Here is a 115,343-nt window from a genome sequence, read left to right on the forward strand (position 1 = left end):
TTAAGAATTTCCGTTTGCGCGTCCTTGTTATGTTAAGGACAAAAACAAAACACCCAATCATCAAATAATGATTGAGTGCATTATGGTCGTTACCAACAACAGTTGACAGAGAACCGTTTAAATTAACTTTCTGAAGCACCGGTCGTGGCATCGGTGTCGTCTGATTCTGGTTCTGGAGCAGGTTCAGGCTTCTTAGCAGGTGCCGATCCCTCGGTTGCTGTGTACCCCGTTTCAGATTCAGGTTCCTCTGAAGCACCGGTTAAAGCATCCGCATCGATGGGTTCTTCTGCAGCTGCAGGCTTGACGTCTTCAGTTGATTCAGAAGCCCCACTGGTCGTATCCACTGCGGGCTTTTCTTCAGTTGATTCAGATGCACCGCTAGTAGCATCCGCTGCAGGCTTTTCTTCGACTGACTTAGAAGCCGAAGCACCGCTCGTGGCGTCAGCCTTAGTTGGGTCAGAATGCTTCGAAGCACTAGTAACGGCGTCCAGGCCAGTAATCGGTGACATTGGGACAGCGTTTGGATCCTTAACTAATTTTTGACCCGTAGCAGCCAAGTAATATTTCAAGATTGGCATAATGTCGATCACTAATTCATTGACCCCACGATAACGCCGGTTTTCATCGCGCATTGCCCGGTAGTAATGCATCACATGTTGATTAGGACCCGTTTGAGCTGGCATTGAAACAACATCGCTTTCGCCAGTCCGTAATGCATAAAGGACCTGCTTAACGTGTTCAACTACCCGGGCTGGGTGAACGGCACTCAACGGATCACCAGTTTGATCAGGGGTTCTTGGTGCCAGCATATGGGCAGCATCAGACTTCTTGTTGTAGTAAATGAACTGGTTATTGTCATCGGCAAAGGTCAGTTCACCCGCCATGGAATTCAGGAAGTAATTGAGTTGATCGACAGTTAAGAGTCCACGGTCCAGTTTAACGTAATCGCCACCGCTAGCAGCATGGGTCTTTTCAGCAGCCTTTTCAACCCACTCCGGATCGGTCATATCAACGTCTGGAACCGTCGTATTCACCGGATGCTTAGATTCCATATCTTCTTCGTGCGCATTCTTTGGATCTGGCGCGTCCAGCATTTCAATCACCCTCATAAACGTTAAGAATTTCTTCATTACTGAATCAAGGAAACCAACTGTCCGTGAATCCTTTAAGTTGCCGTCAGCATCAAAGGCTTCTTTGGCGTTACTCAACAAAAATTCGTTGCCGGGCATCACGATGCCATTGACCCCTGGGGATTCCAAGATTTGCTTCAGGTGCAGCTGAGCTCGTGAAGAACCTTGTGTATGGTAAGATGCCCCAACGATCCAAACGGCTTTACCGTCCAATGGGTGGACCTTGTTAGATAGCCATTCGATCACGTTTTTCATGGCTGCTGGCACCGTGTGATTATGTTCTGGCGTCGCTAAAATAACCCCGTTAGCCGCGGAAATCTTTCGCGCTAATTCTTGAACGACGGGGTTATCACCATGATCCTCGTCTTCATTAAATACGGGGACATTATTGATATCTAAGATCTCAATATCAACCGTCTTTTTAAAGTGGTCACGGATAAATTCCAATAACATCCGATTATATGATTGTTCACCGATTGAACCAGCAATTCCAACTAATTTAACCATTACTTATCATCTCCTGTTGTGCCATTATCCCAAGAAAAGGTTGCTGCTTGCTGCTCATGAAGTTTCTTCGAGTGATCTAGTTGATCGGTTAAGTCAACAAAATCCAAGAAATCATCAAATAAGCCATCCAACTTTTGTGATTCAGTAGCCGACTTTAAGTCGCCATTATCATCAAAGGCTTGTAATGAGTGACCCAGTAAGAATTCTGAACTTGGTAGAACAGTCGCTTTCAACTCTGGTGAATCCAAGATCTGACGCAATTGTGCTTGCGCTCTGGAAGCACCTAAAGTACCGTAGGATGTCCCGACGATCATCACTGGTTTGTCCATCAGTGGATGAATACCATAAGAAAGCCAAGCCAACGCGCTTGATAATAATGCTGGAACAGAATGATCATATTCTGGTGTGCCAATAATAACACCGTCAGAAGCATCGATCTTATCTGCAATATCACGCGCCTGTTGCGGAATAAACAGGTCCTCGCTCTTCTTAAAGATTGGTAAGCCCTTTAGTTCAACAACTTCAATCTCAGCGTCGTCCGCGTACCGTTTTTGCATGTACTTTAATAACTCACGATTAGTTGATTTAACGGTATTGGTCCCGACAAGTGCCACAAACTTTTTCATTTGTTCATTCACCCTTTCTAACGATTCCTACAGGTCTAATTAAGTGATTAAAATAGATCATTTCACCGCAATTATAGAAACCATTTGTGAAAAATTATACATGATAATTTAGTCTGATACTCTTCTATTATCATAACACGAATACCCCTATATTTTGAGTAAAAATTCTCTGATTCAGGAAAAAGATATATACTTTTGGAATTGATTAATATAACAGTAACGCTTAAGTCATTATTTGGCTCTTCACTGAATTTTTTCAAACTTTTTCTTGCATTACCTGTCGAAACGACCTATACTCTATAAGTCGCTCAGACCTATGGAGGCTATTATGTATGAATTACTAATTCTTGGCATGCTCATGTCCCGCAACATGTCAGGCTATAAGTTACGGGGCGTTTTGGGCAGCGCGCTGGTACCTCAGCGAAAGATTTCAAACGGGGTCATGTATCCGCTGCTTTCAAAGCTGGAAACTAGCGGTGACATCGTCTTCATTGAAAATCCAAAGGATCCGCGCAATAAGAAGTTGGCCCACATTACGGATACCGGCCGGGCGCACTTCTATGAGCTGATGCAACAGCCAGTACCAGAGGGCGCGCGCAACGAATCCATTTACCGCTTCAAGTTTCGGGGCATGTTTGCCGTGGACTTAGCACAGCAGCAGCAACTGCTGCAAGATTACGCTGATAAAGCCCAAGAAGACCTCAATATCTACCGCGAAGTTCGTCAGCACTTATTAACCAAATTAACAACTGCTAAGGGCGCCAATCAAGACGCTCTAAAAGCTGGTATTCATTCGATCGAACTAAGCATTATCATCTGTCAGGCCAAGCAAACCTGGGTGACCGATTATTTATCAGAAATTCAAAATAAGGAGCAAAAATAATGACACAAAAAACAAGTATTAAACAGTGGATCGCATTAGCGGCCATGGGACTCGGCGTCTTCATGGGACTGTTGGACGTCACCGTGGTTAACGTGGCACTCCCCACCATGGTGCGTGATTTCAACACCACTTTTACCGACCTGCAATGGGTCTTAAATGCCTATACACTGGTCTACGCCGTCACTTTAATGATCATGTCAAAATTAGGCGACATGTACGGCCGGAAGAAAATTTTCTTAGGTTCATTGATCCTGTTCGTCATCGCCTCAGCCGTTAACGGAATGGCTTCTAGCCTGCTGATCTTAGATATCGGCCGTGGTGTGCAAGCCATTGGTGGTGCTGGGATGATGTCCTTATCAATGGCCTTAGTTGCTTCTAACTTTTCCGGCAAAGACCGGGGATTAGCGCTGGGTATTCTCGGTTCAGTGATTGGTGTTTCAACCGCATCCGGTCCTTTGATCGGTGGTTATTTAGTGGAACACTTCAGCTGGCCAGCAATCTTCTACGTGAACGTTCCCTTTGGCATTATCGCAACCATTTTAACCATTCTCTACGTTAAAGAAACCCCGAGTTATGGTAAGAATCAAAAAGTAGATCTGCTGGGAATGCTGCTTTCGGCAATCGGATTATTTGCCATTATCTATGGTCTGATCGTCAAAGAAGGTCATCCGCACTGGGACTGGACTGATGCGCGGGTCAGCAGTTGGCTGATTGGCGGCGTAGTCGTGATGATTGCCTTCATCATTGCCGAAGCTAAAGCTAAGGATCCCATGGTCAACCTGAAAATGTTCAAGAAGCCCCATTTCATTGGGGTCGTGATCGTCGCTTTCGCGTTAGGTGCTGGGTTCTATGCCTACAATGCGTTCTTAACGGCGCTGATGCAAAATTACATTGGTTATTCCGCTACCCAAACCGGGGTCAGACAACTCGTTATGAGTGTTTGGTCACTAATTTTAGGCCCGGTCGTTGGTATTTTAAGTGCCCGCTACTCCAAGAAATGGATGATCAGCATCAGTATGTTCATTGGGACGCTGGGCTTTTGGTTAATGGCGCGGGCAATCAGCCCAACCGTTAGCTTCGTTGACCTTTGGCCCGGAATGGTCCTTATGGGAATCACCAACGGGATGGTCAACCCCTTGCTTAACACTGCAGGAATGGAAGGTATTCCCGCTAATGAAATGGGAATGGCCTCTGGTTTACTGAACGTTTTCCGTCAATTAGGAACCACCATTGGCGTGGTTGTTTTGGGCCTGCTGCAGGACAATCAGTACGAAACCTATCTGAATGGTCACCTGTCTTCAATTCACATGCCCGCTCCAGCGCTTACTGGTCTGAAAAAGGCACTGATCGATGCCGGACCGTTCTCTGGCCACGGTATCGCCTTTTCTGATCGGCTAAGTCACGCCCCGTTTGCTCAAGATTTCCAGCGCATTGTCATTCATGCGTACGATAACGGGATGACCACCGTTGCCATTAGTTCAGCAATTATTGCTTTGGTTGGTGGTATTGCCGCTGCCGTCTTGCTGCAACGAAATCCGAAATCAGTTGAAATTCCGGTTAAACAACCTGACGAAAATAACTAATTTATCACTAAAGAATGACCTAATTACCAGCCAATACTGATAATTAGGTCATTCTTTCTTTAGACTTTCAACCTTTCGCTATCAATATGCCACTAAATGCCACTAATCGGACAAGGCACAACTATTTTAAGTCAAAAGTACTTTGAAATTGTAGCTGGCGGGTGTTCTTGACAATAGCTCGAAAAAGTCCGTAACGGGGGTTGAAATTATTTTTTAGGCTTTAAATCGCCTTCTATCAGCCAGTCCAATTACCCCCAATTCCGTCAGTAAAGCCATGCCGATAATTACCATCGGCAAGGTTGTTTGTTCACCGGTTTGTGGTAATCTATCATCATCGTTGAGTGACTGGTTTTGCTGAGATGATCGAACACTCATTCCTTGATTTCCAGCAGCAATAATTAATTTATTTTCATCAAAATCTCGTTTGTCCAGAGAGGAAGGAATCGACTTTGATTTCGTTGAATCGCCGTTAACGTTGTTGTCACTTCGATTACTAACTGATGGAACAGTATCACCAGCCGGTTCATTGACAGTTTGATTGCTTGGCCCTGCTGGAATATCCGGATTAAGAGCCGGTGGAACACCCTCACCGTTTTCTGGCCCACTAGGGTTAGTCGGCTCCTCACCATCCGGCTCTACTGGTGTCTCACCACCCCCGGTTGGTTCAGCTGGTGTTGGGGTACCTGTCTGAGGCCGATTGGCAATCTTTTCAAATGAAACAATAAAGGTCTGCTCTTTAGTTGGATCACTATCGAACACAGCACCAACACTACCATCATTTACCAAATTAAAGCCTTGATTCAAAATTTGTTGAATCACCGTAGCAATATTATGGTGATCGATGTCTGTGCCACTGTCACCATTCATGATCAGCGTGCCAAAATTATTCGGTTGATCACTCACAAACTTGATTGTTGCATTTTGCGACGTCTGCGGATCGGCCAGCTTAGCCAACTTAACCGTGAATACTTGATCAGCGGTACCATTAAAACTGCCGCCTATCGTATCATCGCTGATTAAGTTATACCCTTGATTGAGAATCTGCTGAGTTACCGTTGCTACGTTAGCGTGATTCAGTAAACTGTTCTTAATGCCACTCACCGAAAGATTAGCTAATTGGACCCCATTTTCATCAACAAAATGCACATTAGCAGTCAGATTGTTGGCAACATAATAAACTTTGGTGACGTCATTATCGACTTCTGGTAATCTAAGGGTTTGACCTGGAACAGCAGTGTATCCGTCAATTTCAGGAATAGTCGTAATCTTATCACCTGGCTGACCGGTTACAGCAATAGCAGCTATTCCCGCAATCGGCTGTCCATCAACTCCAGTTGGCGTTATCAGAGTAGAAATAGGCTTTAGAGCTACAATCACCTTGAAGTTTTGAATAGAATCGGTCGATTTATCAAAATTCGAACCAGCTGCTGTGGCATCTTCCTTAATCTCATACGCTTTCAGATTATGGGTAACGTAATTCGCAGTGTCAAAGGGAATTTCACTACTGGAATCGCCGCTAAACGTTTCTAGGGCAACAGTGGTACCAGACTCAGTTTGGTAAGTCACGGTGGCCAGCTGTTTCGTGATTTCCGGTGTCACATTAATGATCAATGCTGTAGTGTCTGGTCCAAACGTGATTGCCACTTTATTATTCACGATCTCTTCTTGTCCAGGAACGACGACATAACCACTAGGTGCAATGGCCGGATATATCAATTGAGTACCATAATCACCATGAAGTTTTTCAATCGTTCCAACCGTTTGACCAATTGTCTGATCAACGTATTGGATAGCAACCTGATACTGATTGATACGGTAGGAATTATGCAAAGTAACACTGGCATTTCCACCAGATTGGGCCGCAAAATCTGCCAACACTTGGTTAACCGTTCGCGTATCATCCCACATACTGTCTGAATCTAATACCGACGCCAAGGGTGTATAACCCTCAACCTGAGCTGAAACTACCGGGGTCATTTTTTGGTTTGTGTACCAGTCACCAAAAGTTGTGTACTCGTTAACTGGTACTCCAGCCGCCTTTTTAACCTCATCAATAACCGCATCTCGCACAAAGATAAGCGTTTGCGTCGTATCCCCGGCCGGTTTAACCTGCTCTGACGTAAGTGGTGTTCCAATGGTTGATTCATCGATAATTACCGAAATGGCCTTTTGCTGATTTGGTGTAGCTGTTGAATCCGTACCCTTTACCGTAGTCAGCTTATGTTTTAAATGAACGGTGTATGATGCTTTTTGTTTATTGAAATTCAAGACATCACCAGGAAGATCATCGCTCACATATTCATAGCCCTTTTGTTCTAAATCAGCGAGATCATCACTCAATTTATAATCACTCGCAGTGCCCAATTGGCCGCTTTTCGCTGTTGTTTGGACAACCGTATCCTGCTTGTCGTCATCAATGAAGTTAACGGCAATCTTTGGATCCACAACCACGTATACATCAAGGACACTATCATTTTTGCCAATGGTAGGCGCCACTGGTTGCAAATATGTGCCTAATTCAGAATCTGTTGCGTAGTGGTAGCCGACTGGCAAGGACGTATTCAAATCAATTGGAGCCCCATACTCACCACTAACCGTTGCAGTGTCAAGCTTTTGGCCAGAGGAAGCATCAATTAAGTTGATCGTGTTTTTTAAATCTTGCGCCCAGACGTAGGTTTCTATTGACGCCGTCCCATCACCATTATATTTTTTAATCAAATCAGCGGCAGAAAGTCGTTCACCTTCTGGGGCGTTGACCGTTCCATCTCCCACAGCCTGCCAGAGCGCAGCTGAAGTATGATACGTGTTTGCACCGTCAATAATTTGGGCCCCTGCTACTGGCGGATCCGCCAACCCGGTGCCAGTTAAATTAACTTTCGGTCCTAACTTGATTTGCCAGAGGTGGTTCGTCCCTTGCAGCATGTCTGAAATATTAGTTGCCGCGGACATGTCGAATTTGCTCAAATCGAGGGTTCGAATGCCCGAATGTTGAAACATGCTGTGCATATCAGTCGCTTGACTGGTATCAAAACTGCTGAGATCGACACCAGCCAAGGCCTGACTATTGAAGAACATGTTGGCAAAAACAGTTGAATGACTGGTGTTCCAGCCCTCAACGTTGATACTTGTTAATTTGGGATTATTTGTAAACCAACCACCAAAACCAATATTTTTACTGATGTCTAAGTTATGGACATCGATAGCGACTGCATTAGGCAAATTGCCAAAAAGAGCGCCATACCCACCATCAATCTCTGCGCTAACACCATCGGCAAGACTGATTGTTTTAATGGCGTTGGCGTTTCCCGAACCGATGGTGTAGATGGACTTATTAACTTTTCCGGCCTGGATGGCCATCGCACCATCATCGTCTATTTCGTAGGGACTTGTTCCAAGTGTTCCAGAAGCCGCGGCCGCAACTGCCGTAATCTGTTGTGCTTTACCGGTTTGCTGATAGATTTGGGTTCCTTTTGTCTTTGCGGTATTCAAAGTCTCTGCATTCGCATTCCCTAGATTCACCGAATCTACTGTTGACGTACTGTCTGCTTTAGTCGGTTTGCTTACCGAATCAGCGTTAATCACATTAGATTTTAAGTTGTTTTGAGTACTCGAGTCAGCATTTATCGTAGCTGATAAATTTGATTGGGAGGTTGCCACCTGATTTCTTGTTTCAGGCGGGGTAGACAGTTGAACACTACTTGAAGAATCTAGACTCACCGTTTTGTCTTGAATTATTGGACTTGCCTGAGTCTGTGTACTGCTCGTATTCACCACTGTTTCCGCGTTAGCAGATTGCCCACTGACGATAATTGTTGCACCAAAAGCGGCTGTAGCTAGACTGGCCACCAGCCAAGTCCTACCTGATTTATAGAGCTTTCGTCGCACCTTAATTACGCGTTCATCCCGCTGCAACTTTCTTGCTGATCTTCTCACGTTCTCCTTCATAATTGAATATCCTCCCCTCAGGAGACCAAGTTATAAACACATTAGAAATAAATTGCAACATAAATCTAACATAACTTGCAAGAAATAACCATCAAAAATGCTTGAATTTGTCAATAATTTTTGTATCTATTGATACTTTAGTCATAAAAATACCCCCAAAGTTGTTTCCAACTTTGGGGGTACACGTCAGAAATCTAACTACTATGGAGCACTTTTTATAACCGCTATTATTTGGAATCTTTACTTAGTGCCCGTACAATCAAATCTTCAATCATTTGCAGATCAGCATCTTCATCGAATTTAGCATCCGGAAGCAAGACCTGCTGCTGAATAAAGTAGCTTAATAGCTGACCGGCAATCGTGCGTAAGACCGCTGCTGGAGCTAAATCTGCCCGCAAACTGCCACTTCTTTTAAGGGTCTTATAAATATAGTCGATAAACAGCGGTGCAGTTTCAGTCATGAAGTCTTGAAACATTGACCGCGTGTTCGCATTGGTCATGACCTGTGTCAAAAAGATTAGGGCCACTTCCTTGTTTTTTTTCAAGAACTCATAGCGATTACGAACGAGGAAATGAATCTCGTCCCGCAAAGAAGTTGCTGCCGGAATATCCGACAGAAAATCTTCCCGATATTCAGGTAACAGATGGTCGATCATCGGTTTTAAAATGGCTTCCAACAAATCATCCTTGGTTTTAAAATACTTAAAAATCGTTGCTTGACTGATCCCCGCATTCTTAGCAATGGCCATGGTCGAAGTCCCGTCAAAGCCTTGTTTGGCAAATAACTCCAAGGCCGACAGCATGGCGGAACGTTTGCCATTTGGCATTTCTTGTGCTTCAAGCCAGTCACGGTAGCTGGCCGAAATCTCCTGTTTCACGCTGATTTCCCCCTATACTTTACGGTAACGTTTGAGTCCTCTTACATTTAAGAAGGTTAACACAACTAAGAAGATTAACAAAACCCCGATATCAAGACCAAACGAAGATAGGTTCTTCCCCTGCATCATGATACCAGTCACAGCATCACCAGAGTACTTAATCGGAATAATGTAGGAAATATCCTTGATCCAACTGGCCATTGAATCCATTGGGATAATCCCGGAGAAGAAGATTTGCGGAATAATGACCACTGGAATGAACTGCACCATTTGAAATTCCGAATTGGCAAAGGTCGATAGCAAAATACCAAAGGCCAGTGCCACCAACGCTAAGATCAAATTGATAACGATGATGTTAAGGACGTTACCCACGACTTCGATTCCCAGTAACCAGATGGTCGCCATCACAATGATAATGGTCTGAAAAATAGCTAATATTCCATAACTGGCCATGTAGCCAAAAACGATCTCATACCGTTTGACCGGCGTCGCCAGCAAACGGGATAGGGTCCCACTGGTCCGTTCTTTTAACAATGCCATCCCAGAGATCAAGAAGACAAAGAAGAACACGAAGAACCCCATTAATATAGGAAGCATTTTATCAAAGAAACCGGTATTGGAATCGCCGTAAACATAATGGTTGGTAATCTGCGGAGCAGTTGCCTTTTTCTGTTTCGGCATTTGGCTTTGCAGCCGTTTTTGGACGGGTGCTGGCAGCGTTTTTTGCAGCTTACCAATTGTTTGGTGTGCCACGCCCAACTGCAACTTCATTTGATTGATGTTAGCTTGTGTCAACGCCGTCTTAAACGCCATCCTGGTAGCGGACGTCTTACTAGAGTCCGTGTTCGCATATGTCAGACTATAGTCATCACCCGTTTTATGAATGATCGAATCAATTTTATCCGCCTTCAGCGCTTGTTTAGCCTTCTTTTGGCTGACGTAATGATGGACACTGATGTGCTTGACTTGGTCCAAATTAGTCGAAACACTGGTGGTTACTCCAACCGTACCAATCTTTACACTAGTGGTTGAATTAGCGGTAAAGATCACACTCATCAGCCATAACACCAGAATGGGCGCCAAAAACATCAATGCTAATGACCGCTTATCGCGCATCATTTCTTTTAAGACCCGTCGCATAATTGCAAATGTTCTCATTTGAATTCACCCTCTGCCTTTAAGAATACGTTTTCAATTGAATCCACCCGATACTGCGTCTTTAACGCCACGGGTTCATCAAACGCAATCACCTTACCGCCTAATAGCAAGGCCACTTTATCGGTTAACTCCGCTTCGTCCATGACGTGGGTGGTAATCAAAATACTGCGTCCTTCGTCACGAATGGCATCCAGTTCCTGCCAAATTTGCCGCCGTAACGCCGGATCGATTCCCACCGTTGGTTCATCTAACACGAGCAGTTCCGGATTACCCAATAAGGCAATCGCCAAGGATAATCGCCGCATCATCCCGCCGGAATAACCGCTGACCCGCTTATCCAAATCATCCTGCAGATCAACCACACTAGAAACGTGGTCAATGGATTCGCCTAACTCAGTCTTCTTAATGCCTTTCATTTCAGCAAAAAACTTTAAGTTTTCACGTCCCGACAGTGAGTCGTATAAGGCATCCGTTTGAGCCATATAACCGATTCGAGCCAGCAGTTTTCGTTTAGGCATCACCTGGCCAAAAACCGTTGCGCTGCCGCCATCCGCAACTTCCATTCCCAACGCTGTTTTAATGACCGTCGACTTCCCCGCACCTGATGGTCCGATCAGCCCCACGATTTGTTTTTTCATCACCGTTAAATTAACGTCTTCTAAAACAGTTTGCTTGCCAAATTTCTTCACTAAGTGCTTTAGATCAATAACCGCATCTGCCATTTTGATTCCTCCATTCAAGGTAAGTAATTGATTACTCACCAGTGAGTATACACTCACCTTTTAAAAAAAGCAACTCAAAAAGGCGCCTCCCGAGGGAAACGCCTATCGCGATTAATCTTTTGGCCGTGAATCGTATGCCCGCTTGGATTTGTAACCTGCTTTCAGGACCGTTTTCATGACTTCAATGTGCCGTTGCTTAGTGGCTTCGGCCTTGGCCCCGAAAATAAAGCGGGCCCACTCCCGTTGATATCCTGGCGTTAAGTCGGTGAAAAGCTTTTGTAAATCAGTATTCTTAGTTAATAGTTCAGCAACTGCAGGAACATCTTTTTCGTAATCTGCTAACGGTTTTGACGCCATTGACGATCCCTCCCTTTTTACTAGGTCATCAGTATAGCATTTTTAACGATCTAAGTTGACAAAAAATAAGGCCCACCAGCAGTCACTGATGAGTCTTATTATTTGATTAACGCCCGACATCCAACGCTTGATGTTTCAGCTTTGGAAAGACGATTCGATCGGCAATCCCCGTGATACTACCTTGGAATAGGAAGGCAAACAAGGTACCGATACCAATGTTGACCAAGCTGCCCGTCATGAGCACCGCAATGATCCCCATAATGGTCGGTGGTACATAGGAGAACCACATTGCCAGCGTCACGTTACCATGACAATACCGGAAACGCAGAATCTGAGTTAGATCATCAGCTGGGTGCAAGACCAAGTTCACCCGTTGATAGATGGAGATGGCAGTTCCCATGCAAGCTACACCGATAAAGTTGATGATCACGTACAACGTCACCATACCTGGCGAATAAGCGTTTGGCATAATGCGATTAAAGATGTCACCGAACCACTGAATGAATAGTGAGAAGGGTAACAGAAAGGCAAAGTTACCTAAAATCCGTTTCCATTCAAAATGGTGCATCAACGCTGCATTGAGCAGTGCGACAATCATTCCTAATACTAGGAAGGCCCAAAACAAGACCAGTGAATTATCTCCCAGTAAGGCATGACCTAAGTTCGATTCTGCCGCCGTCCAGTACGCGGAACCTAGAAACGACGGGTGAATATGCGTGCTAGTAACCAACGTAAGGACGTTTCCCAGCGAGTTGATCACAAGCGAAATAGCAAAATATCCTAGCGATGCTGCCATACTAATGTTGCGGTGTGAAGATTGCGGGGACAATGTTACCTGTGGGTGAACTGCATTCATCGCTTTTTCACGCCCTTTCGTCATTACTTTGTCAGTTTTTCACAGAATTCAATCTTTTCGTGGTTAGGTCCTTGAATGTTGAAGAACCGGATACCATGATCCCAGAATGAAGGAATTGATTGAATTTCTTTGTCCAAGAAGGTAATCCCATCAAGTTCATGGACGGCCTTCCAGGCGTTGTCAATATCCGTTGCATTTAACGAAACATGGTTGATAGCACCGGTCTTCATCGTCACCGGATCGCCCTCCCAGGTTTCGATGATGTAATTACCGAGCTGCAAGAAGGCACAGCGGTTTTCACCGTTATGGAACAAACCGGCGACCTTAAAGCCCAGTTTCTTGTAAAATGCAATGGTGACGTCTAGATCTTTTGATGGAATCCCAACGTGTTGAATTCCCGTTACGTAATCAGTTAGTTTCATGATTTATTACTCCTTAGTCTGATTTACTGAAAACAACGTCCGGTTTACTTTTCGCCGCTAACTTTAACAACGGCCTTAGAAACGTTCGGAACCTTGCCTTCAAGGACATCAGCAACTTGTGAGAATTCCAATTCATGACTGATCAATGGCAATACGTCAACCTTGCCGCTAGCAAGCAATGCAATAGCATCTTCGAAAGCGTTCGGGTTAATGAATGAACCTTGGATGGTCAATTGCTTTTGATAAACTTCGTAAGTGTTCATCTGGAAGTGCTGGTTAGGTTTGCCGACACCAAACATCAGAACTTGAGCACCCTTACGAGTAGCTTCAACGGCTTCTTCTTGAGTTTGTGGTAAACCAACGGCTTCGATAACAACATCGTAGTCACTAGGAACCTTGTCACGAGTGGTGTTATAAATGTTAGTAACACCGAACTTGTCTTTGTTGAACTTCAGTGTGTCATCAATGATGCCGGCAAAGTCGACTTGGTGAACACCATAAGCTTCAAGCAATTGTACGAATAATTGACCCATGAAGCCATCACCAATAACCAAAGCCTTTTGATATGGGGTCAACTTCAAAAGTTGAACACCGTGAACGGCACATGATAATGGTTCAGTAGTAGCACCAGCCTTTAATGAAACGCTGTCTGGTAAGTGGTAAACAACCTTTGCTGGAGCGGTGAAGAATTCTTCTAGGCCACCATCGCGGGTAACACCAACGGCTGACAAACTGTCACATAATTCTGGACGGGCAGTCCGGCAATAGAAGCACTTGCCACAGTAGATGTTAGGGTCAACGGTCACACGGTCGCCGACTTTGAAACCATCAACATCGGCACCAACAGCTTCAACGATCCCTGAGTTTTCATGGCCTAAAACGATTGGTGGAACGGCGTTAGCTGAACCAGGAAGACCATTGTACAGTGCGTGGTCAGTCCCACAGATACCAGCATAGGCAGTGTGAACTAAAATCTCGTCAGCTTTAGGGGTTGGCTTGTTGTATTCCTTAATTTCCATTTTCTTAGTTCCAGTAAGTACTAAACTCTTCATAAATAATCTCTCCTTTAAATTTTTAAATCATTAGTCTACTAATTGATTAACTTCGCGAAAGGCTAAAGCAAAATTGCCAATCGTAGCGGAACCATTGTGCTTTGCCAGTGGCATGGTGATGTATTTATCCAAATCACCGACATCGACATAATCATTCATTAAATCAGCGAAGTCCTTGCGTACCTTCTTCAAGAATTCCTCACTGACGACCCCACCGCCAAAGACGATCTTTTGGGGACGAATCTGCAACGTGGTCTGCAAGGCTGCTTGCGCAACGTAGTAAGCCATGATGTCCCAAACATGATCGGTCAGCGGAATGTCTTGGCCCTTCTTGCCTGTCCGCGCTTCAAACGTTGGACCGGCAACCAGACCTTCCAGGCAATCACCGTGATACGGGCAAATACCCTTGAAATCCAAATCGTCCGGATGACGTTTCAAGCGAACGTGACCAACTTCAGGATGTCCTAAAGTCCCAATGAACTTACCATCCAGCACGGTGCCGGCACCAACGCCAGTACCAATGGTGTAATACGTCAACGCTTCAATCTTTTCGTTGAATAACGTTGATAAGGTATATTCACCGTAAGCCGAGCCATTAACATCCGTCGTCCAATAAACTGGAATGTCAAAAGCCTTCTTCAACATCCCCAAGAAATTGGTGTTTGCCCAACCAGGTTTGGGGGTATCGGTAATGTAACCATATAAAGGTGCGTTTTTACGAATTTCAATTGGTCCAAATGACGCAACCGAAATAGCTTGCAAATCAGGAAACTTCTTAAAGAAATCAATTGATTTTTGAATCGTTTCCTCCGGGGTTGTTGTCGGATACTGGATCCGTTCCTGCACCCGATAATCTTCATTACCAACCGCCGCAACGAACTTGGTACCACCCGCTTCGATACTTCCTAATAGCATGTCATTCACCACTCTTCAAAATTATTTAATGTATCTTGTAACCGCTTTCAGTTATTAGATTAGCATGGTCAGAGAAAATAAAACGGGTTTTATCGGGATTGGTGAAAATTACTTTTTCTTCTGGAATCCGTGAAAGCGCTTCAAGACAGCGCTTTCATGCTTCGTAAACGTTTACGAAAAAAGTACCCTTTTTACTCAAAATACCTTAAAATAGATTTATAAAACGAATTTAGTAACTCAATCAAACTTATTCGGGAGGCATTTTGATGGCTGAAAACAATCGGCGCATTACCATTAAAGAAATTGCAAAAAAAGCTGGCGTCTCAATTGCGACCGTCTCGCGCGCGTTAAACGACCGGCCAGGTATCAGTCTTGAAACTAAGGAACGCATTCAGCGCATCATCACCCGTTCCGGTTATCGGCCCAGTATGTTTGCGCGCAACATGCGTTCACAGCAAAGTAAAATGATCGGTGTTATCGTGTCAAACGCGGCTAATGATTTCTTTAAAGATGTCACCCGAGCGATCCAGGATCAAGCAACGAAATATGATTTCACCGTTTTGATCATTAACTCTGATGAAGATCCCGTTAAAGAACGCCAGGCAATCAAAATTTTACGCAACTACGACGTTTCCGGTTTTATCATTGCCAGCACTGATGAAACCATTGACTACCCAAGTTTAGTCGGCAACACGCCAACGGTCTTTTTTGACCGCGCTCCTAAATCCGAAATTGCGCAGTTTGATACCGTGCTCGTCAACAACGAATTCGGTGCGAAACTGGCCGTAGAAGAACTGATTCGCCAAGGCGCATCCAAGGTTGGTATTGTCGTCAGCGGTGTCCAGACTTCGGGTCAGGAACGTTTAAAGGGGTACAAACAAGCGTTGAAGGAATACCAGTTACCCATTAACGATAAGCTGATCTACACCAGTGACGTCCAGCAGCTAAAGGCCATGGATTACGTGAGAGACTTGCTGGTCAATCAAAAATGCGATGCCCTGTTTGCGGGTGATAATACCTTACTGATGGTGGTATTGGAAGAAATAAAACTGCTCAACCGCACGGATATTAAAGTCGCAACTTTCGATAACATCACGTGGTTTAACTACTTTAAACAGCCGGTGATTTCGGTTAAGCAGCCAACCACGACCATTGGACACGAGACGGTTGACGCGCTCATCAACCGCATGAAGAACCCTCAACTGCCACCAAAAGTGAGACGGCTTTCCGTACAATTGATTCGGCGATCATAACCCCTACTCAGTTAAATAACAGAGAATAAAAATAGCGACTGATTAACTGTATTTTGACGTGTTTCTCTAAAATACAGTCAATCAATCGTTATTTTTCATATATAACAACTAAGAAATTAATACTTACAGTAAATGCATTAAAAATCTAAACGTCCCATTATCCCACATCACATACAGCCCCAGTCCAATATAGACCACTGCCGTTATCCAGTTACCGTAATTTTCTAGCAAAAGCGCGATTGTAGGTAATTTCACCATGCCATACCCCACAAAGCAGAACACCGTCAGCATGACTAGGAACGTCGCCAAAACAATCAGAATTCCGTTTGCTCGTAACGTCACAAATAAGGGCACAAAAATACTGAGGTTATCAGCACTGGTCGCAATCGTAATCAAAACCACGTTCCAAAATAGCCGTCGCTTAGCATTTAATGTCTGATTGACCGTCGTTTTATCGTCATCATTTGAACCGCCAAACGTCAGTCTTACACCCATCCAGATCGGCACTAATCCCAGTAATCCAAGCATCCAGGGACTGGGAATAAAATGCAGGACAAAAGCCAGCGCCAAGGCCACCAGTACAACCAACGTGGAACCCAATAAGTCTCCTAGATAGACTGAAAAGCGTTCACGCCACTGCTTGGTGTGGCCAAATATCAACATCAAAATAATCAAATAATCCACATTCGCTGACGTATAAGCCACGATGCCCGAAATAATCAAATGGCTCAAAATGACCTCTCTCCACTTCATCTGTTAATTTTCAATACTCAAATTTCATACTGTCACCTATTATCATATCGCATATTTAAACAAGAACCTACGAAAAGTCTCATCGAATACTAAATAAGCATCACGATTCCGACTTCGGTAATCGTGATGCTTATTTTTACTAAAACTGAGCTCTAACTAATACTGAGTAAGCCGTAATGTAGCCGCCATTCACCAGATATCGCTTCACCGATTTAACCTGGTAGTTATACCCATTAGAGTAATCCCAGCCTTTGATCCGGAAGGTTTGCGGCGTAATTGCTTGATAGTGCTGATTACGCTGCGTGAGTTGCAGATCATCATACCGGTTCAACGCTGCCAGCTTATCAGCTGAACTTGGCATTGGCACCACACCCATCTTAACCAGCTGTTTATTGGCCGTAATGTAGCTGCCATCCGCTAGAATAAAGCGGGTTGCCACCCGGTCAGCCACAAGCCTAACGACCTTGAGTACAGTGCCCTGCTTGTAATGATTGACCTTACCCGTTAAATCAGCGGTGCTGTAACCATTAATCCCCTTAGGATTTAACACCGTAATTTCACTTGATAACGTCTGATAGTAAGCACCGCGCACCACGGCTGGATCGGCATCCACGTAGCCCGTCAGTCCGTAAGTAGCGCTCTTTTGATTAATATCACGGACTTGGTAGCGCAGCCGATTTTGCGAATCATACGCCCATCCGATCACCATGAACCGCGGCCGGTAGATACGGGGTTTCTTCACGTAGGTTGCCAGAACATTACTGGTTGCAAATTCAGGTGAACTATACAGACTTAATGCGGTTAAAGCGTAGATCACATGTCCTACTAGCCACGGCTGAATTGCCGCTGGCGCTGTCGTTATTGGACTACCTGGCATACTTGGATTTTCCGGCAGAACGTCCTTAGCATAAACCAGCAATAAAATTGATGGCAGGCTACCGTAGAGTGTTGGCAGCTGGATCACATCCCGCTGCGCATCTTGCAGCGTTTTAAAGGTGTACCCCGGAATATTTGCGACCAATTTTGCCAGCTCCGCAGCGTTGAACTCATCAGTGGCTGGTCCCGAAATACTCAAATCAGTACTAATGAGGTTCCCCAGCTCATCCATTACCCGAACGGCTACGTTAACCTGTTTGACCGTGTAAACCGCCTGGATACCGTCAGCAATATCAGCATACGTGAAGTTGTCAGGCAACGCTGAACCATCGGCGGCCACCAAGTGATCGATCACATAGTGCGGTACTGCTGGTGCCAACAGCGCCAAATCTGCCGGTGTCAAGGCACCATTAGCTGGACCTGAAATAGTTGATACGGCTAGTGGATTACTATCTGCATCGACCTGCTGAACTGAAATGTTTAGGGTATCAGCATTAAAGATCACGACTAGTCCATCTTCAACATCGCCAAACGTGAAGTTGGCTCCTAGCGCTGAACCGTCTAATTTAGTCACGTGGTCGTATGTGTAGTTCGGAATATTAGGTAACTGAGCTTGTAAATCCGTCAGTGGGAAGGTGGCCGTGTACGCTCCCGAAAGTCCAGAACCTGTCCCTAAAACCGTTCCCAAATTATCCTTGAGTGTAATTGGCACCGATACGGTCACAGGTGCGTAGGCCAAACGCAGCGTGTAGCCCGGAATCAGGTACGGTACCGTCGTTGCACTGATTGGTATGACCCCCCCATTGGGATCAACCACCGCAGCGCTGGAAAAGTTGTAGTGCGGAATCAACTTAACCGTACTGCTGATCAATGGCCCACCGTTAATATCTGTGTCCACCTCATCATCCTGATTAAAGGAGATAAAGTTACCATCCTGATAGTAGCCATGCTGAACGGTTGCTGGAACCGTCCCGGCAAACAAAACGGTCAAATTAGTGTCACTAGCGGCCACAGCACCGGTCGTAGTCACCCGATTAGCCAGTCCATTGCCGGCCAGATAGTCGCTGTATTTTCCGGTGCCATTTAACACAATATACTTAGCGCCCAGTTTATCGACCAAATAACTCATTGGAAAGTTCGTCAGCGGATTATTATTGAGGTCAAACGCCGTGCCAATGGTATTCGCCAGGGTGGCACTCGCACCAATTTCCGGTTGCTGGCCATCCGTTTGCAGATACTGGTAGTTCACGTTCACCCGCCCGAGACTATTAGAAATCAGGTACGGGATGGTGATGTAGCCATCAAAGGAATCCTGAAAAACACCGTTGGGCTGAGCCATTGGAAAGAACGCTGTCAGCACACCATACCGACCATTTGGCGGTGTCAATAAGTTGCTGAACACAATGGTATTCGTCCCCACCCGAGCAGCGTTTGCGGTGCTGGCAATCACGCTGTACCCATTGTCACCAGGATACGAAATGCCCCCGTAAGGATTAACAACGTGCGGCAACCCATCGGTACCGACAACGTTAAAGGTAATTTGAACGCTTGTCGTACCATCGGGGAAAACCATCGGGCTGATTGGAATATATTGGTAGCGCAACCCGTTTTGCGTGTGGCTGGCATAGTTCACGTTCAATCCAGATGGATCAGACACTTGCCCCCAACCCATATCGATTTCCGTTAACTGCGGCAACGACCGTAAGACACTCATATCCTGCACTGACTGGTCTAAGATGTTAACGGTTTTCAGATTGGGCAAACCAGCTAATGCTGAAATATCCCACAATTGACCAGTCACATCTCGGCCAAACGCTGCTCGGGTGACTGCCGAATAGTCATGAACATCAATATTCTCCAGCGAGGTTGCATACTGCATTCCTTCCATTGTTTGCCAGAACTGCATCATATAGATATAAAACGACGTGTATGCATGGGTGGTCGAATTCGATTCCTGCAGTGAATTGGCAGTTGTAAAATCGGTCATGGTGGCTAAATTAGCTTTAGAAAACTGGCTTCTAAACGCAGCAAATGATCCGTAATTGGCCTGATAATTAGTCATATACGTCAGGTATTGCATCCCCGTATCTGGCATCCATTCGTCAATATACAGCTTGTTAGTTGCTGGATCGACCCCCGTAGCTGTTGTTGGAATGGCCGCTGCATAGGCACTGCCTTGCCAGCCCTGCTGGCCAATCGTATTCATCTTTGGATGGACATTTAACTGCTTCATATTGGCGACCGCGGCATCAGTCACGTTAAAGACATTCGTCGCCGTAATGGCGTTCGTCCCATTAGTTGGTACCGGGACATTCAGCTTAACGTCCTTGATCAGATCAACGCCGATCTTGGCTGGTGCAACCGTCTGCACTTCAGGCAACGCCTGAGTTGTAACTTGCGGGTTCGTTTCTGGTAATACTCCAGATTGGACTTTTTGCGGTGTATTAGCCGCCGCTGTCTGTTTCGGCTGTTCAGGTGTTTGAGCCACCGGTTGCGAACTCACTTTACTAACGTTTGCCGGTGGTGTACTTTCATTAGTTGTACTAGTTGTGATAGTTTCATTAGTCGATACAGTCTCACTTACTGGCTGATCCGCCGGTGTTTTAGCTGCCACGCTATCAGCATCCCCCTGCTGTGGCGTAACGGCATTTTCAGTTGCGGTCGCTGTACTGCTATCCGTTGGTACAGTACTCACAGCCGTCCCGCTTTCAACGGGCACATTATTGGCAGATGTGCTGTTTTCAACTGGCGCTGTTTCACTATTTGCCGTTGGTGCTGCAGTGGCGACACTTTCAGCCGTTGGCGTATCGGCCACGCTTTGTTCAATATTGGTTGAGGAAACAGCTGCTGTCCCATCTTCTGCGTGAGCTTTCGTATTTAACATCAAAGAACCCAATAGTAAACTACTAGAGAACAATGCCGAAGTCATCAAAACATGCCATGGTAACTGAACAGTTTTGGCGGTCAAACCGCTATGACGCTTTTTTAACATTTTTCTCACCTTCTTCTCCTATACCTATGCCGAGCTTCAACGATGTGAAATTCTGATGAAATATTAGCACGCAAGCTTGATTCCGTCACGTAAATACACTCATATAATTTTGTCAGTCAGAAACACAACATCCCTGAATTGTATTATCAAAAAAGACTTAATATGATAAAGTTAATGACCGCTACATCATAATAATTCTAATTAATACTGTCCAGAAAGCACCAGTACAGCTTCCTTTGTCTGCCGATTAAAACCCGTCTTAAACAATGCATCGCTGGCAATATCCGTATTAGTGTTGGTCGTCGTTGCCGTCACCGTAGTGGTCATAAAATATTGAGCCGGTGGCAAACTGTACAGGTACTGCACGTTAACGACATCCACTGGCTGAATGCTTACATACCGAGTCGTTTTGTACATGACACTTTGCTTAATCGGGTTGTGGGCTAACCCCATTGCGTGTCCTAACTCGTGTTCAGCGACGTTTACCCGCTGCGTAGTTGTATAAGCATACTTCGTTAGCAGCGTATTGATCAGGTGCAGTTTCACAGCCGTGATCCGCTTGGTTGCATCATAATTCACGTAAGCCACACCAACGTAATTATGGGTGACTAACGATGTCTCACTTGCTTGAGCCGGCAGGATCGTAATTTGGGCCGGCCCGTTTACAATGTTAAACTTAAACACTTTTTTAGCATTCCATGCTGCAATTGCCCGTTTCCAAACCGTAGTGTAATAGGGCCCCGTCTTGATTTGAACCGTTGCTTGCGGGGTTTCAAAGCGCCATGGATTAACAGGGATACGCCGCCTTAGTAGTTTGCCCTAAGCTCAGTAATGACAGGATCAATACAATCGCAGTTATCCAGAATTTTTTTAACATTGTCTTCACTTTCTCTCTCTAGGTTGGAATTTGGTGAATCGGCTTATCGAAATTGGTCTACCTTAGAATAATAATATTGTACTGAATTTCAAAATAAAGTCCAAAGATTAGCTTGAAAATTTCAAGTGTTTTTAGTTGCCATTGTCAGTCAATATTGATAGAATGCCATCGTAATCAATTCAACGGAACTGGTTACAAGATACCCGTATGTTTCTACGGCTTCCCTGACCGTTTTCAGAAGTTGCGTTGGTCCCCCTCAAACAGTGTTCCATAACCCTCAAACTGTTATCCGACGTAACCAGCATTACTCGACGATTTCAAGCTAATGTCCCGGTTTGAAACTGCAACTGAGAACGGTTTGTTTCGGCAACGTGCCGAAACAATATGTATCACAGCCCCTCGTAACCTGTATACCCCGGGCTGTTTTTGTGCATTCACATCACAAAAGCCCTGACCAATTTTTCAGATTGATCAGAGCTTTTATATTCGCTACAGTTTACTGCTTTTACAAAATAAATTTATTCATGACGCCGCTTCAGTTTCCAACCGAACAGTCCCAGCAAACTGGTTAATATGGTCATTCCCATAACTGCCATTGCAGAAGCGCCGGACTCATTGGTCTGCGGTAGACTCTGAGTTGCTGGATGAGTTTGCGCTAATTTTGAGTTAGCTGGCATTTCTTTTTGGACAGTATGAGCAGCAGTAGCTACTTTAACCTGAGTGCCAACGTTAGACCCCTTTTGACGGCTAACAACCGCATTCCTGTCAGAAATCGTTGTCATAGTCACTTTAGACTTTGGCGACTCATTTGAATTTGGCACCTGGGTTTTAGACGTTGTTGTAACCGTCGTTTCAGGCGTTGACGGCGTTGCTTCTGGTGGCGTCGTTGGGGTTACCGGTGTCACTGGTGTTTCCGGTGGTGTGATTGGCGTAGTAGTGGGTGGTGGCGTAACAGTGCCACCATCGTTTCCCGGCGTCGTTGGCGCAGTCGGCGTATATCTCACAATCACCGTTGTTGATTCTGGTGCTGCCCACAATAAACCCACCGTAAGCATTGGTACAGTCGCAATTTCCGGCGTATATCCAGCTACAGCCGGTGAATTAAACGCGTTATAAACTCCTGTTGGTACATAGATCACGTTGCCACTCACCGCGTTTTTAATGGTCGTGTAGGTCATGGTTTGAATCTCATCTGGCACTAATTGCGTGATGCCATCCTGTTTGGTGAAATGAATGGTTCGCGTTGAAGTCGCCGTGCCATAATCAATTCGGGGCGTGAAGTAAAAATTAAAGTTTTGCGTCACGTTTGAATCAGTATCCATGTACCAAGTGGTCGTTGGATAATCGCTGCTAATGAAGCGGTAACCTTCATTTTCAAAGTATTGAATCGATTTAGTCGGTGACCAGAAAGCTGGTGTGATCGGCATTTCACTAGGATCCACAGCGGAAAGCTGATCAAGCTGCTGATTGGTACTGGAATCAATAAACGTTAACGTCCATTTCTGCTTTTCCGGCAGGTAGGTCGTCACTACATAGTCTGAATGGGCCGTAATGCCAAATTCCCCCTTTGTCACATCCCAGCCATTCAAATCGGTCATTTTAAATGGTTTGACATCAATCAACTCATAGGGGTAATCCGTTGGGCTATCAGCCCGGCTGCCCTGGTTCCACTGGGCTGGCTTGTACCCCTTGATATCGGGTAAGCTCGTTACGTTGGGATATTTAAAAGTCGTCGCCAGCTGACCGTCAGCCGTCTGCCAGTCAGACAGGACAATCTTACCAGCTGCATTCACACTCGCCGTCCGGTAAAAGGTTTCTGTAAATGGCGTTCCAAACTCCCAAGCCGTATTTATAAAAGCCACCGGATTGGGATTAACCTTAGCTTGGCCCGTCCAATCATTGATCGTATAATAATAACTTCGTTCCAAAATAGCCTTTAAGTTATAATCACGATCAACTTGAACCCCGCCAATGGTACTATTATTTGCTAGCCAGCCGTTGGGATTCCCAGTCTGATTCCAAGTCACCGTACCTGCTGGCAACGTCTGCGGTTTTAACGGATACGGTATTGTTGGCACTGCAGCAACCTTTAGCGACTGTTTAGTTGAATTTGATTTGGTTGTTTGAGTTTGTTGTGTGCCAGTATTGGTCGTTTTTAGTGCTTCTGAGGTTGTTTCTGAAATTGCCGGCTTAGTAGCAGTCTCTGATTTAGCACCAGTTTCTGGCTTGTCAGCAGTTACTGTACTTGCCTGTTCTGAAGCTGTGTCTTTAGTGCTTGCCACAGTCTTAGCCGGTTGAACTTGTGAAGAATCAGCTTGAGCTTCTGCTGAAACAGTTGTCGTAGCGATTGAAGTATGGGTTGAAGCCTGATCGTCAGTCTTTTCAGTGTCAGTACTCTGAGTAGTTGCAGTGTCTGCTGCAGACGACTGATTGTGGCCTAAAACAACGCTATCACCAGAGATGCTGTTAACTTCAGGCGAGGAACTAATAGTCGTTGTCTCACTTGCTGCAGTTGTTGCAGTCTCAGCGGAAGCGTTCACTTGACCACCCAACAATGCCATCGAAACCGTGGTAATTCCCATTACAACCCAAATAGTTCCAGATTTATATAGTTTAAAATGCACCTTTTGTTCTGCATCAGGTCTGCTTGCACGATATTTGGTCATGATTAATTCCCCCTTTAGGCATTCATTACCGCCTCAAAAGTTAACTAGTCCAATTTCTACTTACCGAATGTCTAAAAATTAGTCATGCCAAATCAATTCTGAAGTATAAGCCTCTCTTTACCTTTAATGATACTGATTACATTGCAAGCGTAACCTATACCTTTATAGATTACAATTAAAGCACTCTCAAATAGTTTCCCATTTTTTTCAAAAAAAGGCGAGAAATTGAGAATAATTTCACAAAACAAATTACCGCGCTAAAATCATTCAGATCTTAGCGCGGTAACGGGAGTTCTAATCAGTTATTCAATTACGAAACCACTATTCACCATAGGTCATCCGAGTAATCACGGGATCTTCAGTTAGAAAATCACCCACACCTGCCAAAAAGGCCTTGAAGTGCGGCGTTTCATTATGGAAATCAACGGCGGCACCGTCTTGCCAATGCTCGATAATTTCATAATCCGTCTCGCTGCCGATCTTTTTAAAATGATCATAACTGACATTGCCGGCCTCTGCCCGGGATCCTTGAACTAACTTATCGATGAATGCCTCATATCTGTCCTGCTCTCCAGGCTTCACAACCAGCTTAACGTTAATGACTTTCATAACAGCATCCCCTTTTTATTTAGTGTCCTTATTATGACTTATTTAACTATAGAGTGCCACTAATTAAGCCTTAAAATCGGTCTGCAGACTTGATGGCAACATGACGCTGCCGACTTCAACCGTAATCTGGCGTTTAAGTACTCCTTTTTTTTGAAATAATTTTTTAAAATCCCAAATAGTTGGTACACCTTAAATACTGCTAAGTCGGTAAACTATGGGTTAAAATACGGTATACTGTGATTAGAAGCATGTTGTTTCATACTCGATTAAAATATAATGATTTAAATTTTAGCGTTAAGCAGTTAGGGGGTTGCATGTCATTCACTAGTCTTAAATAGTGAATCATGCGAATTGATAAATGAACTATGATTATCTTTTCACAAAAAACGATACCGTTTGTTACCGCATTCTATCGGAATTTAATGTTCGCACTGATTTCACCATCACGAAGAGTGATCTTGGTGACATCTTTGACTTGACTTATTATCAGTTTCATAAGTATTTTGATCAAATCAACACGGATCTAGCGGCCGTATCGAAGGGCACCCCCTGCTACATTGATGACGCCCCCAATTCGTCCTGGAAAGCCTTTGGACTCAACACGTTTACTTTGCAAAAAATTGCCCTCGTTTACTTAAACCGCTCGCCATTCATGATGGCGCTGGAATATCAATTTTTCTACGACACTCTGCATACCAAACGGGAGTTTATTACCGCCAATTATCTCAGTTCATCCGTTTTTTACCGGGCACTGGAATCCTTAGAACGTACGCTTAAAAAACACCATTTTTACCAGCCCAGTTCACTTTTTTCAGACCGGGAGTTCACCATCCGACTCCATCTGTTCCAACTGTACTACACCATGTACAACAGCGTTTCGGAACCCTTTGAGTCCATTAATGATTTAATTACAGAGGTCATTCAGCAAATTTATCACGTACTGCCAGTTGAAGTTGGGCCAACGTCCGAAACCAAATTATCCACTTTTCTCAGGATTTGGCTGCTGCGAATCTTTAATCAGCATGAGATCACAGACGCCGCCTTGGCACAAATTAAACTAGACGACCGTGGCAAACAGTTATTTGAATCACTTAAAACGTTATTTGCGGATCAAATCACCCTATCTAGCACCGAGTTTAACTACCTGTATAATTTTTTGATTTCTCAAGGCTACTTAGGCAGCAAGATTCAAAACCAGACTGCTTCCTCCTTTCCAAGCGTGGTCCAGCTGTCAAAACAGTTCATGGATGGCATTTTACACGAGAACGTCTTAGTGGATACCAAACTAATGAACACCGATAAACTCTGGAGTCGGTTACTGCAGATCCATTTACAGTTCACCACGTTTTATATCGAACCCACCACCTTTATCAATCCCAACCAGATGAAATTTTTCTCCGACTTGTACCCAACTTTTGACATCGCTATCCGCAAGATGATCGGCTCGCTGCAGCAGCGAACGGATTTACACCTGACTAGCGATATGGCGGTGAACCTCTACTTTAGTTATATGTTTGCCTTGATCAACTCGATTCCACCGGAGCTGATGAAAGACCAGGTACACATTTGCGTTGATTTCTCGGAGGGCTCGCTATACACGGACTATGTGATTCAATCACTAGACTCTTTCAATCACGCCCACTTGATCATCGACAAGGTCGTGAAGCCCGAAACTGATATTTATATTTCAGATTTCCATTCACCCAAGGTCAAGCAGCCGCAAATTATTTGGCAAGATCCTCCGACCGCACCAGATTGGGCCGAACTAGCCGATACTATTTTGGCCACCAAGCACGCCAAGTTGATCGAATTTTATCCGAATGCACAACCGTTTTGGGGAGGTGACAGTTCCGATGAAAAATAATACTAAATGGTTCTTCACTAGCCTGTTTTCAGCCGTTCTCTTGAGTACCCTTCAAGCTCAGCAGGTTCAGGCTGACACTGCGTCCACTACTCAGAGTTCAGACACGCAGACCACGCAGGCAGCTACGACTTCTGAAACCCAAACTAATCAAGAAGTCCCACTACGCAACGGTAGTTCAAGTCAACCTGATACCAGTTCTTCTGCGACCACCCAACCGACAAAAAGTACCACGGACTCTTCAGCTACCAATTCAACGAAATCAACTACGGACAGTGAAACCACCAAACCGGCAGCAACGGCAGCCAAACTCACCGCTGCAAAACAGGCAGCGGCCAAAATCTTTCAGCAAACCCATCAACCGCAAACGGTCACCGCGGTAGCCGCACCACTTGAGGTAACCGGATCAGTGACTTTCAAATACATCGACAGCACCAATCGTCAGCCGATTACCTTCGACGGCGCGGAATCCTCATCACCAGCTTTAGTTAATAATCACCACGTCACCAGCTTAACGATTCACACCTCTGAGCCTGATCCCGCTACAGCTGACACTGGTGACAAGGCCCAGTACGCAGTGGCCATACCGGGCTACGCGTACGTTGGCGACCCAACAACCGACGTGCCGGCGACTTTCTCCGCTAGCAACCAGACAGTTAACCTGACGTACACGCCATTGGCCGGCTTAGACGTGAAGTACGTTGACGTCAACGATCCCGATAAGCTCTTATGGTCTTACAAGCTAAACTCCAAGTATCAATTTGCGGGCGACAGCTACAAAACGGATTACTTTCCAATTCCGTTTAACGGCTATACCTTTGACCACGTTGAGGGTAATGCCACTGGTCAATTCGGTCAGCTAGTTCATTCAGCGACCGATGCCAATCCGATTCAAATTACTTATTACTATACTGAAGACCCAGCTTATACTGGGCCAACAGGTATCCCCTTAACCACGACTGCGCTGCATCAGCAGCAATCGCCAATGGCCAGTTCCAAGCACCCTGGTGACCCAATTGAAACAACGCCAAGTCACGTTCCTGGTTATACCTTGATTTCTACCATGGGCATCTTTCAAGGTACTATGCCGAACCATGGTGAAAACGCCATTGAGGAATATCTAAGCAACTCACCTGTGACCGTCAACTACATTGATAAGGCAACTGGCGCCGTGCTTAAAACGATAACGATCGGCACGGTTGACGTTGTTCATGGTATCTTCCCAGACGGTCAATACCAGACCAGTGTTCAGCCAATTGCTGGCTACCAATTGGACCACATCATTGGCGCAACCAGTGGTAATTTCGACCCGGTTAATAAACAGGTCAACTACTACTATCACAAAACGGCTGCGATCCCGGCTGATTCAGAAACAACTGAATACGGGTCATCCAGCACAGCAAGCAATGGTCCCAGCACCACTACACCGAAGGCCACCATTAACAATGTTCCTACTGTAACGTCAGCTGCTAAAATGCCAAACACTTTGAGCAGCGCGATCATTAACTACATTGGTCCCAACAATCACCTAATCGACATTAAGATCGTTTCCGGCAGGATTGGCAATTTCATCAAACCAATGCTGAGTTCAACGATCATTAAGCACAGTAAGCAGGGGTATCAAACGCTTTCGTCAAGCATCCAAGAAGCGACGATCTTCACCCCTAAGATTCAGGAATACTTTGTGCATTTAGTAGAATCAGGCTCTGGCAACCCGTTTGTGCAACACACGATGCCAGCATTGAACCGCTTGAACGACCTCGTTAAACATAACGATGACGCGAAGAATTCTGCAGATGATGATCAGCATGAAACTAATCAGGGTTATGGTCAGAACGCTAATAACAAACGTTCTAATAAAAACGGTCTGCCTGGCCAGCTTCAAGAACTAGACGCCGTGCATAAGTCTCAAGACCAGTCCGATGATAAATCACCCCACGGTAACAATTACAGCCGTCAAATCAGTGCTACTTATCAAGATGATTTGGCTAGATTAGCCCACTTTTACCATAACGGTGGTGGCGGTAGTGGCAATGACAATTCATTCTCATCACTAGCAGACTACTTCGAAATCTTATCCGGCAAAATTAACTTTGGTGAACGTCCAGTTAAGGGCAGTGAATAAGCAACAAAAACGGAAGCGCTCAAAAGCACTTCCGTTTTTGTTTCGATAATTATTTTATGGTAGATACTGCAATGCTTCAGCCAACGTTTTTACTTCATGGGTCGGTTGAACTGAAGTTGCCTTGGCATTGATTCGATTGACCCAGATCGATGGTGATTTCATCGCATGTACCGGCACAATATCACTGGGATACCCTTCAGCGATATGCCAGTGATTATCCGCGGTAAAACCATAGTGGTCGGCCACTGCTTTAAAGAAATGCAGATCCGGTTTGTAGGCGTGAACATCTTCTGCCAGCCAAATATCAGTTGGCACAACCAGCGCTTTAGCGTTTGCCGTAATGATATCCCACGAAGAGTTGGACATCAAGATCAGTTGATACCCCCTACTCCGCAATTCTTTAAGGGTCGGCACAACTTCAGGAAACGGTTTTAATTCCCGATGTGCCTGTAAAACATCAATAAAGTGTTCTTCGAATTTGTGTTCAAGGTTAAACGTGTAATCCAGATGAATCAGGTTGTTCCGTAATAAAACGGTGTAATCAAGGTACGGATGCATGTTGTCGCGACTAGCTTGATAAGTCATAAACCGCTGTTTAGCCGTTTGCGGATTCACACCAATGCTTTTTCCAATTTGGGCAACCGTTTCATATAATGGCGCTTCATCTAGCAGCGTCCCATAAACATCAAACGTCAGGTATTTTGCCATATTACTTGCTCCTTTATCATTTCTACATTCAGCATAGCAGATGTCCATTGTTTCTCTCAAGGTAACTTAAGCAATCTTTCATAGAAACCAGTCGTCATTTTAGAGCAGTTGTTATTAAAATGTGACTCAATCAGCATTGATTTTTAAATCTATTTTTCACGCCAAAATTTTTCTTACCACACCACCTTAATCCACTAGCAGTAACAGTTTTACTGACATACCTGAACACATTAAGATTATTCGTAAGTTTTTCATGATTAACTTCACCTATAATCGCCTAATTATAGCTTGTGATAATTATAACTTGGTGTTAGTATCACCAGTGGAGGGTAAATGTTATAGTTTTTGATTTTTGTTTGAAAGTTTCAAATAGGAGAGGGGCAATTTTACTATGTCAAGAAACAATTTAGTATCACCATTTATTGAAAATAAACACACTGTTAGGCTCTACAAACAAGGAAAACGCTGGGTAACAATCGGGATTACCATGGCGACCTTAGCTGGCATTTCATTGGCTACTGGCACCACTGCAAAAGCTGCGGACAACGCGGCTGGGGATGCAGCACCAGAAACGAGTCAAAGTGCAGCCAACACGCCATCAAATACCGCAACGTTGCGGACACCGGCGAAACCTGCTGCAAATGCAGTAAATGGTGCAACGGGATCAGCAAACGCTAATACTACAAATGCTTCGCCAACAACTAATTCAGCTAATAGCAAGCAAAATGCAGCTGCAGCAGCCAATCCAAAAGTAGCACCTACTCCTGCACCAGCACCGGCTCCGGTTCAAACACCTCAAGCGACTGCAACTAATACAATCGTTAAAACCACCGATGCCAAGGGTAATGCATCGACTGATCCGACTAAAACCGAGACCAATAATCCCGTTCAAGTCAGTGGCCAAGAAGTTGCGGATAAGTTCACGACTGGTGGCAGTAAACGAATAGATCCTATGGGTGACGATACTATAGGAATCATTAGTAACTCTAATAGTAATTCTAATGGTTTAGTTAGCCCTGAAATAACTGGTGATACCGTTCAATTAACTAACCCTAAGAATGAAAAATATGTTGAAGATGGTGCGGTAGTGGCAAATGATGCCGTTGATTTTAAGACTGACTTTAATCTGAATGCCACCGTTAACGTTAACTGGGACCCTAGTATGGGTTGGCTCGGTGGTGACGGAATGGCTGTTTCTTTTCAACCACTTGACCTTAATACTGCCATATTGAAAGCTAAACAAGGCAGTTATATGGGATTAGTTCCAAATACTAAAGGTACGATCAGCTATATCGTTTCATCTAACGCTATTGGCTTATCCCCTGCAACGGTTGACGGCAAACCATATAATAGGAATAGTCACTGGGTAATTTATCAATCCGGCTCTAATAGCACTGATGCTATTGGGAATGTCTACGATACTAAAATTTCAACACCGCAGGGCGGATCAACTGGTAGCATAACTTACACTTTTAACGTAAATTATATTACTGATAAACCTAATGACCCCAATAACAATAAAGTAGTCACTGAAATTTTAGATAGTAATAATAATATTGTTCAAAAATATACTAAAGCAGTTGGTCCTGATCAGATTGGCCATAACTACGTTTTAGGTGTTACGGCCGCTTCTGCTGATTCCAAAGCTGCATATATAGTAAAAATTAATAAATACGGGTACGTCCCTGCCGATGCCAAATTAAATATTACCAGTAACTTGCCTACCAACGCGCCTAGCGTTCAACAGTCTGGTATTCTTGGTACGCCAGGCCAAGTCATTGCCTTCTATAAGGCTGGTACTCAAGCGCCAACGACTGATGCTAATGGTAAAGCCGTTTCGGTCGCCTATGCAGTGCCAACGGTTCCTGACTATACGCTAGCAGGATCACAGTTCATCACGTTAACTGCCGGCGGTGTCAATAACATTGAATTAAACTATGCTAAAGTACAAACGGTTACAGCAACCGTTACCATTCCAAGTAACCTTGGTAATCAAACCGTTTCTAAGGTAACCGGTGTTGTTAACACGATCATCAACGTTCCCGTTCCAACCATTTCTGGCTACACCAAAGATAAAACAACGGTTCCAGCTACTGTCAATGATGACAACACGATTACCGTAAACACGCCTAAGGCTAAAACTGGCGACGCGGGTTATGTTACCTATACTAAGATAAAAACAACTGATGATAATAATCAACCAGGTGGTTCAACCACAGAGACTACCCAAACGGATACGACAACACCGCCAACCACAACGCCTACTACTACGGATTCAGATAACGATATAACGACACCTACAACTGCTACGGATTCAAGTAATGACACAGCAGCGCCTACAGCTACTAAGAAGTCAAAGAATAGTCAAGTAACGCCGTCGATCTCAACAGATTCAAGTAAAGGTACAGTTGTTCCTGAAGCACAATCCGCAACTCAAAGTGGCAGTCAATCAACCACTGAACAACACGCTGCAACAGTTGCATCATCGGTAACTGGTCAGGCTAAGGTTACTAAATTATCCAATTCAGTAACCGCTCCAAGTCAATCAGCAACTGGTCAAAAAGGAACCGCTCAAAATGCCAGTGGTCAACTACCACAAACTAATGAGCAATCTGATCAGACTAAAACAACTGGTTTCTTGGGATTGATCATGCTGAGTCTCCTAAGTTTCTTCGGACTTAGAAGAAAACAGACTGGTGATAAATAAAGTACAGTCATATTCTGAAAGTGAAAAAAGTTAGACAAGTAAATATCGTTTAACCCAAAATGACCTGATTTCTAAATTCAAATGAAATCAGGTCATTTTTTGCAGTCGAATTAACGACTATCACTGCCCTATTTAGAGTAACTATTGCCGGTAAAAATAAAGCCTTTAAATCTAGAGCATATCCACCTACATTACTGATATTTTATGATATGATTATTTTTGGAGGGGTACTGTCATCACACCCTATTATTGGGATGCTGATAGCTAAATTAAAAAGGAGTGGACAATTTTACGATGTCAAAAAATAACTTAAAGTCACCATTTATAAAAGAGAAACATACTGTCAAACTATATAAAGCAGGTAAGCAATGGGCCATCATGGGCATGACTGTTGCTACCCTTGCTGGTATTTCATTAGCCACCGGTACTACTGCAAAAGCAATGGAGACAACGACTAACGATGCAACCCCTGCAACTAGTCAAAACCTGCAGCATACCGGAACTGATGAATCGCAACCAGCCACTGATCCCGCAACAAGCACGGAAACAAAGACCGTTCCAGCATCAGCAAATAATGCGGAAACACCCGCTAATGTAGCAACTTCCAATACAGGTAATACCGGAGCTTCGTCCAATAACACATCGGGGCAAACCATAAATGCTAGGACCGATACTGCGTCAAATGCCCCAACTGGTTCAACAACTGCTGAACCCCAAGCAACCCCTGCAACAAATGCCACTGTAAATCCAGTTGCCGCACCGGCACCAGAACCAGAAGCGCCAACAGCCGAAACAAATCCAATCGTCGCCACCACTGACCAGTCAGGTACCGCCTCCACTGATCCAACGAAAACTGGGAACAGCTCACCGGTTAAAATTGAAGGGCAGCAAATTGCGGAACACTTTGTCGCCGGTGGTAACGGTGGTCCAACTACCCCTCAGATCAATGGCAATACCGCCAATCTAACTATACCAACCGATCCTGATTACGTTCAAAACGCTGCTGTGATTGCTAAAGACGCCGTTGATTTTAATAGTGATTTTAGTTTAAACGCCACTGTTAACGTTAACTGGGACCCTAGTATGGGCTCTTGGCTCGGTGGCGATGGTATGGCAGTCGCCTTTCAGCCAATTTCCACTAATGATGCTTTAACCAAAGGCGCAACCGGTGGCGGTATGGGATTAGTTCAAACTGATGATCAAGCCCAACCGATTGCTGGCACAATTAGTTACATCATTTCAACGAATGCGCTTGGTCAATCACCATTAACGGTAGATGGTGCACCCAATACTAATAGCCATCACTGGGTAATCTATCAATCAGGTTCTGCCAGCAGTCAAGCTACTGGTGGCGTCTATGATACTGGCGTAGCAGTACCATCGGCAACTCAAACAACTGGTAACTTAACCTACACCTTTGATGTCAAATACGAAGCTGATACTAAACAATTAGTCACTAACATTTTAGATACTAACGGTAATTCGGTTAAAACCTTCACCCAAACTATTAAGCCTGAGCAAATGGGTAAAAACTACGTACTGGGTGTCACCGCTTCGACAGCTGCTTCAAAGGCTGCCTACAATGTCACTATTAACAGTTACGCTTACGTTCCTGCTGATGCTAAATTAAACATTACGAGTAACCAGCCCAGCGTTGGTCAATCAGGGATCAACGGTACCCCTGGACAAGTAATCGCCTTTTATCAATCAGGAACTGCTGCACCAACGACCGATACTAACAACAACCCCGTTTCAGTGGCGTATGAAGTCCCAACTGTTCAAGGGTATACCTTAGCCTCACCGCAATTCGTAACCTTAACAGCTGGCGGTGAAAACAATGTCAATTTAATTTATACGGGCAATCCGGTGACGACCACGGTGACCATTCCCTCCAATCAAGGTGATCAAACCGTTACTAATGTCACGGGGCACGTTGGTGATACCATCAACGTAACTGTCCCATCACTTACTGGCTATACTGCCGATAAAGATGCGGTTGCAGCTACGATTAATCCCAATGGTACGATCACGGTTAACACGCCTAAAACTCAAACTGGCGATGCCGGCTATGTCACCTATACGGGTGATCCAGTAACGGCCACGGTGACGATTCCTTCTAACAAGGGTAATCAAACTGTTACTAACGTTTCTGGCAAAGTTGGCGATACGGTCCAAGTTTCGGTACCAACAATTAACGGCTATACGGCTGACAAAGCTTCAGTCGCTGCGACGGTTAATACAGATGGCTCCATCGTTGTTAACGTCCCTAAGGCTCAAACTGGCGATGCAGGTTACGTCACCTATACAGGAGACCCAGTTACAGCCACGGTCACGATTCCTTCTAACCAAGGTAACCAAACCGTTGCCGGTGTAACGGGTAAAGTTGGCGATACAGTCAATGTATCCGTACCAACAATCAACGGTTACACTGCTGATAAATCCACAGTAGCTGCAACAGTTAATGCCGACAATACGATTACTGTAAACGATCCTAAGGCTAGTTCCGGTGATGCCGGCTATGTCACCTACACGGTAATCTCAAGCCAACCTGATAATAATCAACCTAATAATCAACCCGGTGGATCAACGGGAACTAACCCATCAAATCCAACAACACCAGCAACTACAACTGATGCTAATGATGATACGGTAACACCAGTAACTACCAATGATTCAAATGATGGATCAACCACATTGACCGACACAACAGATTCAACGAATGGCACAAAACCATCGGCCATCACAACGGGTTCAAGTAACGCTACCGCTATACCTGAAGCTGAAACACAATCAACGAATCAAGGTAGCAGCCAATCTCAAAATAGCAGTCAGTCAACTACTGAACAGCATTCAGCAGTAGTCCCATTGTCAACAACTAACCAACCACAGATGACGAAATCATCAAATTCAATAGCAACTCCAGGTCAATCAACAATGACTCAAAAAGAAACGGTTCAAAATAACAGTGGTCAGTTACCACAAACTAATGAACAATCTGATCAAGCTAAAGCAACTGGTCTCTTAGGCTTGATTATGATTAGCCTGTTAAGTTTATTCGGTCTTAGAAGAAAACAAACTGACGATAAATAATTTTAAAAGAGGGGTCATCAAAATTTTGATGACCTCTTCTTGTGTGCTTAGAACAATAATCGTCAATACTAGTGAAGTCAGTTAAATCTAACACATCCAAAAGCCCCGTTCATCCATAAATGAACGGGGCTTTTTAGGACTCTACATAAAACTTTGTTAATCTATCACCATTTTAATTTTCATGCTTGCGTTTCTTTACATCAATACCTAAAGCGCCAAGAATACTCATACCCAACAAGGCAATCAAACTTGCAGAAGCTGATTCGCTAGTCTGTGGTAACGTCTGAGCTTTGCTGCTTTGAACTTTGGTGCTTTGAACATTATTATTCTGTGATACCATCTTCGTTACAACAGCCCTACCAGCAGCACTTTGAGCTGTCACAACACTGGCATTTTGAACGGCTTGACCTTTTTTAGCAGCAGTCGATTGACCACTCTTAACAGTGTCAGGTTGTGTTGACGTCATTGTTCCCTGAGTTCGGGTATCCGGTTCAGCTGACGTAGCTGTTCCTTCAGAAGTTTGCATAACTGGTTCCGCTGAAGTGGTCGTTGAAGACGTTGGTGCTACAGTTTGATTTGTACCAGGAGTCGTGGTGTCAGAGGCAGTAGTCGTTTCAACTGGATTACTATTTATTGGATTACTATTTATTGGTCCTGTACCCGTATTGACCTGCTTGTAAGTTAACGTTAAGGTCATCTGGTTACCATGAGTCGTTCCATTTGTTACAGTCTGTGTTGGATCAGCAAGTTCATAACCAGGAATTGTAGGCGCAGTGATTCCAAAATGGATTCCTTGATTTTTAGTATAATCATTGGAATTTTGAATAGACTGTCCGTTTTGATCAACGTATTTGACGGTAATATTAGTCGTACCTAATCCATCTTCTGCAACGGTTCCTAAGGGCCGATATACAAAATTAGCGATTAAAAGTAATGGCGTATTTCTTATTGGAAAGGTGATTGTACTTCTATTAGGATCAACTAGTGTATAACCGACAAGGTGTGAAGCATCGACACCAACAATATTCTCATGACCTGGCGTACCGACTCCGAAATAAGTGGTCTCAGATGGTTGAAGTTCCCTACCTGACTCATCAACCAATCGCTGAACTACTGGTACCATTCTTGCGTAAGCAACTTTTATAGTTATTGGTGTGTCGCTATAAATACCCATAAGTACGCCGTTATCAAATCCGCTATTAGACGTACCATCTAAAATTGCATAGTGTACCTTATCAGCACCTACAAGAATCTGTGAAGGTGCATGACCGCCATTATATAGAGTCTCCAACGGTCCAGAATAACTGACCTGACTTGCTACCGGCAAGGCAATTGACTTACCATTGACAAATTTAACTACACTGGCATCTTTAATTGCATTGCCAGTATCATCAACATACTCCACATTAATTGAACCAATTCCAGTATCATCAACGCGGGTTAATTTTTGTGGGACCCCTGTCTTTTCATACTCGGCCTTAGCAGCAACTTGTGCACTTTCAAACTGAGCATCCGTTTGTGGCGCCTTTTTTGTGACTATGTTTTTGTCTGTTGGTATTGTTTTTGCTTCTGAAACTGGCTGCTTAGCCACTGGAGTTGGTTGTGTTTCTTGAACATTTTGACCAGCAACTGGTGTAGAAAGTGCTGTTGAATCGGTTGATTGCGTAACCTTATTTGTCTGAGTAGTAGCTGTTGTCCTTGCAGTATCCGTTTGTGATAATACTTGGGTCTTTGAATCACTTGCAGTAGCTGCTTTTGTAGTCTGAGCGGAACTTTGAGGTGTGTTGTCTGCTGTACTAACTGTCACAGCATTGGCATTAGTTGCAAATGCTCCGGTACCAATGGCTAAAGCAGTAATCCCCATAGCTACCCACTTTTTACCATCTTTATATGTTTTAACACGATGAATCTTTTCCTCTGAATTAAATAACCTCATTTTGCGATTCTTCATACTATTTCCTCCAAAATATCTTAAAAAATCAGCGTTAGCGGTAAGTAGAATATTTCTAATAGCTCAACAGCTAACAATAGACTGTCATAGTTACCCCAAACTGACCAATCTTATGCGTTACAACTGTAATTGAGCTTTGCCTTTTTTCGATAATGCCCCCTACTTTGTTTCACCAAGTTGCTTTTTAAACCGCTTTCATTATGGAACGATTGCTTCAAAATGTCTAGTTTTAATTTATAAATACTGATATATCGCTAAAGTATAGGCTAAATGAAAGTCATTTTGAGATATATTTATTAATGTGTGTATTATATTTAATACTTAAATATAAAAGTTAGTTTTCACATTAAAATCAAAATTTTAACATCATTTTTCAATCTCCAAACAGACAAAAAGAACCGACTCTTCCGAATCAGTTCCTTTGCGTACCTATTTGTGCAGTTTATTTATAGTACCAGTAACCATAATGATGTTCTGGCGAAAACTTATGACCATTATTGATTGTGAGATAGTTCATCAGATGCATTTTATTACCCTTTTGGTAGAATTTATAATAGAAAATTTCTTTTCCATTGGTATAAAGCGTTTCATGCCCCTTTACATAATAGTAATGACTGCCGGCCTTGTGGTGATAACTTTGGTTGTTAGTCATCACAGGATCGCCAAATCCGCCAGCTTTACCAATCGAATTTTTGCCAATTTTAACTTCAAATCGAGTATGCGTCCCTGCAACTGCAATCGACTTTGTTTTCCACGTACCTCGTAATGCTGATGGCGTCCCACTATGCCAAGTTGTCGCGTGAGCGGTCGTACCAAAACTAATAGTCAGGCCTAAAGCAACCACAAAACCAGTCAATAATAATTTCCCCTGCTTAAATAATTTCATCCGCTATCTTCCCCCTCAATCAGTTAATTAAAATAATTATCCAAAATTATTGTATCATAAACTATAGCTTAAAGATCAATAAAAATTACTTGATTAAGCCAACTCGCTTAGCCTTTATTTCGTGTTAGCAGTGGCTTATAATTTCAGATGTGACGTTAATTTCAATTCAGTAAGAAAGTGAGCGATCAACGTGGCATTTCAAACACACTATAACTTTGGCGGTGCTAAAACCCATAATGGTGGGAGTAAGTCCGCTGCTAAAAAAACGTTGAAGCAGTTCTGGCAGTATATTCAGCAGCAAGGTGCGCAGTTAAGCGACCCCGTAACCGTTAGTGAGGTTGCAACACTGCAACATCATCTAGTCGCATATGGCAACCAAAAAATTAACGGCTATAAAGTTTCTGGCGGTACCTACGCGGATACGTTAAACCAATACATGACTGATTGTAGTACGTATCTGGACCAGTATTTAACCGATCAACCGGATACGCCGCTGACAGTAAGCCGGCAATCGTTTATGATTCAATATGAACATCAGGTCAACCAGTTAATTCACCATTACGAAGCGGTTATTGCTAAAGGATGATTGGGTTGAGCTTACACATATCTGTTAATCTAAGCACCAAAAAAGTCATTCGATTAAGCAACCGAATGACTTTTTTAACGCAACCTTAGATTGTCTAGAAATAGTCAGTGCTTCGTTGTAAGATACGCCGTTCAACTACCACACAAACAAACCGACTAGACCAGCTGATAAAAGCGAAACTAAAATACCAGATAATAGCATATAACCAACGTTTTTAGCGACTAAATCATTCTTTTCCTTGTCCACTAAACCCTTAAAAGCACCAATGATCATCCCGGTGGTACCGAAGTTCGCAAAGGACGTTAAAAAGACGGTGAGAACCGCGCGTAAATGCGGTGTGTAGCCGTTAATGACGTTACCAGCGACTTTCCCCATTACTACGAATTCGTTAGTGACCAATTTCAATCCCATGTCCTGCGATAAGATCCACGCATCATGAACCGGAAAGCCTAACAGCCAGGCAGCTGGAAACATAATCGCACCCACAATGTGTTCTAGGGACAGTGGTTTCCAGATCAATCCCAGCAACTTGTCCGCTAAAGCAGCTAAGGCAACAAAGGCAATCACGTTAGCCGTGATAATTAAGATCAACCGACCGGCGCCTAAAATGGAATCGCCCAAGTATGAAAAGAAGGGTTCTCTTTTCTCCGCTTTGTCATCCTCAGCACCAACCGTCGCAATCGTATCCTCTTCTGGAGAGACTTTAACCGGATTAAGCAGGTTAGTCACAATAATCGCATTCAGACAGTTAATCGGTACCGCGGTCAAAACGAACTGCCCTGGCACCATTTGAGTATACGCACCCAGAATCGATGCCGTGACACAGCTCATCGACATCATCGCCAACGTTACGTTACGAGCAGCACTCATCTGCCGAAGCTGTCTGCCTGAAATCGCCAGGACTTCAGTGTTCCCCAGAAACATCATTTCAATTGCGAAAAACGATTCAAACCGCGGCTGTCCGGTAATAAAGGATAATCCCCGGCCAACCCATTTGATGATCCAAGGTAACACGCCGATATAGGTTAAAATATCAAAGACTGGCACGATCATAAGGACAGGCAATAACGCACTCGTCACGAAGTTCATCGCTTTAGCAGTCCCGCCAAATTCTGGTGTGACCCAGTTCGGCAACGCGAAGACGATCCCCTGATACGAAACTTGCACTAACCAGTTAAACCCATCAGCGGCAGCCTTAACCGCGTCACGACCGGCTGAAAAACTAGTAAAGAACCAGGCTAATGCCAAATTGATCAGTAACATGATACCGATTGAACGCCAGTTGATGGCCTTTTTCTGCTTTGAAAACAGGAAACCAATGGCCACGAACACAATGATCCCAATCAAATTAATAATGATATACATGCCGACCTACTCCTCTCTATGACTACTTGTAGGTCTTAATGCAGTCAGCAACCAAGTCAAAGAATTTGTCCCGGTCGATCTTCTTACCCACTTTGGCGTTCGGCGTTTGCTTCAACACGTTGAGTTCATCACAAACCGTCCGGCCGTAGCAAGGTCCGCGGTTAATATCAACTTCTACGAACATGTCTTGCATCTCAAACATGGTTGGATCGATCAAGTAGCCAATGGTTGTGGCATCGTGAATCGGACCAGCTTCCAGACCAAATTCTTCAAATTGGGTCTTCAGCGTAAAGCGCATCAGATCACCGAATAACTTACCAGCTTTATTGCCGATGGCTTCCATGCGTTCGATCACGTCGGGAGTACATACGGTTTGGTTAGTTAAATCAAGTCCCATCATGACAATTGGGACACCGGACTTAAAGACGACGCGAGCAGCTTCTGGATCAGCAAAGATGTTAAATTCAGCTGATGGCGTGAAGTTACCAGTACCGTAAGCCCCCCCCATCAAGACAATTTCTTGAATCTTAGGGACGATCAGTGGTTCCATCCGCATAGCAGTGGCAATGTTGGTCAAAGGACCAGTTGGCACTAACGTAATGTCGCCATCACTGGCCATTAAGGTATCAATAATGAATTGAACCCCGTTGAGCTTTTCGGCTTCCCGGTGTAATTCTGGAAAAACGGGACCATCTAAACCAGTGGTACCATGGACGTTACCAGCAACTACTTGTTGGCGAACCAATGGCTGTGGCATGCCGGGATAGATTTTAGCGTCAATATCCAGCAATTGCGCAACGTTTAAACCATTATGAGCGGTTTTAGCTAAGGTTTGGTTACCAGCCACAATGGTGATCCCCAATAAATCAATTTTGGAACTCGCATTGGCCATTAACATGGCAATCGCGTCATCGTGTCCTGGATCACAGTCAAGAATAATTTTTCGTGCAGTCATAAGTATTTCCTCCTTGTATTGACGGGCGTGTAAGCCCTTACTGACAAGTTGAATTATAACCGGCAAATTGCTATGGTAAGTATGAGAAATCTCACACTTGGAGAAAAAACATGAAAAAAATTTTAAACGAGCATTTAAAGCAGCAACTGATTAGTGACAACCACTTTAATGATTTATTTTCAACGGATATGAGTGCTAAGACCCAATTAATCAGCGTGCCTGCTGGCGGTTATATTATTGAAAACACGAAGCGGCCAGCCTACTTATTTTACTTAGTTCGCGGTAAAGCCAAGCTGTACGATGCCCAGTCTAACGGTAAAACCGTGCTGATTGATTTCTTCACCCCACCGTGTTTTATGGGTGAAATGGAACTGCTGGATCCTGATAGCGAACCCTTCAGCATGCAAGCCATTGAAGACTGCCTTTTCTTAGCCTTACCAATTGACCAGTATCAAAATCAGCTACTTTCTGATACAATATTTTTGCGCCACATTTGTCTTTACTTGGCCCATAAAGAAGCCCGCGATGTGCGGACAGCTTCTAAGAACCAGTCGTTTACGCTGAATCAACGACTGGCCGCCTTTATTTTGCTCACCGAGCACAACGGCACCTATAACGAAAGACACACCCAAGTCGCGCAGTATCTGGGTGTGTCTTACCGGCATTTACTATACGTCTTGGCCGCGTTTGTGGATCAGGGTTATTTAGTTAAACACGGCCGCCACGATTATCAGATTGCCAACCGTGAAAAATTAATGGCGCTTTCGTCAGAGATCCGCAATGAACCGAAATAAATACTTTCATCAGATTATTCTGGGGAACTTGATTTGCTAATCTATCTGGCATAAGATTGCTCATGATAGCGCTACCATAGTTTCTATAACAGTGTTTTAACATTCACAATCTTTATGATTAAGGAGGAATTCATAATGAGCGATCAGCTTTGGTGTGCGGATATTATCCGTTCTAACCATCAAGCACAAACTTATCGGCTCTCAGGTGACTTGCAGTATGCGCTCACCATTGATGAGGCCGGTCAAAGACACCTTTTACACGGTCTCATTGTGGTGCCGCTTGCACCCTACATATTTTCCAAACCGCGAGGAACTAAGGAAGATGTTCTACCACCATATGGCGTAGGGTATGTCAAACGCGTCTATCGCATCGATCAGCCAGCAGCTGGTCAACTGACGCCCACCCGCAGTCAATTTATTGATTACAAGTACTGGCCCAATGAAACTCAAAAAAGCGTCAGCATCTATCTGCAACACGATTATTCCTGGTTAAATAAAAAGCAAATTGACGCTGATATTGCCTACTGGCAGAGTCAGGACAGTCACCATCCGGTTCCAGTCAACCGTTTGTGGGTACTGGTTTCTAAGTATCGCATTCACCGGCATTTAAAACGAATCGCAGCTTATCGTAAACGACATTAAAATCACCCATCACATGACAAACCGTGATGGGTGATTTTACTCGGTTAGGGTTTTAAAAATGAACCAACTTTAAACGATTCATTTGGCGATTATGCTTTAAAACTAGCGCTAATTTCTTGAATATCCGCTGGTGTCGTCCGGCAGCAGCCACCAATCAACGATGCACCGGCAGCCCGCCACTTAGGCACTAATTCTGAAAACGACTTGGCGTTAGGATTCAGCTCCCAAGTCTTAGTAACTGGGTCATAGGTGTCCCCATTATTAGGATACACGATGATTGGCTTATCAGTTGCCTTAGCGATGACCTGAATCAAAGCCTCAATATTAGCCATTGCTGTGCAATTGACACCGATCGCCACAATATCTGGAAATTGATTAAAGTACTCGACAGCCTGTGTTAAGGGTGTTCCGTCACAGAGCTTTGCTTGATCAGTCACACTAAAGGACAGCCAGGCGGGAATCCCTGAAAATTCATTTTGCAAAAGGTTCACTAATGCCTTGGCCTCCGCAAAATTAGGCTGCGTCTCAAACGCAAACAAATCGATCCCCGCACCTTCTAATAAATTCAGCCGGGCGCGATGAAAGTCCTGATATTCTTGTTGCGTTAACGAATAGTCACCAGTATACTCACTGCCATCAGCCAAATAAGCACCATATGGGCCCACGCTACCTGCAATGAGCAGCGGTTTTTCCTGGCGAACTTCGTCTGTTAATGTTTGTTCATATTCGCTACGGGCCCGCTGCGCTAGTTTAACCGAATCAAAAATCATTTTACCGCTTTGTTCCTGCGTTAAGCCGGCCTTTACAAACGCTGGGATGTTCGCTTGGTAACTATCAGTAATCGCAATGTTAGCGCCAGCATCAAAATAGCTGCGGTGGACGGCTACTACGGCATCCGGATCATGAACCAAGGCCATCGCTGACCACAAGTCATTGTCCGTATCAACCCCCCGTTTTTCTAATTCGGTGGCCATGGCCCCATCGACTACTAAGGCGGATTGCTTTTCTAGCCAATTTTTTATTAAATCATTATTCATAGGATAATACTCCTTCATGTAGCACTTGCATGATACTGTTTTTTAATGATATTCTAATCTAAGCAAAGTTGCAATTATTGGAGGAATATCATTGGAAAAAACAGATACCAAGCTGGAACGTAAAATGACGTCCCGGCATTTATTTATGATCTCACTAGGCGGTGTAATTGGAACCGGCTTATTCCTGAGTTCTGGTTACACGATTCACGAAGCAGGACCCATTGGTACTATTTTAGCATACGCCATTGGCGCAGTTGTCGTTTATCTGGTCATGCTGTGTTTAGGCGAACTTTCGGTAGCCATGCCGGAAACCGGGTCCTTCCACGTCTACGCGGACCGCTACATCGGCCACGGTACGGGCTTTACGGTTGCAATTCTATACTGGTTAACCTGGACAGTCGCATTAGGATCGGAATTCACCGCTGCGGGGTTGATCATGACAAAATGGTTCCCGCACTCTCCCACGTGGATTTGGAGTGTCCTTTTTATGGTTGTCATTTTCACATCAAATGCGATGTCCGTTAAATTTTTCGCCAATACTGAATTTTGGTTTTCAAGTATCAAAGTGGTCGCCATCATTGCTTTTATTATCTTAGGGGCTTGCGCAATGTTTGGCGTGCTTCATATGAAGGGCTATCAGCACGCACCCATGTTTTCCAACCTGTTCAAAGATGGGCTCTTTCCTAACGGCTTTAAAGCTGTCTTTACAACGATGCTGACGGTTAATTTTGCCTTTTCCGGCACTGAACTGATTGGTGTTACTGCAGGAGAGACCAAGAATCCGCAAACCACGTTGCCCCGGGCAATTCACACAACGCTCTTTCGCCTGATCATCTTCTTTATCGGTAGTATCACTGTCATGTCTGCTCTTATTCCATGGCAAAAAGCCGGTGTTAATCAAAGCCCGTTCGTGTTGGTATTCAACAGCATTGGTCTGCCTTTTGCTGGCGATCTCATGAACTTTGTGGTGCTGACAGCGATTTTATCAGCCGCTAATTCTGGCTTATATGCTTCAACCCGGATGCTGTGGTCGCTGGCTAATCAAGGCACGATTCCCATCAAGATTGCCAAGACCAATCAGCATGGCATTCCAATGTTGGCACTTTGCCTTAGTATGATTGGTGGCATTCTTGCCCTCGCTTCTAGTGTCGTTGCCGCATCTACTGTTTACCTCGTACTGGTTTCAATTTCCGGTTTAGCTGTTGTCATCGTTTGGATGGCCATTGCTCTGTCAGAAATCAATTTTCGCAAACAGTGGCTAAAAGATGGCCACACAGTTGCTGAACTAAAGTTTAAAACGCCATGGTATCCAGTCATCCCATGGACAGCGTTTATCATGAGCTTGTTGTCTTGCGTACTAATTATTTTTGACCCTACGCAGCGGCCAGCGTTATTTTATATGATTCCGTTTATCGCATTGTGTTATGCGGTTTATTACGGGAAAGTGGCTTGGAAAAAACACCGTTTAGCCATCGAAAAAACAAGTGATCAGCACAATTAATTTTTTAAATTTAATCAGCTTTCGACTAAATCAGTTGAAGCAACTATCAAAATACAAAGAGTCCACAATTATTAGCCTGCCAGTTAATAATTGTGGACTCTTTGTTCATGACCGAAAAATTAAGTCTCTAATTCAAATTACAGCCCCACTCATTTCTCACATGCCGTCAGAGCGGCTTTTAACCATTCGGTATAAGCCTTCTCCCGCCGAATTGCATGATCAAGCACCAGATAATGACCAAAATCATGCTGACTAGCGCCTGCTGGAAATTTAAGTGTCATTTGTTCCTGCAAATGGGTCAATTTTTGTTTGTGGAACGCTCCCTGTTTCGTTAACATTTGTACCAGGCGTGGATCATCTGGTCGCTGAATGAAGTAGAGTTTCACGGCAAATTCATCTTTGCCACCGCCGACTACGGGTTCAGTGTCAGCACTCAGCCAGTTTTCTAAAGTCGTCTTTCCCGTCGTTGTTAATGCGTAACGTTTACGGACCAGCTTTTCGCCGCTCACTTCCTCGTGATGCGTCACCTGCTGAGCTGTTTCTAGCTTACTTAACTGCGGATAGATCTGGCTGTGTTTAGCAGACCAGAATTCGCCGATGTCAGAATCGAATGCCTGTGTCAGCTCATATCCGGTACGCGGTTGCTGATCCAACAGTCCTAAAATGATAAATTGTAAGATATTTCGTTGTGCCATAAATTTTCTCCTTGACTTATTTATTCACTCAGTATATCATAACTACATTGATAAATACATGTTATTAATTACATGTTTGGATATACAGGAGGCAATTACATGACAAACCATAACAATATGAATAAGCATTTCGAAACTCTGGAAGATTTTCTGGGTACTCACTTCATCTATACCTACGACAATGGCTGGGAATACGAATGGTACGCTAAGAATGATCACACCGTTGATTACCGAATTCATGGTGGGATGGTCGCTGGCCGTTGGGTCACTGATCAAGAAGCCCACATCAATATGTTAATTCCAGGCGTTTACAAGATTGCTTGGACTGAACCAACTGGTACCGATGTGGCTCTGGATTTTGTCCCCAACGAACACAAGCTTAACGGGACGATCTTCTTCCCTAAGTGGGTTCAAGATCATCCAGAAATCACTGTAACTTACCAAAATGAGCACATTGATTTAATGGAAGAATCACGTGAAAAGTACGACACTTATCCTAAAATGGTCGTTCCAGAATTTGCAACTATCACTTATATGGGTGATGCCGGTCAGAACAATGATCAAGTGATTGCTGAAGCACCGTACGACGGTATGCCAGATGACATCCGCAACGGTAAGTTCTATGATGACGACTATCAAATGATCAAGCATTAATTTTTCTTTTACTGCATTTAGTACCAACAATAATACTTTAAATATTGACACCATATTGTGAAATATTTATAATGACCAAACGAAAAGAAGGGAGTCTTTTAACTATGGCAAACGTCACAATTTTTGGTAAGGGTAACATGGGGACTGCAATCGGCAAAAACTTTGAGGATGCCGGCAATAACGTCACTTATATTGACTCAAAGGATCCAGTCGAAAACATTGGTGAAATCGTTGTTTTGGCGGTTCCCTATCAAGCTGCACTGGGAATTGCAAAAGCTAACAAAGATGCCTTAGCAAACAAGGCAGTTATCGATATCTCTAATCCATTGAACTTTGATACTTGGGACGAATTAGTCGTACCAGCGGACAGTTCAGCAGCTGCTCAAATTGCTGCCGAAATACCCGATTCTCACGTTGTTAAAGGGTTCAATACCACTTTTGCAGGTACCCTGGCAGCTAAAAAGATTGGTGGCTCACACCCAGTTACCGTTCAGTTAGCCTCTGATTTCGAAGAAGCTAAAGAAGCAATTGCTCAAGCGCTTAAAGGTAGCGGCCTTAAAGTACTTAATGCCGGTAAATTGAAGCGGGCCCGTGAACTTGAAGCCTTTGGATTTCTCCAAATGACGCTGGCAGCTGGCGAGAAGATTCCTTGGGACGGCGGCTTTGGTGTCTTCGATTAATCGCAAATCAATAAATAATATCTGTTCCTAAACAAACAAAAGCACCCCTACCATTGCGTTGGGGGTGTTTTTGCTTACGCCTAAATTAGACAGATTAAAGGTAATTGCCGATCTCCCTTGAATAAACAGCGGTTAACCTCTATCTCGTGTCTGTTCTCTTACCAAAATGTCATCAATGATTCCCTGCAAATTAACCTGCTGCATCGCTGCTTCAGTATCCGCTTGAATCCGTTGATAGACGTCGTTTAAAGTTTCTTGAATATTACCACCCACAATACATTTCGGGTTGGTTTTTTCGTCAATGTGGAGTAGTTGTTGATTATCCTCCACTGCCCGATAGATGGCCAGCAAACTGATTTCAGACGCTGGTTTCGCCAGGGACGGTGCAGCCAAGCGAGGCGTGCTGTTGAGCAGGCCAGCCTTGACCAGTTTCGACATCAGCCGCCGGACTAAACTTGGATTAGATTCAATACTGTCCGCAATCGCCTGGCTGGATAGATCACCATCTTTATAAATATCGACGTATGCCAAGATATGCACACCATCGCTAAGTTTATGTGAAAATTTCATCTGTTTGATCCCTCAACTTTCAGTGCATTTATCATAATACAGTTAAGCAAATATACCAAACAAAATCTACTAAAATGCACAGTTAGTCACTACTTCTAACAGCACACAAAAAACCTTACGCAAACGATATTAAAATCGCAACGTAAGGCTTTGTAGTTAGTATTGTTAGTGTTAATTAATCAATTAAGGTAATGCTTTGATGCGTGTAAATAAATCGCCAAAGATGGCATCGCGGTCAAGGTGGCGAACGACCCGAATTGGGTGCTGATCAGTGGTTGCTTGCCAGGTCTCATCATCAGTTAAGATCGGTGCACTCACTAGACTGCTCTTCGTCCACAATGGGTTAACCAAAAAGGCCACCGTAGAAATATCCCAGATGATCTTACTCTTGGCCACTGCAGAAGGTTCGTTGGCGTACTTCGACTCGTCATAGTCACTCAGATCACGGAGATAAGGATCGCCAGTTTCAGTGGTTAAGGTTGCAATGCCGCCGTCCCCATTTTCCTTATTAACATTGTTAATGAAGTCTGAAACCACTTTCCGCAGGTATTCGCCAGATTTTGAGGTCCCTTCCAGATAGTGGTCTAACTCATAATTCGTGGTGACCAGTTCGGAAGCCACACTCATGCATGGAATCAAAATGAATGGCACTTGGGTCTGCAAAATATCCTTAACCGCTAATTTATCCTGACTCAGGTTAAATTCAAAAGCCGTGGACCAATCCAATGGCTGGCCACCAAGCCATAAAATAACGATCTTATCAGCAATCTTGGGTTCCTTTAGTAAGGCAGAAGCAACGGTTGTGATTGCCCCAGTTGCGACGACGTATAAGGGTTCGTCCCCCATGCTCATTGCCCGTTTGATCAAATCATCGGCGGCGTCAGAAGCAACCGGCGTATTATCGCTAGGTAAATAATCAGTACTGCCGTGGAAAACCGGATACTTATCCTTTGGCACACCGGCCTTTTCAAGTAAGGTGAAGATTTCCTTGTAGCTCCGTTGCATACCTTCCTTAGGACTTGAGACCCGACCATTATAAAATGGTGCGGCGTAAATGGCCTGAATATCCAGTCTATCCGTCCGGGTCAAGGCCCAGGTGATCTCAAACTGATCATCCACTTCGTTAAAGGCGTCAGTATCCAAAACCACCTTAATTTTACCGGTTGGTGGTAACAATCTTGCTTCAATTTCTTTATTCGTCAACATGGGTTAACCCTCCATTTTCGTTTTCATTTTTTGCATAACTGGCTGACATTGATTTACTCAGGAAGACCATCACGATACCCATGCCAAGTAAAATAACGCCAAACACATCGTAGCTCAGTCGTAAGTTATTTGCGCCAAAGGCTGAGTTCAACCAACCTAAAACAATGGGTGATAGAAATGGTCCAATATTACAGCCCACTAGCATCAATGACGTCGTTAGGTTCAGCGAATTAGTCTCGCAAATATCAGACGCCAGATTCAAAATATAACTGATCACTAACCCTGAGATCATGCTGGTTGCCAAGAAGCCAATACTGGTCAAAACAAAATTATTAGAGAACGCAATCAGCAATTGACTGAGACCCGTGCAAAAAATGGTGACGGGCAGCAGGAACGTCCCCATGCCGTGCAGTAAACGGCCAAAGAAGATTTCTGAAATCACACCGCAAGCGGGCGCAAAGCTCAGCACAATGGCGATTCCATTTAAACTCCCAATATGATATGACGTGACCAATTCACTAATTCTTAGCGTTGACCCAGTGTAAGCCATTTGGCAAATAATGAGGATCAACGTCCAAAAAAACACTTTACTGTTGATACTTTCTTTATGCGGCGTACCATCCGCCTCTTTTGACGGTGCTGGTTCCGGCACGTAAAGAAAGTACAAAATGGCTAGTGGGAATGACAACGCATAGACCCAAAATGAACTGTGCCAGCCAACGTGAACGAGTAACTGACCGGCCACGTATGTACAAAGTGCGTTTCCAAGCATTTCACAACTGCCACGGTAACCCATTAGATTGGCCTTTTCTTGACCGGTGAAAAAAGTTCCGATTAGACTAACAGCCAGCGAATTAATTAACCCAAAGCCGGCACCAAGACCTAATCGGGCAAAGAATAAGACATAATAATTTGAAAAGAAGACCGGAATAATACCGAAAGTTCCAGCAATCAGCAGGCCCATTAAAATGGTTCTGCGAGTCCCAATCTTTTTGGCGACCCAGCTGCTTAATAACATGCAGATAATCACCGTTAACGATGGTAAAGTCCCCAGTAACTCAACGTTGGCACGTGACTGCTGCGGAAAGGCTTTCAGCCAATCCGGAATCGAAGCCGCAATTGCGATTGAAGATGTTAAAACCGTCGAGATTGACAATAAAGCAATTTTCATCATCGCCGGGTGCTGCTCATTTGCTCCTTGTTCCATATCTATACCCCCTGGTTATATGCTACTAACAACGCCAACAAGCATGATTGACTCAATTTGTTCGTTTAAAACAGTAAATCGATTTACGAGACATATTTTGACAATCTTCTTGATGGAAATTTAACAAACCATAAATGTGATTGCTTTCATTATAGTCACCTCTCAGAATAATGGCTTAGTTACTTTATAATTAACTAGCCATTTCATAATACCATGAGGACCAACTTTGTCAAACACTTATTTGCTCAAAGTTACACATTGAGCGTTCTTCTTCGGCAAATCAGCCGGCAGTTTCAATGCTATTTTCATAGCAGACTATCACGCATACCAATTTTTCGAACGGATCCCCTTTTAAGCTACGCTATTGGATAGTTACCGAAACTTCACTTTAGATAATCTCAAAAAGTTACGTGAACCAAAATTGCAATTTCTTTTTTAGACAACTAAAAAGGCACCCCAATTACTCAAGTTGGATGCTCGCTTTCATCATATTATTTTCATTCAATATTTCTCCACTAAACGATTTTCTGTCACCTTTTTTAATAATCAAAATAAATTTGACAATTTAAAATATTAGCTTTATTGTAATCATATTCTAATCTACTCAATAAAGTTTAATATTCAAACGCTTTGAAAAGTCTATAGCCGATACTGCACTTACAGAGATTCCTGATAGAGCTGAAACGGGAAAGTGGCGTATCAATGGTGAACATCAACTTGGAGCGGTGGTTAGCGCAGGTTAACCAATGTTTGGCACCCATTATCGTGCCCGTTAGCTACTATTGCTAACAACGAGACTTATACATATATTGATGTTGAGTGACTGATAGGTGGTACCGCGGAGACGCCCTATGGATATTTTATCCATAGGGCGTTTTTCGTTCGGTTAATAGCAGCCTATTATTCTGGGAGGTTTTACATATGAAAAAAAGGTAGACGTCTGTTGAAAAATAACTCTAAAAATCAATAACTATAGAAAAGGAGTGGTATCTTTGACCACTAATTTTAATCAAATAGCTGACTTTATAATGAATGATCTCGATAATCAATTGCCTTACTTGAGGTTAAAAAGTGTCTCGGCTCAAAATACTGGTATTGACGAAACGGTTGACTACCTCGTTAAAAAATTTAAGTCACTGGGTGCTGAAGTAAAGTTATTTACGGAATACCAAAACCCGGTCGTCTTTGCCTCATTTAAAGGCCAAAGCGATAAAACGATTCTATTTTATAACCATTATGATGTCCAGCCACCCGAACCTTTAGACGAGTGGCACAGTGCGCCCTTTGAACCAACCCAGATGGACGGTAGATTGGTAGCCCGCGGTGCCAGCGATGATAAGGGCGAGTTAATGTCGCGCCTATCCGTCCTGTCGTATTTTAAAAACCACGGTGGCTTCCCCTGTAACCTGAAATTCTTCGTTGAAGGTGAAGAAGAAATCGGCAGTCCAGACATTGAGCCCTACATCAAAAACCATGCTGACGAATTAGCCTGTGATGCGATGATTTGGGAAGGCGGCGGTAAAAATGCCGCTGAAAAGTTTCAGATCATTACCGGCACCAAGGGCATTGCTTCCTTTGACGTTTCCGTCGAAACTGCCAGTACCGATATTCACTCCTCACTGGCGGGTTACGTGGACAATGCCGCTTGGCGGTTAGTTAAGGGGCTGGCAAGTTTAACGGACACTGATCATAAAATATTAGTCGATCACTTTTACGATAGTGTGAAACCATTGGATACCTATGAACAACAAGTCGTCAAGAAGCTTGAGGCCGGCTTTAATGGGAAAGCAACAGTGGCGAACTTAGGCCTCGTTAATGGCATTGCCACTGACCACCCCATGTACGAAGCGATGAACCAGCCGACACTCACCATTAACGGCCTCTCGTCTGGCTATGAGGGTCAAGGGATTAAAACCATCGTCCCACGCAGCGCACACGCCAAGCTTGATTGCCGGTTAGTCCCTGGGCAGGACCCACAGGAAAGCGTCGAGCTCATTCAAAAACAACTTATCAAAAACGGTTTTTCAGATTTAAAGCTGCACTTTAATTTGGGTGAACCGGGCTTTAAAACTAATCTGCAAGATCCCTTTGTCCAGCAAAATCTAAGTACCGCCAAACAAGTTTACGGTGATCAAAACGTTGTTCTCGTCCCTAACCAGCCAAGCGGCGGGCCAATGCTGGCCTTTTACAACTCTGTCAAGGCTCCAATCGTTGCCGTTGGCGTAAGAAATGCGAACGGGAAACCGCACGCTCCAAACGAAAACATTCGGCTACGAGATTATCAGCAAGCCTCTGTGTTTTTAGCAACTTTGTTAAGTCACTACGCTAACCATTAATCCAATATAATTCCCTGTCTAGTTGAGGAATATCCAATCCTAAACCGGCCGTCAAAGTCACCTGAATTGTAATCAGTTCAGGTGACTTTTTTAGCTTTCTTCAAAAAGTGACCAACAATCCGGTTAATTTTAAAATTTTTTTGCTAATTTAGACGATCATTTTTGGCTCAAACCCACCATCTAAGGTAATTAAATTGAACCACTGGAATCCAATTGAAGCTGGCCTTTTGTAGAAGATTAAGGCTTTCGTTGCTTTCAAAACTCTGCTAATATAACCCTTGGCCTAGTTAATACTTGGTGTTAACGTCCCGCGGCGGCAGGCTTTTCTGCTCGGTCGCAACAATGAAAGTAGGTAGAATTTATTGGATAATCATACTCACACATCAGCAGATCAGGCTCGCGTTCAGGTTAACCATCCCATGCTAGCCATGATTGGCATCATTCTTGGCGCCTTTGTCGGCATGTTCAGTGAAACTTCCCTGAACATCGCACTGCCAAAACTGACCGCCAATCTGCACGTTACAACTGCCACCGCGTCATGGCTCGTTACTGGCTACATGTTAATGATTGGAATCGTGCTGCCCTTTTCAAGTTTTCTAAGCAAGTGGTTCACCACCCGGCAAGTGGTGATCTTTGGTCTGTCTGACTTCATTGTCGGTGCACTGATTGCGGCCACGGCTGCTAACTTTCCGATACTGTTAGTTGGCCGAATGATTCAGGGCATTGCGACTGGCCTCATTTTGCCACTGATGTTTACCGTCACCATGCAAGTCTTTCGCCCAAGCAAACTCGGTGCCGCCATGGGTATGTGCGCGTTAGTGATCCTGTTTGCGCCCGTAATCGGTCCAACCGTTACCGGTTTGATACTAGCCAGTTTAAATTGGCGCTGGATGTTCTGGCTGTTCATTCCCTTCTTAGTAATCGCGCTCATCTTTACCATTATTAGTCTGAAAAACGTGGGCACCATTACCCGACCAAAAGCCGACTTTATCGCAATCATCGAATCAATCGTTGGGTTCGCTAGTTTAGTTGCAGGTTCCAGCCTGGCCAGCAACCACGGTTGGACGTCACCCATCGTCCTTGGTCTGCTCGTAGTTGGTGTGATCGTGTTAGCCTTTTACGCTTACCGTCAGGTCCATGCGGAAACCCCGATTCTGAATCTACGGGTCTTTACCATTCCAGCGTTTCGAACGGGTGCTACCTTGGTCATGCTCGATTTCAGCGTCATCCTCTCGACAATGTATCTATTGCCAATGTACATTCAAAGAGGCTTGCTTGTACCAGTGGCACTGGCCGGGATCGTCATGCTGCCTGGCGGGATCATCAACGCCTTCGTTGCCGCTTTGGCGGGCCGGTTATATGACCGTTATGGTGCCAAAACGCCCACTCAGATTGGCCTGGTCATCGCGCTAATTGGTGCAGTTATCCTGTTACTAACCAACAGTACCAGTTCCATCATGCTGGTCATTATTGCACACATCATCATCATGATTGGTAGCCCACTAGCGCTATCACCTGCCCAAACGCACGCGCTCAGTGCACTGTCCGGCACTCAAGCAGCCGATGGCAGTACCATCATGAACACGATGCAGCAGATTGTCGGTGCAATTGCGACGGCCCTGGCCACCAGCTTACTGGGGCTGGGAATCGCCGCAGCCAGTGGCAAACCCCACCAGGTCGCCTTTACTAACGGCATTCACTACGGCATCTACCTCACCATTGCTATGATCGTCGTGGCGCTACTTTTAACCCACAATATCAAAAAATCACCTGTACAAAATCAGGCCAAATAAACGCATAACTAATAAAAAGGTTCACATTTTCGGTTGACTGATTATCAAGCCAAAAATGTGAACCCTTTTTTAAATTGTTTTCGTAGTACCTAATTTTGAGTGAAAATAATCGTATATAATTGACTGCCTAGTTGCTGCATCGCGTTGATTTGCTTACTTTGAACACCATGTTGGGAAAGGACCACGACGACAAAGGCTTGGTGACCCTTTTGAACGATGGCCGCATCGTTTTGAACCCCGTAATCTGGAAACTCACCGGTTTTGTTAAAAATAGTGGCCTTTTGATTGATCAAAGCCGGCAGCTTACTTTGATTAGCATTATATCGCAATAGCTGTAGCATTTTAGCATCGTAAGGATTGCCTAGAACCCGGTGCTGGTAAAGCTTTCCCAGTAGGCCGCCAACGTCTTTTACGGAAGTCAGGTTATCTTTGCCGTTCTTTAAGGCTTGATAGTCCAGCATTTTTCGTTGCAACCGGGTCTGCGTGCAGCCCAGCCGGTTGATCTCTTGATTAATGACCGTTAGACCGCCCAACCGATCGATAAGAACGTTGGTCGCTGAATTATCACTATTTCGAATCATTAGCGTTAATAAACGGCTGACAGAAAGTTGACTAACACTTTGATGTGCAAGTTCACCCGTACCACCGACGCGATCCGCCTGCGGAATTGAAACTTCTTGATTAAGTGTTAGTCGGCCCGCCTTTATCTGACGGAACGTTTCAACCATGATAAATAATTTAATCACGCTAGCAGACCGCTGCGACCGATTATTCATGATGACTGGCTGCCTAGCATTCAGGCTATCAACGTAAATCGACGTTTGCCCGGAGGCTTTTTTCAAACACTTCTTCTCAACTGATTGGATGTCCCGTTGATTTAAATTAGCTTTAGAAGTTGCTTTAGGTGCCACGCTGGCAGTTTTAGCGTGCTCAGAACTCGCCTTAACCTGGCTCGATTGAGAGGACGATTGCGCTTTGCTTGGCTGGTGATCAGCTCTTGAACAGCCACTCACCATAATCACTCCTAGCAGCAGGCTACCCACTAATTTACTGAACCCAAACTTCATTGACCAAATCTCCCTTATATGGCTTGCCATCGGTTAAAACAGCCCCACCGGCATAAGAAGTGTAGCCATAATAGGTTTCATTTTCACCGTTACTCCACGAAACGACGATTTTGACATTCGCATTAATTGACTTGGTATCATTGGTATCAGAAGTGACATCATAGGACAGCACACCACTTTGACTAGAGGGTGAAATCGTTGCGACCCCGTGAAAACTGGTCCCGTCATTATTTTCCTGAACAACGGTCCCATCCGAATCAATCACAAGATCGCTTTGCTGACGATTGGAATCGTAATTGTAAAACGAATAGTCACCAACAAATTTAGAATAATTTGAAAAGCTATTATTGGTATTCAGATTGGTGCTCCCATTACTTTGGGCCGCCTGATTTTGCTGCTTACCCTGTTTCAGCAAAAACGCATCATTGCTCTTTTGAATTTGGAAATATTCCGTTTTAAGCGAACCGAAACCCTTTTTGCTTAAATCAGTAATCTTGATGCCATTTAACGCTTTATTGGATGATTTGTAATGCCCATTTTCGTTAAAGTCACGCGCCGTCTTGATAATCCCTTCATCTTCAGAAATCTTATCCTGATTCTTATTAGTGGTACTGTTAGCACTTTGGCTGGCCTGAGAACTGCCGCAACCGGCAAGCCCTAGTGTTGCCACCGTTAATAAGCTTAATACAACTGGAATTTTTTTCATGTCATGCCTCTTATAACCTTATAATATGTAATCTTTGCTCAATTATTATCATAGTCTAATCTTTTACCTAATTCAATTTGATTATTAAAATAAGTAGTCGCAATTTTCTGAAAAAAAGCGTTGCAGATAATCCACCTTGGACTTTCTGCAGCGCTATTTCGTTTCTGGAAAACGCTAAAAATCATCAATGACACCCTAAGCTAACAAGTTTGCAGCGGATAAGTTTCGCCGGTACCCAAGTGTCCCGGAATCGTCGTTCTCGATATCCACTGACGATGATGCGTGATCAAGTCGCAGATCTGATTAACTGCAGTAATCCCTAACACTTCCTTGGGCAGTGAAAAGCTGGTAATGGCCGGTGTCAAAAAGGAGGCTACATGAATATTATCAAAGCTGATAAGTGGCAGATCCTTACCAGGAACGATCTGCCGTTCCAATAACCCTTTAACAACGCCGATTGCCATTGAATCTGACGCGACCAGTAAACCGCCAATTGGCGCAGTTACTTCCGAAAGCAATTCATTGATTGCTGACAACCCTGCTTGCGTGTTCCAAGAGGTTAATTTCATTAATTTCGACTGGTGATTGACCGCTAACCAGTCACGGTAAGCCTGTGTGCGCAGGTCGTCACCCTTTTTTTCGACTGAACCGTCCAGGCTAAATTCCATCCGGTAACCGCCAATAAAGGCAATCGGACCGTTAGCCTGTTTTTTGAGTAAGTTTAGCGCTTTAAGGGTCAAATTATATAAATCGGTCCCAATGGTATCAACAAACGAACAGTTCGTGTTGACATCATCAATGACAATAATATTTGGATTGTAGTGTTTTAATCGTTTAATCGCTTGCTCTGACAATGAGCCTAAAATAATGACGCCATCATAATTGGCAACGATTCCCGGATCAATGCCAACTTGAATTTGAAACACATTTTGAATATTCACATTTCGCTTTCTAGCTGTCTCGTAAATACCCTTTCGAACAAAGTGCCAATATTCATCTTCAATTTCATCATTTATAAATAACGTCGTGATTAAAGCGCAGTTCGTCTGTGTTGTCACCTGTTTGATGCGATGATGAACCGGCTGATAACCTAAATCAGAAGCAATTTTTTTAATGCGTTTTAGTGTTTCGGGTGCCACCATCCGTGCCAAATCAGGGTTGAGCGCATTGGAAACCGTTGCCGGCGATACGTGGGCTGATTTAGCGATATCCTTAATTGTCGTCATAATTATACCTTCTAATAAATACGTTAATTAGTCTCTCTCAAAACCTTATTTACGTATTTAAGTATGACGATTTTATAAACTAAGTGCAATACTAATCGAAAAAAATAGCCGATCATCACGAAGATGACGGTTATTTTTGATTGATTAACCATTCTCACTGCAAATTTTTTAAACAAAGCGCTTGACTATAAATGAACGATCGATTAATATAGTTCTAAATTGATTGAACGTTCAATTAAGGAAAAGTAAGGAGAATACATTATGCCTAAAACAACATTTAATGCCTTTCAGCAACGTACCGTTTCTAGCCAAGCAGCTAAATTTATCAGCACTTTTAAGGGCTTTGATATTCCCAATTTCATTCCAATCACAAATAAAATGATTTTGCGGATGCGCAAACAATTTCAAGATGGTGAAGATAAGGTTGAACTCGATCTTATCAAGCGCCACCACTTAAAAATTGAACCAGTGACCTATAACAACGTCCCCGGTCTGAAAATTACACCTGAAAATGTCATCGCTGGTCAAGGTGCTATCGTAAACATTCACGGTGGTGGTTTTATCATGGGAACTGCACGCGACCGCAACGGCTTATTAGCCGCAACTGAAACCCACCTACCCGTTTACTCAGTTAACTACACGTTATCACCAGAAGCTGCTGCTCCCATTGCACTAGAAGAAGCCCAAAACTTCTATGCAGGTGTGGTGAACGAATTAGGTGAACAGCCAGTTCGGGTAATGGGCAGCTCGGCGGGTTCTACAATCGCTGCTTCCATGCTGGTTCGTGCTCACGCAGCTGGCCTTAAAATGCCTCAAGTAGCCATCCTCTTCTGTCCAGCCCTTGATATCAGTGGTGATGGTGACAGTACGGTTTTTGATAGTCGTCGAGATGCCATGTCCGTTCACCTTTCGATGCGGTTAGCTAAGACCTATATCGACAAAAAGGACCCCCATGATCCTAATTTATCACCCATGTACGCTGAAATTGGTGCTTGGTTCCCAGCTACCTATATGACTACCGGCACCCGTGACATGATGATCAGCAATGTGTTACGCTTTACAGACAAGCTAAAAAAGGCCAACGTGCCGGTCGGCAGTACAATCAAAGACGGTATGTGGCACGGCTTTACCTGGGAAGAAACTTTACCAGAAGCAATTGAAACACGGCAAGATGCTTGGCAGTTCATGGCTGAGCACGTTTAATGAGGTGAAAATATGCGCACGCGAGACGAAGAAAAAAGAGCCCGGATCTTAGACAGTACCAGTAAAATCATGATGGAACAAGGCATTGCAGCTGTGTCTTTGAGCAAAATTGCCAAGGACGCTGGGATTGCTTCTGGCACCGTCTACACCTATTTTAAGGACAAGGATGATCTGCTAAGAGGCGTTTATTATGATCGCAAAAAACGCGTTGCGGAAGCCATTAACAGTATCGATTTAAATGGTGATCCGGTTGAACAACTGACCCACTTCATGGATTTAGTTTACGACTACGGGCAGAATCATCTGGAAGATATGCTGCTCATCCGTGAGTTCAACCAGTCCCCACTGCTAAGTCAGCTTAATATCGACGTTAAAGTCGCTTATGCTGGCTTTGAGCCACTCCTGGCATTATCAAAAAAGGGCATCCAGGAACAAAAATTTGTCCCAGATGCCGATACCGTTTTAATGTCTTATGCCTATACACCAGTGATTGAATACTTACTAGCGGTGCGCAATGGCGCGCTAGATTCGAAAAACGTTCCATTTGCCAATGTGAAGGCACTATCACTTAGAGCAATTGTAAAATGAAATTTCATTTGAGCCCGCAGCTAACAGCTGTTGGCTCTTTTTTATCACCGCGGATAATCACTTTAAGATTGAATCAACCCATTCAAACACCCGTTGATTATAATAGTTCAACGCGCCCATCTGGCAATGCTCTTCCGCACCATCTTCAGAATCAAATTTTAATAACGTTTTGTCAGACTTTAACGCCTGGTACAGCATTGCTGGCTGGCCCTTAAAGAAACCATCATTGGCCGCTTCACCAACCAAAACCGGACATTCAATTTTATCCGCAACACCATTCAACGTATAGTCTTGCGTCTTTTTAAACAGCTCTTCAATTGAATTAGCATTAAAAGTAAATAACCCATTTTCAATCACCCACCGCAAATTGGTGCTATGCATCATCAAGGTTCGTAATTTCGCCGCCACTACTTTGGTATCCGTCACTTCATGACCACGAGCGGCAAACGCATCCGCGAAACTAAATGAGAACACACCGTCATCGGCAACCACGCCAGCCAGCCGGTGTTCATAAGCTGCCGCACGAGGTGCCAACAGGCCACCAAAGCTGATTCCCATCAATACAATCTGATCCGCCAAAACGTCTGACCGCGTTTCTAAATAATCCACGGCAGCGCTCACCACCGTCTCCCAGTCGGGCCTAAAGCCGAGATGCTGTTCGCGAATCATGGCACCTTGACCAGGACCTTCAAACGTCAGCACATTGTAACCGTGCTTCAAGGCATCGATAGCCACTTGAAAATACAGCTCTTCACCCGTTGAATCATAACCACCATGAACCAACATGGTTGACCGCGGTTGGTCATCAATTTTATAAAAGTAGCCTGGCATAGCGGTGTCTTCAAATGGAATTTGCACGATTTCAAAGTTTTTTCCTGACAGCTTCATTCCCTGTTGGAAAGTACGCCTGCTCTGACCCCAAGTGGCCATCATCCGCGGATCATCGGGGTTGCCATGCAAGAAGAATTCGGCTGCTCGATAGTAATTTGAAGCCTTTAAATAATTCTCACTGGCACTCACAATCTGACTTGCTTTCTCAAAATCAACAGCTCGCTTCATCACGCGATCCGCTAACTGATGCCACTGTGCATACCAGCTGTCAAAGTTGCTCTCTTCAATTCCATAGGTCGTATTCAAGACTTCGCCAACATCGGCACCGCCATATGGTGCATAACTCAAGGTTCGTAGCGTTTCATAAGAAAATGTTGGATCATCGAAAATCAATTTCATGGTTATTTACCCCCGTAGTTTAGATTAATGTTTCGTCAACCCGCGCATCTGTCGCCCCATCACTTTATCAAATTGCTTGTAAGATAACTTGCGTGCCATGATGACTAGCATCTTCATCCCAAAGTTTGGTTGGTAACGCGTCTTGGGACGACGGGCGTTAATAGCTCTCATAATTAATGCAGCAATTTCTTCTGGAGTGGTAGTAAAGCCAGAAAAGCCACCTGCTTCGTACGCCTCTACCAAATCGTGATATGCCGAATTAGCCGGTGTCTGTGCCTTTAACTTGTCCATGGCAACTGAACCCCATTCCGTCTTGGTGCCACCTGGTTCGATAATGATGACGTCGATGCCAAATGGCTTAACTTCCATCCGCAATGTATCACTTAAGGCTTCTAGTGCGTGCTTTGATGCGTAATACCAGCCAGCAAGTGGTGAGTACATCTGACCACCAACGGAAGAAATATTAATAATTTTGCCTGAATGCTGATGACGCATAATTGGCAGGATCATTTGCGTTAAGGCCATGAGGCCAAAGACGTTTACGTCAAATTGGTTCTTAGCCTCAGCCGGATCAACATCTTCCAGCGCACCCTGTGACCCATAACCGGCTGAGTTAACGATGATATCGATTTCAGTGGCATTGGCTTCAACAAAATCAACGAAAGCGCGGTTGGAATCCTGTTTTGTCACGTCCAGTTGATGAACTAGAATTCCGGCTTGTTTCAAATCATTCATTTTCTCAACCCGACGAGCGCCGGCAAAGACTTGATAGCCCTCATCGTTTAATCTCAGTGCGGTTGCTTTACCAATCCCTGATGATGCGCCTGTTACGATTGCCACTTTTTTAGTCATTATGAAATCTCCTTTAATTTTTAAATAATAAATTGTGAACGTTCATTCTTTTAATCTGTAAAAATTAAAGCCCTGCTTAGGCTTTAATTGCTGACCAGCACATGTCAACCATCTGCTTGATCATCTCATCCGTTGTCGTGCGACCGGCAACGTAATTCATTTCCAGTAAATCATCTAACGGAAAAAACGTAAAGGCAATTAATAATTCAACATCTTGCTGCTTGATCACGCCTTGCTGCTGACCCTTTTTAAGTAACTCACGGACACCATTATCCTGGCGAATCATTTTGTCATAAACATCCGCGTTGATCAATGTTGGATTGTTGTTCACGACATTCATAAACAACGATTGCTGCGGCCTTTCTAACAAAACGCGAATATAGTTCTCATACATCTTTTTAATTTGGGTTTGGATATCAGCTTGCGTCTCGCCTAAGTCGTGCATCTGCGAATCCAGATTCTCGCGTGCCTCCAAGTACAGCGAAGTTAACATATCTTCCTTACTGGTATATGTCAGGTAGATGGTCGCAGGTGACACACCGGCCTTCTTCGCAATCTTGGACATGCTGAGGTTCTGGTACCCTTCTTCAAGGGTCAGATCTAAAACGGCTTGTTTGATGGCTGCTAATTTAGGATTATCTTTTTTTGGCATGACAATAATATAACTGAACGTTCATTCTTTGTCAATGATTTTATTTACTTTTTTAAATTTTTCTCTTTAAAATGCAGTTACACCGCCTGTGCTAACTGTGAGCGGCGGCCTTTTTAGACCCATTTTCAAGTTCCTGTCGAGCCTGTTCAAAGCGACCGATTTTCTGTTTTAAAAAGCCCTTTTGCTGGTTGATTCGTGCAATTCGTTCGTTCAGCTCCTGATCCAATCGCTGTAAAATGGCGATACCTTCATCAAACGTAGCGACATCGCGACTATTCTCAGACAATTTCATGATTTGCTGGCATTCCGCAATCGATGCGCCTAATTGTCGTAAATGAACGATCTTGTTCAATGCTTCAATTTCAGCTGCACCGTATTCTCTTCGACCTTGCGCACCACGTTTGATTGGCGGTAATAAGCCAATCTTTTCGTAGTAGCGCAACGTATCGTAGGTCACATTAAATTGTTCGGCAACTTGTTTAATGGTTTGCATAATCGGCTCCCAAAATTCTTTTATTTTTTAGCTTGCGCTAGTGTAACACCAGCGTGCTAGACTAGTCAAAGTTTCAAAATTACAACTAAAAACACCACTATCACAACAATGTTTTCTACTCACAAGCAATTGATTTGAAAGGAAGTTATCTTATGACTAAAACTGAAACGCTGACACTTGTTACCGGTGCAAACCGGGGTATGGGCTTTGAAATGACCAAAGAACTGGCAGAAAAGGGCCAGCACGTCATTATTGGTGCACGTACCGCAGAAAAAGGTGAGGCCGCTGCAAAAAAATTAACTGACAAGGGCTTGAACGTGGATTTTGTTCAACTAGACGTGACTGACCCGCAATCCGTAACTGATGCCGCCCAAACATTGAAGAAGCACTATGGTCAACTGTCCATCCTGATCAACAATGCTGGTGCCGCTTTCGATGGTCGCAAAGCACCTTCAACCGTTGATGCCAAGCTGTTACACGCTGATTTCGATGTGAACTACTTTGGACTCATTGATGTGACGCAAAAAATGCTGCCTTTACTCAAACAGGCGCCTACCGCTAAGATCATCAACATGTCTAGCATGATGGGCTCAAAGACGGAAGCCCTTAACCCGGATTCTGACGTTTATCATGCCGTGGCTGTTGGCTATCAATCCGCGAAAGCCGCTGCCAACATGTATACCGTGCAACTGGCTAAGGAATTTAAGAACGCTCAGTTACCAATCACTGTCAACGCCGTAGATCCCGGTATGGTCGCCACTGAATTTGGTGGTGCCACCCCCGAAATGGCGAAGTCATTCGGTGCCCAGCCCGTTGAATTTGGGGTTGCTCGAGTTGTTGAACTAGCTACCGATGCCACAAATCAAGATACTGCAACCTTTAGTAACACCCATGGTCCAGTTGCCTGGTAATATGATTTACCAAATAAACCTCCTAAGCTAACATTTCTGTCAGCTTAGGAGGTTCGTTTTATTTTACCGGGCAGCTCGTGCCGCCATACTGATGATCAACTGATGGAAGATTCCTGGATGCACGCGAGCCAATCGACTCATCATGCGGTCGCTAAAACTAAAGTAATACCGTCGTTTCGGCTTATGATCGGTAGCAGCACGGTAAAACACTTTAGCTAAGTCAGCCGAGGTTGCTGCTGAATGACTGCCGACCCGTTGAATCACGCTCAACGTGCCATCGATCAAAGACCGGTATGGCGTGTCTGGCACAACGTTCTTTTCAATGGAACCCATGGCAATATCTGACCAAGAAGACTGGGTACCACCGGGTTCAACGACCACTGAACGCAAGCCAAACTGCCGAATTTCGGTATCTAATACATCCGACCACACATTTAACCCATGCTTGGTCACGTGATACCAGCCACCAAGAGCTGAATACATGTCACCACCTAATGATGAGATATTAACAATCCGGCCAGTATGCTGGTGACGCATCCGCGGTAACACTAATTTAGTTAGCTCAGCCGCACCAAATAAATTAGTTTCCACTTGGCGACGAACCTTTTCTAGACTAACTTCCTCCAACGGACCATATTCGCCATAACCGGCATTATTGATCAAGACGTCTAAGGTAGCCTCTTTTTCAGCTGCTTGAACAAAATTTTTTCTAGAATCATCATCCGTAACATCTAAACTCAGCGGATGAATCCCCGTACCAACCGGAATATTGTTAACACGGCGGGCACCGGCATAGACTTGCCAACCCTGTTGTGCGAATAACTGAGTTGCTGCATAACCCATCCCACTTGAAGCACCGGTAATTAAAACCGTTTTTTTAATCATTTTGATTTCCTCCATTGTTTGTTTATGAATGTTCATTCTTTTATTTACCAAAAATAAAAAGCCCTTATTGGCTTTAAGCAACGTTCATTTAAAGTTAGCTGTTTGTCATGAGCCCAATATAACTGAACGTTCATTCTTTGTCAAGCATTTAATTAATTCGGGAATTTTTTCAACTAGCTTAAATTTTAAATCACCACTTTTCAAACCAATGCTAACCGGCTTAATCTATGAAGTTTAATCACTCAAACCGCAAAATAATTTAAAAAAAGCATCAAAATGAATTTGACAATTAGAAAAAAGAGCATTATTGTAATTGTATTCTCATTAACAAACATAATTTGCACATTAAAATCTAATATTAAAAACGTTTTGAAAAGTCTATAGCCGATACTAAACTCACAGAGATTCCTGATAGGGCTGAAACAGGAAAGTGGCGTATCAATGGTGAACAATCAACTTGGAAAGGTGGTTAGCGCGAGTTAGCCAATGGTCTTGCACCCATTATCGTGCCGTTGGCTCATAATGCCAACACTGAGACTTACACATACATATATTGTTGCTAAGTGACTGATAGGTGGTACCGCGGAGACGCCCTATGGATATTTTATCCATGGGGCGTTTTTCATTTCCTATCAGCCAATAACAAACTATTATTTTTTGGAGGTTTTACATATGAAACACGGGAAATACATATCATTAGCTCTTGTTGGTTTAGCTGGTCTCGCCCTCGCAGGCTGTGCGTCAAGTTCGGCTGCCGGAGATGCTAAGCAAACCGTCAATTTAATGTCATCGCAACAGGTCGGTACCCTAGATACTTCGATGGCCACCCAAATCCAGGATCTGCAAGTGGCTAACAACACCCAGGAAGGCTTATATCAGTTAAAAGGTTCAACCGATGTCACCCCCGGAATTGCCAAAGATGTGGTTAAACCAACAAATAACGGCACCGTCTACACGTTCCATCTACGCGCTGATGCCAAATGGAGCAACGGTGATCCCGTAACGGCTCAAGATTTCGTGTATGGCTGGCGCAGAACCGTCACCCCTAGTACGAAATCATCACACGCCTATCTCTACGCACCTGTTAAGAATGCCAACGCCATTGAAACCGGGAAGAAAGCACCCGATTCATTGGGGGTAAAGGCACTGGACAAAGATACCTTACAAGTTACATTAAACAGCGCAACGCCCTACTTTAAGTATCTGGTAGCGTTCACCACCTTCTTCCCTCAAAATCAAAAGACCGTCGAAAAATACGGCTCCGCATACGGTACGAGTTCAGACAAAATGGTCTATGATGGTCCGTTTACGCTCAATAATTGGAACTCATCCAAAAATAGTTGGACGTTGAACAAGAACAAGGATTACTGGGATAAAGATAATGTGAAATTAGATACGGTCAATTACCAAGTGGAAAAAGATCCTCAAACCGCGCTATCTCAATATCAAGCTAAGAAACTGGATAGTGTTACCTTAAATGGCCAACAAGCTGCCGAAGAAAAGCATCAACCAGGATACACTACCTACTCAGGCGGTCAAACAGACTTTTTAGCACTGAATTTCCGTACTAAAGCACTTCAAAATAAAAACATCCGTCAGGCACTGTCTTTGAGCATCGACCGAAAAGCTTTGGTTGATAACGTCCTTAAAAATGGCTCTAAAGTGCCAACGGGCTACCTGCCCCATGACGCCACTAAAAACCCAACCACTGGCAAAGACTTCGCGGACGATACCGATACTGCATCAGCAGTGAAGTACGATCCTAAAGCTGCCAAACTGCTTTGGATTAAGGGTCTAAAACAACTCGGCACCAAGAGTATGACGCTTCGTTATCTAGGCTTTGACGATGAGAAGAACTACGCCGAATACGTCCAAGCTGCCGCTGAAAAACTGCCTGGCTTGAAAGTCAGCGTCACCCTCTTACCTCAAACTCAAGCTGTTACCAAGATGCAAAGCGGTAATGGCTTTGACCTGGTTTCCTTCGGCTTTACGCAGTCCTACCCTGATCTATCCGATTGGATGCCACACTTTGTTACCAATAACGGTATCAACATGGGTGCTTACAGCAATAAGTCCTACGATGCTGACGTCAACGCCGCAGCCACCACGGACGCTTCTAACCCGCAAAAACGGTATGCTGATTTCCAAGATGCTGAAAAGACACTGATGAATGACCAAGCCATCATTCCATTGGATGAAGGTCAATCCGTTTATCTCAACAACCCTAACTTGAAAAATCTGAGTTATGAAGGTTCCTCAGGCTTGTATTTAAAGAATGCCTACCTCGCAAAATAAAATGATCAAAGGAAGATTCGCCATGAAAAAAGCGCTCTCAAAAGAAGATTTGTATGAACTAAAATCGCTGAGTCAACCGGTTGTCAAACACGATAAAATCTTGGTTACTAACAATCAAATCGACCGCGACCAGAACGATTACGCGCCCCAAGTCGTGACGTTCAATGCGGACTATCAACCTGAAGGCGCCGTTAATCCAGCCTTGTTCGCTTCTAAGGACGCCCATGTCACCAAAGACAACCTCTATTATCTGGGCAAGGTGACTCCAGAAGCCCCCTTCACCTTGTTTGAACACCGACCCGCTCAAGCAGATAGCCAAGTGAGCCCCTTCCCTGTGGCGTCCTTTGTCACTGCTAATGGCGCCAATAAGGTTTTCTTTAAGGTCATGCAGACCGCTGAGCAGCCCATTACACCCGATGCACAGTTTCCAGAAGTTCGGCACATCCGAAAAGAACACTACTTCGCCGATGAATATGGTTTTCTACCTGAGGATGCCACGTTTGAGCTATACGAATACGATGCTGATACGCGGACTCAAAAACAACTGTTCAGTTCACAGACTGACTTCAAGCTTTGTGATTCAAATGCAGCTGGTTCCAAGCTTGTGCTGATCCTCGATAACTTTCCAGATGACGAAAATAACGATAGTAACGGCATTTCTGTCCTGGATACTAAATCCGGAAAATTACAAAATTTAACCCAGGACTATCCAAACTGGAAGTTTATTACGGCAGCCTTATCGCCCAAAGCAACGCAGTTATTGATCAGCGTGCAAAATAATTTAACCAAGGCTTATCGCAGCTACCTATTATATGAATACCACTTCGCTGATTCAAAGTTCACGGATGTCAGCAGTGACTTGGATGAAAATATTAGTGATATGCTGTATCTCCCTGACAGCACCGCTACCTTTAGCCGCCGTCCCTTTGCGTGGTTAAATGAAACTGACTTTTATTTCCGAACGAACGTTAGCGGGCACAGTAAATTCTATCGCTCAGATGGCGTTCAAAACCAGGTTCTCTTTGAGGATGATCTGCGAGTGACTGATTGGACGGTCAATTCTGAAGGTGAGTTATTAGTTTGTTATACCTCAGGCGTTCAACCTTCAATTCTTGGCACCATCACCAAAGACGGAACCCTCGTCAACCAGTACGACGTCAATCAAACATTTGATGAAGCGCATGCCTTCTCCAAACCCGAAAAATTCACTTATCACGCTAAAGACGGGCTCAAACTGGAGGGCTGGCTGATAAGGCCGCTCACTTCTAAAAAGACTAACCTGCCACTCTTTTTATACATCCATGGTGGCCCGCACTGTGCTTGGAGTGATTGTTTCTTCCTGCAAATGCAAGTTCTTGCGGCAGCCGGGTACGGTGTTGTCCTACTGAATCCACGTGGCAGTGCCAGTTACGGGTTGAGCTTTATGAAAGCCAATCAAGGTGCCTATGGCGGAAAAGACTATACTGATCTTTTGAGCGGCTTGGATGACGTTTTAGCGCATCACCCAGAGTTTGATGCAAAAAAGCAATACGTTGGTGGCCTTTCCTATGGCGGCTTTATGTCCTCTTGGATGATTGGGCACACTGACCGTTTTGCTGGTGCGGTGGTTCAAAATCCACTGACTAACTTCATCAGCTTTGTGGGTACCAGCGATATCGGGGTACCCTTCACCGAACAAGAATTACTGGCTCAAACGAATGACGTCGCAACCCTTTGGCATTTTTCACCATTAGCCTATGCTGACCACGTGACTACCCCGACTCTGCTGATGAGTTCCGAATGGGATAAGCGTTGTCCAATCTCACAAGGAGAGGAATTCTATTCCGCCTTAAAACACCGTCACGTAGCTGTCGAAATGACCCGCTTCCCGCAATCCTGGCACGCAATGGAAGAGTTTGGTCTTCCCAACCTCCGTGTCAAATGGATGGCGGAAACGCAACGCTGGCTGGATGCTCATTAGGTAATCATAATCACCGTAAATAGTAAAAGACGCAGGTAAGCTTCCAAATTGGAAACTTGCCTGCGTCTTTTCTGTAGTTAGTGATTAGTCTTTAATAAACGTGAATTGGCCAGCAGTGCCAGACACATTGTCAGCAAAATGGCGGAACCAGCCGTTAAAAATAGGATGCGATAATTGAATAAATCGATCATCACCCCACCAACTAGTGGCCCCATTGCTCGGCCTAGGGAAAGGGCAACGTTATACATGCCCTGATATTTCCCCTTTTGGCCATTCTTAGCCAACTCGTCGACCCAGACTGGTATGGCCGGAAAGCCAATCATTTCGCCCAGGGTCACGATAACCATCACTCCCACGAAAGCACCGTAATGACTGGCAAAAATCAGCGAAAAGAATGACAGTGCTAAAATGAGAATGCCGAAACCAGCTTGTGTCGAAATCTTGTACTTCGTAAAGATGCGATTACTCAGTGGCTGTCCGATGACGATTAGAATGCCGTTCAGCGTCCACAATAGGCTGTAATTTCTAAACGGAATGTGCAGATTCGTCATGTGCACTGACAAAACGCTTTCCCACAGGGTATAACTGGCATAAATCGCAAAGATCATCAGGCACACTAGCCAAATGACCCGTAAATTGGCCTTGGCAACTGTCGCACCGTTCTCCTTAGTGTTTTTAGTTGGTGTAACATCAACCTTAAACTCGGTCAACATCAGCAAAAATAACATAATGTAACAAAACGATGTGACCAAAAAGACCAGGGTAATGCCAAGATCAAAGAGGTACCCAACTAATAACGTCCCGATAACCGCACCAACGTTGATACCAATATACATTAAATTGAAAACCTGTCGCGTCGAAGTTGACTTGATCGCAGCAGCGTAAGAATTTTCAACCGTCGCGCTAATACCATCGCCAAAACCGACAACGAACAGCATGATGGCATAGATTGGCCAGCTATGAAAGAAAATTAAAATGATGATGGCTGCCAAGGACATCCCTGAACCGATCAACCCGGCTAAATAAGGCGACCATCGATCAAACATAATGCCGCCGATATAGTTGCCGACGATCATCAATAACGACATGAACAACAGGACCGTGCCGGAGGTGGTCAATGACTCCCCCAGCGTTTGGTTCATGTAAACAGTCGTTAATGGCCACATAAATGCTGCGCCCGCATTGAGCATTAAATTGGCCGTAAAAAGTGATGGTAACCGGACTTCTTTTCTAGTTTGAATCATTTATGTATCAGGATTCGGCCAGCACGTTCAAATTACCGGTCCAAACGTACTTTCTTAAATACTGTCTGCGTTGAACTAACTTGCGGGCGGGCGCAAAACTAGCAGATCTAGCCTTATTTTTTATCTTGAGTCTATTCACAAAACTATCCTCAGCTTCCTACATAATATGTACTTGGTTTATTTAGTAATTACCATCAATACCAAATAAAGCCAGAAGATTTACTCTGGCTTTGACTTTATGTGAAAATTTACAAATTTTGCTTTGCATTCTCATAATTTTATCATAATATGAATATTTTGTATACCTGCAAAGCGCTTGGCTAAGCTTAAGTAAGATAAGGGCACAACTTGAGTTAAATATTATAAACACCCTTACCATAACCCTAAAAAGAGTTGCATTCGTGTCAGCAAAGTTGCTACATTAATATAGTAGCTAACTAACAATAATCTCTAACGCAAAGGAATGGTGGCAACATGACTCAAATCAAAGGAAATCCAATTTTAGAAAACGAAGCCGAAAAGAACCAGGTAATGAACGCTGAACGTGAAAAAGCCTTAACGCAAGAGCTGGAAAAGGTTCGTTCAGAATTAGCTTATACCAAAGCCGAAGCCTTCAACAGAGATCTGAAAGCCTGCCACGTTGATCTATACGCCCGAACACGTACGGAAGACGGGACAGCTGATCCAAAACTGCAGGCCTACGTTGATCAATTCTTTGGTAAAGTTACTCAGGATTTAGATCACGATGAAATGTTACTACTAAGGGACTGCATCGTCAGTGCTTTTGAAGCTGGCGGTAAAGGCTTGAAGCAGGATTGGACCGAGACTAAGTAATATGCAAATACTAAAAACAGCAACCCTGCTTATCCGAGCAGGGTTGCTGTTTTGGTATTTGATAAATTATTAAATCAAACGCGCTATATTAAACTTTCATCATAATGACTAAAATAGCGACCGTCAGCCAGGCAAAGATAACTCCCGCTCCATGCCAGATGATGATGAACCGTGTCATTCTCTCTGGTAACACAACCATCTTCAGCCGATTATCACTATGCGCCGATAGATAGTTTTTTAAGACTCGGCGCTTGGGATAAATTCGTAAGCCGCTAATCAATACACTAAACCCGACGAGCAGCCAAAACGCAATTCCCAAGTAAAATACAAATCCCATTAATAATAGAAATGCCTGATACTGGGTAACCAAAGACATGCCTAGCCCAGCACTTAAAAACCCACCAGCCGACAATAATGCAAAACCGTTTAATACTAATTTTAAATAATGCCAATAAATTGCTGAAACAGAACTCTCCAACCAATAGTCTTTAATTCGCCAATTACGAATGAGTCGATCCTGCCGTGTCATGTTGGGAAACGTCATCTGGACAATTTTTCGGTATCGCCTTTGAATAACAAAGTAGCCCAGCCCCAATACAATTAATATCACAAACCATATGAGTAATAACCAAACCATGCGGAATGCTCCCTTATTTTGTTTAAAGTGCCTCAGCTCAATTTAGTTAAGTTTAACCGAGATAACCCGTGATTACCATCATATCGTTCTGCAAAAACCCCATACCAAAAAAGGGACATCGGCTGACGTCCCTTTAACTCTATTGATTACTTTTATGAATTAGAAATCAGACGAATTCCAATCAACAATTGGCGTGTAATAAGCAACACCGCCTAGCGAGTAACGGCTAACAAAGGTTGGCACATTGGAATCTTCATTGATTGCCGGTAGCTTTAATGGATCGTGCAAATTCTTTAAGGCTAAGCGATATTCATAAGCACCTTTGTTACCAACACGCGTCGTCTTAATCCCCTTTAATGATGAGCTTAAATAAAGGTATCGAGTAGTACCCTTGGCTGTCGTCTTTTTAATTTTAGCCGCGGTCACTGGCTTGTTAGCGTAGTAGAATTCCCAGTTTTTAGCTGAACCTTTTTGATGAACTTCAACGTAACCATCGGTAGTAATTTGGACTTTCTGATTGGGATAACTGGCTAGAAACTGCTTAGCAGCTGAACTTCCGCCTAAGTATAGGTCACCATAGCTCCAGGTTGGGATATACGCAGGGGTCGAAACGCGCTTAAAGGCACTAGGCGTTGTCGAAGTTCCTAATCCATCAGCTACATAACCCTTTTTAGCCGCTTTATTCACGAGCGTATAATGTAATGGCTCACCACCTACAAGGTCACCCATAAGACTCATGTCAGCATTCATCTTACCAGTCGTGCTACTTTTAGTTAACTTACCGGCAATAATCGTCCCCTTAGGTAAGGTAATTGTTTTGGAATAACTTTTATCCGTAGCGGAATCGATTTTAGCGTATTCTAAACTCATCTTAGTGGCTTTGGTCGTTTGATAGTAAGTACTCGTACGTAAATGCTGTCTGGTGACTGTTGTCCCGTTGATCTGTACTGTTGCTGATGAAGCGCTGGCATTAGTTGCACCAACACTAACGGTAACAAAGGCTGCCAAGCCGATTAACCCAGCAATCATTTTTTTATACATGCAAAAACCTCTTCCCTTAACGTCTATTAACAGAATAGACCTCATCAACCAAAAATTTCATTTAAAAAAATCACTTTAGTAACTTATTTCAACCCCTTATGCTGTCCGCGGTCCGGTCGCTTAATCGCTTCTGAAATCAGTTCATCTTTCTGCCGTAAAGTCCGTGAAAACATTAGACTTGAAACCGCTGAAATGGCCCAAATATACCACGAATAGCTATGGCCAAACTGCATGAAAGAAAACAGTTCTCCACGCACTTCAACCGCTAATTCCTTAATAACCTCACCACTGGAAACCTCACCAACGTGCCAGATCTCCGTTGCAACGCCAAGCACAAAAACGGCCACCCAACCAGCTAGGTAAGGCCAATTCTTCTTGATCAGGATGATTGGCCGGCCATGTCGATCATGTTCACTGGTGTGTTTCACTTCTAGTTGGCTGGCCTGAAACCAGCCAATACCAGCTGACAGCACCACTAGAACAGCCAGTACAATGATCTCCTTACTGGTCCAGCTCATCGTCAGCAAAAACATCACCATGGCATACGCTGGCACCGTACTTTGTTCAAACCGGGTCACCTTTTCAAATCGTAATGCCTTCCCGGCCAAACGATAAATCCCGTAAAATAATATTAAATATAATAGTAGTCCCATCTTACTTCCCCCACATTAGTTATTACTGTCCTTATTAAGACTGATTAAGTTCAGTCTGTCAATCAAAAAAGGCCGTCAGATCACTCTGAACGGTCGCTTTTCGTGACAATGATTATAATGGTTCAATTTCATTTCACTGGTGTGGACTTTTAGTGTAGCCACGGTCACTCTTGGTATAACCAACTTTGGCATAGTAGTTTTCGGCCAATTTTGAAGCAAATAAAACGGTATGGAGCTTTTCACCAAATTGGGCGTCAATCATCTGCAGCAAATGGCGGCCAATCCCTTGGTGCCAGTATACCTGATCAATCCCTAAATCGGCAACGTAGGTCACATCACCGTAATCCGTTAATCCACGGGTATACCCAACGACTTGATCCCCATCCCAAGCGGTGTATAGGAAATCGGCATTATCAATCATCCGCTGTAACTTGTCATCGTCATCTAACTGACGGTTTAACGTCGTCCGCTTAATTAAATCACGGAAAGTTGGTACATCTAATTTAACGTCATTCTTATATTCAATTATCTTAATCTCCACCCATCATCTAGATTACCTTTTAGTTTATGGCTGTTGCCGACAAAAAGCCAGTTGATGTTGTGGTTGCATGGAGATTGTTCATGATTCACCGCATATGATTTAGTCTTTGTTTAATCCTATTGGCTTGATAACCATACATTTCTTTATCGGGGAAAGAATAACGAGACTTCTTATTGCGCATGATGCGTACTGGTCCGAGCCATAGTACCAGCGTTGACAAGAAAGCCCCAACGAAACCAATGACGTAGTCTGTTGGCGTTGCAAGATTATGGCTTGCTACATACCAAATATAATATATACCCAATGGCCAATGAAGAACAATTACAGAAGCTAGGCCTGGATTGTACCAACTTTTGAGCTTGATATTATTATAAAATCCGTGGTTAACGATCTGGACCATGCCTTGACCGATAGTGATTAAACCATACCAAATGACGTTAGGAAATAGGATAGCTAGAATATAAAAGGGATAGGCCATGAAGACGTTATTAATCATGACACCATTGGCATTAAGCGGATAGCGCTCAGGTACTTCGGATTCATTGCAACAGATAATGTTAAAGATACTAGGAAAACCACCTGGCATACCATATTCTTCAAATTGATGAACGAGCATCGCCATGTAGCTGTAAGTTAAAATAAGCTGTAAATGACTAAAACTATCTCGCCAAAAGCCGGCTAAATATGCTAGTGCGACGAAGATAATGCCGCCACAGTAATACCAATTATTACGATAGAATTTCATGCTAATTCCTCCATATGTTGTTTATACTTTTATGGTATTAGCAGTAAAAGTTATCATCAATCAACAATCAGACAGCAAGTGTCAAAAAGAAGATTAGATAGTAAAGGTATTTGTATGATTACTTTGTCATTTTACTTAGGATATTAGGTAAGATTCCTTGAGACGACATTGTTTGCAGAAACGCCGCCAATTCGGTAATTGTCATATCATTCTGATTTCTCAACCAATGACTAACTGTAGCCATTACGGCTGAAAGATAGAAATTAAGTTGATATTGCACCTTAATATCATTTTTTGGTAAATCAAGTTCCTGAATCCAATAATTTGTAAGATAAGTTTTTACCTGAGTCGTGAAATAATCGCTATTTGGATTACGCAAAATGATTTCCAAATATGATTTATATTGAAATGCTATCGAAGTAAAGTTTTCGATATAGTTTTGCTGCGCATCAACGTGCCGGATATTAGCTTCAATTTTGGCTTTGATTTTACGAAAAACGTATAGTTCTACAGATTCATAGAGGTCATAAACATCCGCAAAGTAGTTATAGAATGTCGCCCGATTATAGCCTGCTTTGTCGGAGAGCGACTTAACGGTAATCTTTTCAATCGGTGTATGCCTGTTTAGATCCATAAAGGCTTTCATAAAATTTTGCTTAGTTTGTGCCGTTATTTTTGGTTGTTTGTGCAATACTATTCCCCCTTTAGAAAATAATTAAATATATTTTTTCCACCCCTCATCATTCAATCAAAGCATCAATAGTCGCATTCTGAAATTTACGAATCAGCACATGAATTTTAGATAAAGGTTCCGACTGATCATTTAGCAGCCATTCCCGCCAAATTGCGTAGACACCGGCGCTCATGAAGGCCACCCAGTAATGACGCTCATCTGCTGATAATTGTTTCCAGACCTGGTGCTGATCATAATAGCGCACCATGTTCTCGTTAAATAACCGCCGAATCAAGTACTCGTACCGTCGATCCACCGCCAACTTTAATTCAGTGGACAGGGTTTGAAAAAATTCGGTCATATCACCCAACTTTTGTTTTTCCGGCACCTGTAAAATAACATCGTTGAACAAACTTTGAATTTTCGGTCCAAAATATTGTAGGATCACATCTTCAAGCGTATCAAAATTACGGTAAAATGCCATTCGGCTCACACCGGCCCGTTTAACCAGTGCCGTCACCTTGATATCGTTTAAATCTTTGGTTGCCAGTAACTGAAATAATGCGGTGGTTAGGTACTGTTTTGAATCCTGTTTAATCTGCTGTGCGTGTTGTGTCGCTGACATATCACTATCTCCTATCTGTCACAGATGCCGTCATTTAGCTTGTTTTCACTTTTTTTACAGTGTAGGATACTTCCAGTGAAGTTACAAGTGTAACGTATCTTAAGGAGGAAAAATTATGTCAAACAAAACATTAGTCGTTGTCACCGGTGGCAGTGGCTTTATTGCCAGCCACACGATTTTACAGTTACTGCAACAGGGTTACGCCGTTCGAACAACCGTCCGGAATTTAAGTAAAAATAAGCACATCAAACAAATGCTCAAGAACGGTGACATAACTGATCTTTCAGGTCTTTCATTTATCGAAACTGACTTAACCGACGATGCTCACTGGGACGAAGCTATGACGGGCGCAACCTACGTCATTCACCCCGCCTCACCCACACCAACCTTGAACTTTAAAGATGAGTCCGAAATGATTGATCCAGCAATTGACGGGGTTCTCCGTGTATTGCGTGCTTCTGCGAAAGCTCACGTCAAACGGGTGGTGCTGACTTCTGCTTATGGTGCGATTTTTGCCGGTCACCGTGACCAGACTACGCCATTTACTGAAGAAGATTGGTCTGATCTAACTCAGCCAAACATTCATCCGTACCAAAAATCCAAAACACTGTCAGAACGGGCCGCCTGGGATTTTATCGCCAATGACGATAGTGGCCTCGAACTGGCAACGGTGAACCCAGTCGCCGTCATGGGTCCGGTCTTATCAGCCGACTACTCCCATTCAAACATTCAAATCCAGGAAATGCTGGCAGGCAAGATCAAGGCCGTTCCAGAAGTTGATTCAGGCTACGTTGACGTTCGTGATGTGGCTAGTTTACACATCATAGCCATGACTTCACCAAAAGCAGCTGGTCAGCGGTTCTTAGCAACGACTGGCGAAACCCTTTCGTTCCTAGACGTGGCTAATATCCTACGCGACGCCTTCCCAACATTTGCCAGTAATTTACCAACCAAGGTCATTCCAGCAGCAGTCATCCGCCAGCAAGCCATCAACGACCCCATGCTTAAAATGGTGGCTTCAGTGGCTGGTACCTATGCCGAAACCAGTAACGCCAAAGCAAAGAAGCTACTTCATTGGCAACCCCGTTCAGCCAAGGATGCCATTATTGCAACTGCTCAGTCCATGATCGACTTAGGAATTGTAAAACCAGCTAAATAACTCAAAATAGCTGCTGTTAATCGACAGGTTTTACTTGCCAGTTAACAGCAGCTATTTTTAATTTATTTCACTTCTTAAATCTCAAACGGTTTTACCTTGCGAACGACATCCAAGATAGTCCCATCGCGGGCTTCAAGAATCGCCACGACTTTATCTTCCCACTCCAGCTTATCGGGCTTACCAACTAAACTGTAAGCCTTATCGCGAAGTTCCTCAATCGTCACGTGCTTGATACCAGCTTCGTCCAGACAATCAATCAGGTCTTGCCGCTTTGGGTTAACAGCAATCCCGTAGTCGGTCACCAAGACATCCACACTATCGCCTGGCGTAGTTACGGTCACCACATCATCACAAACTGTTGGCATCCGTCCCCGAGTCAACGGTGTCACAATAATGCAGCACTTACTGCCAGTAGCGGTATCTGGGTGACCACCTGGTGCGCCACGCAAAATACCGTCTGATCCAGTAGTCACGTTAACGTTGAACTTGGTATCGATCTCCAAAGCGGAAAGAATCACGTAGTCCAAGTTATTCACCAGAGCACCCTTGTTGGATGGGTTGGCATACTGATTTAAATCAGTTTCTAGATGATTGGGATTGGAAGTAAAGTGTTCAATCGCACCCTGATCAAAATCCTGGGTATCTAAAATGTATTTCACTAGGCCCTTATCCTGCAGGTCACAGATAGCTTTGCTAGTACCGCCTAAGGCAAAACTCATCTTAATATTTTGCTCACGCATATACTGTTCCAAAAAGCGGTTAACGGCCAATGAAGGCCCGCCGACACCGGTTTGAAATGAAAAACCATCCTTGAAATAGGGTGTTGCTGCAATAATCTTAGCAGCGTTTTCGGCCATCATTAATTCTCGCGGATCCTGGGTCATGCGTGCTTCCTTGGTAGCAATCTTGGAAGCATCACCGACGTTATCAACTAAACAGACGTAGTCCACGTCTGCTGAATCAATTGAAGCCGGTTCGTTTGGAAAATCAACTAGGGTATCCGTAATTACCACGGTGTGATCAGCGTAGTGGGAATCCATGATAGCAAAACCCATTGAGCCACAGTTATTCTTACCATTAATCCCACTGGCATTACCAAATTTATCGGCTGAAGCAGCGGCTAGAAAGGCAATATCGATGTGGACTTCACCGTTTTGAATTGCCCGTGGCCGGCCACCATGACTACGAATGATCGCAGGAGTTTTTAATTCACCAGCGGAAATAGCTTCTCCAATTTCACCACGAACACCGGAAGTTTGAACGCCAATGATCTTGCCTTCCTTGATGTACTTCGCCATGACCTTTTGAGCAGAACCTAATGAGGTGGCAGCAACTGTAATGTCCTTTAAGCCCATGTCTTCAATCAGGACTTTCGCAACCATTGCGGCCACGTAATCACCATTACGATATTCAGTATGGAAGGAAAAGGTCATGCCATCATGAGCGCCACAGCGTTCGCAGGCTTCGCGAATACTTTCCACCAGTTTTGAGTTAACGGGCTTAACCGCCTGCCGAATCATTGGCGCATCTTTCTTAACGTACTTACCATCCAGGTAGTACTCGCCTTGATAACCCTTTTTGTCCGCCGTTAACAGGTCATCCGGAATCTCTCGATTAACTTTGTTGCGCATTGTTGTACCCCTCCCTTTTATAGATCACCGTGATAAACGCCAGTCTTCTTAGCCATGTCGATCGTTCGACGAGCATCTTCGAAGAACGGAATATCGACCATTTTTCCGTCCACGGTGTAAACCCCGACACCTGAGTCAGCCTGTTCGTTAAATGAACGAACCAGTTTCTCAGCGTAGGCAATTTCTTTTTGAGTTGGTGCAAAAGTCTGATGTACAAAGGCAATTTGACGCGGATTAACTAAACTCTTGCCATCAAAACCCAACTTCTTTGCTTGAATCGTTTCCGCTTCAAAACCTGCTTCATCGTCAATGTTCGGCCACATGGTATCGAAGCATTGAACACCAGCTGCCCGGGCTGCCATCACCACTTGACCACGCGCGGTGAACATTTCGATTCCACCCTTTTCAATCTTCACGTGCATACTCTTACGAAAATCACCGGCAGAAATCGCACAGCCAAAGAGTCGGTCAGAAGCCGTACAGATCTGGTAAGCATTCATAATACCTAATGGACTCTCCAACGCTGCCATTAGTAAGGTTCGGCCCTCTTCAACACCAAATTCTTTTTCGGCTGAGTCAACGGCTGCTTCAACTTTTTTGACATCGTCAGCACTTTCACACTTAGCGATTCGGATGCCGTCAACACCCGCGGCCACGCAACAGCGAATATCTTCTTGCCAATGCGGCGTTTCTAAGCCGTTGATGCGGACGATCACTTCGGTATCACCGTAATCAATGCTCTTCATCGCGTTATATAACGAAAAACGGGCCATATCTTTTTGGTTTTCAGCCACCGCATCTTCTAAATCGAGGATGATACTGTCGGTGCCATAGATATAGGCATCTTTGATTAAGCCCGGCTTTTGCGCGTTCATAAACATCATCGAACGACGCAAACGAAATTTTTCTGGTTTTGGACGCGTAATCATTTCAAAGCCCCCCATTTAATGTCTTTTTCGGCGGCATCTGCACTCCGATAAACTGCTCCTTCAACACGAGCCTTGATTGTGCAGTCCAGCGCTCCCTTATCAACAACGTAGAATCGACCACTCTTAACGTCCAAGTTGTCCAAGGTTTCTAAAATAACCTTTTTGATCTGACGACCATACTGATTCAGCACGCTGCTTTGAATATTCAATTCTAATTTACCCTGAGCTGGTTCAACTGTAATTTGAGCATCACTAGACTCCAACGTCCCGGCCACAGCATTTTTCTTGATTTCCATGATTGTTTCACTCCCTTTGAACTGACTACCTTACCCTTCAGTTTTATAGTGATTTAAAAGCAAAGTAAAATAGCAAATATGACTTGCAGGCTATGCCAAATTGGAATTATCAAAAGAACGTTGTTGCCATTACTTTCTAATATGCTTAACTGATTAGTTGCCCTTTTGTTTAAAGACCTAGCAACCCAAAAATCCGTAACAGGTTGAAACCTGCTACGGATTTTAGAGTTCCATCTATTTTATTTTTCAGTAATGGACAACGTTAGTGCTTCGATGAAGTCGCGCAATCACCCGTTGACCTTCCGCTGATTTAAAAAAGTCCAGCGTCGTCTGCGGCACCCACCTCTGAACATCGTCTAGTCGATCTTCCTTTAAAGCTAACCGGATTTGAGAAGCGCTCACCGCTGCGCCATCAACCTTAAGTCGCGGGACCACCATACAAGTCACGCCACGTTCTTGAAGTTCTCGAACCATAATGTCGTTATAAATACTCGTCACCTGACTAAAGGGCTCGCTGCCAACATACCGGTGGGTGATTCCCAAATAGTTAGCAATTTCCACAAAAATATCAATGTCGAGCTGAGCCTGCGTTTTAATCACCGTCTCTGAATCCTTTAAAAAATAACTGGGAAACGTGGCACTGCTGATGATATAGGAACCCGATTCGTGGTAAATAACGTTGTTTAAATGCCGAGTTCCCGCTAAAATCAGCCGTTTTCGATCTTCAAACGGAATCAAACTGCTATCATCACTGACCATAAAGAGGTGGACGATATCGTTTTCGGCAGCAGCCTTTTCAATCAAATACTGGTGCCCTAACGAAAATGGGTTCGCGTTCATGACAACACTTGCCACTTTCTGGCTTTTTTTTAGCTTCAAATGATCATCACTATCAAGCTGGGCCAAATAGTCAGTAAAGCCGCTTGGCCGATTTTCCAAGAATACTAATTGATCTTGCACCCGGGCAATTTCATAAAAGCCTAACGTTTTAAAGAACTTGAAAGCACTGACTTTGGTATAGACAAATAGGTGCCAGTTGTCTCTCTCCTGTTCAATATCAACCAGGTGACTAATCATTAAATTCATCAGCCCTTCCCCTTGATACTCATGATTAACTGCCAGACAGCGCAGTGTATTTTTGAAACAGCTACCGGTTGCCACCAATTCATCACGTGCATTAAAAACGCCACACGTATAATCAAGATTCTTATCCCGTTTAATCCCTTCATTATTCAGGAGTTCGTCAACTAGCTTCATTGTGCGTTTATCACTTGTGTAGATTTTTTCTACAGTGTAGTCAGCCATTCGGGAACCTCCTTATGATTTTCTTGAACAACAAATTGGACAAAGGTCCGAATTTGAGGCAGGGTCACCACCGTTTCTGGAAACATGAGGTACGTTGGTCGTTCAAAGACTTGGCCATTTTTAAATTTCAAGGGTTCCTTGATCCCCTTAAAATCATCCAGGCATATTTCGGGCACCACTGCCCAACCACTGCTGTTTTCAACCATTTTGACACAGGTTGTAATGTTATCGACGTAGGATTCATTATTGGCTTTTTCAACGTGATTTTCGCGCATCCACTTACTAATATCGCGATCAAACGCTAGATCCGTCTTTCGCCCAATATAAGGAATTTCATTGAAAGATTTATTCTTACTCTGCAGCCCCTTGATCGCACAAACAGGCTCGGTTGCTAATAATATTTTGCGACCGTGCCAAGGAAAATCACCCCGAAGAATGCCTAAATCAACATCGCCCTTAACTAGGTCCCGATAAAGGTCGCGGCTATCGCCCGTCACGATGTGCATTTGAACCTGTGAATACTTATCATGATATTTTGATAAGGTATCGGCCAATCTAAAGGTTGCGTAGTTTAACGAAATCCCCGCCTTTAAATGGCCTGTCAGGATGTGCTTTGACAAGGCAATTTTTTCACGCATTCTTTGTAGCTGTTCCGTAACTGTCTCAGCCGTCTTCAGGACTTCTTCACCAGATGGCGTAAATAAAATGCCCGTCCGTGTCCGAACCAGTAATTGGACACCTAATTCTTTTTCAATCGTAGCAATTCGCTTAGATAAGGAAGACTGAGAGATATACAATTTTTCAGCCGCATGAGTAATGTTTTTCGTCTTATCCAGCATAATTAACAGCTCAAAATCTTTTTCTTCCAATAGCGGCGCCTCCCCATTTATTTAAGTCCTTTTTTAACAAGAATAGCATAACTAACTGGCATTGTTTCACAAATTATCCATTCTGTTTATGCATAGCTAAGATTGAAAAATTGGAATTTCATTAACCGTATAAAAATAGTGTGATGATTGCTCATCAACACTAAACAGCAAAAAATAAAAAATTTTAAACCACATTATTTCAGCAGGTAACTTACCAATTTTATGTATAAGCATTGAGCTAACTGTTAAAAGTGAACGCTACTCTCCTTGTTCCATCAATTCTTCAGTCACACTGTAATCTGCCCATTATTCAATGTCTTTAAAACTAACTTCTATTCTCTGACGAATTGACAGATGAAATAATAGAAACGGCTTCACTGCAATATTGCATTGCAACGAAGCCGTTTTTATGTGGTATATACAATCACTTATTTAAAGAACTTAACGCGCCGATAAGAAATCAGCGACTAGTCGTCCCATTTGTTCCGGAGTTTCTTTGACACCCGTTTGCAGCCACTGTTTTGACATATTGACAACTGCTCCAGCAAGAAAATCTACCCAATAACTGCGATTAATACTTGCTCGACCCGCTAATTCGATATACCCATGACTGTATAGATATTCTTGAACGGTCCCAAATGAATTCAACAGCACATCTTGTTTACCGACTTTGAACAATATCAGATTCAACTTACTCTCCCGAATAATCATCTGAAAATACCGCGTCATCATGACGCTTGTTTGACTGGATGAAACCGGTGGTAAAGATCTTAAATAATCAACATTACGCATCAAAATTGCTTGACTAAGAACATCATCAAAGGTCGTGAAATGCTTGTAGTAATAGGCACGTGAGACCCCTGCTTGCTGACAAAGTTCAGTGATTGAAATGGTATCTTCTGGTTTCGTGTTTAATAGGTCTAAAAGCGCTTGGCTGGTTGCTAACAGCGCTTTTCGTTTACGTTCTGCAGGTGACATGGTTGACAATAACCCCCAATTTGTCTACGAAAGATTTAGTCTCATTTTAGTCGATGTTATGCTTCCAAAGCAACCTTTTTTGAAGTACAGGAGGTAATTGATTAATGAAAAAACGTTGGCTAGTCGTCTGGACAATGGCGATTGGCATTTTCTTATGTATGTTAGATACAACTATTATGAATATTGCGTTACCCGCAATTCAATCTGGTCTTCACGTCAGCTTGAATTCATTGACTTGGGCACTGAACATTTACACCATTTTATTTGCAGTTTTGACCATTCCACTAGGTCAAATTGCTGATCAATTTGGTCGTAACCGCGTTTACTTGATTGGTTTAGCCCTCTTCGTGACTGGCTCGATAATTTCAGCAGGTGCACCAGTAGTCTGGGCATTGGTCATTGGTCGAGCCGTTCAATCACTTGGTGCTGCCGTTGTCTTTCCATCTAGTATGACCATTGGATTAGGCGCTACTGAATTAAAAGACCGTTCAGTGACGTTAACCATTCTTGGAATGACACAAGGTCTGGCTGCCACATTAGGCCCCTCAGTTGGTGGTGTTTTAACCACTTTTCTGGGCTGGCGCTGGGTATTTTGGATCAACGTCCCGTTAGGATTAATCGCGGTGGGGCTTTGTATATGGCTACTACCAATGACTGCACCGAAACACGAAACCAAACAAAATGTTGATATGCTAGGTATGTTCATTGCGATGATCATGTTGTTTAGCTTGACGCTTGGGTTGATTTACGGTCGTTCAATTGGCTGGAAAAATCCCAAAATTTGGCTATTATTTGTTGTGTTTGCCATTAGCATGCTGATCTTTGTTTTCGTTGAACGGCGAGCATCCCATCCGATGGTGCCTTTAGAGCTATTTAGCAGTCGTCAGTTTAGTGGCGCAACCTTAGCTTCAATCATTGCTCAAATGCTGATTGTGGGCGTCAGTGTGATTTTACCGACATTCCTGACTAACGTTCAAGACCACACGGAACTAGTAGCAGCGCTTTTAATTACACCAATGTCTGTGATGACCTTCTTAATGGCCCCAATTAGTGGCAGATTACTGGGCCGGCTGGGACCAAGAATGATGGTCTTTACTGGCATGGGGACACTGGCGGCAGGTTATGCGGTATTGTCGGTAATGGATCCTAATCAATACTGGCAGTTAATTATCGGTTGCAGCATTGTGGGTGCTGGATTCGGCATTATTGCTGGTCCCATCATGATTTTGGGTGCATCGAACTTTACTGGCGAAATGCTGACCGCTTCTCAGAGTGTCCTGGGGGTCATTAAGCAGGTTGGTACATTATTGGCCGTGGCCATTTTTGTGTCGGCATTAACAGCCAATATCCAATCCGCCAAAAAACAAGCGGTAAAAGATACCATAAGCTATAGCAAGACCTTGAAACTGCCAACTAGTGTTCGAGCTCATTTCGTTGATCAGGCAACCCAAACGATTCAGGAAGGTGGTGACTCAGGTAAAACTGCCATGGTCAATGGTACGCAAAGCGCTAAACAGATTGATATGATAGTTAAAACTGAATCGACGAAAGCCATTCAAAAAGCTGGTGGGTCACAGTTACCAGCCAGCGCACAAATTAAAATCAGACAAAAAGTTCGTCAACGTGTACTGCAACGAACGCAACAAATTCAGCATACGATGATTATCGCCTCACATCATATCAAAGGACACACTAAGAATCTAATTTCAAAATCATTTTTCCAAGCTTATTTGGCAGCATTGCCGATAGCCATTTTATCAATTAGCATCAGTCTTTGTTTTAAACGCAAACGGCAGATATAACTTCAAAAGTTAATTATCTGCTTGATTATCGATAATGGTATATTGAATATAACGAAGAATAAAAGGAAGTCTTTTTTTGAACTCAAACTTAAAATTTCACCACATTGGCCGCCCCGTACCACTAACACAAATTAAAAATAATCCGGCAACTAAATATAGCCCGCTTTGGGATATGTATTCGCTAGACGAAGCTAATCTCCTCACGATTCCGGTAGAACTGCACGCTTTCGGGCCAAAATGTACTTTGGATTCTCGGATTCAGACTGAACCACACGTGGCCTTCACCACAGATGATATTGAATCCGCATTGAAAAAAGAAACCATCATCATGCCACTTTACCAGCCTTTCGCTGGTTATCAATGTGCCATGATACTAGTCAATGGGCAACCAATCGAATTGATTGAAGCGACCCTCAGTGAATCCGAAATTTGGGGCGATGGTATCTTTAAAGATAGTATTCTCTACCCCGACCACAAGGCTTAAATATCAACAAACCGGGATCAAAAACTCCTAAAACACCAATACTAGGTTCTAAATTAACCGAATTTTTCGGCAATTAATTTTCTTTAATATGAAATTTTTTACGGCGGATTGATCCTTTAACACCGAATATATCAAGCAAAACGCCCTTGTTAGTCTAATGCCATGTTATAATAATCACAAAGTCATCTTATTCAATATAAGAGCTTTGACGTTATAACCTTTGTCAGTCAAATGATCGATTACAAGCTTCACAACAGAACGGAGGGCTATTAAATGTCATATTCATTTTTAAACACGTTCAAGTTTTTCAACAAGGATATTACGTTGAAAAATCGAGTTGTCATTCCCCCTTTAACCGAATGCATGGCGTTTCACGATGGTCATGTTACGACAGATGAGCTGAACTACTACCGCAAACATACTGGCGGTGTTGGCCTTTACATCACTGCCGTTGCCAACGTCAATGACGAAGGTAAAGGCTTTGAAGGTCAGCTGAGCGCTGCTGATGACAAGTTCATTCCAGACCTGCACCAACTGGCTTCAGCCATTCAGCAAAATGGCACTAAAGCCGTGTTACAAATTTTTAGTGCTGGTCGAATGAGCTCAACTGCGATACTAAGGGGCAAGCAACCCGTTAGTGCCAGCCCAATCGTGGCAGCTCGGGCAGGATCAGAACAGCCACGTGCATTATCCTCTGACGAAGTTAAGCAGACCATTGTTGACTTCGGTGAAGCCACTCGGCGGGCTATCCAGGCCGGTTTTGACGGCGTGGAAATTCACGGTGCCAATACCTATTTGATCCAACAGTTCTTCTCCCCTAATTCAAATCAACGCACCGACGAATGGGGCGGCACCTTTGAAAAACGGATGAAATTCCCGCTAGCAGTGATTAAAAAAGTTAATGAAACCGTTGATAAATACGCTGATCGGCCATTTATCGTGGGCTACCGAATTTCACCTGAAGAAATCGAAAAACCAGGGATCACCTTTGATGACACCTTGAAATTTATCGACGTTTTAAAGGATCAGCCTATCGACTACCTGCACGTCTCAATGAGTGACGTTTGGCGGAAGTCGTTAACGGATAAGTCCATCACAACGCCCTTAAACGAAACCATCAAGCAACATCTGCAAGGTAAGGTACCAATGATCGTTGTTGGCGATGTTCAAACCCCTGAAGATGCTGCCAAGGCAACGGACGCTGGTTTTGACCTGGTCGCTCTTGGCCGGGAAAATATTCGCGAACCGCAGTGGATTCAAAAAGTAGAACATCACGATGAAGCTTCAATTCGTTACACGATTTCACTGGATGACCTAGATGAATTAGGTATCAAGCCACCATTCTTTGACATTATCCTGGCGCTGAGCGGTCCAGCTGGAATCCCCATTTCAACCCTTAAACAAACTGACCGCGAATCAGCTAATGAAGCCATTGATCATTTTCTCAGTGGCGGTAAATAGTTCTTCATAAGTCCGAAGCAAAAATCGGCGCGAAATCCAATTGGACTTCGCGCCGATTTTTATGATTCTAAGTAAAACTTTAATTACCAGGCAACTGTGCCGCCTTCTTGCGTAAAGGTCCCATTAGCGTCATTCTTGGGATCACTCGCCATTTCGATTCCACGACGAGCACCATCACTGACTGATTGGGCACCATGTTCTTCAAAGGACTTCTTGTCCACCAAATCAGTTGCAGTCATGCCGGGATCTACCGAGTTCACAGTGATACTGGTTTCTGCAAGTTCTTTGGCAAAGGATACCGTGATCCAGTTAACAGCGCTCTTAGAAGCGGAGTAACCAAATGAATTCAGGTGGTAGAATAATGAATCGGGGTTCATAGCAGCGGTTAATGAGCCCATTTCGCTGGAAACATTCAGGATCTTTCCAAATGGTGCTTTCTTCAATAATGGTAAAGCGGCTTGAATCATTGCGGTTGTCCCGAGAAAATTAGTATCGAAGACTTTTCGCAAAAACGCGAGCGAAGTTTCTGATGGCTTCTTTGGTGCCCCACCAGAAATACCGGCATTGTTAAACAGAATATTCAGGTAACCAAATTTCTTGTCAATCGTTGCCATAGCACTGTCAATCGTGCTTTGGTCCGTAATATCACAGTGAACTAGATCAACGGCGATTCCTTCAGCGCTTAAGGCTTCCTGGGTCTTTTTACCAGTTTCCATATCATAGGCACCGATAATAATGTGCTGACCCTTTTTGCCTAACTGTTCGGCATATTCACGGCCAAGCCCTTTTTCAGCGCCAGTAATTAAAGTAACAATTGTCTCTTTTGACATCGTACATTCCTCCGACTTTTTAGTTTAGCTTCACAAATTGCATTTAGATAGGCTAAATGCTACATTAAACTGTAACTACTAACATTCGAAAGAAGTGTTCCCATGCAAGACTCTATCAATTATCCGGCGACTACCGCCCTTTGGCGAATGATCAGCGGCTACCGGTCATTAGTCACCAAACAGCTGCGTCACGTTGGCATCTATCCCGGCCAAGAAAACATTCTGGTCGAACTGCTGAACTATGGCGAACTTTCACAAAATGACCTTGTCAAACGCATCGTTGTGAATCATTCGACGATTGCTAAATCGGTTTCGCGACTCGTTTCAGCTGGCTTGGCAACAACCACAAAATCAACCGCTGACGGCCGTATCACGTTAGTTTCTTTAACCAGCCATGGTCAGCTAGTGGCCAATCAGGTTAAACAGATCCTTGATCATGCGGAATTGACACTGTTAAAGGGCCTATCCAAAAGCGACCAGCAAACCTTCATTTCATTAGCCAGTCAAATCGGCAGTAATTTAGCAACTGAAACTGATGGTCAATAGATTTAGCAGCATGGCTGCTTAAGCACTATCGCCCACTTGATTCGCATCACGGAGCCAGTATCATGCTCATTCAATAACTTGCTGTGTCAAAAAAAGAGAAGCGCCCTGAAAGTTTTACAATTTTGCAACACTCTTTGTCTGTTGGTACTTACAATGTAGAGCTTATCACGAAAATATGTGGCTGGCAACACTTTTTATGTAGTTGGCAACACTTTTATATAGTCTGATAGAAGAACGCACCGGAACTCCTGAAATTATTACTTATCTGATTCCTGATGATCTTCATACAGGTAACCGGCTGCACGCAAAGTTGCCTGAATTGCAGCCAGTTGCACCGGTGTATCGTAAGCGATCGTATGGGTATGCACACCATCCGTGAGTTCCGATAATAAGTGCGCACTTTGCTGTTTCAGTTTGGCCACAAACAGGTTCACGTCACCAATATCTCTGATCTGTAAAGTTGCTTTGAGCTGGCCGTACAGTGGGTGATCGACCACCACGTCTTCGATCACCCCGCCTGCTTCAACAATTCGTCGCATCTCATCAGCAGTGTCATTGGGAAAATGCCGGCAGACCAGAACCGCTTCATGAGCCGCTTTTTTCTGATATTCATAGCCGCGCAAGGTTGCCACGATTGCTTCTCCCCCTGCCCTTAATAGGGAAACATCACCGACAATCGTTTGCCGGCTCACGTGAAACCTGTGGGCCAATTCACTGGCGCTGATGGGCAACTGACTCGTTGATAAAACTGATTGAATCTGTGACCGTCTTTCCGTACTTGTCAAGACACCATCTTCCTTTACAAAAATTACGATATACGCTTGTCGTTCCTCTATTATTTTACCAAACTAGGCGATTAATGGGAACGTCGATTTAAATTAGATTAAACCTTTTCGCTCAGGTATGCTAAGATATAGGCAATATTTCATGGGGTGTCAAGACACCAATTAAACATGAAAAGAATGGACGATCAGTAATGCTTAACCTTTCTTTATTAACCGATCTTTACGAATTTTCGATGGCCAATGGCTTTCAAAAGGATCTGCCCGATACCCGAGCAACCTTTGATATTTTCTTCCGGAAAGTGCCGGACCAAGGCAGCTTCGTCATCACTGCCGGACTTCAGCAAATTACCGAGGAACTGCCATTTTCATTTACAGCCGATGACATCGCTTATTTCCGCAGTCTTCATCTCTGGGACGAGGAATTTTTAAACTTCTTAGCCACCTTTAAATTCGATTGTCACTTACGAGCAATCCCTGAAGGCACCCCCGTTTTTCCACGGGAATCGTTAATGACTGTGGAAGGGCCAATTGCGCAGGCCCAGCTGTTAGAAACCCTGCTGTTGACCATCCTGAATCACGAGTCACTCATTGCAACCAAGGCTAGACGGATGACCTTCGCCGCTGGTAACCGGCCAATTATGGAATTTGGTGCGCGCCGGGCGCAAGGTCCTCAAAGTGCCATTTATGGCGCCCGGGCCGCAGTTATCGGCGGTGTTGCCAGCACATCCAACGTTTTAGCGGGCAAGTTATTTTCGATTCCAGTTGCCGGCACCATGGCCCACAGTTGGATCGAAGCTTATCCGGATGAACTAACCGCCTTTCGTCAGTGGGCGAAATATTATCCAGACAACAGTGCTCTGCTGGTCGATACCTATGATGTGCTGACCTCTGGTATTCCTAATGCCATTACCGTGTTCAAGGAATTACGCGCCAAGGGACACGAACCCGTGGGCATCCGCATCGATTCCGGTGACATTGCTTCGCTTGCGCGTCAAGCGAGAACCATGTTAGACGCAGCCGGCTTCCCTAAAGCTAAAATTACGATTTCGAACGCCTTAGACGAAAACATTATCGAATCGTTACTGCATCAAGGCGCACCAATCGATAACTTCGGGGTTGGTGAAAAATTAATCACCAGTGCTTCAGCACCCGTATTAAGTGGCGTTTATAAGTTAGCCGCTATCGAGCAAAACGGTCAGTTGATCCCGAAAATTAAAATCAGTGATAGTCGCGAAAAGGTCACCATTCCTGGTCAAAAACAGATTTACCGGCTCTACCATCAAGGTACTCACGACGCCTTTGCTGACCTGATTGCCTTAGCTGACGAAGATGTGGTTGATCAGCACCACCTCGATGCCTTCGATAGTAATCCGCTCAGTGTCAGCAAAGTTCAAAAATTAACCGAATTTGATGCTCAGCCACTGTTAAAGCCAGTTGACTTGAAGCAAACTGCTGTTAGTCCGTTAGAGATTCAAAAATTCAGTAAACAATGCCTAGCTGAATTACCAGATGAAACTAAGCGGTTGACCAATCCGGATACTTACCACGTTTACATGACTACAAAATTAGCCAAAATGCAGGATGAGCTGATTAACGTTAACTAGGATATTTAAAGAAAACCTCAGGAATACTGAAGTGACGAGTACCCCCAAAGTTATTTCTAACTTTAGGGGTACTTTTTTCTGGGTCTACAATTTCTGGTATTGGCGACTCTCTCACGTTGTTTTTAGTTGTCACAATTCGGAGAAATTATAGTTCAACTTCTACCATGCATCAATTAAATGACGATTTTTCTATGTTATTCAGCTTTTCCAACTGCTAAACCGTACCAGGCCATCTTGCCATCTGGCGTTTGGCCACTTAGATTGGGAAGCTTAATGTTGTTGATATTGTAAATTCCCAGCTTGTAGTCAGACATTGAATCTCGCTTGGTCTGAGTGTAACCGGCCTCATCCAGCAACTTCTTGACACCGGCGATTTTGGTATCGTTTGACGCATTACGATTGTCATAGAGATACTCGGATACCTGACTAAAACCAACAATTTGCTTGTAGCCCTGAGTTGAAATTCCTTCACCAAAATCGTCGTCACCATCGACAGGTGTCTTGTCAGCATAGTTGTTAGCCGCAATTTGGGACATACCCAGATCAACTGGTGTGTTTGGGAACAGCGCCATGATTGAACGGGTCAGCTTCTGGTAATTACTGTCTTTGATATATTCTAGGTAATCCGCGGTGGTGGTGAAATCATCCGGGTAGACCATATCCGTGTTAGCGTGGTTGGTGGTCTTACCGGGTACTAATAAGCTAGAAGCAACGTAACCCGACACGACACCCTTCTTAGTTTGAACGTCTACGTATGAATACCAAGTCTGCTTACCGTCATGCTTCATGCGCACTGAGTGGCGCTTCTGAAAAGATTGGTTAGTGTAGTCTTTCAAGTTCAAACGAACCTTTGTATGTGACCAATCCCACAGATAAACGTTTTTGTTAGCATTGGCAACGTGGAAAAATCCGCCAGCATAAGTCGGTTGACCGTATCGCTTGCTAGTGACCTGGTAATGCTTGCTGTTATAGCCCTTAGACAGATAACCAGCCCAGACCCAGCCCCGTTTAGTCATCGGAAAGTTAGAGACCTGAACGTACTTCGATTTGCCCTTGTAACCCGTTGCCAGCTGGTACCACGTGTAGCTAGAATAGTTCTTCAAGTTATACAGTTTCTGAGAGTGCATGTCGTTCCACATGTAAGCCGACTTTTTGGTCGATTTCAAGTGATATGGAGTGACCTTGGTATACTCGTTATTGAAGAAAGTCCCGTCTTCCGTCACGTTCTTAAACGCTGTCTTTTGAGTGGCTGCATCAGCCGTTACTGCCGTTAGACCCAATAAGCCTAACGTAGCTGCGAAACCAGCTAATGCCGTTTTAAATTTCATTTGCAATTTAAGCCCTCCCCTAATTAAAGTCTTGAATAACCGCCATTAAAATTATTACATTAATGACTGAGATTATTGATGACTTGAGTATAGCAGATGTTAATTATCACAGACAATGATAGGTTAAAATTACCGTAACGTATTGGGCTGATAAGTAAGTCAGGTTGTTAAAAACTGGATTCCTGGTGGCCTGCAATACCGTTAATAAATGACTGGCTGCTTTGATGATCCAGGGCCGTTTAGTAACCATCAGCGATACCAGCACGATTCAAGAGCAGCCTGCCCACGGTAAAAATCATGGTATAGCTATGTAAAATGTTCAAAGAACTCAGCAATTTTGATCCATGATTTGCTGTGTATAGATAATTTCGATACATAAAATTGCGTCTGTTTAAGATAACCCTTTTTAATCCGTTATATTGGTATATAGCGTATACTAAAACTAAATTACCTAATTGGGAGGTACGTAACATGGCAAAAAGCCGTAAAATCTTTCATCCAAATAAAAAAGTTGACCGGCTCCTGCGGTCTATCAATAAATTTACCAATTCGATGACCAGTGACAATATCGATGACCCGATTACCCACGAACCCATCTTTGACATCCATTCTTTAGTCAGTGCCCGGCCCATTTTACTCAACGATATTCGCGTCATGGTCTTAAGCCTAATCGTTAAGGGCTACTACATTGGCAGTCTTACTGACGCGGAACCTGGCAATATTAACGTGGTTCAGATTCCCATGAACATTGTCAGTTTACCCCGCCATGCCGATGAAATTGACGATTTACCCGGCTTAAACCGCCAAATTACCAAATTAGACGAAGATTTGAAGACCATCACGTTTCAAGTCACCACCGCCAAAGTAGCCGACAAAACGGATAGTGCCGAATTCGGAAAAATCTGGTCAGCGGAATATCTAAAAATCATGACTAAAACTAATGAACTCTTGCAAGAAAATGTCCCCTTATGTGTTCAACAGGTACGCGAAAATGGCGATCTGACCGCTAATCCGTATCAGGTTTACGATACCAGTCATATCAATATTATTTTAGACCCGGAAAAGTAACCCGAGAAAATGCCTAAACTAACACCGTAGATACGGCTTAGCCAATCGGCGGTACAACAGCTCACTACTAGCATTTTGAAATCAGTTCTTAAATGGATACTCACTGATTATCAACGCGGTAGAAACACCGTTCGTATAAGTAATAGGCAAGGACTATACACCGGTCAGTTTCGCAAATGAAGCTGTGAGCGGTCGCTGGTATAGCAGTTAAACTTGGCAGCTTAAATAAATCTGAATACTGTAGCTCAATACTAAAGGATCAACCTTTCGGGCTGATCCTTTTTTGTGCTGTATTAGCAAAATATCTTCTATCAGCCTGCCAGTGATCTAGCAAGCTGCCGAGCTAACATTCTTGGGCACATCCAGGAATTTTAGTATTAAATTCGCCAAAGCGGACACGGGTATTTTTAATAATATGATATAAAATCACACTCTTCCGTTTTCCGGAAATGAACTGATCATAGCCAGCACCATAAAAAAACATCTTTCTAATCCAACTCAAAAACGGCATCCGCCGTATCCCAATCCTGCACCCAGTCTGAAACACTTTTACTGTCAAGATCACCGTCTACCATCCATTGAATTTCGTATAACTTGTTAGGGTCACCATCCAGCTTATACCCCTTACCATGGACGGTTTTAATCGTTTCACTGACACCCATTACGGTACTTTCAAAGATTTCATCGGTAGCGGGCTGGGTCACCACGTATTTAACACCATCAACGCTAACAATTGATTTTTTCATAATTACACACTCCTTTGATAGTCAATCTGCTTTTAAAACTAATTATACCCATATTCAAATCTGATTTTGAATCATTTTTAAAGCAATCATTACACTTATTTACATGATAAATTATATAATATGAAAGTGGTTCTCAAAATGACTAAATTAACGTGAAACCTAACTTTGTTTATGTTTGAGAATCATTTTAAATTGTAACTGCAACCTATTACGGACAAAGATGATACTTCAGATATTGGTTATAAATCCGTAATGAGCACGTTTGTGGTTTAAGTAAAGAAGGTAAATACATGACCGAACAATTATCATTATTAAACGGCGCATCTGATTCAAGTAATGGCCAATCAGCCAACCGCTCCTTGAAAGACGTTCAGCCATTGGCTTATAGAATGCGCCCACGTAAAATTGAAGAAGTGATCGGTCAAACTGATTTAATCGGTGACGGCAAACCCATTTCAATGATGGTCGCTGCTAACACCCTGAGTTCGATGCTGTTATATGGACCGCCTGGCATTGGTAAAACCTCCATTGCACAGGCGTTAGCTGGCAGTACTAACCGACGATTTATCTACTTTAATGCCGCCAATGGAACCAAAGCTGACTTACAAAATGCGTTAGCCGTTGCCAAGACCGAACCGATCGTCTTATTTGTGGATGAAATTCACCGGTTAGACCATCCTAAAGTTGATCTGCTATTAGCATCCGTAGAAGATGGTTCCGTCACTCTAATTGGTGCGACGACTGAAAATCCGTTCATCAACCTACCGCCAGCTTTACGCAGCCGAATGGTTATTTACGAATTAAAACCATTGAACAAAGATGAAATTTTAGCCGGTTTAAAGCAAGCTTTAAAAGACACTGACCGCGGCTTAGGTAAATATGAAGCTGCTCAAAAGATTGATGAATCCAAATTAATTTATTTAGCTGACCGTACCAATGGCGATCTACGCTTGGCCTTATCCTCTCTGGAAATCTTAGTGAAGTCCGGTGCGCCATTTGATGAACAACACATTGATGCCACATTAGGCGCTGGTGCTTCAAAAATCGATAACGGTGAGGACGGCCATTACGATACAATTGCCTGGTATTGCGAAGCCATTAAAAGTTCTGATGTGAACGCCGCCCTATTAGCATTGGGTGTGCTGCTGAACGGCAACGATATGGAATCCGCTATTCGCCGGATTGAAGTCGGCCTGTTTGAAGACATCGGTGTGGCTAACATTGACCTCTGGACACCCGTCATCGATGCTCTGCAAGTGGCCAGAGATGTAGGCTTGCCGAAAGCCCAATCGGTTTTATCCGCTGTGACCGTGGCAATGTGTCTATCGCCCAAAGCCAACGCTTCGACTAAAGCCATTGAATTTGCCCGCGAAGACGCAGCGAAGGATGACTGGCGACAGCCTGACATGACCCGTGACATGCACTACAAAGGCGCGCTTAGTTTAGGCCATGGTGTGGGTTTTGTCTCAGCCCATCAATTTCCAGAACATTTTTGGGGTAAGGGTTTGATGCCCAAAGGGATGGAAAATAAAACCTACTATCGACCAGATACGAAAGCTGAAGCGAAATATCGTCAGATCAATGATGGTTTACGCGCGAAGATGTATCCGAACGTGCCGAAAACGAAACCTTTGTCGGCGGATGAACGGGGCTGTGAACCGAAGAAGTAATGTAATGATTGTTTATATAATAAGTTGAAACCGAATCGTTTTTGTTTGTCTAGATAGCTGGCTGTCGCTCCAAAGTTGTTTGGTTATGATCTGCTTAATATAACTTGCTTGATAGCAGAATATTTACTGATATACAAATATACATAGGAAGGGGGAGGCCATACAGCCTCCCCCTTCCTATGTATATTTTTTAATGTATCAAAGTAGTCGCAAAATTACCCAATGCAGAATCAATAGCGTATTGGTATCAAATACTTTTGGGCAAACGCCTTAATAACCTCTTCACTGGGGTTATTTTCATCATCGACTTCAGGATGGTACTTGATCAAGCTATCATCAACGTTAAATAGCCGTTGCCGCCCTTTAACCGGGAATGGTTCAATCGCTCGCAGGTGGTCAAGTTGCCATGCATACTGATGATCACCCAACTTTTTTACGTCTTTAAGCCGTACCACTACTAGCGCGTGCCCAGGTATAGTTTTAGGTATTTTATGTGCTGTAGCACAAATCAACAGATCACCACGGTACTTAGTGGGCCAAGATCGATATTCAATGGTTTTATCACCGCTCAAAACATCAAGCGCGTAGTCTGAGCGTAACGACAAAGCTTTCATAACTTCACTTCATTCCATAATAGTATTTACATGGTTAATCTTGCCAGATGTTTGAATGTACATCAACGATTTAGAAGAAAAATATTGTCATACGTTTAAAATTCAATCTAATTTATCCAAATATCACTACATAAAAACTACCGGACGACTGACGTTCAAACCCAAACATTACAGCTAGTCAATCAGAAATTGTGCTATTGGTACTTTTCTAAATTTACTTCATTATAATTAAATATCAAAAAAGCCAACCCTCTCAGGTCAGCTTTGCACCGCATTGTTTTCTTAAGCGGGTAACGGGAATCGGACCCGCGACTCAAGCTTGGGAAGCTTGGATTTTACCACTAAACTATACCCGCACAACACTAACTATATTATCATACTAGGCGCATTTTGTCAGCATCATTTGCATAAAAATGAACTTTTCTGAAATAGCTAGCTGTAATCTGGTTACTCTGCCTTTGCTTTAACTGGTTTGGCGTCCTCTTTACGCACAATTGCGCGGTTGTTGAGTTCACCGACCAGAATACGATCTTCATCGTCAAATGATAAAATATGAATTAAAACCGAGTTTTCATAAACCTTCTCGATTTCACCTTCAAAGTCGTGTACGAAAGAGCCAAATTTAGTGCCCTGTACGTAATCACCGATTTTATGTTCAGCCATGAGTTATTCTCCTCCACTTCGCATGATGAAAAAGATAATAACAAATATCTTTAGGAAATACAAGTCTTAACACCACATTCGTTGAACTTTATAGGGAAATATAACTTTACTTAAAATTTCTAAATGGCAGTACGTTTCACGCTCTCAGCGTGATAGACTTAAGATAACAGTTTAATAACGGCATGAATACTAATATGCACCTAATTTTACGCAAGGACGTGATCACATGTGGCTCAGCATTTACTTTGTCAGTTTGATACTCCTCATTCCCATAACCATCATCGGGCTTAATCGAACATCCGAAAAACGCATCGCCCAGTTCCTCATTTTAGACCGCATCGTCTATCTCATCATGGCAACTGGCATGGTGGTCCTAATGATCCGTACCTTCCACCACGCGCCACTGTTAGTCTCCTTAAAGGGCATACTGGCAGTGTTAGTCATTATCATTATTGAAATAGCATTCGGTCATAAACAAGAACATTCGCTATCCATTGCCTGGAGCGTTGGCATCACCATCTTGGTCCTCATCACGGCTGCAGTTAGCGTTTTGTTGACACTGCATTCGATATAAATCATTGCATACTAAAAGAGTGAATTTCCATAATCGGAAATTCACTCTTTTTTGTCATTGAATCAAGCTAGCTCACACTCACTGTTTTTGCGTCTTCAAAGCCAGTTCCAATGACCGGTCAACCAAAATCGATTGACTATCGATCATCGGCTTATCGGTGACTGGTTCACGGTCCTGCGCCAGTGACAGTTCAGTGCAGCCAAGCACTAAAGCATCACAGCCAGTCTCGTCAAATATCTGCTGAACCAACCCATGATAGAGCTTGCGGTCAACGTGGTTGTTTTCCTTGATGTTATCGTAGATCAGCTGATTCGTCTGGTCTTGTACGGAGCGACTGGGTGCCAAAAATTCATAGCCGGCAGCCTTGATTTCTTGATCGTAAATATGATCAAAAATCGTCCCTTCAGTGGCAATCAGACCAATCTTGTGCGCGTTGGGATACTTAGTCTTGATCTCTTTAACCGCTTCACGTGGCATGTGCAGGATGGGAATATCAGTCACCGCCTGCATTTCATCATAGAAGTAATGTGCCGTGTTACATGGTAACGCAAAGAAATCTGGCCCTAATTTACTCTGATCCTTAATGTCTGCCACTAAGGGTGTCAATGGATTGGGCTGACTGTGATCCTTAATGTAAGCCGTTCGGTCAGGCACCGTTGAGTGGTTGACCAAGATGTAGTTCAAATAATCCTGGTCACGGTTCGCAGGTGTCCGTTCGTTCAGCTGGTGGATATAGGTTTCGGTAGCTTCCGTGCCCATCCCGCCAATAATCGTAAAGAAGTGTTTCATTGTACTCACCCTTTGTTTTCAGCGAAGTACCGGTCGAAGTTCTTCGTGTAGTTATGATTCATCCACTTGATCAACGCCCAGCGCTTCAAGTTCATATCTTCTGAGTAATGATACGTTGTGCCATAACGGCCCGCGCGAATCAGTTCTAGCGCGTGGTCTTTGTCGGCGTTTTCGCGAGCGTACTTTTTGAAGACCTTCACGGGAACTCCTAACCAAAGCGCGTGCTTGGATTCGTCCTTGTTACCGTACACTGTGGGCTGGTCAACTAGATCTTGCTTCACGTAGTCTTTGACGACCCAGTCAGCCAGATTATAGCCATTCAGCGTCACGAAGAAACTGCTGCGGCCCTGGCGCAAGTTAATTTCAAATAATTTGAACGTATCGTCACGACTATCATACTTCATATCAAAGTTAGCGTAGCCGGTGAACTTAATTTTTTCCAAGAAGTCTTGAATCTGCTTGTAGATTTTTTCGTTATACTCCGGCAAAATGGCGACGTAGTTACCAATAGCGGATGGTGCTGGATCTTCCAGTAAGGGATGGCCAAGACACATCATCTTAACGTGATGGTGCTGATCAACGTAGGCGTTTAACACGCGCATGTTGCTGTCATCGCCAGGAATGAAGTCCTGCAAAATAAAGTCGGACTTGTAGCCGTTAGAATAAGCTGCATTCAGCACCTTGTCGAATTCTTCTCGGGATTGGATCCGGAAGGCTTTTTTCCGGCCTTCAAAATGCACGTCGAGCCATTCCACACTGTTAGCTGGCTTCAAGGCAACTGGATAGTCAAACGGCTGCTCAACTTGGTCCTGATTCTCATGATCAGCCTTGGAGATCGTCCGAGTTGCGGGATACGGCAACTTGTACTTGTCACAGACTTCATAGAAGCGTTCCTTGTTGTTCAAGTGCTTCAACATATCGTAGTCGATATATGGGCAAACGAACACATCAGAAAGTTCATCCTTGTGCTTGGCAATCAGTTCAGCATAACCGTCACCACAGCCAATCAAAATGACGGGTTCTTTGTGGTCACGGTACCGTTCCTTGATTTTACGCATGGAATCGATCCAAATTGGATCTTCAGCAAAACCGGGGATCAGTTCCAAATCAACGATTTTCGTGTAGCGTGTTGGTGCCAACTGAATTGAAGCAATCGCCTTAACGGGCTGATGGTAAAGCTTGTAAAATGACCGTGCCATCCCGTAAACGTTAAAGTCGCTCCCCAGTAAAATCGGGGTAAATTTTGGTGTTTCTTGCATTTTCTAAAGTTCCTCCACAACCTGTTTGGCAATCGTCACGTCCGTTGGATAAGGCGTATCGACACCGTTAATTTTCTGGTAGGCGTCTTCGCCCTTCCCAGCTAGCACGACAATGTCGTCTTTAGTACTCATTTCAATCGCGGTTTTAATCGCCGTTGCGCGATCCATCACGAATTTAACCTGCACCCGATCATGATCGATGTGCGCGTCAATTTCTTGAGCAATCTTCTTTGGATCTTCAAACGCGGGATCGTCCGTCGTTAAAATGGCAATATTCGCTTTTTCACTCAGTGCCTTGCCAAATCCTGCGCGACGAGAAACGCCTTTGTTACCAGTACTGCCAACGACCACGATCACGCGGCCGGCATCCGTCTGCGCCTCCAAAAAGGTCAACAGGGCTTTCAAACTAGCGTAATTATGCGCGTAGTCGATGTAAATTGTCCCGTGGTTCTTGCTGGTGACCATTTCCATCCGGCCAGGCACGTGAACGCCAATCAACGCGGTTTTAGCATCCTCGTAGCTGGCACCAGCAATGGCGCTGGCCATGATGGAACTTACCGCGTTAGATTCGTTAAAGTCACCGGCAATGTGCAGTTCATAGCTGCCATCGATTGAAAGTGCCTTCCCCTTGTCAGACTGTGCCGACACTTTAAAATCACTTTGGTGCAAAGTTTCGTTGGTGTTCTTAAAGGTCACGTCCAAGTCCAAAGGCAGCTGAACCTTAGCACCTTCACGCGCGTACAGATAAATATTTTCTGGCTGGGTCGTTGTTTTCGCTGCGTAATAGATATCAGCTAAATGATCCGTTTCGGCGTTAATAATGCATTTGTCAGAGTTGACTAACAACTGCTCTTTACAATGTAAGTAATCCGCAAAGGTTGGGTGTTCATTTTCACCGATATGGTCTGGTGTAATGTTGAGGAAGATCCCCACGTTATACCGCAGACCATAGACCCGGTTTTTCTTGTAAGCCTGTGATGAGACTTCCATTACCAAATGGGTCATCCCGTTATCCACCGCGTGGCGCATGTCATGGAATAGGTCCAGTGATTCAGGCGTCGTTAAATGCGATTTGAAACGGTCTTCCGGTGCGTTACCCACGATACGGTCAATGGTTGAAAATAGTGCTACCCGGTCGTGGGTGTGCTGCCGTTCGATACCGTATGTGAAATAAGAAGACGTGGTTTTCCCCTTGGTTCCGGTAAAAGCAATCACAAACAGGTCATTTTGCGGATAGTCGTAAAAGGCAGCGCCCAGTATCGACATCGCTTTTTGAATATCGCTAACAAGGATGGCGGTCATCCCTTCACCCTCGTTATAGCGCGTTTCAGAGACGTAAGCCGTAGCGCCCGCCCGTTTAGCATCCGCCAAATAAGCGGCTTTAAAATTACCCTTACAAAAAAACAGCGTATCCGGTTGAACCGTTTTTGAATTGTAAGTCACGTGTGAGAACTTTTGATCGTGTTCAGAAGTCGTCACAGCAGTTAATAAATCATGTTCCCGTAATAAAGTCACCACTTGGGTAATATCAAGTGACATGGCTAATTCATCTCCAATAATTGAGTCCTAGACTCTATTGTTTCACAATTTTATTCAAAAAGAAACCGACATTTCAGCCGGTTTCATATTGAAATGTGCAGTTTAGTTAGCGACTGGAATCTTGTCGATATCCGTCCGGTGAACCTTGCTGATCGTATCTGCAGAAGTATCTTCTGGGAAGTAAACTTGATACCAGAGAATAAAGGTGTAGATCGTGAAAATCTTTTGCATCGATGACTTACCGTTGATATGTTCTTGCAAAATATCAAGTAAGGCATCGGTGTTGAAGAACTTCTTAGCAACGTCCGAGGTAAAGGCCTCTTCGATCCGTTTACGGTACTTATCTTCCTTGATCCAGCTAGCAATTGGAGATGGGAAGCCCATCTTTTCCTTCTTCGCAATTCGTTCTGGCAGTTCAGATAAGGCAGCAGTTCGCAGAGAAACCTTGGTTTCAGTACCGCGAATTCTGGTCTTAATTGGCATGGTCGAAGCAAACTTAGCGACTTCTTTATCAACCAACGGTGTCCGAACTTCCAATGAATTACACATGCTCATCCGGTCAGCCTTGTGCAAGATATCATAAGGCAGCCAAGTGTTGATGTCAAAATACTGCATCTGCGTCATTTCATCTTTGCCCTTAACGTCATCGAAGATATGCTTGGTGTATTCACCAGCATCCCGGTTCAGATCAGGGTTCTTCAAGATCTTTTCACGATCGTGGTAATCAAAGACGTAGTTGACCCGATAGTAGCGTTCACTCAACGGTTCAGCACCACGGACTAAGAAACGGCGGCCATGGAATCTTGGTAGGTTAACCACGGCTTTAGCCAATCCCTTACGGACAAACTTTGGCACGTATTTTTGATAGCGTTCGAACGGCTTAGCTTCCAAGTAAGTGTTGTAGCCACCAAAGAATTCATCGGCACCTTCACCTGACAAAGCAACCTTCACGTGTTGACGAGTCCCCTTTGACAGGTAGTACAGCTGCATGGCTGAAGGGTTCGATAATGGTTCATCCATGTAGTACATAATGGTTGGCAAGATGTCGAAATAGTCATCACCAGTCATGGTCAACGGTGTATTTTCCTGCTTGATTTCCTTAGCAAATTCCGTTGACCAGCTCAATTCACTGTACTTTGAGTTATGGAAGCCCAAAGAAAATGACTGGATGGGCTTTAACTTAGCGGCTTCGTTTAAAACGTAGCTGGAGTCGATCCCACTGGATAAGAAGCTGCCGACTTCAACATCGGCGATCATATGCGCATCAACTGATTCGTCAACGAGCTTACGGATTTTCTTCGCGTCGCCTTCGATGGTTTGGTTCTCATCGATATTGTCATAGTTGAACTTGTAGTATTCATGGGTTTCGGTATGGCCGTCAGCCTTATGAATAAAGTAGTGGCCAGGCATCAACTTGAAGACGTTCTTAAACATCGTGTCTTTTGAAGGAATAAATTCAAAGCTCAAATGAATTGCTAACAGGTCTTCGTTGAATTCCTTCTTGAAGTTAGGATGTTCCAAGAACGCTTTGATTTCAGAAGCCCATAGGAACGTCTTGCCGTCATCGTAATAGTAAAGTGGCTTGATACCAAAGTGGTCACGGGCACCAAAAACTTCGCCAGTCTTAGAATCATAAATAGCAAATGCAAACATCCCGCGTAAATGCTGGAGCAATTCTGGGCCCCAAGCATCGTAACCGTGGATCAAAACTTCTGAATCCACGTCGGTACGGAATTCGTAGCCTAAATCTTGCAGTTCTTTGCGAATATCTTGATAGTTATAAATTTCACCATTAAAAGTTAAAACTTTAGTTTGATCCTGGTTATACATGGGTTGCTTACCATGCGCAAGGTCAATAATTGATAGACGACGGAACCCCATTGAGACCTTGTCATCGTTAAAATAAGCTTCATCATCAGGTCCACGGTGACGAATCCGGTTGGCCATCTTCACGATCGTATCGCTAGGCACATCTGTCTGGTTGACGTAACCAACAAATCCACACATGTTGTAATCCCCTTTTTTAGCATTTATTTACCATTTCACGCGACGCATGATACGCGCCGATAGCACGTCTTAATTAATATAATGATATGAAAGACGTGATTTAAAACAAAGTATATTTTATCAAAAAAACCGCTGTAATACTAGGAAACATCGTGGCTTATAACGTTTTCTTTAAACTCCCAGCATGAAAGCGATTACGGGATGCGGTATAATGTAATTGAACCATGAATGGAGTGATTTTAATGGACAATCTTATATTTTTCAACCCTGGCGATTCAATTGCCAATTTTCATGACTATGATGAAGCGGTGAGGAGTGCCCAGATCTATCGCGAGAATCATCTTCAAGACGGCCATATTCTAGTTGTTAAGGGTATGGAAAGCCAAAAACAGTTCGATATTTTCCTGTCAGATAATGAAATTACCCACGACAACGAACTGGGTGAATCAAAACCTTATAAGGTGTCGAAGAAGTTTTAGGCAAGGTGCGTAAGTGAGCGTTTAGAGAGCGAAATGTAAGAGCCGAAGAGTGGAACCCCCGAACTTTGGGGTTTTACTCTTCGGCTTTTACATACAGCTCTCTGCTCACTGTAGCCCGATTAGGCAATGTAAACGAAAGAACGGAAACCGTGAACTTGGGGTTTCTGTTGCTCCTTCCTTGCATACAGCTCTCTGCCTGTTGTAGCCCGATTAGGCAATATAAATTTGACGATCTTAATATAACCCAATTAAATAATCTAAGTCCAGACAGCCTCAAAGCCCGCGCCGGTTTTGCGGCTGTTTTGCATACGGCAGCTGCATATTCTTACCGTTCGCACGGATACTTAAAAAGTGGTCCTGATCATACCGGACAAACGTGACCGGTGGCTGAACACTGAGTTGAGCAAATTCACTGGTCAGTGACAGCAAATCTTCACCACTAGCCGAAAGCTGGTAACCAATACTAGCGAAAAACAACTTAATTTCCGCTTTTCGATCCCGGATGTGTAATTCAGAAACATCACTGATCAGTAACTGCATCTCAGTTTAGACCCCTTTCGCTGGTGAATTGTCTTCAATGTAATCAATTGCCTGCAATAAGTGATCTTTAAACCCGATCAGATCATAATAAGCCATTGATTTCGTTGGGATTGAAACAATTTCACTTGATAAATCTAACAGCACTTGCAAATACCGCCGGTGCAGTCGCTGAGCTGCCAGTGGTTCTCGTCTGGACAATCGCTGATTAGCCTGATAATTATCCCGAATAGCACGCCGCAGCTGCTGACTTTCCAGCGTCACCAGTTCAAAATCACCTTGCTTACGCACCGCCTCTTCGACGTAAGTGATCTGCCAATGCCATTGCTGAAGCTGCATCAAAATCGCTGTTTGAGCACGTTGGTAGTTACTAAAATCAACCTTATTTTGGTCGGTTGGCAAGTGCCTGCCGTCCCTTTTCCGTTAACCCATTAATATAGGGATCAGCATCAATGTAACCCGCATCGATCAATGGTTGCGGATCGCCGCCAATCGCGTTGTCACAATAATCCACAAAGTGCCGTGTACTTGTCCCCGGTTCAACCTTACCCGAAGCAATTGCATCCAAAATATTATAATCCGTTACTGTTAATTCCATCAGAAAGCCTCCCAATTGTATTTAAATTGAGAATAGCTTAGTTTATTCCAATTCGCAAGTAATTAGACGCAAAACGCATGCCACGGTCATTTCACCACGGCATGCGTCTTCGATTACGGCGTTAGATCCACTAACGATTCACCCTTCTCATACCGGGTATTTAAGGCAGCGGCTTTAACCTCGATCACTTGATTTTCATTAATTCGTGCAAAGGCGAAAACTTCATTGATCAAACGTTCAATGACCGCCTTATCCTGTTTTTGTTCAATCGCATTTTTAGCGGCTAAGAACTTCAGTCGTGGCAGAAAATAGGTCACGTGATGCTGCGAGCACATATTAACCCCCTGCGCAACCAGTTTTTCACTGGCCGTCAGCTGGCCCACAGAATTGTAGTAACTCGCCGTAAAGAAGATCATTGTCAGCAGCCGCAAGTAATTATCGCCGACTCGGTTAAAGTAAAGTTTTTCATCCTTTAACACGTTGCGGATAAACGCATGGACTTTCTTAAAGTAGAAATTAGCGCGGTCCGTTTGTTTAAGCCGGTTATACATCACGCCAGAACCAACGTAAACCAGTTGGGTGAAAATGGTTTCGTGGGTCTCATCCAGATCATTTAAAATCTGTGAAAAATCGTACAGTACCTCTTCGGGGGGCTGATTGATCAACGCCCCCATCAAGCCCCGTAAGTAATAGAACTGCATTTTTAATAAAATCGAATCTAACTGCTGTTCATCAATCTTTGAGAGACCCTTTAAGACGCATTGATAATTTTCCATTACAAGATCGCGTTCAAGCGAATCCAAATTGGTCTTGAGCTGGTTAGCACTGATCTTATTCGATTCATTTAAATCATCAATGGAGAGGCCAATCCTAGCACAGAGCTTTGATAAAATTTTCAGCGATGGCACGTGGCCGCCACTTTCAAACTTACTCAGTGTCGACTGGGTACAAATCCCCTCACACATTCTGACCTGCGAAATGTGCAGCGATTTACGTCGCTCAACAAATCTTGCAATATCCATTAAAATCAACCCTATCCTTATCGATTACTCATGAATCCCTAAAGCGACCTTTGCAAACCGGCTCATCCGGTCAATACTCCACGCGGGTTCCCAGACCAAATCAATGTCACAGGTGTTGACGCCTTCTACTGAGGTCACCGCTTCGGAAATCGAGTCGGCGAGCAAATTCCCGATTGGGCAGCCCATGGTGGTCAAAGTCATCGTGATCACGCAGTTCCCTTTGTCATCAACGTTAATCTTGTAGATCAACCCTAAATTGACCATATCGATCCCCAATTCTGGATCGATCACATCTTCTAGTGCAGCGAGAACCTTATTTTCAACGGGTGATAATTTCTTATCCACTTCTTCAGACATATGCGTTGCCTCCTTGTAAGCGTGCCAAACATTACTGATTTTTCGGCACTATCGCTCAATAATTCTTCTGTTATAAATCATACCATAATTACGACTAATAATGAGGCTTCTAGGTTAAAATAGTCACATTTCACGGGCTCTTAACGGGATAATGTCAGCTCGCCACGGACTAATCGGCTCATCACCCTATTCATCTCGTTTCAGCAGCAGCTTCGTCAGCGCCTTTAAATCCGTCTTAACGGGATGCTCCGGTAGCTGATCAATAAGACTTAAAGCCTGCTGTGTCAGCTCACTAGCCCGATTTCGTGCTTGGTTAACGCCCTGATGCTGAACAACTAGCCGCTGGACAGTTTGTACATCAGTGACGGTCATCGCCGTTTTCTTATTGAGGTAGGGTTTAAAAGCGTCCCCGTCATTTTTCATCGCTAAGATCAGCGGTAGCGAATAAACCCCTTCCTTAAGGTCTTCCAAAACCGGTTTTTGCATCTTTTGCGACTGACCATCGTAATCGAGAATGTCGTCTAGGATCTGAAAAGCTTTGCCAATCGTCATGCCAATCTTACCGGCCAGTTCAACCACCCCGGTATCACATTGACTTAACACTGCACCTTGGCGACAGCTTAGCCAAAACAGGGTGGCTGTTTTACCGCTAATTTCACGAAAATAGTCCTCTTCAGACACATTACACTGATAGTTTAACTTCATCTGCTCCAGTTCGCCGATCAAAATAGTGCGCATACTATCGATATTTAACTGCAGTTCTGCCAGATCATGCGTCGTTTTCAAAACTTCATTAAAATAAATCGTGAACAGATAGTCGCCGGCATAAATCGCATTGCGGGAACCATATAGGGTATGGATCGTGGTCACACCACGACGCAGCGGTGAGTGATCAATAACGTCATCATGAATCAAGGTGGCCACGTGCAGCAGCTCCAAGGCAGCCGCACCCGCACGCAAAGTGGTGGCATCGTGCTGGTCGCCAAATTCACTAAACAGGTAAAAGAATCCGGGCCTTAATAATTTGCCGCCAGACTGCAGCAAAGCAACGATCTGTCGCTGAATGGACTGATTCGGTAACTTCACCGCTGCCAGCAAATAGGGCTGTAACTGGTCTAACTGCTGTTCAACTTGTGGAAACTGCTGCCAAATTTTATGAACCATCCGTCGCCACCCCCCAATTTAAACTAGCTGACCATAATTAACCGTTTTCATCATGTTATCACATGACCATCAAATAATAGCCAAAAGAGCTTGTGACTTAAGTTGATATTGGTAAGTATTTCAACTGACTTCTTAACTGAAACTAGCAAAAAAACGTCTATTTATTCAATACTTCAATATAGTCTAATCGCATGCCAAAACTCAGATTCCGGCCATTTAACCCCAAAAATGCTTATCCCGACAAAGTTCGCCGGAATAAGCATTTTTGGGGTTAAATTCTGGAATCTACCGAGTTTCGTCACAGCTTCTTCCGCAAATTCATTTAATCTGAAAGTGCCTTGATCTGATCTAAAACCTGCAGTAACTGTTTTTCAGCCTTTTCATAATCGGCCATCTGATTACCAAACTGCTGGTTGAAGCCTTCAAGTCCACCAGCCACAAAGGCATATTCGTATTGATATACCTGCTGATAAGCCGTGGTTAGCTGCGTCAGTAACTCAGACTGACTGGGCTCTGCTAACTGCAAAGCGAACTGAATCATCCGCAAATCAGTATACCCCAGTTCAAACTGAATTGCCCAAGCACGCATAAAGTCATGCTGCGCTTGAATGTGTAAGAAGTGATGTTCCGTATTCCAAGCTAACCGCGCAATTGAATCGTCAATTTTTAACATTTTCCATACCTCCAAAGTAGGTGACATTAACTTAACGCCTGCCTAAAAAATACGCAGTTTGGCGGTCAGATGCAACTATCTACACTTACTATTTTTCGGGCCCCAGATGACGTAAAGCATGGGCTCGGTCCAATAGCTTGAACACACTGTGAACGACGATCGTCCCAAAGAAGATCACTGAGATCAGCCGCACGGTAAATAACGCCACGATCATGCCAATGGAATAGTGGATGTAGCCGAGTTTGAACAGCTCATAGGTAAACGCCACGATCGTCGTTGTAATCGATGAGGTCAACAAACTAGCCCAGCCCCAGTTTTTGTACCGCCAGATGGCAAATCCCAGTTCACTGCCAATGCCTTGAACGATTCCTGAAAGCAGCGCAGCGATCCCAAAGGTCCCACCAAAGATAACTTCAGCAGCTGCCCCTAGCACTTCACCCACGACTGCCGCACCGGGAATCCGGGTCAAGTAAATGGCTAAGGGACCGGCCATGATCCAGAGGCCAAACAGGATTTCATTAGCGAAGGGCCCCACGGCTACCGATAAAATGTTGTACAAGTAATCGGTTCCCACAAAAATCGCCCCAAAAATCAACGCAATCATCGTAATCAGAATAATATCTTGAAGATGAAATTGTTTTTTCATTGTAACCTTTTCCTTTCGTTACTTAGCCTGTGAGCACCACGTTAATACGAAATCAGCCATGATCTTAGTGTAGTTGATCAACTGCGATAAACGCACCGTTTCGTTATCGCTATGCGCCTGCTGCATTTCACCGGGACCGTAAGTCACCGCTGGAATGTGGTAAAAGTCAAACCAGCCGCCATCTGACACCGAGGTGGACATATTGATCGTCGGCGCTTTGCCGAGCTGCTGTTCATGACTTTGCTTTAACAATTGAACTGCCGGTGATGACTGATCAATTGCCAGCGGTGGAAATATTTCACCCTTATCCACCAGCATGGAATCCCCACCCCAACTAAAAGTGGGTAACGTTTCTTTTAACCAAGGGTCCGCTTTGGCAGCCGCCGTCACCGCGGCTTCAATTTCTTGAGTCACCTGTTGAATAGTTTCGTTAGGGTAAAAATGCACGGTGATCCACAGCCGGCACTCATTAGCCACAAAGGCCGGGTGAATGCCGCCTTCAATGTAGGCCGGATTAATGGTATCCGTTCCCGCAGGAAAACCCGGATACTGTTTTGTCACTGCCCAGTAGTGTTCCAGTTTTTGAAGCGCTTCGATCACCACTGGCATCTTCTCCACCATGCTGGCCGCCTTCAAACCGCCGCCAGCGCGTAACATGTTCACCCGGTTACCATCATGGTAGGTGTGCGGACTTTTCAGCGTGATCCAACCGGTCACAACGCCGCCCTGGCCTTGAAACGCCAGGTCACTGGTGTCACCGACGACTGCGAAATCGGCCGTTTCACCCTGTTTCAGTAAGGTTTTCGTCCCGGCCTCCCCAGCTTCTTCACCCACGACCGACTGGAATAACAAATCACCCGGTAAGTGAATATCTAGCTGTTTCAAGAGCTGAAAGAGGTACAAGAAACAGGCTATCGCTCCCTTCATGTCGCTGACACCACGGCCATACAACTGGTCGCCTTTTTGAACTAACTTAAAGGGGTCAGTCTGCCAGCGATCACGATCCGTTAGCGCTGCCACATCCACGTGACCGTTCAGCAGTAGACTATGATGCTGACTGTCTTCACGCCCCCGTAATTTGCCCGAAACCAGCGCATCCTGATCGTAAAAGGCCTGCTGTTTAACTAAAAAGCCGGCTGCTGTTAACTGTTCCTTCACAAACTCCTGAACGTCCAGCGTATTTCTGGCAGGTGGCGACACCGTTTGAAACGCCACCAGCTGGCGTAAAATCGCCAGCAGTGTGGCTTGTTTCTCATCAATTGCTTGCTGTAACTTGGTTCTTGTACCTAACATTTGCTTCCATCCCTTCATGGTCAACTCAGCCACGAACCTGGATAAACTAAAAAGACCCTCGAAGCTAAACTTCGAGAGTCTTGTTGTGCACACGTTCAATCAGCTTTCCTACGTGAGTCTTAACTCTCAGGTTCAAAGGGTCTGGCAAATTGCCATCTCAGCTCCATCAAGAGCACCCCTAGCTTGTGGTCCTATCATGTCATAGTTAGTTGACGAATGCAAGCATCCACGGCTCTTTTCACAAAGAACCGTGAATGAATTATTCGCCACCCCTAATTTGGGGATAAATTTCAACAAACTCACCAGCGTGCTGACTGCCGTTTTCCAGATAAGGCAAAATCTTAGCCGCCACGTCATCCGGCTGGTGAAAACCTGGATAATCAGCATTGTCATTCAGATCAGTGGTGGTTGGCCCTGGGTGAATGCCAAAGACACTGACTGGCAGCTTTCCCTGTTTCATATCAATGGCTAAGGAGTCCGTGAAAACGTTCAGAGCAGCCTTTGAGGACTTGTACGCTAACGGATTCCAAATTGGATTGGCATCGGTTGGCATGGTGATATTCACGATGGTCCCCTGATTTTCAGTGATGACCGGCAATAATCCCCTAGTTAACTGGTAAACGCCTAAGAAATTAACCTGTAACGTTGCCTGTAAATCAGCAACGGTCAGCTCCCGGTTAGCAACTTCGCGGCCAGAAGTCCCGACATTATTGATCAACAAATCTAAATCACCATATTCAGCACAGATCTGACCAATTGCTGTTTCGATAGCAGTCGGCGCCGCCATATCGATCTGAACGAGATCGACGGCCCTTACACCAGCAGCTTGCAGTGTGGCAACCGCTTGAGAGCCACGGCTAAAATTCCTGACACCTAGTAACACATGTACCCCGTGTTGTCCTAAAATCTTCGCTAAAGCGTAGCCAATCCCTTTATTAGCACCCGTGATAAATGCTGTTTTCATGTTAAACGCTCCTGTCATTAATTCTAATTGACTTGCTGCAACTACTTGCTACTGTCTATTCTAATCCATAGACCATACTCTAGGGTAAGCAAAAATAAAAACCACCTACAAGGGTGGCTTTATTTTGAACCGTTTAAATTTACTTTTCAAGCCAATGGGAAATACTCGGCCAGCTGTTCTTGGTGATGATCATCCGCGGTGCTAGTTGAAGATCATTCTCATCAGTCACGATCCCGTTATTCAAGGTGTAAATCACCTTTAGACCAGGCTGATGCACTAAGAAGTTTTGAACGATCGGCGTCCCACTACCGTATGGATAAGTAAAGATGGCCGATGTATGGCCGGTCTTTTGCTTCATTACTTTTTGACTAGTGGCATAATCACTAGTGAATTTTGAATAGTTTTTCTTTAAGTTAAACGCCGGTGTGCCCTTGATCAGATAATGCATGTTATTAGTATGCACGCCTAACGTCATTTTAGAACCCGCCGACTGACGTAACTTCAAGATCTGCGGCCAAGTCGCCAACTGTTCTCCGCCAATGTAGCTCCCGGTATTGCCGGTAATAATTGAGGCGGTAAATGGATAACCGTAGTGTTTCATCACTGGTGCCGCATTTTCAGTCATCGTGCGATCAATATCATCAAAGGTCAAAACAACGTACTTGCCATGAATCGGCCGATTATTCTTTAACATCTGCGCCATTTGAGCGGTTGAAATCACTTTAATGTGGTGCTGACGTAAAAAGCGCATTTGTTTTTTAAATTCTGAAAGGTTCACGTTATACACGTGCAGTTGATTATTGGGCGTTAAGGCCTCAACGCTTTTAACCATCATATCGTTATTGTTTAGGATCCGGTGGTAGCAAAACACCATGATGCCGTTTTTAACCGTTGCATCACGGCTGGTCAGCGCGTAGTTTTCACGGCTGCCCAATTCAAATTTAGTACTCTTGCGGACGTTAACAGCAATTAAACCGATAAACACAACGATCATAATTCCTAACAACCACTTACGCATTGTCTTTGTCATTTGCTGCCGCCTTTCGCTTGAGATTTCGAATATGAACAACGCTATACAGCGCGACTAAACCGCCAATGATAATGATCAAATAACCTAGCATTTTATAAAGGTGAAACGAGAGGTTAAACAGTGAGTAGTTCACGACCAATGCATCCGAATAGATGCCAAAAATAAAACAGACGTTAATGGCTAACACGTAGATGGCGATGATCCACAATAAAATGAGCAGCAGCATCCGTCGTAACCGTGACCCCAAGGAGGTCTTTTTACGAATGACTAACTTATCTTTATCCATTTTTAGACCCCCCGATCTGGGCTGGCCCAGGTGCCCTTACGTTTGGGATCAAGGAAGAATGACCCCAGTGCCGTAATGCAGCTGACCAGGTTAACCGCCCAATAGAAAATAAAGTACATTGGTAACAGCAACAGATCTTGCCAGTCAATATAGCCTTGGCGCTGAGAACTGGTAAACCCAATGATAAATTGGACGATACTGATCAGGGTCAAAACAAATAGGATCCCGCCGTCTAAAATAAGAGCGTGAGCAAAGATCATGGTCAAGAAATACAGCACGATCATGAAAAAGCAGCTCAATGCCCAGAGGTTACTGACCACCATATCAATCAGCAACCACTGTTCAGCCAGCTTACCGGTAAAGATCAGCTGCCGGTTACGAATCAAAACTTCCAAACCACCACGAGCCCAACGGCGGCGTTGCCGAATCAAGGCTTTTAGATGTTCCGGCACCAAGATCCAGGACACCGCCTGCGGACAATAAGCAACGCGCCACTGGTGTGAATAGAGCTTCCAAGTCATATCAATGTCTTCCGTTAACGCCTCAACCGTCCAGCCCTTAACTTGCTGAATCGCTTGCTTGCGATACACCACGATCACACCAGAAACCGTTGTGATATGGCCCGTAATAAAGGACTGCCCCCGTTTGATAATGTCAATGATCCCGATGTATTCCAACAACTGCAACCGTCCCAGCAACGTTGTTCGGTTACGGACAACGGGCCGACCGGCAACCGCGCCGACTTTGGGATCGTTGTAAAGTGGCAACATCATCTGTTTCAAGGCCTTCTGATCAATGTAAGAATCAGAATCCAGACACAGTAAGTATTCACCAGCTGCACTTTTTAGGCCAACGTTTAGTGCGTTCGCTTTACCGCCGTTTTTGACGATTGGCACCACCTTGACCGGAAATTGAGTTCGGTACTGTTTCTGCAAGTCATACATGACCTTTAGCGTTTGATCAACACTGCCGTCATCAATTAAAATCAATTCAAGATTGTGATACGTCAAGTTGGCTACCGATTCAACCACTTCATGTAAAGTATCTTCCTCATTATGAGCTGGAATCAAAACTGAGACCAGTTGCTCCGGTTCCCCTTTACCGGGTTTTTTTAAAGGAATTTGGCGTTGTTGTACACCAAAAAAGATTGCACCCATGATCCACACAAGTGAGACGATCATTGGGTACAAAACTACAAATCCACTAAGTATATTCATCTAAAAACTCCCTTGGCGATCTTCTCGCCGATATCTAGCAACTTGTTAAATTGCTAATTCAATCTTCAGATATGTGTGCTCACACATCAACTTTCACATTGTACTGGGACAACCCCGGCCCGTCAACACTTGTTCTTTTATCCGTTTTCAACTGACCCGGATAAAGGTTGATTAATACCAGTAATGTAACCGTACCCATGCCCTTAATTTCTAGAAGTTAAGAATTACTTAACTTGACGGTTTACTCATGTACACAATTAATCTGCAAGTCTTATTTGACTCCGAAGAAATAACGGTTAATAATTAATTAATGCTTAAATTAGATATCATATTCTTCGGAGGAATAATGAGTATACAAAAATTTCTGATGGTGATTCTGACGCTATCCGCTGTTCTATCATTAACTGCGTGCGGCAATCGGCCATCTAAATCAGCCAGTTCAACTGTCAATTCATATTCAACATCGCCGGTTCAAACATCCAGCGCCCAGAAAACTACACCCCAGAGATCCAGTCTAACCACGATGGGCAAGTTTGACCACGTTAAGACTGGTCATGAAGGTAGTTCAAGAAACCAAGTCTTCACTATTCTGGGGAAACCCGATAAAACGTCTAAAGCCACGAAAAAGGGTTCCAATAAGGGGTCTACGGTCTACACTTGGAATCAGTCACAGCAAAAAAACATCAGTATTGATATCGTCAAAAACCGAGCTATTTCCAAAAACGTCTTTCAGATCAACTCTTCAGCTAAGATCACCTCTGCGCAATATCACCAAATCAAAAAAACTACTCATCTCTCCGCGGTAAAACAACAACTTGGTCTACCGGCAGAAGAAATGGTAATGGGCAACAAGGGACCTTATAGTTCTCAAACCATCGTTTATCTGGCTAAAAATAAGCAGCAATCGTATACGTTTAACTTTATCAATCAACGATTAGCTGATAAAACGGCTTCTACCTCAAAAGACAAAACCGTCAAATCTCAAAATACTCACCCCATTAAATAACTTAAACTCACCCCATTAAATAACTTAATTTGTAAGAAAATGTAAAAATCCTGTATAAAATTACTTTACAAAACCACTCAAAATAGTGTATGATTATTCCTGTTGTGATGCCCCGGTGGCGGAACTGGCAGACGCGCAGCGTTCAGGTCGCTGTTTGGGCAACCAAGTACAGGTTCGAATCCTGCTCGGGGCATAATAATATAGGACTACCGTTAAATTAACGTTTAGCGATAGTCCTTTTTTGTGCATTAAAAATTAAAGCATTTTCCTTATCTTATATAGAAGATTTGTAACTAGTTTAAAGTGTATGACATGCTATTTGGCAGAAAATGTATCGTCACAAGGAATATTAACTCTGGGGGACCAATTCAAATTGAATTAGCCCCTTTGTATTCTGTATGTAAATTCAATTTTATTCTAATTTAATTTTAATCACAAATATCGTTCAAATTGGTTATTAAAGCCTCAAAAAACATCAGTCTATTGTTTTTCATTATTACTAAATACCATTTAATTTTTCATTTACAGTCTATTCTGGTTAAGATGCTGATTAATAAACGTTTATAGTATTTCGTTCAACCCATAAAATGATAAATTATTTTATTTTTTTCAAACCTAATTTAAATGGCTAAGTAACCCTACTGCAACAAGCAAACGCCTACTAATTATTTATCATTAAAACAAAATTAGAATATTGAATATTTAATCATTAACTTGTAATTAAACACAAGTGGTTTATAATCTAACATTAATAAGTTGAGGGGATGATTGATGATATGTTACAAACACTATTATTTGCTTTATTACCCATTTTGGTCACCATTGCTTTAGGTTACTTTGCAGCTGCCCGCCATTACTTTGACGACAATGACAGTCGCATGCTGGTTCGCTTAGTCATGAATTTTATGCTGCCACTGAGCGTTTTTTCTGGGATTTGGAGCACACCGCGAAAAATCATCATCAAAGATATTCCATTAGCTACCTGGCTATTAGTGAGCATCATTGGCTGCTACCTGATTTTCTTAGTCCTTTACCGGTATCTATTCCATACCAACCTACATATTGCATCACTTCGGGCAATGTCGGTTGCTGACCCGTCCGTTCCGTTTATCGGGTCCGCTATCTTGCCTCTCATTTTTGGTGATTCTTTAAGTGCGATTACCATTGGTGTCTGCACCCTGATCATCAACATCATCATGCTGCCAATGGTTTTCGGTGCACTGAGCCGTGGCCAATCCCTAGGTGCGCGCATTATCAGTACCTTACGCAAACCATTAGTTGCCTCAGCATTACTGGGATTTATTCTCGCCTTACTGGGTTGGCAAATGCCCCCAGAATTAGCCGGTTCGTTTGAACTACTGGGCAAAGGTGCCGGTGGTTTAGCCATCTTTGCAACCGGGATCATTTTATTCACCCGTAAGATTTTGGTTAACCGCGTCATTGTTGCCACCGTCTTTTCCAAGAATATTTTGTTTCCAGTCGTGATCTGGGCCTTGATGCTGTTGATCCATGCCCCTTCTGAATTACAGCGAATCGTCGTTTTAACGCTGGCCATTCCAACGGCCACGATGCCTACTAGTTTGGCGATTCAATTTAAGGTCAACGAATCTGAATTGGCTTCAACGCAATTTTGGAGCACCGTTTGTTCGTTTGTTACCCTAGCAG

Annotated in this window: 104 protein-coding genes, 2 tRNA genes and 1 riboswitch (1 of these 107 running past the window's edge); of the genes, 34 read left to right on the forward strand and 72 right to left on the reverse strand. The window is 43.8% G+C overall.

What is annotated here, in order from left to right; translation table 11 throughout:
* Positions 1 to 122 precede the first annotated feature (122 nt).
* Both CES79_RS06415 and CES79_RS06420 read right to left on the reverse strand, forming a co-directional pair.
* A complete protein-coding gene (locus CES79_RS06415; protein WP_089136673.1) occupies positions 123 to 1,637 on the reverse strand; it encodes an NAD(P)H-dependent oxidoreductase in 1,515 nt (504 codons plus the stop codon).
* Positions 1,637 to 2,263 (reverse strand): NADPH-dependent FMN reductase, encoded by a 627-nt coding sequence (locus CES79_RS06420; RefSeq protein ID WP_054654198.1) that lies wholly within the window; start codon positions 2,261 to 2,263, stop codon positions 1,637 to 1,639. The genes CES79_RS06415 and CES79_RS06420 overlap by 1 nt, the downstream gene beginning before the upstream one ends.
* A 328-nt stretch (positions 2,264 to 2,591) precedes the next feature.
* On the opposite strand from CES79_RS06420, the gene CES79_RS06425 reads away from it, so the two are divergent.
* Both CES79_RS06425 and CES79_RS06430 read left to right on the forward strand, forming a co-directional pair.
* Positions 2,592 to 3,146, forward strand: coding sequence for a PadR family transcriptional regulator (locus CES79_RS06425; RefSeq protein WP_089136674.1), 555 nt, complete (start codon positions 2,592 to 2,594; stop codon positions 3,144 to 3,146).
* The gene (locus tag CES79_RS06430) at positions 3,146 to 4,729 is read left to right on the forward strand and encodes an MFS transporter (RefSeq protein ID WP_089136675.1); all 1,584 of its coding nucleotides are present in this window, start codon (positions 3,146 to 3,148) and stop codon (positions 4,727 to 4,729) included. The genes CES79_RS06425 and CES79_RS06430 overlap by 1 nt, the downstream gene beginning before the upstream one ends.
* A 213-nt stretch (positions 4,730 to 4,942) precedes the next feature.
* Here CES79_RS06430 and CES79_RS06435 read toward each other — a convergent pair whose 3' ends face one another.
* From CES79_RS06435 to scrK, 9 genes are all read right to left on the reverse strand, one after another.
* Positions 4,943 to 8,674 carry a mucin-binding protein gene (locus CES79_RS06435; RefSeq protein WP_089136676.1) on the reverse strand — a complete coding sequence of 1,244 codons (3,732 nt, stop codon included), beginning with the start codon at positions 8,672 to 8,674 and terminating at the stop codon, positions 4,943 to 4,945.
* Positions 8,675 to 8,901: 227 nt separating this feature from the next.
* A complete protein-coding gene (locus CES79_RS06440; RefSeq protein ID WP_054654202.1) occupies positions 8,902 to 9,552 on the reverse strand; it encodes a TetR/AcrR family transcriptional regulator in 651 nt (216 codons plus the stop codon).
* Between the two features lie 12 nt (positions 9,553 to 9,564).
* Entirely contained in the window at positions 9,565 to 10,710 is a 1,146-nt protein-coding gene (locus CES79_RS06445) for an ABC transporter permease (protein ID WP_089136677.1), read from the reverse strand.
* Positions 10,707 to 11,432 carry an ABC transporter ATP-binding protein gene (locus tag CES79_RS06450; protein ID WP_089136678.1) on the reverse strand — a complete coding sequence of 242 codons (726 nt, stop codon included), beginning with the start codon at positions 11,430 to 11,432 and terminating at the stop codon, positions 10,707 to 10,709. Before CES79_RS06450 ends, CES79_RS06445 begins: the two co-directional genes overlap by 4 nt.
* A gap of 111 nt (positions 11,433 to 11,543) precedes the next feature.
* Entirely contained in the window at positions 11,544 to 11,789 is a 246-nt protein-coding gene (locus CES79_RS06455) for a YdeI/OmpD-associated family protein (protein ID WP_054654203.1), read from the reverse strand.
* A gap of 106 nt (positions 11,790 to 11,895) precedes the next feature.
* A complete protein-coding gene (locus tag CES79_RS06460) occupies positions 11,896 to 12,645 on the reverse strand; it encodes a DUF6198 family protein (protein WP_054654410.1) in 750 nt (249 codons plus the stop codon).
* Between the two features lie 23 nt (positions 12,646 to 12,668).
* The gene (locus CES79_RS06465) at positions 12,669 to 13,067 is read right to left on the reverse strand and encodes a VOC family protein (RefSeq protein ID WP_054654204.1); all 399 of its coding nucleotides are present in this window, start codon (positions 13,065 to 13,067) and stop codon (positions 12,669 to 12,671) included.
* 44 nt (positions 13,068 to 13,111) lie between these two features.
* Positions 13,112 to 14,119 (reverse strand): zinc-dependent alcohol dehydrogenase family protein, encoded by a 1,008-nt coding sequence (locus CES79_RS06470; RefSeq protein WP_089136679.1) that lies wholly within the window; start codon positions 14,117 to 14,119, stop codon positions 13,112 to 13,114.
* Positions 14,120 to 14,149: 30 nt separating this feature from the next.
* Positions 14,150 to 15,034, reverse strand: coding sequence for a fructokinase ScrK (scrK, locus tag CES79_RS06475; RefSeq protein ID WP_054654205.1), 885 nt, complete (start codon positions 15,032 to 15,034; stop codon positions 14,150 to 14,152).
* Positions 15,035 to 15,300: 266 nt separating this feature from the next.
* Between scrK and CES79_RS06480 the strand changes: the two genes are divergently transcribed.
* Positions 15,301 to 16,287 carry a LacI family DNA-binding transcriptional regulator gene (locus CES79_RS06480; RefSeq protein ID WP_089136680.1) on the forward strand — a complete coding sequence of 329 codons (987 nt, stop codon included), beginning with the start codon at positions 15,301 to 15,303 and terminating at the stop codon, positions 16,285 to 16,287.
* Between the two features lie 123 nt (positions 16,288 to 16,410).
* Here CES79_RS06480 and CES79_RS06485 read toward each other — a convergent pair whose 3' ends face one another.
* The 5 genes from CES79_RS06485 to CES79_RS06505 form a co-directional block, all read right to left on the reverse strand.
* Positions 16,411 to 17,019 (reverse strand): CadD family cadmium resistance transporter, encoded by a 609-nt coding sequence (locus tag CES79_RS06485; RefSeq protein ID WP_054654208.1) that lies wholly within the window; start codon positions 17,017 to 17,019, stop codon positions 16,411 to 16,413.
* A gap of 160 nt (positions 17,020 to 17,179) precedes the next feature.
* A complete protein-coding gene (locus CES79_RS06490) occupies positions 17,180 to 20,908 on the reverse strand; it encodes a DUF5776 domain-containing protein (protein WP_089136682.1) in 3,729 nt (1,242 codons plus the stop codon).
* Positions 20,909 to 21,109: 201 nt separating this feature from the next.
* Complete coding sequence (locus CES79_RS06495) at positions 21,110 to 21,706, reverse strand: matrixin family metalloprotease (protein WP_089136683.1); 597 nt, start codon at positions 21,704 to 21,706, stop codon at positions 21,110 to 21,112.
* Positions 21,707 to 22,303: 597 nt separating this feature from the next.
* A complete protein-coding gene (locus CES79_RS13015; RefSeq protein WP_089136684.1) occupies positions 22,304 to 24,451 on the reverse strand; it encodes a mucin-binding protein in 2,148 nt (715 codons plus the stop codon).
* A gap of 321 nt (positions 24,452 to 24,772) precedes the next feature.
* Positions 24,773 to 25,060, reverse strand: coding sequence for a putative quinol monooxygenase (locus CES79_RS06505; protein ID WP_054654214.1), 288 nt, complete (start codon positions 25,058 to 25,060; stop codon positions 24,773 to 24,775).
* Positions 25,061 to 25,418: 358 nt separating this feature from the next.
* Here CES79_RS06505 and CES79_RS12700 point away from each other — a divergent pair, with 358 nt between their 5' ends.
* Together CES79_RS12700 and CES79_RS06510 are read left to right on the forward strand one after the other, a co-directional pair.
* Positions 25,419 to 26,924, forward strand: a complete 1,506-nt coding sequence (locus CES79_RS12700) for a BglG family transcription antiterminator (protein WP_133286381.1) — start codon at positions 25,419 to 25,421, stop codon at positions 26,922 to 26,924.
* On the forward strand, positions 26,914 to 29,046 hold the full coding sequence (locus tag CES79_RS06510) for a MucBP domain-containing protein (protein ID WP_054654217.1): 2,133 nt from the start codon (positions 26,914 to 26,916) through the stop codon (positions 29,044 to 29,046). The genes CES79_RS12700 and CES79_RS06510 overlap by 11 nt, the downstream gene beginning before the upstream one ends.
* Before the next feature lie 54 nt (positions 29,047 to 29,100).
* Here the strand turns inward: CES79_RS06510 and CES79_RS06515 are convergent, their stop codons facing one another.
* Complete coding sequence (locus CES79_RS06515) at positions 29,101 to 29,754, reverse strand: HAD family hydrolase (RefSeq protein ID WP_089136686.1); 654 nt, start codon at positions 29,752 to 29,754, stop codon at positions 29,101 to 29,103.
* A gap of 391 nt (positions 29,755 to 30,145) precedes the next feature.
* Between CES79_RS06515 and CES79_RS06520 the strand changes: the two genes are divergently transcribed.
* Positions 30,146 to 32,461 (forward strand): KxYKxGKxW signal peptide domain-containing protein, encoded by a 2,316-nt coding sequence (locus CES79_RS06520; RefSeq protein ID WP_089136687.1) that lies wholly within the window; start codon positions 30,146 to 30,148, stop codon positions 32,459 to 32,461.
* A gap of 294 nt (positions 32,462 to 32,755) precedes the next feature.
* Positions 32,756 to 35,551, forward strand: a complete 2,796-nt coding sequence (locus CES79_RS06525) for a KxYKxGKxW signal peptide domain-containing protein (protein ID WP_089136688.1) — start codon at positions 32,756 to 32,758, stop codon at positions 35,549 to 35,551.
* A 172-nt stretch (positions 35,552 to 35,723) separates the two neighbouring features.
* Here CES79_RS06525 and CES79_RS06530 read toward each other — a convergent pair whose 3' ends face one another.
* Together CES79_RS06530 and CES79_RS06535 are read right to left on the reverse strand one after the other, a co-directional pair.
* Positions 35,724 to 37,502, reverse strand: a complete 1,779-nt coding sequence (locus CES79_RS06530; RefSeq protein WP_089136689.1) for a MucBP domain-containing protein — start codon at positions 37,500 to 37,502, stop codon at positions 35,724 to 35,726.
* Positions 37,503 to 37,944: 442 nt separating this feature from the next.
* Positions 37,945 to 38,388: a hypothetical protein gene (locus CES79_RS06535; protein WP_054654229.1), complete on the reverse strand. Its 444-nt coding sequence runs from the start codon at positions 38,386 to 38,388 to the stop codon at positions 37,945 to 37,947.
* 190 nt (positions 38,389 to 38,578) lie between these two features.
* Here CES79_RS06535 and CES79_RS06540 point away from each other — a divergent pair, with 190 nt between their 5' ends.
* A complete protein-coding gene (locus CES79_RS06540; protein WP_089136690.1) occupies positions 38,579 to 38,974 on the forward strand; it encodes a hypothetical protein in 396 nt (131 codons plus the stop codon).
* Between the two features lie 135 nt (positions 38,975 to 39,109).
* Here CES79_RS06540 and CES79_RS06545 read toward each other — a convergent pair whose 3' ends face one another.
* Positions 39,110 to 40,339 carry a NupC/NupG family nucleoside CNT transporter gene (locus tag CES79_RS06545; RefSeq protein ID WP_089136691.1) on the reverse strand — a complete coding sequence of 410 codons (1,230 nt, stop codon included), beginning with the start codon at positions 40,337 to 40,339 and terminating at the stop codon, positions 39,110 to 39,112.
* A gap of 22 nt (positions 40,340 to 40,361) precedes the next feature.
* On the reverse strand, positions 40,362 to 41,294 hold the full coding sequence (rihB, locus tag CES79_RS06550; RefSeq protein WP_089136692.1) for a ribosylpyrimidine nucleosidase: 933 nt from the start codon (positions 41,292 to 41,294) through the stop codon (positions 40,362 to 40,364).
* A 110-nt stretch (positions 41,295 to 41,404) separates the two neighbouring features.
* Between rihB and yeiL the strand changes: the two genes are divergently transcribed.
* Positions 41,405 to 42,088, forward strand: a complete 684-nt coding sequence (yeiL, locus tag CES79_RS06555; protein WP_054654233.1) for a transcriptional regulator YeiL — start codon at positions 41,405 to 41,407, stop codon at positions 42,086 to 42,088.
* 135 nt (positions 42,089 to 42,223) lie between these two features.
* Positions 42,224 to 42,730: a DUF7679 family protein gene (locus CES79_RS06560; RefSeq protein WP_054654235.1), complete on the forward strand. Its 507-nt coding sequence runs from the start codon at positions 42,224 to 42,226 to the stop codon at positions 42,728 to 42,730.
* Between the two features lie 89 nt (positions 42,731 to 42,819).
* Here the strand turns inward: CES79_RS06560 and mmuM are convergent, their stop codons facing one another.
* The gene (gene mmuM, locus CES79_RS06565) at positions 42,820 to 43,767 is read right to left on the reverse strand and encodes a homocysteine S-methyltransferase (protein ID WP_089136693.1); all 948 of its coding nucleotides are present in this window, start codon (positions 43,765 to 43,767) and stop codon (positions 42,820 to 42,822) included.
* A 124-nt stretch (positions 43,768 to 43,891) separates the two neighbouring features.
* On the opposite strand from mmuM, the gene CES79_RS06570 reads away from it, so the two are divergent.
* Complete coding sequence (locus tag CES79_RS06570; RefSeq protein WP_089136747.1) at positions 43,892 to 45,268, forward strand: amino acid permease; 1,377 nt, start codon at positions 43,892 to 43,894, stop codon at positions 45,266 to 45,268.
* 149 nt (positions 45,269 to 45,417) lie between these two features.
* Here the strand turns inward: CES79_RS06570 and CES79_RS06575 are convergent, their stop codons facing one another.
* Positions 45,418 to 45,963: a PadR family transcriptional regulator gene (locus tag CES79_RS06575; RefSeq protein WP_054654237.1), complete on the reverse strand. Its 546-nt coding sequence runs from the start codon at positions 45,961 to 45,963 to the stop codon at positions 45,418 to 45,420.
* Between the two features lie 117 nt (positions 45,964 to 46,080).
* On the opposite strand from CES79_RS06575, the gene CES79_RS06580 reads away from it, so the two are divergent.
* Positions 46,081 to 46,617, forward strand: coding sequence for a phenolic acid decarboxylase (locus CES79_RS06580; RefSeq protein WP_054654412.1), 537 nt, complete (start codon positions 46,081 to 46,083; stop codon positions 46,615 to 46,617).
* A gap of 104 nt (positions 46,618 to 46,721) precedes the next feature.
* Entirely contained in the window at positions 46,722 to 47,297 is a 576-nt protein-coding gene (locus CES79_RS06585) for an NADPH-dependent F420 reductase (RefSeq protein ID WP_054654239.1), read from the forward strand.
* Positions 47,298 to 47,429: 132 nt separating this feature from the next.
* Here the strand turns inward: CES79_RS06585 and CES79_RS06590 are convergent, their stop codons facing one another.
* The 3 genes from CES79_RS06590 to CES79_RS06600 all read right to left on the reverse strand — a co-directional run bounded on the left by CES79_RS06590 (position 47,430) and on the right by CES79_RS06600 (position 50,280).
* Positions 47,430 to 47,867, reverse strand: coding sequence for an Rrf2 family transcriptional regulator (locus CES79_RS06590; RefSeq protein WP_054654242.1), 438 nt, complete (start codon positions 47,865 to 47,867; stop codon positions 47,430 to 47,432).
* A gap of 183 nt (positions 47,868 to 48,050) precedes the next feature.
* Complete coding sequence (locus CES79_RS06595) at positions 48,051 to 49,073, reverse strand: nucleoside hydrolase (RefSeq protein ID WP_054654244.1); 1,023 nt, start codon at positions 49,071 to 49,073, stop codon at positions 48,051 to 48,053.
* The gene (locus CES79_RS06600; RefSeq protein WP_089136694.1) at positions 49,060 to 50,280 is read right to left on the reverse strand and encodes an MFS transporter; all 1,221 of its coding nucleotides are present in this window, start codon (positions 50,278 to 50,280) and stop codon (positions 49,060 to 49,062) included. The genes CES79_RS06595 and CES79_RS06600 overlap by 14 nt, the downstream gene beginning before the upstream one ends.
* A gap of 1,028 nt (positions 50,281 to 51,308) precedes the next feature.
* On the opposite strand from CES79_RS06600, the gene CES79_RS06605 reads away from it, so the two are divergent.
* Together CES79_RS06605 and CES79_RS06610 are read left to right on the forward strand one after the other, a co-directional pair.
* Positions 51,309 to 52,616, forward strand: a complete 1,308-nt coding sequence (locus CES79_RS06605; protein ID WP_089136748.1) for a M20/M25/M40 family metallo-hydrolase — start codon at positions 51,309 to 51,311, stop codon at positions 52,614 to 52,616.
* Positions 52,617 to 53,035: 419 nt separating this feature from the next.
* Positions 53,036 to 54,409 (forward strand): DHA2 family efflux MFS transporter permease subunit, encoded by a 1,374-nt coding sequence (locus CES79_RS06610; protein ID WP_089136749.1) that lies wholly within the window; start codon positions 53,036 to 53,038, stop codon positions 54,407 to 54,409.
* Positions 54,410 to 54,498: 89 nt separating this feature from the next.
* Here CES79_RS06610 and CES79_RS06615 read toward each other — a convergent pair whose 3' ends face one another.
* The 3 genes from CES79_RS06615 to CES79_RS06625 all read right to left on the reverse strand — a co-directional run bounded on the left by CES79_RS06615 (position 54,499) and on the right by CES79_RS06625 (position 57,408).
* Positions 54,499 to 55,476, reverse strand: coding sequence for a serine hydrolase (locus CES79_RS06615; protein WP_054654252.1), 978 nt, complete (start codon positions 55,474 to 55,476; stop codon positions 54,499 to 54,501).
* Positions 55,457 to 56,182, reverse strand: a complete 726-nt coding sequence (locus CES79_RS06620) for a hypothetical protein (RefSeq protein WP_089136695.1) — start codon at positions 56,180 to 56,182, stop codon at positions 55,457 to 55,459. Before CES79_RS06620 ends, CES79_RS06615 begins: the two co-directional genes overlap by 20 nt.
* 200 nt (positions 56,183 to 56,382) lie before the next feature.
* Positions 56,383 to 57,408, reverse strand: a complete 1,026-nt coding sequence (locus tag CES79_RS06625) for a LacI family DNA-binding transcriptional regulator (protein WP_089136696.1) — start codon at positions 57,406 to 57,408, stop codon at positions 56,383 to 56,385.
* Positions 57,409 to 57,669: 261 nt separating this feature from the next.
* On the opposite strand from CES79_RS06625, the gene CES79_RS06630 reads away from it, so the two are divergent.
* Together CES79_RS06630 and CES79_RS06635 are read left to right on the forward strand one after the other, a co-directional pair.
* Positions 57,670 to 58,611 (forward strand): alpha/beta hydrolase fold domain-containing protein, encoded by a 942-nt coding sequence (locus CES79_RS06630; RefSeq protein WP_089136697.1) that lies wholly within the window; start codon positions 57,670 to 57,672, stop codon positions 58,609 to 58,611.
* A 12-nt stretch (positions 58,612 to 58,623) separates the two neighbouring features.
* Complete coding sequence (locus CES79_RS06635; RefSeq protein WP_089136698.1) at positions 58,624 to 59,199, forward strand: TetR/AcrR family transcriptional regulator; 576 nt, start codon at positions 58,624 to 58,626, stop codon at positions 59,197 to 59,199.
* A 57-nt stretch (positions 59,200 to 59,256) separates the two neighbouring features.
* Here CES79_RS06635 and CES79_RS06640 read toward each other — a convergent pair whose 3' ends face one another.
* The 4 genes from CES79_RS06640 to CES79_RS06655 all read right to left on the reverse strand — a co-directional run bounded on the left by CES79_RS06640 (position 59,257) and on the right by CES79_RS06655 (position 62,426).
* The gene (locus tag CES79_RS06640) at positions 59,257 to 60,429 is read right to left on the reverse strand and encodes an alpha/beta hydrolase family protein (RefSeq protein ID WP_089136699.1); all 1,173 of its coding nucleotides are present in this window, start codon (positions 60,427 to 60,429) and stop codon (positions 59,257 to 59,259) included.
* A 24-nt stretch (positions 60,430 to 60,453) separates the two neighbouring features.
* Positions 60,454 to 61,281 (reverse strand): oxidoreductase, encoded by an 828-nt coding sequence (locus CES79_RS06645; RefSeq protein WP_089136700.1) that lies wholly within the window; start codon positions 61,279 to 61,281, stop codon positions 60,454 to 60,456.
* A gap of 76 nt (positions 61,282 to 61,357) precedes the next feature.
* Positions 61,358 to 61,933: a TetR/AcrR family transcriptional regulator gene (locus CES79_RS06650; protein WP_089136701.1), complete on the reverse strand. Its 576-nt coding sequence runs from the start codon at positions 61,931 to 61,933 to the stop codon at positions 61,358 to 61,360.
* A 91-nt stretch (positions 61,934 to 62,024) separates the two neighbouring features.
* Positions 62,025 to 62,426, reverse strand: a complete 402-nt coding sequence (locus CES79_RS06655; RefSeq protein ID WP_054654266.1) for a MerR family transcriptional regulator — start codon at positions 62,424 to 62,426, stop codon at positions 62,025 to 62,027.
* A gap of 152 nt (positions 62,427 to 62,578) precedes the next feature.
* Between CES79_RS06655 and CES79_RS06660 the strand changes: the two genes are divergently transcribed.
* Positions 62,579 to 63,337, forward strand: coding sequence for an SDR family NAD(P)-dependent oxidoreductase (locus CES79_RS06660; RefSeq protein ID WP_089136702.1), 759 nt, complete (start codon positions 62,579 to 62,581; stop codon positions 63,335 to 63,337).
* 63 nt (positions 63,338 to 63,400) lie between these two features.
* Here CES79_RS06660 and CES79_RS06665 read toward each other — a convergent pair whose 3' ends face one another.
* Positions 63,401 to 64,237, reverse strand: a complete 837-nt coding sequence (locus CES79_RS06665; RefSeq protein ID WP_170173535.1) for an SDR family NAD(P)-dependent oxidoreductase — start codon at positions 64,235 to 64,237, stop codon at positions 63,401 to 63,403.
* Between the two features lie 657 nt (positions 64,238 to 64,894).
* Here CES79_RS06665 and CES79_RS06670 point away from each other — a divergent pair.
* A complete protein-coding gene (locus CES79_RS06670; RefSeq protein ID WP_054654270.1) occupies positions 64,895 to 66,517 on the forward strand; it encodes a peptide ABC transporter substrate-binding protein in 1,623 nt (540 codons plus the stop codon).
* Positions 66,518 to 66,539: 22 nt separating this feature from the next.
* Positions 66,540 to 68,477, forward strand: coding sequence for an alpha/beta hydrolase family protein (locus CES79_RS06675; RefSeq protein ID WP_159459471.1), 1,938 nt, complete (start codon positions 66,540 to 66,542; stop codon positions 68,475 to 68,477).
* Positions 68,478 to 68,554: 77 nt separating this feature from the next.
* On the opposite strand, the gene CES79_RS06680 is transcribed toward CES79_RS06675, so the two are convergent.
* Positions 68,555 to 69,721 (reverse strand): MDR family MFS transporter, encoded by a 1,167-nt coding sequence (locus tag CES79_RS06680; RefSeq protein WP_054654278.1) that lies wholly within the window; start codon positions 69,719 to 69,721, stop codon positions 68,555 to 68,557.
* Between the two features lie 474 nt (positions 69,722 to 70,195).
* On the opposite strand from CES79_RS06680, the gene CES79_RS06685 reads away from it, so the two are divergent.
* A complete protein-coding gene (locus CES79_RS06685) occupies positions 70,196 to 70,555 on the forward strand; it encodes a hypothetical protein (protein WP_054654280.1) in 360 nt (119 codons plus the stop codon).
* Positions 70,556 to 70,643: 88 nt separating this feature from the next.
* On the opposite strand, the gene CES79_RS06690 is transcribed toward CES79_RS06685, so the two are convergent.
* The 7 genes from CES79_RS06690 to CES79_RS06720 form a co-directional block, all read right to left on the reverse strand.
* Positions 70,644 to 71,192, reverse strand: coding sequence for a hypothetical protein (locus CES79_RS06690; RefSeq protein WP_054654283.1), 549 nt, complete (start codon positions 71,190 to 71,192; stop codon positions 70,644 to 70,646).
* Positions 71,193 to 71,351: 159 nt separating this feature from the next.
* The gene (locus tag CES79_RS06695; RefSeq protein WP_089136705.1) at positions 71,352 to 72,233 is read right to left on the reverse strand and encodes a hypothetical protein; all 882 of its coding nucleotides are present in this window, start codon (positions 72,231 to 72,233) and stop codon (positions 71,352 to 71,354) included.
* 83 nt (positions 72,234 to 72,316) lie between these two features.
* Positions 72,317 to 72,886, reverse strand: a complete 570-nt coding sequence (locus tag CES79_RS06700; RefSeq protein ID WP_054654287.1) for a hypothetical protein — start codon at positions 72,884 to 72,886, stop codon at positions 72,317 to 72,319.
* A 133-nt stretch (positions 72,887 to 73,019) separates the two neighbouring features.
* Positions 73,020 to 73,427 carry a GNAT family N-acetyltransferase gene (locus tag CES79_RS06705; protein WP_054654289.1) on the reverse strand — a complete coding sequence of 136 codons (408 nt, stop codon included), beginning with the start codon at positions 73,425 to 73,427 and terminating at the stop codon, positions 73,020 to 73,022.
* 85 nt (positions 73,428 to 73,512) lie between these two features.
* Positions 73,513 to 74,172, reverse strand: a complete 660-nt coding sequence (locus tag CES79_RS06710) for an HXXEE domain-containing protein (protein WP_054654291.1) — start codon at positions 74,170 to 74,172, stop codon at positions 73,513 to 73,515.
* A 118-nt stretch (positions 74,173 to 74,290) separates the two neighbouring features.
* On the reverse strand, positions 74,291 to 74,863 hold the full coding sequence (locus tag CES79_RS06715) for a TetR/AcrR family transcriptional regulator (protein WP_089136706.1): 573 nt from the start codon (positions 74,861 to 74,863) through the stop codon (positions 74,291 to 74,293).
* A gap of 49 nt (positions 74,864 to 74,912) precedes the next feature.
* Positions 74,913 to 75,470 (reverse strand): TetR/AcrR family transcriptional regulator, encoded by a 558-nt coding sequence (locus CES79_RS06720; RefSeq protein ID WP_089136707.1) that lies wholly within the window; start codon positions 75,468 to 75,470, stop codon positions 74,913 to 74,915.
* A gap of 115 nt (positions 75,471 to 75,585) precedes the next feature.
* On the opposite strand from CES79_RS06720, the gene CES79_RS06725 reads away from it, so the two are divergent.
* Positions 75,586 to 76,629, forward strand: a complete 1,044-nt coding sequence (locus CES79_RS06725) for an SDR family oxidoreductase (protein WP_054654298.1) — start codon at positions 75,586 to 75,588, stop codon at positions 76,627 to 76,629.
* Positions 76,630 to 76,703: 74 nt separating this feature from the next.
* On the opposite strand, the gene citF is transcribed toward CES79_RS06725, so the two are convergent.
* From citF to CES79_RS06755, 6 genes are all read right to left on the reverse strand, one after another.
* A complete protein-coding gene (gene citF / locus CES79_RS06730) occupies positions 76,704 to 78,260 on the reverse strand; it encodes a citrate lyase subunit alpha (protein WP_054654301.1) in 1,557 nt (518 codons plus the stop codon).
* A 17-nt stretch (positions 78,261 to 78,277) separates the two neighbouring features.
* Positions 78,278 to 79,189, reverse strand: coding sequence for an aldolase/citrate lyase family protein (locus CES79_RS06735; protein WP_089136708.1), 912 nt, complete (start codon positions 79,187 to 79,189; stop codon positions 78,278 to 78,280).
* Positions 79,186 to 79,485: a citrate lyase acyl carrier protein gene (gene citD, locus CES79_RS06740; RefSeq protein WP_054654303.1), complete on the reverse strand. Its 300-nt coding sequence runs from the start codon at positions 79,483 to 79,485 to the stop codon at positions 79,186 to 79,188. Before citD ends, CES79_RS06735 begins: the two co-directional genes overlap by 4 nt.
* Before the next feature lie 246 nt (positions 79,486 to 79,731).
* On the reverse strand, positions 79,732 to 80,790 hold the full coding sequence (gene citC / locus CES79_RS06745; RefSeq protein WP_089136709.1) for a [citrate (pro-3S)-lyase] ligase: 1,059 nt from the start codon (positions 80,788 to 80,790) through the stop codon (positions 79,732 to 79,734).
* Positions 80,772 to 81,659 carry a LysR family transcriptional regulator gene (locus CES79_RS06750; RefSeq protein WP_089136710.1) on the reverse strand — a complete coding sequence of 296 codons (888 nt, stop codon included), beginning with the start codon at positions 81,657 to 81,659 and terminating at the stop codon, positions 80,772 to 80,774. The genes citC and CES79_RS06750 overlap by 19 nt, the downstream gene beginning before the upstream one ends.
* A 441-nt stretch (positions 81,660 to 82,100) precedes the next feature.
* On the reverse strand, positions 82,101 to 82,637 hold the full coding sequence (locus CES79_RS06755) for a TetR/AcrR family transcriptional regulator (RefSeq protein WP_054654304.1): 537 nt from the start codon (positions 82,635 to 82,637) through the stop codon (positions 82,101 to 82,103).
* Positions 82,638 to 82,741: 104 nt separating this feature from the next.
* Here CES79_RS06755 and CES79_RS06760 point away from each other — a divergent pair, with 104 nt between their 5' ends.
* From CES79_RS06760 to CES79_RS06770, 3 genes are all read left to right on the forward strand, one after another.
* Entirely contained in the window at positions 82,742 to 84,439 is a 1,698-nt protein-coding gene (locus tag CES79_RS06760) for an MFS transporter (protein WP_089136711.1), read from the forward strand.
* A 76-nt stretch (positions 84,440 to 84,515) separates the two neighbouring features.
* Positions 84,516 to 84,923 (forward strand): hypothetical protein, encoded by a 408-nt coding sequence (locus tag CES79_RS06765; RefSeq protein WP_054654306.1) that lies wholly within the window; start codon positions 84,516 to 84,518, stop codon positions 84,921 to 84,923.
* A gap of 273 nt (positions 84,924 to 85,196) precedes the next feature.
* Complete coding sequence (locus CES79_RS06770) at positions 85,197 to 86,384, forward strand: NADH-dependent flavin oxidoreductase (protein WP_089136712.1); 1,188 nt, start codon at positions 85,197 to 85,199, stop codon at positions 86,382 to 86,384.
* Between the two features lie 83 nt (positions 86,385 to 86,467).
* Here CES79_RS06770 and CES79_RS06775 read toward each other — a convergent pair whose 3' ends face one another.
* Positions 86,468 to 87,214, reverse strand: coding sequence for an SDR family NAD(P)-dependent oxidoreductase (locus CES79_RS06775; RefSeq protein WP_054654307.1), 747 nt, complete (start codon positions 87,212 to 87,214; stop codon positions 86,468 to 86,470).
* A gap of 102 nt (positions 87,215 to 87,316) precedes the next feature.
* On the opposite strand from CES79_RS06775, the gene CES79_RS06780 reads away from it, so the two are divergent.
* Positions 87,317 to 87,760 (forward strand): MarR family winged helix-turn-helix transcriptional regulator, encoded by a 444-nt coding sequence (locus CES79_RS06780; RefSeq protein WP_054654309.1) that lies wholly within the window; start codon positions 87,317 to 87,319, stop codon positions 87,758 to 87,760.
* Positions 87,761 to 88,017: 257 nt separating this feature from the next.
* Here CES79_RS06780 and CES79_RS06785 read toward each other — a convergent pair whose 3' ends face one another.
* Positions 88,018 to 88,545: a transcription repressor NadR gene (locus CES79_RS06785; RefSeq protein WP_089136713.1), complete on the reverse strand. Its 528-nt coding sequence runs from the start codon at positions 88,543 to 88,545 to the stop codon at positions 88,018 to 88,020.
* A 191-nt stretch (positions 88,546 to 88,736) separates the two neighbouring features.
* Between CES79_RS06785 and CES79_RS06790 the strand changes: the two genes are divergently transcribed.
* Positions 88,737 to 90,149 carry a nicotinate phosphoribosyltransferase gene (locus CES79_RS06790; protein WP_054654311.1) on the forward strand — a complete coding sequence of 471 codons (1,413 nt, stop codon included), beginning with the start codon at positions 88,737 to 88,739 and terminating at the stop codon, positions 90,147 to 90,149.
* Between the two features lie 194 nt (positions 90,150 to 90,343).
* Here CES79_RS06790 and CES79_RS06795 read toward each other — a convergent pair whose 3' ends face one another.
* Positions 90,344 to 91,483: a D-alanyl-D-alanine carboxypeptidase gene (locus CES79_RS06795; protein WP_089136714.1), complete on the reverse strand. Its 1,140-nt coding sequence runs from the start codon at positions 91,481 to 91,483 to the stop codon at positions 90,344 to 90,346.
* Positions 91,484 to 91,948: 465 nt separating this feature from the next.
* Between CES79_RS06795 and CES79_RS06800 the strand changes: the two genes are divergently transcribed.
* Positions 91,949 to 92,545, forward strand: a complete 597-nt coding sequence (locus CES79_RS06800; protein ID WP_089136715.1) for a hypothetical protein — start codon at positions 91,949 to 91,951, stop codon at positions 92,543 to 92,545.
* 488 nt (positions 92,546 to 93,033) lie between these two features.
* On the opposite strand, the gene CES79_RS06805 is transcribed toward CES79_RS06800, so the two are convergent.
* Positions 93,034 to 93,291 carry a hypothetical protein gene (locus CES79_RS06805; RefSeq protein WP_054654317.1) on the reverse strand — a complete coding sequence of 86 codons (258 nt, stop codon included), beginning with the start codon at positions 93,289 to 93,291 and terminating at the stop codon, positions 93,034 to 93,036.
* A gap of 290 nt (positions 93,292 to 93,581) precedes the next feature.
* On the opposite strand from CES79_RS06805, the gene CES79_RS06810 reads away from it, so the two are divergent.
* Complete coding sequence (locus tag CES79_RS06810) at positions 93,582 to 94,961, forward strand: AAA family ATPase (protein WP_089136716.1); 1,380 nt, start codon at positions 93,582 to 93,584, stop codon at positions 94,959 to 94,961.
* A gap of 230 nt (positions 94,962 to 95,191) precedes the next feature.
* Here CES79_RS06810 and CES79_RS06815 read toward each other — a convergent pair whose 3' ends face one another.
* The 3 genes from CES79_RS06815 to CES79_RS06825 all read right to left on the reverse strand — a co-directional run bounded on the left by CES79_RS06815 (position 95,192) and on the right by CES79_RS06825 (position 96,238).
* Positions 95,192 to 95,575, reverse strand: coding sequence for an ASCH domain-containing protein (locus tag CES79_RS06815; RefSeq protein ID WP_089136717.1), 384 nt, complete (start codon positions 95,573 to 95,575; stop codon positions 95,192 to 95,194).
* 285 nt (positions 95,576 to 95,860) lie between these two features.
* Positions 95,861 to 95,931 (reverse strand) — tRNA-Gly (locus tag CES79_RS06820).
* A gap of 91 nt (positions 95,932 to 96,022) precedes the next feature.
* The gene (locus CES79_RS06825) at positions 96,023 to 96,238 is read right to left on the reverse strand and encodes a hypothetical protein (RefSeq protein WP_054654322.1); all 216 of its coding nucleotides are present in this window, start codon (positions 96,236 to 96,238) and stop codon (positions 96,023 to 96,025) included.
* A gap of 226 nt (positions 96,239 to 96,464) precedes the next feature.
* Here CES79_RS06825 and CES79_RS06830 point away from each other — a divergent pair, with 226 nt between their 5' ends.
* Positions 96,465 to 96,812: a DUF1516 family protein gene (locus CES79_RS06830; RefSeq protein WP_089136718.1), complete on the forward strand. Its 348-nt coding sequence runs from the start codon at positions 96,465 to 96,467 to the stop codon at positions 96,810 to 96,812.
* 78 nt (positions 96,813 to 96,890) lie between these two features.
* Here the strand turns inward: CES79_RS06830 and CES79_RS06835 are convergent, their stop codons facing one another.
* From CES79_RS06835 to asnB, 4 genes are all read right to left on the reverse strand, one after another.
* Positions 96,891 to 97,601: an aspartate/glutamate racemase family protein gene (locus tag CES79_RS06835; protein WP_054654323.1), complete on the reverse strand. Its 711-nt coding sequence runs from the start codon at positions 97,599 to 97,601 to the stop codon at positions 96,891 to 96,893.
* 5 nt (positions 97,602 to 97,606) lie between these two features.
* A complete protein-coding gene (locus CES79_RS06840) occupies positions 97,607 to 98,860 on the reverse strand; it encodes a carboxylate--amine ligase (RefSeq protein ID WP_089136719.1) in 1,254 nt (417 codons plus the stop codon).
* 3 nt (positions 98,861 to 98,863) lie between these two features.
* Entirely contained in the window at positions 98,864 to 100,399 is a 1,536-nt protein-coding gene (locus tag CES79_RS06845; protein ID WP_089136720.1) for a UDP-N-acetylmuramoyl-L-alanyl-D-glutamate--2,6-diaminopimelate ligase, read from the reverse strand.
* A gap of 102 nt (positions 100,400 to 100,501) precedes the next feature.
* Positions 100,502 to 102,406 (reverse strand): asparagine synthase (glutamine-hydrolyzing), encoded by a 1,905-nt coding sequence (gene asnB, locus CES79_RS06850; RefSeq protein WP_054654325.1) that lies wholly within the window; start codon positions 102,404 to 102,406, stop codon positions 100,502 to 100,504.
* Positions 102,407 to 102,648: 242 nt separating this feature from the next.
* Here asnB and CES79_RS06855 point away from each other — a divergent pair, with 242 nt between their 5' ends.
* Positions 102,649 to 102,885 (forward strand): hypothetical protein, encoded by a 237-nt coding sequence (locus tag CES79_RS06855; RefSeq protein WP_054654327.1) that lies wholly within the window; start codon positions 102,649 to 102,651, stop codon positions 102,883 to 102,885.
* Positions 102,886 to 103,158: 273 nt separating this feature from the next.
* Here the strand turns inward: CES79_RS06855 and CES79_RS06860 are convergent, their stop codons facing one another.
* The 13 genes from CES79_RS06860 to CES79_RS06920 all read right to left on the reverse strand — a co-directional run bounded on the left by CES79_RS06860 (position 103,159) and on the right by CES79_RS06920 (position 112,672).
* Complete coding sequence (locus tag CES79_RS06860; RefSeq protein ID WP_054654329.1) at positions 103,159 to 103,425, reverse strand: hypothetical protein; 267 nt, start codon at positions 103,423 to 103,425, stop codon at positions 103,159 to 103,161.
* 6 nt (positions 103,426 to 103,431) lie between these two features.
* Positions 103,432 to 103,824 carry a hypothetical protein gene (locus tag CES79_RS06865; RefSeq protein WP_054654331.1) on the reverse strand — a complete coding sequence of 131 codons (393 nt, stop codon included), beginning with the start codon at positions 103,822 to 103,824 and terminating at the stop codon, positions 103,432 to 103,434.
* Positions 103,805 to 104,020, reverse strand: coding sequence for a hypothetical protein (locus tag CES79_RS06870; protein WP_054654333.1), 216 nt, complete (start codon positions 104,018 to 104,020; stop codon positions 103,805 to 103,807). The genes CES79_RS06865 and CES79_RS06870 overlap by 20 nt, the downstream gene beginning before the upstream one ends.
* A 113-nt stretch (positions 104,021 to 104,133) precedes the next feature.
* On the reverse strand, positions 104,134 to 105,042 hold the full coding sequence (locus CES79_RS06875; protein WP_089136721.1) for a helix-turn-helix domain-containing protein: 909 nt from the start codon (positions 105,040 to 105,042) through the stop codon (positions 104,134 to 104,136).
* Positions 105,043 to 105,066: 24 nt separating this feature from the next.
* Positions 105,067 to 105,399 carry a metal-sulfur cluster assembly factor gene (locus CES79_RS06880; protein ID WP_054654335.1) on the reverse strand — a complete coding sequence of 111 codons (333 nt, stop codon included), beginning with the start codon at positions 105,397 to 105,399 and terminating at the stop codon, positions 105,067 to 105,069.
* Positions 105,400 to 105,585: 186 nt separating this feature from the next.
* Positions 105,586 to 106,563, reverse strand: coding sequence for a polyprenyl synthetase family protein (locus tag CES79_RS06885; protein ID WP_054654337.1), 978 nt, complete (start codon positions 106,561 to 106,563; stop codon positions 105,586 to 105,588).
* Positions 106,564 to 106,885: 322 nt separating this feature from the next.
* Positions 106,886 to 107,236 carry a hypothetical protein gene (locus tag CES79_RS06890; protein WP_054654339.1) on the reverse strand — a complete coding sequence of 117 codons (351 nt, stop codon included), beginning with the start codon at positions 107,234 to 107,236 and terminating at the stop codon, positions 106,886 to 106,888.
* A gap of 88 nt (positions 107,237 to 107,324) precedes the next feature.
* Positions 107,325 to 107,882: an ECF transporter S component gene (locus CES79_RS06895; RefSeq protein ID WP_089136722.1), complete on the reverse strand. Its 558-nt coding sequence runs from the start codon at positions 107,880 to 107,882 to the stop codon at positions 107,325 to 107,327.
* Between the two features lie 18 nt (positions 107,883 to 107,900).
* Complete coding sequence (locus CES79_RS06900) at positions 107,901 to 109,175, reverse strand: acetylornithine deacetylase (protein WP_054654343.1); 1,275 nt, start codon at positions 109,173 to 109,175, stop codon at positions 107,901 to 107,903.
* A gap of 88 nt (positions 109,176 to 109,263) precedes the next feature.
* A riboswitch (TPP riboswitch) is annotated at positions 109,264 to 109,365 on the reverse strand.
* A gap of 69 nt (positions 109,366 to 109,434) precedes the next feature.
* Positions 109,435 to 110,139 carry an SDR family NAD(P)-dependent oxidoreductase gene (locus CES79_RS06905; protein ID WP_054654345.1) on the reverse strand — a complete coding sequence of 235 codons (705 nt, stop codon included), beginning with the start codon at positions 110,137 to 110,139 and terminating at the stop codon, positions 109,435 to 109,437.
* Positions 110,140 to 110,278: 139 nt separating this feature from the next.
* Complete coding sequence (locus CES79_RS06910) at positions 110,279 to 111,169, reverse strand: polysaccharide deacetylase family protein (protein ID WP_089136723.1); 891 nt, start codon at positions 111,167 to 111,169, stop codon at positions 110,279 to 110,281.
* Positions 111,150 to 111,455, reverse strand: a complete 306-nt coding sequence (locus CES79_RS06915) for a hypothetical protein (protein WP_054654347.1) — start codon at positions 111,453 to 111,455, stop codon at positions 111,150 to 111,152. Before CES79_RS06915 ends, CES79_RS06910 begins: the two co-directional genes overlap by 20 nt.
* A gap of 2 nt (positions 111,456 to 111,457) precedes the next feature.
* Entirely contained in the window at positions 111,458 to 112,672 is a 1,215-nt protein-coding gene (locus tag CES79_RS06920; protein WP_089136724.1) for a glycosyltransferase, read from the reverse strand.
* Positions 112,673 to 113,018: 346 nt separating this feature from the next.
* On the opposite strand from CES79_RS06920, the gene CES79_RS06925 reads away from it, so the two are divergent.
* The 3 genes from CES79_RS06925 to CES79_RS06935 form a co-directional block, all read left to right on the forward strand.
* A complete protein-coding gene (locus CES79_RS06925; protein WP_159459472.1) occupies positions 113,019 to 113,678 on the forward strand; it encodes a DUF3862 domain-containing protein in 660 nt (219 codons plus the stop codon).
* Between the two features lie 109 nt (positions 113,679 to 113,787).
* Positions 113,788 to 113,871: transfer RNA gene (locus CES79_RS06930), tRNA-Leu, on the forward strand.
* A gap of 583 nt (positions 113,872 to 114,454) precedes the next feature.
* Positions 114,455 to 115,343, forward strand: the 5' portion of a protein-coding gene (locus tag CES79_RS06935; RefSeq protein WP_089136726.1) for an AEC family transporter. 23 nt of this gene lie beyond the right edge of the window; the window shows 889 of its 912 coding nt (coding positions 1-889); it begins with the start codon at positions 114,455 to 114,457; its stop codon lies off the right edge, out of view.

It is taken from the genome of Secundilactobacillus silagei JCM 19001 (assembly GCF_002217945.1).
Classification (GTDB): domain Bacteria; phylum Bacillota; class Bacilli; order Lactobacillales; family Lactobacillaceae; genus Secundilactobacillus; species Secundilactobacillus silagei.

Bases quoted from the DNA above. Each gene is read 5' to 3' on its own strand.
- CES79_RS06415 (WP_089136673.1), bottom strand. From the start codon at position 1,637: ATGGTTAAATTAGTTGGAATTGCTGGTTCAATCGGTGAACAATCATAT.
- CES79_RS06420 (WP_054654198.1), bottom strand. From the start codon at position 2,263: ATGAAAAAGTTTGTGGCACTTGTCGGGACCAATACCGTTAAATCAACT.
- CES79_RS06425 (WP_089136674.1), top strand. From the start codon at position 2,592: ATGTATGAATTACTAATTCTTGGCATGCTCATGTCCCGCAACATGTCA.
- CES79_RS06430 (WP_089136675.1), top strand. From the start codon at position 3,146: ATGACACAAAAAACAAGTATTAAACAGTGGATCGCATTAGCGGCCATG.
- CES79_RS06435 (WP_089136676.1), bottom strand. From the start codon at position 8,674: ATGAAGGAGAACGTGAGAAGATCAGCAAGAAAGTTGCAGCGGGATGAA.
- CES79_RS06445 (WP_089136677.1), bottom strand. From the start codon at position 10,710: ATGAGAACATTTGCAATTATGCGACGGGTCTTAAAAGAAATGATGCGC.
- CES79_RS06450 (WP_089136678.1), bottom strand. From the start codon at position 11,432: ATGGCAGATGCGGTTATTGATCTAAAGCACTTAGTGAAGAAATTTGGC.
- CES79_RS06455 (WP_054654203.1), bottom strand. From the start codon at position 11,789: ATGGCGTCAAAACCGTTAGCAGATTACGAAAAAGATGTTCCTGCAGTT.
- CES79_RS06460 (WP_054654410.1), bottom strand. From the start codon at position 12,645: ATGAATGCAGTTCACCCACAGGTAACATTGTCCCCGCAATCTTCACAC.
- CES79_RS06465 (WP_054654204.1), bottom strand. From the start codon at position 13,067: ATGAAACTAACTGATTACGTAACGGGAATTCAACACGTTGGGATTCCA.
- CES79_RS06470 (WP_089136679.1), bottom strand. From the start codon at position 14,119: ATGAAGAGTTTAGTACTTACTGGAACTAAGAAAATGGAAATTAAGGAA.
- scrK (WP_054654205.1), bottom strand. From the start codon at position 15,034: ATGCTATTAGGAAGTATCGAAGCGGGTGGTACCAAGTTCGTTGCGGCG.
- CES79_RS06480 (WP_089136680.1), top strand. From the start codon at position 15,301: ATGGCTGAAAACAATCGGCGCATTACCATTAAAGAAATTGCAAAAAAA.
- CES79_RS06490 (WP_089136682.1), bottom strand. From the start codon at position 20,908: ATGTTAAAAAAGCGTCATAGCGGTTTGACCGCCAAAACTGTTCAGTTA.
- CES79_RS13015 (WP_089136684.1), bottom strand. From the start codon at position 24,451: ATGACCAAATATCGTGCAAGCAGACCTGATGCAGAACAAAAGGTGCAT.
- CES79_RS06505 (WP_054654214.1), bottom strand. From the start codon at position 25,060: ATGAAAGTCATTAACGTTAAGCTGGTTGTGAAGCCTGGAGAGCAGGAC.
- CES79_RS12700 (WP_133286381.1), top strand. From the start codon at position 25,419: ATGAACTATGATTATCTTTTCACAAAAAACGATACCGTTTGTTACCGC.
- CES79_RS06510 (WP_054654217.1), top strand. From the start codon at position 26,914: ATGAAAAATAATACTAAATGGTTCTTCACTAGCCTGTTTTCAGCCGTT.
- CES79_RS06515 (WP_089136686.1), bottom strand. From the start codon at position 29,754: ATGGCAAAATACCTGACGTTTGATGTTTATGGGACGCTGCTAGATGAA.
- CES79_RS06520 (WP_089136687.1), top strand. From the start codon at position 30,146: ATGTCAAGAAACAATTTAGTATCACCATTTATTGAAAATAAACACACT.
- CES79_RS06525 (WP_089136688.1), top strand. From the start codon at position 32,756: ATGTCAAAAAATAACTTAAAGTCACCATTTATAAAAGAGAAACATACT.
- CES79_RS06530 (WP_089136689.1), bottom strand. From the start codon at position 37,502: ATGAAGAATCGCAAAATGAGGTTATTTAATTCAGAGGAAAAGATTCAT.
- CES79_RS06535 (WP_054654229.1), bottom strand. From the start codon at position 38,388: ATGAAATTATTTAAGCAGGGGAAATTATTATTGACTGGTTTTGTGGTT.
- CES79_RS06545 (WP_089136691.1), bottom strand. From the start codon at position 40,339: ATGTATATCATTATTAATTTGATTGGGATCATTGTGTTCGTGGCCATT.
- rihB (WP_089136692.1), bottom strand. From the start codon at position 41,294: ATGACTGCACGAAAAATTATTCTTGACTGTGATCCAGGACACGATGAC.
- yeiL (WP_054654233.1), top strand. From the start codon at position 41,405: ATGAAAAAAATTTTAAACGAGCATTTAAAGCAGCAACTGATTAGTGAC.
- CES79_RS06560 (WP_054654235.1), top strand. From the start codon at position 42,224: ATGAGCGATCAGCTTTGGTGTGCGGATATTATCCGTTCTAACCATCAA.
- mmuM (WP_089136693.1), bottom strand. From the start codon at position 43,767: ATGAATAATGATTTAATAAAAAATTGGCTAGAAAAGCAATCCGCCTTA.
- CES79_RS06570 (WP_089136747.1), top strand. From the start codon at position 43,892: ATGACGTCCCGGCATTTATTTATGATCTCACTAGGCGGTGTAATTGGA.
- CES79_RS06575 (WP_054654237.1), bottom strand. From the start codon at position 45,963: ATGGCACAACGAAATATCTTACAATTTATCATTTTAGGACTGTTGGAT.
- CES79_RS06580 (WP_054654412.1), top strand. From the start codon at position 46,081: ATGAATAAGCATTTCGAAACTCTGGAAGATTTTCTGGGTACTCACTTC.
- CES79_RS06585 (WP_054654239.1), top strand. From the start codon at position 46,722: ATGGCAAACGTCACAATTTTTGGTAAGGGTAACATGGGGACTGCAATC.
- CES79_RS06590 (WP_054654242.1), bottom strand. From the start codon at position 47,867: ATGAAATTTTCACATAAACTTAGCGATGGTGTGCATATCTTGGCATAC.
- CES79_RS06595 (WP_054654244.1), bottom strand. From the start codon at position 49,073: ATGTTGACGAATAAAGAAATTGAAGCAAGATTGTTACCACCAACCGGT.
- CES79_RS06600 (WP_089136694.1), bottom strand. From the start codon at position 50,280: ATGGAACAAGGAGCAAATGAGCAGCACCCGGCGATGATGAAAATTGCT.
- CES79_RS06605 (WP_089136748.1), top strand. From the start codon at position 51,309: ATGAATGATCTCGATAATCAATTGCCTTACTTGAGGTTAAAAAGTGTC.
- CES79_RS06610 (WP_089136749.1), top strand. From the start codon at position 53,036: ATGCTAGCCATGATTGGCATCATTCTTGGCGCCTTTGTCGGCATGTTC.
- CES79_RS06615 (WP_054654252.1), bottom strand. From the start codon at position 55,476: ATGAAGTTTGGGTTCAGTAAATTAGTGGGTAGCCTGCTGCTAGGAGTG.
- CES79_RS06620 (WP_089136695.1), bottom strand. From the start codon at position 56,182: ATGAAAAAAATTCCAGTTGTATTAAGCTTATTAACGGTGGCAACACTA.
- CES79_RS06625 (WP_089136696.1), bottom strand. From the start codon at position 57,408: ATGACGACAATTAAGGATATCGCTAAATCAGCCCACGTATCGCCGGCA.
- CES79_RS06630 (WP_089136697.1), top strand. From the start codon at position 57,670: ATGCCTAAAACAACATTTAATGCCTTTCAGCAACGTACCGTTTCTAGC.
- CES79_RS06635 (WP_089136698.1), top strand. From the start codon at position 58,624: ATGCGCACGCGAGACGAAGAAAAAAGAGCCCGGATCTTAGACAGTACC.
- CES79_RS06640 (WP_089136699.1), bottom strand. From the start codon at position 60,429: ATGAAATTGATTTTCGATGATCCAACATTTTCTTATGAAACGCTACGA.
- CES79_RS06645 (WP_089136700.1), bottom strand. From the start codon at position 61,281: ATGACTAAAAAAGTGGCAATCGTAACAGGCGCATCATCAGGGATTGGT.
- CES79_RS06650 (WP_089136701.1), bottom strand. From the start codon at position 61,933: ATGCCAAAAAAAGATAATCCTAAATTAGCAGCCATCAAACAAGCCGTT.
- CES79_RS06655 (WP_054654266.1), bottom strand. From the start codon at position 62,426: ATGCAAACCATTAAACAAGTTGCCGAACAATTTAATGTGACCTACGAT.
- CES79_RS06660 (WP_089136702.1), top strand. From the start codon at position 62,579: ATGACTAAAACTGAAACGCTGACACTTGTTACCGGTGCAAACCGGGGT.
- CES79_RS06665 (WP_170173535.1), bottom strand. From the start codon at position 64,237: ATGGAGGAAATCAAAATGATTAAAAAAACGGTTTTAATTACCGGTGCT.
- CES79_RS06670 (WP_054654270.1), top strand. From the start codon at position 64,895: ATGAAACACGGGAAATACATATCATTAGCTCTTGTTGGTTTAGCTGGT.
- CES79_RS06675 (WP_159459471.1), top strand. From the start codon at position 66,540: ATGAAAAAAGCGCTCTCAAAAGAAGATTTGTATGAACTAAAATCGCTG.
- CES79_RS06680 (WP_054654278.1), bottom strand. From the start codon at position 69,721: ATGATTCAAACTAGAAAAGAAGTCCGGTTACCATCACTTTTTACGGCC.
- CES79_RS06685 (WP_054654280.1), top strand. From the start codon at position 70,196: ATGACTCAAATCAAAGGAAATCCAATTTTAGAAAACGAAGCCGAAAAG.
- CES79_RS06690 (WP_054654283.1), bottom strand. From the start codon at position 71,192: ATGGTTTGGTTATTACTCATATGGTTTGTGATATTAATTGTATTGGGG.
- CES79_RS06695 (WP_089136705.1), bottom strand. From the start codon at position 72,233: ATGTATAAAAAAATGATTGCTGGGTTAATCGGCTTGGCAGCCTTTGTT.
- CES79_RS06700 (WP_054654287.1), bottom strand. From the start codon at position 72,886: ATGGGACTACTATTATATTTAATATTATTTTACGGGATTTATCGTTTG.
- CES79_RS06710 (WP_054654291.1), bottom strand. From the start codon at position 74,172: ATGAAATTCTATCGTAATAATTGGTATTACTGTGGCGGCATTATCTTC.
- CES79_RS06720 (WP_089136707.1), bottom strand. From the start codon at position 75,470: ATGTCAGCGACACAACACGCACAGCAGATTAAACAGGATTCAAAACAG.
- CES79_RS06725 (WP_054654298.1), top strand. From the start codon at position 75,586: ATGTCAAACAAAACATTAGTCGTTGTCACCGGTGGCAGTGGCTTTATT.
- citF (WP_054654301.1), bottom strand. From the start codon at position 78,260: ATGCGCAACAAAGTTAATCGAGAGATTCCGGATGACCTGTTAACGGCG.
- CES79_RS06735 (WP_089136708.1), bottom strand. From the start codon at position 79,189: ATGATTACGCGTCCAAAACCAGAAAAATTTCGTTTGCGTCGTTCGATG.
- citD (WP_054654303.1), bottom strand. From the start codon at position 79,485: ATGGAAATCAAGAAAAATGCTGTGGCCGGGACGTTGGAGTCTAGTGAT.
- citC (WP_089136709.1), bottom strand. From the start codon at position 80,790: ATGGCTGACTACACTGTAGAAAAAATCTACACAAGTGATAAACGCACA.
- CES79_RS06755 (WP_054654304.1), bottom strand. From the start codon at position 82,637: ATGTCACCTGCAGAACGTAAACGAAAAGCGCTGTTAGCAACCAGCCAA.
- CES79_RS06760 (WP_089136711.1), top strand. From the start codon at position 82,742: ATGAAAAAACGTTGGCTAGTCGTCTGGACAATGGCGATTGGCATTTTC.
- CES79_RS06770 (WP_089136712.1), top strand. From the start codon at position 85,197: ATGTCATATTCATTTTTAAACACGTTCAAGTTTTTCAACAAGGATATT.
- CES79_RS06775 (WP_054654307.1), bottom strand. From the start codon at position 87,214: ATGTCAAAAGAGACAATTGTTACTTTAATTACTGGCGCTGAAAAAGGG.
- CES79_RS06780 (WP_054654309.1), top strand. From the start codon at position 87,317: ATGCAAGACTCTATCAATTATCCGGCGACTACCGCCCTTTGGCGAATG.
- CES79_RS06790 (WP_054654311.1), top strand. From the start codon at position 88,737: ATGCTTAACCTTTCTTTATTAACCGATCTTTACGAATTTTCGATGGCC.
- CES79_RS06800 (WP_089136715.1), top strand. From the start codon at position 91,949: ATGGCAAAAAGCCGTAAAATCTTTCATCCAAATAAAAAAGTTGACCGG.
- CES79_RS06805 (WP_054654317.1), bottom strand. From the start codon at position 93,291: ATGAAAAAATCAATTGTTAGCGTTGATGGTGTTAAATACGTGGTGACC.
- CES79_RS06810 (WP_089136716.1), top strand. From the start codon at position 93,582: ATGACCGAACAATTATCATTATTAAACGGCGCATCTGATTCAAGTAAT.
- CES79_RS06815 (WP_089136717.1), bottom strand. From the start codon at position 95,575: ATGAAAGCTTTGTCGTTACGCTCAGACTACGCGCTTGATGTTTTGAGC.
- CES79_RS06825 (WP_054654322.1), bottom strand. From the start codon at position 96,238: ATGGCTGAACATAAAATCGGTGATTACGTACAGGGCACTAAATTTGGC.
- CES79_RS06830 (WP_089136718.1), top strand. From the start codon at position 96,465: ATGTGGCTCAGCATTTACTTTGTCAGTTTGATACTCCTCATTCCCATA.
- CES79_RS06835 (WP_054654323.1), bottom strand. From the start codon at position 97,601: ATGAAACACTTCTTTACGATTATTGGCGGGATGGGCACGGAAGCTACC.
- CES79_RS06840 (WP_089136719.1), bottom strand. From the start codon at position 98,860: ATGCAAGAAACACCAAAATTTACCCCGATTTTACTGGGGAGCGACTTT.
- CES79_RS06845 (WP_089136720.1), bottom strand. From the start codon at position 100,399: ATGTCACTTGATATTACCCAAGTGGTGACTTTATTACGGGAACATGAT.
- asnB (WP_054654325.1), bottom strand. From the start codon at position 102,406: ATGTGTGGATTTGTTGGTTACGTCAACCAGACAGATGTGCCTAGCGAT.
- CES79_RS06855 (WP_054654327.1), top strand. From the start codon at position 102,649: ATGGACAATCTTATATTTTTCAACCCTGGCGATTCAATTGCCAATTTT.
- CES79_RS06860 (WP_054654329.1), bottom strand. From the start codon at position 103,425: ATGCAGTTACTGATCAGTGATGTTTCTGAATTACACATCCGGGATCGA.
- CES79_RS06870 (WP_054654333.1), bottom strand. From the start codon at position 104,020: ATGGAATTAACAGTAACGGATTATAATATTTTGGATGCAATTGCTTCG.
- CES79_RS06875 (WP_089136721.1), bottom strand. From the start codon at position 105,042: ATGGATATTGCAAGATTTGTTGAGCGACGTAAATCGCTGCACATTTCG.
- CES79_RS06880 (WP_054654335.1), bottom strand. From the start codon at position 105,399: ATGTCTGAAGAAGTGGATAAGAAATTATCACCCGTTGAAAATAAGGTT.
- CES79_RS06885 (WP_054654337.1), bottom strand. From the start codon at position 106,563: ATGGTTCATAAAATTTGGCAGCAGTTTCCACAAGTTGAACAGCAGTTA.
- CES79_RS06890 (WP_054654339.1), bottom strand. From the start codon at position 107,236: ATGTTAAAAATTGACGATTCAATTGCGCGGTTAGCTTGGAATACGGAA.
- CES79_RS06895 (WP_089136722.1), bottom strand. From the start codon at position 107,882: ATGAAAAAACAATTTCATCTTCAAGATATTATTCTGATTACGATGATT.
- CES79_RS06900 (WP_054654343.1), bottom strand. From the start codon at position 109,175: ATGTTAGGTACAAGAACCAAGTTACAGCAAGCAATTGATGAGAAACAA.
- CES79_RS06905 (WP_054654345.1), bottom strand. From the start codon at position 110,139: ATGAAAACAGCATTTATCACGGGTGCTAATAAAGGGATTGGCTACGCT.
- CES79_RS06910 (WP_089136723.1), bottom strand. From the start codon at position 111,169: ATGACAAAGACAATGCGTAAGTGGTTGTTAGGAATTATGATCGTTGTG.
- CES79_RS06915 (WP_054654347.1), bottom strand. From the start codon at position 111,455: ATGGATAAAGATAAGTTAGTCATTCGTAAAAAGACCTCCTTGGGGTCA.
- CES79_RS06920 (WP_089136724.1), bottom strand. From the start codon at position 112,672: ATGAATATACTTAGTGGATTTGTAGTTTTGTACCCAATGATCGTCTCA.
- CES79_RS06925 (WP_159459472.1), top strand. From the start codon at position 113,019: ATGAGTATACAAAAATTTCTGATGGTGATTCTGACGCTATCCGCTGTT.